At 72.2% G+C, this 103,341-nt stretch carries 94 protein-coding genes, 1 tRNA gene and 1 pseudogene; 46 read left to right on the top strand and 50 right to left on the bottom strand.

Translation table 11 applies throughout. The annotated features are described in order from the left end of the window. Positions 1 to 135: 135 nt before the first annotated feature. From ACFC1X_RS18305 to ACFC1X_RS18295, 3 genes are all read right to left on the bottom strand, one after another. Positions 136 to 1,158: a hemolysin family protein gene (locus ACFC1X_RS18305; protein WP_376354808.1), complete on the bottom strand. Its 1,023-nt coding sequence runs from the start codon at positions 1,156 to 1,158 to the stop codon at positions 136 to 138. Beyond that, positions 1,155 to 2,504 carry a hemolysin family protein gene (locus ACFC1X_RS18300; protein WP_376354805.1) on the bottom strand — a complete coding sequence of 450 codons (1,350 nt, stop codon included), beginning with the start codon at positions 2,502 to 2,504 and terminating at the stop codon, positions 1,155 to 1,157. The genes ACFC1X_RS18305 and ACFC1X_RS18300 overlap by 4 nt, the downstream gene beginning before the upstream one ends. 199 nt (positions 2,505 to 2,703) lie before the next feature. Continuing rightward, the gene (locus ACFC1X_RS18295) at positions 2,704 to 3,417 is read right to left on the bottom strand and encodes a TetR/AcrR family transcriptional regulator (RefSeq protein ID WP_376354803.1); all 714 of its coding nucleotides are present in this window, start codon (positions 3,415 to 3,417) and stop codon (positions 2,704 to 2,706) included. Positions 3,418 to 3,550: 133 nt separating this feature from the next. Between ACFC1X_RS18295 and ACFC1X_RS18290 the strand changes: the two genes are divergently transcribed. Beyond that, positions 3,551 to 4,690, top strand: a complete 1,140-nt coding sequence (locus tag ACFC1X_RS18290; protein WP_376354800.1) for a cytochrome P450 — start codon at positions 3,551 to 3,553, stop codon at positions 4,688 to 4,690. A 27-nt stretch (positions 4,691 to 4,717) separates the two neighbouring features. Here the strand turns inward: ACFC1X_RS18290 and ACFC1X_RS18285 are convergent, their stop codons facing one another. Then, a complete protein-coding gene (locus tag ACFC1X_RS18285; RefSeq protein WP_376354797.1) occupies positions 4,718 to 6,355 on the bottom strand; it encodes a penicillin-binding transpeptidase domain-containing protein in 1,638 nt (545 codons plus the stop codon). Between the two features lie 116 nt (positions 6,356 to 6,471). Next, positions 6,472 to 7,470, bottom strand: a complete 999-nt coding sequence (locus ACFC1X_RS18280; protein ID WP_376354795.1) for an alpha/beta hydrolase family esterase — start codon at positions 7,468 to 7,470, stop codon at positions 6,472 to 6,474. A 115-nt stretch (positions 7,471 to 7,585) separates the two neighbouring features. Here ACFC1X_RS18280 and ACFC1X_RS18275 point away from each other — a divergent pair, with 115 nt between their 5' ends. The 6 genes from ACFC1X_RS18275 to ACFC1X_RS18250 all read left to right on the top strand — a co-directional run bounded on the left by ACFC1X_RS18275 (position 7,586) and on the right by ACFC1X_RS18250 (position 14,162). Beyond that, positions 7,586 to 8,518 carry a LysR family transcriptional regulator gene (locus ACFC1X_RS18275; protein WP_376354792.1) on the top strand — a complete coding sequence of 311 codons (933 nt, stop codon included), beginning with the start codon at positions 7,586 to 7,588 and terminating at the stop codon, positions 8,516 to 8,518. A 535-nt stretch (positions 8,519 to 9,053) separates the two neighbouring features. Then, positions 9,054 to 9,932 (top strand): serine hydrolase, encoded by an 879-nt coding sequence (locus tag ACFC1X_RS18270; protein ID WP_376354790.1) that lies wholly within the window; start codon positions 9,054 to 9,056, stop codon positions 9,930 to 9,932. A 75-nt stretch (positions 9,933 to 10,007) separates the two neighbouring features. After that, positions 10,008 to 10,376 carry a DUF6479 family protein gene (locus ACFC1X_RS18265; protein WP_376354787.1) on the top strand — a complete coding sequence of 123 codons (369 nt, stop codon included), beginning with the start codon at positions 10,008 to 10,010 and terminating at the stop codon, positions 10,374 to 10,376. Between the two features lie 146 nt (positions 10,377 to 10,522). After that, positions 10,523 to 11,503, top strand: a complete 981-nt coding sequence (locus ACFC1X_RS18260) for a nucleoside hydrolase (RefSeq protein ID WP_376354784.1) — start codon at positions 10,523 to 10,525, stop codon at positions 11,501 to 11,503. Positions 11,504 to 11,593: 90 nt separating this feature from the next. Continuing rightward, the gene (locus tag ACFC1X_RS18255) at positions 11,594 to 13,264 is read left to right on the top strand and encodes a glycoside hydrolase family 13 protein (protein WP_376354781.1); all 1,671 of its coding nucleotides are present in this window, start codon (positions 11,594 to 11,596) and stop codon (positions 13,262 to 13,264) included. A 130-nt stretch (positions 13,265 to 13,394) separates the two neighbouring features. Continuing rightward, the gene (locus ACFC1X_RS18250) at positions 13,395 to 14,162 is read left to right on the top strand and encodes a hypothetical protein (protein WP_376354778.1); all 768 of its coding nucleotides are present in this window, start codon (positions 13,395 to 13,397) and stop codon (positions 14,160 to 14,162) included. Between the two features lie 30 nt (positions 14,163 to 14,192). Here ACFC1X_RS18250 and ACFC1X_RS18245 read toward each other — a convergent pair whose 3' ends face one another. Then, positions 14,193 to 14,927, bottom strand: coding sequence for a GAF domain-containing protein (locus ACFC1X_RS18245; RefSeq protein WP_376354775.1), 735 nt, complete (start codon positions 14,925 to 14,927; stop codon positions 14,193 to 14,195). A gap of 80 nt (positions 14,928 to 15,007) precedes the next feature. After that, positions 15,008 to 16,357 carry a helix-turn-helix domain-containing protein gene (locus ACFC1X_RS18240; RefSeq protein ID WP_376354772.1) on the bottom strand — a complete coding sequence of 450 codons (1,350 nt, stop codon included), beginning with the start codon at positions 16,355 to 16,357 and terminating at the stop codon, positions 15,008 to 15,010. Between the two features lie 112 nt (positions 16,358 to 16,469). Between ACFC1X_RS18240 and ACFC1X_RS18235 the strand changes: the two genes are divergently transcribed. Further along, positions 16,470 to 16,652, top strand: a complete 183-nt coding sequence (locus tag ACFC1X_RS18235; RefSeq protein WP_376354769.1) for a hypothetical protein — start codon at positions 16,470 to 16,472, stop codon at positions 16,650 to 16,652. Positions 16,653 to 16,795: 143 nt separating this feature from the next. Continuing rightward, positions 16,796 to 17,734 (top strand): hypothetical protein, encoded by a 939-nt coding sequence (locus tag ACFC1X_RS18230; protein ID WP_376354766.1) that lies wholly within the window; start codon positions 16,796 to 16,798, stop codon positions 17,732 to 17,734. Between the two features lie 15 nt (positions 17,735 to 17,749). On the opposite strand, the gene ACFC1X_RS18225 is transcribed toward ACFC1X_RS18230, so the two are convergent. After that, entirely contained in the window at positions 17,750 to 18,847 is a 1,098-nt protein-coding gene (locus tag ACFC1X_RS18225) for a hypothetical protein (protein ID WP_376354763.1), read from the bottom strand. Between the two features lie 65 nt (positions 18,848 to 18,912). Further along, complete coding sequence (locus ACFC1X_RS18220; RefSeq protein WP_376354760.1) at positions 18,913 to 20,103, bottom strand: PP2C family protein-serine/threonine phosphatase; 1,191 nt, start codon at positions 20,101 to 20,103, stop codon at positions 18,913 to 18,915. Between the two features lie 115 nt (positions 20,104 to 20,218). Between ACFC1X_RS18220 and ACFC1X_RS18215 the strand changes: the two genes are divergently transcribed. The 4 genes and pseudogenes from ACFC1X_RS18215 (at position 20,219) to ACFC1X_RS18200 (ending at position 22,847) form a co-directional block, all read left to right on the top strand. Further along, on the top strand, positions 20,219 to 20,644 hold the full coding sequence (locus ACFC1X_RS18215; RefSeq protein WP_376354757.1) for a hypothetical protein: 426 nt from the start codon (positions 20,219 to 20,221) through the stop codon (positions 20,642 to 20,644). A gap of 57 nt (positions 20,645 to 20,701) precedes the next feature. Then, on the top strand, positions 20,702 to 21,616 hold the full coding sequence (locus ACFC1X_RS18210; RefSeq protein ID WP_376354754.1) for a hypothetical protein: 915 nt from the start codon (positions 20,702 to 20,704) through the stop codon (positions 21,614 to 21,616). A gap of 15 nt (positions 21,617 to 21,631) precedes the next feature. Then, positions 21,632 to 21,751, top strand: a pseudogene (locus tag ACFC1X_RS18205) (ADP-ribosylation/crystallin J1); the annotation flags it as partial. 82 nt (positions 21,752 to 21,833) lie between these two features. After that, positions 21,834 to 22,847, top strand: coding sequence for an endonuclease/exonuclease/phosphatase family protein (locus ACFC1X_RS18200; protein ID WP_376354751.1), 1,014 nt, complete (start codon positions 21,834 to 21,836; stop codon positions 22,845 to 22,847). Positions 22,848 to 22,901: 54 nt separating this feature from the next. On the opposite strand, the gene ACFC1X_RS18195 is transcribed toward ACFC1X_RS18200, so the two are convergent. Then, entirely contained in the window at positions 22,902 to 24,983 is a 2,082-nt protein-coding gene (locus ACFC1X_RS18195; protein ID WP_376354748.1) for a PhoX family phosphatase, read from the bottom strand. A gap of 265 nt (positions 24,984 to 25,248) precedes the next feature. Between ACFC1X_RS18195 and ACFC1X_RS18190 the strand changes: the two genes are divergently transcribed. The 5 genes from ACFC1X_RS18190 (at position 25,249) to ACFC1X_RS18170 (ending at position 32,387) form a co-directional block, all read left to right on the top strand. After that, entirely contained in the window at positions 25,249 to 26,868 is a 1,620-nt protein-coding gene (locus ACFC1X_RS18190; protein WP_376354745.1) for a VWA domain-containing protein, read from the top strand. A gap of 115 nt (positions 26,869 to 26,983) precedes the next feature. Then, on the top strand, positions 26,984 to 28,600 hold the full coding sequence (gene metG, locus ACFC1X_RS18185) for a methionine--tRNA ligase (RefSeq protein ID WP_376354742.1): 1,617 nt from the start codon (positions 26,984 to 26,986) through the stop codon (positions 28,598 to 28,600). A 96-nt stretch (positions 28,601 to 28,696) separates the two neighbouring features. Next, on the top strand, positions 28,697 to 29,194 hold the full coding sequence (locus ACFC1X_RS18180; RefSeq protein ID WP_376354739.1) for a hypothetical protein: 498 nt from the start codon (positions 28,697 to 28,699) through the stop codon (positions 29,192 to 29,194). A gap of 9 nt (positions 29,195 to 29,203) precedes the next feature. Then, positions 29,204 to 31,891, top strand: coding sequence for an ATP-binding protein (locus ACFC1X_RS18175; protein WP_376354736.1), 2,688 nt, complete (start codon positions 29,204 to 29,206; stop codon positions 31,889 to 31,891). Positions 31,892 to 32,021: 130 nt separating this feature from the next. Further along, complete coding sequence (locus ACFC1X_RS18170) at positions 32,022 to 32,387, top strand: PH domain-containing protein (RefSeq protein ID WP_376354733.1); 366 nt, start codon at positions 32,022 to 32,024, stop codon at positions 32,385 to 32,387. Between the two features lie 9 nt (positions 32,388 to 32,396). On the opposite strand, the gene ACFC1X_RS18165 is transcribed toward ACFC1X_RS18170, so the two are convergent. Together ACFC1X_RS18165 and ACFC1X_RS18160 are read right to left on the bottom strand one after the other, a co-directional pair. Then, positions 32,397 to 32,597: a DUF397 domain-containing protein gene (locus ACFC1X_RS18165; protein WP_376354731.1), complete on the bottom strand. Its 201-nt coding sequence runs from the start codon at positions 32,595 to 32,597 to the stop codon at positions 32,397 to 32,399. Then, entirely contained in the window at positions 32,594 to 33,469 is an 876-nt protein-coding gene (locus ACFC1X_RS18160; RefSeq protein WP_376354728.1) for a helix-turn-helix domain-containing protein, read from the bottom strand. Before ACFC1X_RS18160 ends, ACFC1X_RS18165 begins: the two co-directional genes overlap by 4 nt. Positions 33,470 to 33,867: 398 nt before the next feature. Here ACFC1X_RS18160 and ACFC1X_RS18155 point away from each other — a divergent pair, with 398 nt between their 5' ends. Further along, complete coding sequence (locus tag ACFC1X_RS18155) at positions 33,868 to 34,749, top strand: helix-turn-helix domain-containing protein (protein WP_376354726.1); 882 nt, start codon at positions 33,868 to 33,870, stop codon at positions 34,747 to 34,749. A gap of 47 nt (positions 34,750 to 34,796) precedes the next feature. Next, positions 34,797 to 35,402, top strand: a complete 606-nt coding sequence (locus tag ACFC1X_RS18150) for a Uma2 family endonuclease (protein ID WP_376354723.1) — start codon at positions 34,797 to 34,799, stop codon at positions 35,400 to 35,402. A gap of 61 nt (positions 35,403 to 35,463) precedes the next feature. Here ACFC1X_RS18150 and aspS read toward each other — a convergent pair whose 3' ends face one another. Further along, positions 35,464 to 37,227 carry an aspartate--tRNA ligase gene (aspS, locus tag ACFC1X_RS18145; RefSeq protein WP_376354720.1) on the bottom strand — a complete coding sequence of 588 codons (1,764 nt, stop codon included), beginning with the start codon at positions 37,225 to 37,227 and terminating at the stop codon, positions 35,464 to 35,466. A gap of 161 nt (positions 37,228 to 37,388) precedes the next feature. Between aspS and ACFC1X_RS18140 the strand changes: the two genes are divergently transcribed. Then, positions 37,389 to 39,539 (top strand): SpoIIE family protein phosphatase, encoded by a 2,151-nt coding sequence (locus tag ACFC1X_RS18140; RefSeq protein WP_376354717.1) that lies wholly within the window; start codon positions 37,389 to 37,391, stop codon positions 39,537 to 39,539. On the opposite strand, the gene ACFC1X_RS18135 is transcribed toward ACFC1X_RS18140, so the two are convergent. Further along, on the bottom strand, positions 39,485 to 40,555 hold the full coding sequence (locus ACFC1X_RS18135) for an AI-2E family transporter (protein ID WP_376354715.1): 1,071 nt from the start codon (positions 40,553 to 40,555) through the stop codon (positions 39,485 to 39,487). The two genes, ACFC1X_RS18140 and ACFC1X_RS18135, sit on opposite strands and share 55 nt — an antisense overlap. Positions 40,556 to 40,685: 130 nt before the next feature. On the opposite strand from ACFC1X_RS18135, the gene ACFC1X_RS18130 reads away from it, so the two are divergent. Then, positions 40,686 to 41,120, top strand: coding sequence for an ankyrin repeat domain-containing protein (locus tag ACFC1X_RS18130; RefSeq protein WP_376354712.1), 435 nt, complete (start codon positions 40,686 to 40,688; stop codon positions 41,118 to 41,120). Positions 41,121 to 41,159: 39 nt separating this feature from the next. Here the strand turns inward: ACFC1X_RS18130 and ACFC1X_RS18125 are convergent, their stop codons facing one another. Together ACFC1X_RS18125 and ACFC1X_RS18120 are read right to left on the bottom strand one after the other, a co-directional pair. After that, a complete protein-coding gene (locus ACFC1X_RS18125) occupies positions 41,160 to 42,131 on the bottom strand; it encodes a pirin family protein (protein WP_376354709.1) in 972 nt (323 codons plus the stop codon). A gap of 115 nt (positions 42,132 to 42,246) precedes the next feature. Then, entirely contained in the window at positions 42,247 to 42,717 is a 471-nt protein-coding gene (locus ACFC1X_RS18120) for an SseB family protein (protein ID WP_122616633.1), read from the bottom strand. 173 nt (positions 42,718 to 42,890) lie between these two features. Here ACFC1X_RS18120 and ACFC1X_RS18115 point away from each other — a divergent pair, with 173 nt between their 5' ends. The 4 genes from ACFC1X_RS18115 to ACFC1X_RS18100 all read left to right on the top strand — a co-directional run bounded on the left by ACFC1X_RS18115 (position 42,891) and on the right by ACFC1X_RS18100 (position 47,151). Then, positions 42,891 to 44,717, top strand: coding sequence for an acyl-CoA dehydrogenase (locus ACFC1X_RS18115; RefSeq protein WP_376354706.1), 1,827 nt, complete (start codon positions 42,891 to 42,893; stop codon positions 44,715 to 44,717). 146 nt (positions 44,718 to 44,863) lie between these two features. Beyond that, positions 44,864 to 46,186 carry a M18 family aminopeptidase gene (locus ACFC1X_RS18110; RefSeq protein WP_376354703.1) on the top strand — a complete coding sequence of 441 codons (1,323 nt, stop codon included), beginning with the start codon at positions 44,864 to 44,866 and terminating at the stop codon, positions 46,184 to 46,186. Between the two features lie 120 nt (positions 46,187 to 46,306). Next, positions 46,307 to 46,555 carry a DUF6458 family protein gene (locus tag ACFC1X_RS18105; RefSeq protein ID WP_376354700.1) on the top strand — a complete coding sequence of 83 codons (249 nt, stop codon included), beginning with the start codon at positions 46,307 to 46,309 and terminating at the stop codon, positions 46,553 to 46,555. A gap of 86 nt (positions 46,556 to 46,641) precedes the next feature. Beyond that, the gene (locus ACFC1X_RS18100; RefSeq protein ID WP_376354698.1) at positions 46,642 to 47,151 is read left to right on the top strand and encodes an LURP-one-related/scramblase family protein; all 510 of its coding nucleotides are present in this window, start codon (positions 46,642 to 46,644) and stop codon (positions 47,149 to 47,151) included. A gap of 42 nt (positions 47,152 to 47,193) precedes the next feature. On the opposite strand, the gene ACFC1X_RS18095 is transcribed toward ACFC1X_RS18100, so the two are convergent. After that, positions 47,194 to 47,991 carry a carbon-nitrogen family hydrolase gene (locus ACFC1X_RS18095; RefSeq protein WP_376354695.1) on the bottom strand — a complete coding sequence of 266 codons (798 nt, stop codon included), beginning with the start codon at positions 47,989 to 47,991 and terminating at the stop codon, positions 47,194 to 47,196. 182 nt (positions 47,992 to 48,173) lie between these two features. Between ACFC1X_RS18095 and ACFC1X_RS18090 the strand changes: the two genes are divergently transcribed. Then, positions 48,174 to 48,998 (top strand): maleylpyruvate isomerase family mycothiol-dependent enzyme, encoded by an 825-nt coding sequence (locus ACFC1X_RS18090; protein ID WP_376354693.1) that lies wholly within the window; start codon positions 48,174 to 48,176, stop codon positions 48,996 to 48,998. Positions 48,999 to 49,099: 101 nt separating this feature from the next. Here ACFC1X_RS18090 and ACFC1X_RS18085 read toward each other — a convergent pair whose 3' ends face one another. Both ACFC1X_RS18085 and ACFC1X_RS18080 read right to left on the bottom strand, forming a co-directional pair. Next, entirely contained in the window at positions 49,100 to 50,410 is a 1,311-nt protein-coding gene (locus ACFC1X_RS18085) for a nitrate/nitrite transporter (RefSeq protein ID WP_376354690.1), read from the bottom strand. Beyond that, positions 50,407 to 51,057 carry a GntR family transcriptional regulator gene (locus ACFC1X_RS18080; protein WP_376354687.1) on the bottom strand — a complete coding sequence of 217 codons (651 nt, stop codon included), beginning with the start codon at positions 51,055 to 51,057 and terminating at the stop codon, positions 50,407 to 50,409. Before ACFC1X_RS18080 ends, ACFC1X_RS18085 begins: the two co-directional genes overlap by 4 nt. Positions 51,058 to 51,263: 206 nt before the next feature. Here ACFC1X_RS18080 and ACFC1X_RS18075 point away from each other — a divergent pair, with 206 nt between their 5' ends. After that, positions 51,264 to 52,205 (top strand): D-alanyl-D-alanine carboxypeptidase family protein, encoded by a 942-nt coding sequence (locus tag ACFC1X_RS18075; RefSeq protein WP_376354684.1) that lies wholly within the window; start codon positions 51,264 to 51,266, stop codon positions 52,203 to 52,205. Positions 52,206 to 52,258: 53 nt separating this feature from the next. Here the strand turns inward: ACFC1X_RS18075 and ACFC1X_RS18070 are convergent, their stop codons facing one another. From ACFC1X_RS18070 to pdhA (ACFC1X_RS18055), 4 genes are all read right to left on the bottom strand, one after another. Next, positions 52,259 to 52,864 (bottom strand): hypothetical protein, encoded by a 606-nt coding sequence (locus tag ACFC1X_RS18070; RefSeq protein WP_376354681.1) that lies wholly within the window; start codon positions 52,862 to 52,864, stop codon positions 52,259 to 52,261. 182 nt (positions 52,865 to 53,046) lie between these two features. After that, a complete protein-coding gene (locus tag ACFC1X_RS18065) occupies positions 53,047 to 54,474 on the bottom strand; it encodes a dihydrolipoamide acetyltransferase family protein (protein WP_376354678.1) in 1,428 nt (475 codons plus the stop codon). A gap of 10 nt (positions 54,475 to 54,484) precedes the next feature. Further along, a complete protein-coding gene (locus ACFC1X_RS18060; protein ID WP_122616625.1) occupies positions 54,485 to 55,465 on the bottom strand; it encodes an alpha-ketoacid dehydrogenase subunit beta in 981 nt (326 codons plus the stop codon). 1 nt (position 55,466) lies between these two features. After that, positions 55,467 to 56,708, bottom strand: a complete 1,242-nt coding sequence (gene pdhA / locus ACFC1X_RS18055; RefSeq protein ID WP_376354673.1) for a pyruvate dehydrogenase (acetyl-transferring) E1 component subunit alpha — start codon at positions 56,706 to 56,708, stop codon at positions 55,467 to 55,469. A gap of 324 nt (positions 56,709 to 57,032) precedes the next feature. On the opposite strand from pdhA (ACFC1X_RS18055), the gene ACFC1X_RS18050 reads away from it, so the two are divergent. Both ACFC1X_RS18050 and ACFC1X_RS18045 read left to right on the top strand, forming a co-directional pair. Next, a complete protein-coding gene (locus ACFC1X_RS18050) occupies positions 57,033 to 57,689 on the top strand; it encodes a response regulator (RefSeq protein WP_376354670.1) in 657 nt (218 codons plus the stop codon). An 83-nt stretch (positions 57,690 to 57,772) separates the two neighbouring features. Further along, the gene (locus ACFC1X_RS18045) at positions 57,773 to 58,180 is read left to right on the top strand and encodes a pyridoxamine 5'-phosphate oxidase family protein (protein ID WP_234956523.1); all 408 of its coding nucleotides are present in this window, start codon (positions 57,773 to 57,775) and stop codon (positions 58,178 to 58,180) included. 16 nt (positions 58,181 to 58,196) lie between these two features. On the opposite strand, the gene ACFC1X_RS18040 is transcribed toward ACFC1X_RS18045, so the two are convergent. Beyond that, positions 58,197 to 59,795: a protein kinase gene (locus tag ACFC1X_RS18040; RefSeq protein ID WP_376354667.1), complete on the bottom strand. Its 1,599-nt coding sequence runs from the start codon at positions 59,793 to 59,795 to the stop codon at positions 58,197 to 58,199. 348 nt (positions 59,796 to 60,143) lie between these two features. On the opposite strand from ACFC1X_RS18040, the gene ACFC1X_RS18035 reads away from it, so the two are divergent. Continuing rightward, positions 60,144 to 61,808 (top strand): protein kinase, encoded by a 1,665-nt coding sequence (locus ACFC1X_RS18035; RefSeq protein ID WP_376354664.1) that lies wholly within the window; start codon positions 60,144 to 60,146, stop codon positions 61,806 to 61,808. Between the two features lie 63 nt (positions 61,809 to 61,871). Here the strand turns inward: ACFC1X_RS18035 and ACFC1X_RS18030 are convergent, their stop codons facing one another. Continuing rightward, positions 61,872 to 62,414 carry a bacterial proteasome activator family protein gene (locus tag ACFC1X_RS18030; RefSeq protein WP_125492986.1) on the bottom strand — a complete coding sequence of 181 codons (543 nt, stop codon included), beginning with the start codon at positions 62,412 to 62,414 and terminating at the stop codon, positions 61,872 to 61,874. Positions 62,415 to 62,576: 162 nt separating this feature from the next. Between ACFC1X_RS18030 and ACFC1X_RS18025 the strand changes: the two genes are divergently transcribed. Next, positions 62,577 to 63,344, top strand: coding sequence for a hypothetical protein (locus ACFC1X_RS18025; RefSeq protein ID WP_376354661.1), 768 nt, complete (start codon positions 62,577 to 62,579; stop codon positions 63,342 to 63,344). Positions 63,345 to 63,733: 389 nt separating this feature from the next. On the opposite strand, the gene ACFC1X_RS18020 is transcribed toward ACFC1X_RS18025, so the two are convergent. Then, positions 63,734 to 64,717 (bottom strand): NAD(P)H-quinone oxidoreductase, encoded by a 984-nt coding sequence (locus tag ACFC1X_RS18020; RefSeq protein ID WP_376354658.1) that lies wholly within the window; start codon positions 64,715 to 64,717, stop codon positions 63,734 to 63,736. 162 nt (positions 64,718 to 64,879) lie between these two features. Between ACFC1X_RS18020 and ACFC1X_RS18015 the strand changes: the two genes are divergently transcribed. After that, positions 64,880 to 65,908: an ATP-binding cassette domain-containing protein gene (locus ACFC1X_RS18015; RefSeq protein WP_376354655.1), complete on the top strand. Its 1,029-nt coding sequence runs from the start codon at positions 64,880 to 64,882 to the stop codon at positions 65,906 to 65,908. Continuing rightward, positions 65,905 to 66,753, top strand: coding sequence for an ABC transporter permease (locus ACFC1X_RS18010; protein ID WP_376354652.1), 849 nt, complete (start codon positions 65,905 to 65,907; stop codon positions 66,751 to 66,753). The genes ACFC1X_RS18015 and ACFC1X_RS18010 overlap by 4 nt, the downstream gene beginning before the upstream one ends. Before the next feature lie 5 nt (positions 66,754 to 66,758). Here ACFC1X_RS18010 and ACFC1X_RS18005 read toward each other — a convergent pair whose 3' ends face one another. The 6 genes from ACFC1X_RS18005 to pdhA (ACFC1X_RS17980) all read right to left on the bottom strand — a co-directional run bounded on the left by ACFC1X_RS18005 (position 66,759) and on the right by pdhA (ACFC1X_RS17980) (position 73,929). Next, the gene (locus ACFC1X_RS18005) at positions 66,759 to 67,856 is read right to left on the bottom strand and encodes a potassium channel family protein (protein WP_376354650.1); all 1,098 of its coding nucleotides are present in this window, start codon (positions 67,854 to 67,856) and stop codon (positions 66,759 to 66,761) included. Further along, entirely contained in the window at positions 67,853 to 69,349 is a 1,497-nt protein-coding gene (locus tag ACFC1X_RS18000; protein WP_376354647.1) for a molybdopterin molybdotransferase MoeA, read from the bottom strand. The genes ACFC1X_RS18005 and ACFC1X_RS18000 overlap by 4 nt, the downstream gene beginning before the upstream one ends. Beyond that, positions 69,349 to 70,266 carry an NTP transferase domain-containing protein gene (locus ACFC1X_RS17995; RefSeq protein WP_376354644.1) on the bottom strand — a complete coding sequence of 306 codons (918 nt, stop codon included), beginning with the start codon at positions 70,264 to 70,266 and terminating at the stop codon, positions 69,349 to 69,351. Before ACFC1X_RS17995 ends, ACFC1X_RS18000 begins: the two co-directional genes overlap by 1 nt. 80 nt (positions 70,267 to 70,346) lie before the next feature. Continuing rightward, on the bottom strand, positions 70,347 to 71,774 hold the full coding sequence (locus ACFC1X_RS17990) for a dihydrolipoamide acetyltransferase family protein (RefSeq protein ID WP_376354642.1): 1,428 nt from the start codon (positions 71,772 to 71,774) through the stop codon (positions 70,347 to 70,349). Then, a complete protein-coding gene (locus ACFC1X_RS17985; protein ID WP_376354639.1) occupies positions 71,774 to 72,778 on the bottom strand; it encodes an alpha-ketoacid dehydrogenase subunit beta in 1,005 nt (334 codons plus the stop codon). Before ACFC1X_RS17985 ends, ACFC1X_RS17990 begins: the two co-directional genes overlap by 1 nt. Continuing rightward, positions 72,775 to 73,929, bottom strand: coding sequence for a pyruvate dehydrogenase (acetyl-transferring) E1 component subunit alpha (gene pdhA / locus ACFC1X_RS17980; protein WP_376354636.1), 1,155 nt, complete (start codon positions 73,927 to 73,929; stop codon positions 72,775 to 72,777). The genes ACFC1X_RS17985 and pdhA (ACFC1X_RS17980) overlap by 4 nt, the downstream gene beginning before the upstream one ends. Positions 73,930 to 74,118: 189 nt before the next feature. Between pdhA (ACFC1X_RS17980) and ACFC1X_RS17975 the strand changes: the two genes are divergently transcribed. Continuing rightward, positions 74,119 to 74,619 (top strand): Lrp/AsnC family transcriptional regulator, encoded by a 501-nt coding sequence (locus ACFC1X_RS17975; RefSeq protein ID WP_376355165.1) that lies wholly within the window; start codon positions 74,119 to 74,121, stop codon positions 74,617 to 74,619. A gap of 18 nt (positions 74,620 to 74,637) precedes the next feature. Here ACFC1X_RS17975 and ACFC1X_RS17970 read toward each other — a convergent pair whose 3' ends face one another. The 3 genes from ACFC1X_RS17970 to ACFC1X_RS17960 form a co-directional block, all read right to left on the bottom strand. Then, positions 74,638 to 74,886, bottom strand: a complete 249-nt coding sequence (locus tag ACFC1X_RS17970) for an MYXO-CTERM sorting domain-containing protein (protein ID WP_376354633.1) — start codon at positions 74,884 to 74,886, stop codon at positions 74,638 to 74,640. A gap of 159 nt (positions 74,887 to 75,045) precedes the next feature. After that, positions 75,046 to 75,648, bottom strand: coding sequence for a TetR/AcrR family transcriptional regulator (locus ACFC1X_RS17965; protein ID WP_376354630.1), 603 nt, complete (start codon positions 75,646 to 75,648; stop codon positions 75,046 to 75,048). After that, on the bottom strand, positions 75,645 to 77,162 hold the full coding sequence (locus ACFC1X_RS17960; RefSeq protein ID WP_376354627.1) for a 3-hydroxyacyl-CoA dehydrogenase: 1,518 nt from the start codon (positions 77,160 to 77,162) through the stop codon (positions 75,645 to 75,647). The genes ACFC1X_RS17965 and ACFC1X_RS17960 overlap by 4 nt, the downstream gene beginning before the upstream one ends. Positions 77,163 to 77,336: 174 nt before the next feature. Between ACFC1X_RS17960 and paaN the strand changes: the two genes are divergently transcribed. After that, positions 77,337 to 79,028 carry a phenylacetic acid degradation protein PaaN gene (paaN, locus tag ACFC1X_RS17955; protein WP_376354624.1) on the top strand — a complete coding sequence of 564 codons (1,692 nt, stop codon included), beginning with the start codon at positions 77,337 to 77,339 and terminating at the stop codon, positions 79,026 to 79,028. Here the strand turns inward: paaN and ACFC1X_RS17950 are convergent. From ACFC1X_RS17950 to ACFC1X_RS17925, 6 genes are all read right to left on the bottom strand, one after another. Continuing rightward, the gene (locus ACFC1X_RS17950; protein ID WP_376354622.1) at positions 79,025 to 79,786 is read right to left on the bottom strand and encodes a TrmH family RNA methyltransferase; all 762 of its coding nucleotides are present in this window, start codon (positions 79,784 to 79,786) and stop codon (positions 79,025 to 79,027) included. The two genes, paaN and ACFC1X_RS17950, sit on opposite strands and share 4 nt — an antisense overlap. Further along, positions 79,783 to 81,078, bottom strand: a complete 1,296-nt coding sequence (locus ACFC1X_RS17945) for an HTTM domain-containing protein (RefSeq protein ID WP_376354620.1) — start codon at positions 81,076 to 81,078, stop codon at positions 79,783 to 79,785. The genes ACFC1X_RS17950 and ACFC1X_RS17945 overlap by 4 nt, the downstream gene beginning before the upstream one ends. Beyond that, positions 81,075 to 81,896 carry a DUF5819 family protein gene (locus ACFC1X_RS17940; RefSeq protein WP_376354617.1) on the bottom strand — a complete coding sequence of 274 codons (822 nt, stop codon included), beginning with the start codon at positions 81,894 to 81,896 and terminating at the stop codon, positions 81,075 to 81,077. Before ACFC1X_RS17940 ends, ACFC1X_RS17945 begins: the two co-directional genes overlap by 4 nt. Before the next feature lie 180 nt (positions 81,897 to 82,076). Further along, positions 82,077 to 82,406, bottom strand: coding sequence for a rhodanese-like domain-containing protein (locus ACFC1X_RS17935; RefSeq protein WP_307018025.1), 330 nt, complete (start codon positions 82,404 to 82,406; stop codon positions 82,077 to 82,079). A gap of 59 nt (positions 82,407 to 82,465) precedes the next feature. After that, the gene (locus ACFC1X_RS17930) at positions 82,466 to 83,281 is read right to left on the bottom strand and encodes a hypothetical protein (RefSeq protein ID WP_161332034.1); all 816 of its coding nucleotides are present in this window, start codon (positions 83,279 to 83,281) and stop codon (positions 82,466 to 82,468) included. A 52-nt stretch (positions 83,282 to 83,333) separates the two neighbouring features. Further along, positions 83,334 to 84,806, bottom strand: coding sequence for a DUF2252 domain-containing protein (locus tag ACFC1X_RS17925; protein ID WP_376354614.1), 1,473 nt, complete (start codon positions 84,804 to 84,806; stop codon positions 83,334 to 83,336). Between the two features lie 266 nt (positions 84,807 to 85,072). On the opposite strand from ACFC1X_RS17925, the gene ACFC1X_RS17920 reads away from it, so the two are divergent. Continuing rightward, positions 85,073 to 85,933, top strand: a complete 861-nt coding sequence (locus ACFC1X_RS17920; RefSeq protein ID WP_376354613.1) for a carbohydrate-binding protein — start codon at positions 85,073 to 85,075, stop codon at positions 85,931 to 85,933. Positions 85,934 to 86,030: 97 nt separating this feature from the next. On the opposite strand, the gene ACFC1X_RS17915 is transcribed toward ACFC1X_RS17920, so the two are convergent. Further along, a tRNA-Leu gene (locus ACFC1X_RS17915) sits at positions 86,031 to 86,117 on the bottom strand. Between the two features lie 518 nt (positions 86,118 to 86,635). Here ACFC1X_RS17915 and fhaA point away from each other — a divergent pair. The 6 genes from fhaA to pknB all read left to right on the top strand — a co-directional run bounded on the left by fhaA (position 86,636) and on the right by pknB (position 94,874). Further along, positions 86,636 to 87,520: an antibiotic biosynthesis regulator FhaA gene (gene fhaA, locus ACFC1X_RS17910; RefSeq protein WP_376354610.1), complete on the top strand. Its 885-nt coding sequence runs from the start codon at positions 86,636 to 86,638 to the stop codon at positions 87,518 to 87,520. Between the two features lie 10 nt (positions 87,521 to 87,530). Then, entirely contained in the window at positions 87,531 to 88,049 is a 519-nt protein-coding gene (gene fhaB / locus ACFC1X_RS17905) for an antibiotic biosynthesis regulator FhaB (RefSeq protein WP_122616597.1), read from the top strand. Between the two features lie 141 nt (positions 88,050 to 88,190). Continuing rightward, entirely contained in the window at positions 88,191 to 89,744 is a 1,554-nt protein-coding gene (locus ACFC1X_RS17900) for a Stp1/IreP family PP2C-type Ser/Thr phosphatase (RefSeq protein WP_376355163.1), read from the top strand. A 27-nt stretch (positions 89,745 to 89,771) separates the two neighbouring features. Beyond that, positions 89,772 to 91,208, top strand: coding sequence for an FtsW/RodA/SpoVE family cell cycle protein (locus ACFC1X_RS17895; RefSeq protein WP_376354607.1), 1,437 nt, complete (start codon positions 89,772 to 89,774; stop codon positions 91,206 to 91,208). Then, positions 91,205 to 92,677, top strand: a complete 1,473-nt coding sequence (locus ACFC1X_RS17890) for a peptidoglycan D,D-transpeptidase FtsI family protein (protein ID WP_376354605.1) — start codon at positions 91,205 to 91,207, stop codon at positions 92,675 to 92,677. Before ACFC1X_RS17895 ends, ACFC1X_RS17890 begins: the two co-directional genes overlap by 4 nt. 190 nt (positions 92,678 to 92,867) lie before the next feature. After that, positions 92,868 to 94,874 carry a Stk1 family PASTA domain-containing Ser/Thr kinase gene (gene pknB, locus ACFC1X_RS17885; protein WP_376354603.1) on the top strand — a complete coding sequence of 669 codons (2,007 nt, stop codon included), beginning with the start codon at positions 92,868 to 92,870 and terminating at the stop codon, positions 94,872 to 94,874. Between the two features lie 40 nt (positions 94,875 to 94,914). Here the strand turns inward: pknB and ACFC1X_RS17880 are convergent, their stop codons facing one another. Continuing rightward, complete coding sequence (locus tag ACFC1X_RS17880; RefSeq protein WP_376354600.1) at positions 94,915 to 95,463, bottom strand: hypothetical protein; 549 nt, start codon at positions 95,461 to 95,463, stop codon at positions 94,915 to 94,917. Between the two features lie 57 nt (positions 95,464 to 95,520). Between ACFC1X_RS17880 and ACFC1X_RS17875 the strand changes: the two genes are divergently transcribed. Beyond that, on the top strand, positions 95,521 to 96,561 hold the full coding sequence (locus ACFC1X_RS17875; protein WP_376354597.1) for a restriction endonuclease: 1,041 nt from the start codon (positions 95,521 to 95,523) through the stop codon (positions 96,559 to 96,561). A gap of 27 nt (positions 96,562 to 96,588) precedes the next feature. Here ACFC1X_RS17875 and ACFC1X_RS17870 read toward each other — a convergent pair whose 3' ends face one another. From ACFC1X_RS17870 to ACFC1X_RS17850, 5 genes are read right to left on the bottom strand one after another with little or no spacing between them, the layout of a single operon-like run. Continuing rightward, positions 96,589 to 97,362 (bottom strand): class E sortase, encoded by a 774-nt coding sequence (locus tag ACFC1X_RS17870; RefSeq protein ID WP_376354595.1) that lies wholly within the window; start codon positions 97,360 to 97,362, stop codon positions 96,589 to 96,591. 13 nt (positions 97,363 to 97,375) lie between these two features. Continuing rightward, entirely contained in the window at positions 97,376 to 98,443 is a 1,068-nt protein-coding gene (locus ACFC1X_RS17865; protein WP_376354592.1) for a class E sortase, read from the bottom strand. After that, a complete protein-coding gene (locus tag ACFC1X_RS17860) occupies positions 98,440 to 99,078 on the bottom strand; it encodes an aminodeoxychorismate/anthranilate synthase component II (RefSeq protein ID WP_122616586.1) in 639 nt (212 codons plus the stop codon). Before ACFC1X_RS17860 ends, ACFC1X_RS17865 begins: the two co-directional genes overlap by 4 nt. Further along, positions 99,075 to 99,272: a hypothetical protein gene (locus ACFC1X_RS17855; RefSeq protein ID WP_206328638.1), complete on the bottom strand. Its 198-nt coding sequence runs from the start codon at positions 99,270 to 99,272 to the stop codon at positions 99,075 to 99,077. The genes ACFC1X_RS17860 and ACFC1X_RS17855 overlap by 4 nt, the downstream gene beginning before the upstream one ends. Positions 99,273 to 99,317: 45 nt before the next feature. Further along, positions 99,318 to 100,097, bottom strand: coding sequence for a DUF881 domain-containing protein (locus tag ACFC1X_RS17850; RefSeq protein ID WP_376354589.1), 780 nt, complete (start codon positions 100,095 to 100,097; stop codon positions 99,318 to 99,320). Positions 100,098 to 100,197: 100 nt separating this feature from the next. On the opposite strand from ACFC1X_RS17850, the gene crgA reads away from it, so the two are divergent. Continuing rightward, on the top strand, positions 100,198 to 100,452 hold the full coding sequence (gene crgA, locus ACFC1X_RS17845; protein ID WP_003975080.1) for a cell division protein CrgA: 255 nt from the start codon (positions 100,198 to 100,200) through the stop codon (positions 100,450 to 100,452). Between the two features lie 241 nt (positions 100,453 to 100,693). Here crgA and ACFC1X_RS17840 read toward each other — a convergent pair whose 3' ends face one another. Both ACFC1X_RS17840 and ACFC1X_RS17835 read right to left on the bottom strand, forming a co-directional pair. Then, entirely contained in the window at positions 100,694 to 101,581 is an 888-nt protein-coding gene (locus tag ACFC1X_RS17840) for a rhomboid family intramembrane serine protease (RefSeq protein ID WP_376354586.1), read from the bottom strand. Between the two features lie 104 nt (positions 101,582 to 101,685). After that, positions 101,686 to 102,219, bottom strand: a complete 534-nt coding sequence (locus ACFC1X_RS17835) for a peptidylprolyl isomerase (protein ID WP_376354583.1) — start codon at positions 102,217 to 102,219, stop codon at positions 101,686 to 101,688. Between the two features lie 319 nt (positions 102,220 to 102,538). Here ACFC1X_RS17835 and ACFC1X_RS17830 point away from each other — a divergent pair, with 319 nt between their 5' ends. Further along, complete coding sequence (locus tag ACFC1X_RS17830; protein ID WP_376303292.1) at positions 102,539 to 103,240, top strand: DUF5324 family protein; 702 nt, start codon at positions 102,539 to 102,541, stop codon at positions 103,238 to 103,240. Positions 103,241 to 103,341: the final 101 nt, after the last annotated feature.

The raw sequence follows: 103,341 nt of genomic DNA, 5'->3' as shown, positions 1-103,341 counted from the left end.
TTTTTGTATTTGAGACTGGGCACCCCACCTTTTCCGGGTGGTGGCACGGGTGGCCTCGCCATCTCTGCTGGCTGGGGTGGCGCCCGAGTCGCCCGGGGGGCGGGCCGGTTCCCGGACGGGCCGGCCGCCGTCAGGTCAGGACCCCACCGGTGCCGGTCCCACCAGCTCCGTCAGGACGTCCTCCATCGTCACGAAGCCCAGGACCGCGCCCGTCTCGCCGGTGACCGCGGCGAGGTGGCTGTCCTCGGTGCGCAGGGCGGTGAGGGTGTCGTCGAGGGGGGTGTCGATGCGGACGCGGGTGACGCGGTGCAGGGCCGAGCGCGGGAACGGGCGGTCGCGGTCGGTGAGGCCCAGGGTGTCCTTGATGTGCAGGTAGCCCAGGACCGTGGAGCCGGGGCCGGTGACCGGGAAGCGGGAGTAGCCCGCCTCGGCGGCCATGCGTTCCAGCTCGGCCGGGGTGACCGTGTGGGGGACCGTGCGCATCTTCTGCGACGGGACCAGGATCTCGCCGACCGGGCGGGTGCCCAGCTCCAGCGCGTCGCGCAGGCGCTCGCCGTCGGCCGGGGTGAGCAGCCCGGCCTCGCTGGCGTCGACCACCATGCGGGCCAGCTGGTCGTCCGTGAAGACGGCCTCGACCTCGTCCTTCGGCTCCACCCTGAGCAGCTTGAGCAGGGCGTTGGCGAAGGCGTTGATGCCGAAGACGAACGGCTTCAGGGCCCGGGTGAGGGCGACCAGCGCGGGACCGAGGAACAGGGCGGTGGTCGCCGGGGCGGCCAGCGCGATGTTCTTCGGGATCATCTCGCCGATCAGCATGTGCAGATACGTGGCGAGGGTCAGGGCGATCGCGAAGGCGACGGGGTGGACCAGCGCGTGCGGCATGTGGACCGCCTCGAACACCGGCTCCATCAGGTGCGCGATGGCCGGCTCCGCGACCGCGCCGAGCACCAGCGAGGAGACGGTGATGCCGAGCTGGGCCGTGGCCATCATCTGGGAGATGTGCTCCAGGCCCCACAGGGTCATCCGGGCGCGCTTGTCGCCCGCCTTCGCGCGCGGCTCGATCTGGCTGCGGCGCACCGAGATCAGGGCGAACTCGGCGCCCACGAAGAACGCGTTGGTCAGCAGCGTCAGCGCGCCGATGAAGAGCTGTACGGCGGTCATCGGGCCATCTCCCGCTGCTCGTGCTCCGGCTGCCCGCCCACCAGGGGCGCGGGCGCGGTGACGCGGAGGCGGTCCGCGCGGTGGTGGTCGACGTCGAGGACGTCGAGGTGCCAGCCGTCCAGGTCGACGACGTCGCCCTTGACGGGGATGCGCGTGAGGTGGGTGGCGACCAGGCCGGCCAGGGTCTCGTACGGCCCCTCCGGCGCGGTCAGGCCGATGCGCCGCAGGTGGTCCAGGCGCAGCGAGCCGTCGGCCTCCCAGGCCGCCCGGCCGTCCGCCCGCGCGGGGGCGGGCAGCAGGTCCGGGATCTCGACCGGGTCGTGCTCGTCGCGGACCTCGCCGACGACCTCTTCGACGATGTCCTCGACGGTGGCCACGCCCGCCGTACCGCCGTACTCGTCGATGACGACGGCCATGGTGCGGGCCCGGCGCATGCGCTCCAGGAGGCGGTCGGCGGGCAGGCTGTCCGGCACCAGGAGCGGCGCGGCGGCCAGCTCGGTGACGGGGGTGACCGCCCGGCGCTCCGGCTCCAGGGCCAGTACGTCGCGGATGTGGACGGTGCCGATGACCTCGTCCAGGCTGTCCTGGTAGACCGGGAAGCGGGACAGGCCGGTGGCGTGCGAGAGGTTCGCGGCGTCGGCCGCGGTGGCGTGGGCCTCCAGGGCCTTGACGTCCACGCGCGGGGTCATGACGTTCTCCGCGGTCAGCTCGCTCAGGTGCAGGGTGCGGACGAACAGCTCGGCCGAGTCCGCCTCCAGGGCGCCCTCGGCGGCCGAGTGCTGGGCGAGGGCGACGAGTTCCTCGGCGCTGCGGGCGGACGCCAGCTCCTCGGCCGGTTCCAGGCCGAAGCGGCGTACGAAACGGTTCGCCGTGTTGTTCAGGTGCCGGATGAACGGGCCGAAGGCGGTGGTGAATCCGCGCTGCGGACCCGCGACGACCTTCGCGACGGCCATCGGGCGGGAGATCGCCCAGTTCTTGGGGACCAGCTCGCCGACGACCATCAGGACGACGGTGGAGAGGACCACACCGAGCAGCGTCGCCACCGTCGAGGCGGCGGCGCCCAGGCCGATCGCCGTCAGCGGGCCGCGCAGCAGCACCGCGATCGACGGCTCGGCCAGCATGCCGATGACCAGCGAGGTCACCGTGATGCCGAGCTGGGCACCGGAGAGCTGGAGGGTCAGGGAGCGGGCGGCCTTCAAGGCGCCCTCGGCACCGCGCTCGCCGGACTCGGCGGCACGCTCCAGGTCACCGCGCTCGACGGTGGTGAGGGAGAACTCGGCCGCGACGAAGAGCGCGCAGGCCAGGGTGAGCAGGAGGGCCAGCAGGAGCAGCAGGACCTCGGTCACCGTGCCACCCCGCTTCCCTCACGCGCATACGGGGGCACTGGCGGGCCGGCCGTGGCACGGCCGGTACTGGGAGGCTCCATTACGGAACGGGACTCCTTAACGGGGTCGGCGGGCGCCGGTACCAGCCGCGCGCCCGAGGTTTTCCCTCACATGGTAAAGGACCTGCAAAGAGAAGGGGAGTACTCGAACCCCTGTGCTTCTACTCGCCTGTAGAACGGCGGGACGGTCCCGGTTGTTCCCCCGCGCGGGTGCGGTGCGGGCCCAGTTCGCGCAGGACCTCGGCGAGGTCGGCGGTGGTGAGCGCGGGGGCCGGCAGGGGCGGTGCGGCAGGGGCGGTCCGCAGGCCGGCCAGGAACAGGGCGAGCGGGCGGCGCCAGGCGTCCGGCGTGGTCGCGGCGGTCAGCGCCGGGACCGCGCGCCCCAGTGCCGCGAGCCCGAACAGGACGTCCTCGGTGGTGACGTCGGGCCGCACGGTGCCCTCGTCCCGGCAGCGGACCAGCAGCGCGTCCACGGTCCGGCGGTTGTGCTCGTGCACGGCCTCCAGACTGTCCACGCCCCGCAGATGCGTGGTCATCAGGTCGTTGGAGCCTCGGTCGGCGGCCAGGGCCGCGAAGACGACGTCCAGATAGCCGGTGAGGCCCGCCCACGCGTCCGGCGCCCGCCTGGCCCGCTCACCCGCCTCCATCGTGCCGGTCAGCGAGTCCCGGAACACGGCGTCCACGAGCGCGGCGCGGGTGGGGAAGTGGCGGTAGAGCGTCGCGTTGCCGACGCCCGCCCGGCGCGCGATCACGTCCAGCGGCGCGTCCAGCCCCTGCTCGGTGAACACCTCATGGGCCGCCTCCAGCAGAAGCTCCCGGTTGCGCCGCGCGTCGCGTCGCTGCCGGGGCGCTCCCTCGCGTGCGCCGACGCTCATCCTCGCCCTCCGGATCGTACGAACCGGGGAGTGCTCCCCGTGCCCTCGGTGCCGATGCTATCGTCGGCCGGGTAAATGGGGAGCACTCCCCGTTTACTCGTTTGACTGCCGTCCCCGGTTTCCAGGAGGTCCCATGGCCGCGCCCACCCTCGACGAACTGGCCGCCCTGCGGGCCGCGGGCGCCGTCCACCGGGTGTCGGTGCCGGGGAGCGGGGAGAGCTGGCTGGTCGTGACGCGCGACGCGGCGCGGGCCGCGCTCACCGACCCGCGGCTGCGCAACGACATCCGGCACTCCGCGTCCTGGGACTCCGACGGCGGGCACGCCATCGGCCGCAACATGCTCCAGAGCGACCCGCCGCAGCACACCCGCCTCCGCCACCTGGTGGCCGGCCACTTCACACCGGGCCGGATCGCCGCCCTGCGCCCCCGCGTGGAGCGCGTCGCGAGCGACCTGCTGGACGCGCTGCCGCGCCGGGGCACGGCGGACCTGGTCGCCCGGTACGCGCTGCCCCTTCCGGTGACGGTGATCTGCGAACTCCTCGGCGTGCCCGGGGCCGACCGCGAGGTCTTCCACACCTGGTCGAACGAGCTGGTCATGCCCACGTCGCCGGAGGCGGCGGAGGCCGCGGCCGGCGCGCTGACCGGCTACCTCACCGACCTGACCGGCGCCAAGCGCGACGCCCCGGACGGCACCCTCCTCGGCGACCTGACCGCGGCCTCGGACGCCGGTGGTCTCACCGCCGAGGAACTGCTCGGCATGGCCTTCCTGATCCTGGTCGCCGGGCACGAGACGACCGTCAACCTGATCTCCGCGACCGTCCACAGCCTCCTCACCCACCCCGGCCAGCTCGACCGCCTGCGCGCCGAGCTGGACCTGGCCGAGGCGGCGGTGGAGGAGTCGCTGCGGTTCAACTCCCCCGTGCACGCCTCCGCGTTCCGCTTCGCGGCCGAGCCGCTGGAGCTGGCGGGCACACCGATCGCGGCCGGCGACTCGGTGCTCGTCTCCCTCGCCGCCGCCTCCCGCGACCCCGGCCACTTCCCCGACCCCGACCGCTTCGACATCGGCCGCGCGCCCCGCGGCCACCTCGGCTTCGGCCACGGCCTCCACCACTGCCTGGGCGCCCCGCTGGCCCGGGCGGAGGCCACCGTCGCCGTACGCCTGCTCCTGGAGCGGTACCCCGCGCTCGCGTTCGCCACCGACCCGGCGACGCTCACCTGGCGCACGAGCACCCTGCTGCGGGGGCTGGCGGCACTGCCGCTGCGCCTGGGCTGACCCGCGGGGCCCGGGCGGCCACGAGCGTCAGGACGGGTCCTCCGGTACGGCGGACAGCAGGCTGTGCACGACCGGGCCCGCCGAGCCGCCACCGGTGACGCCCTCCTCGACGACCACGGCGACCGCCACGTTGCCGCGGTGGGCGACGAGCCAGCCGTTGTTGTCCTGGTCGTCGGAGACCTCGGCGGTGCCGGTCTTCGCGCCGACCTCGCCGGGCAGGTCGGCCAGGACCCGCGCGGTGCCGTCGGTGACGGTGTCCCGCATCAGCCCGCGCAGCTGGGTGACGACCTTGCCGGGCAGCGGCTCGGTGCGGGTGCCGTTTTCGTTCCCTGCGGTGACGGACGGCTGGTGGAACTCGCCGGAGACCGCGGTCGCCGTCACCGACGCCATGATCAGGGGGTTGGCCTGGATCCGGCCCTGCCCGATCATCGACGCGGCCTTCTCGGTCTCGTCCTTGGGCACCGGCACCGAGCCGTCGTACGTCGGGATGCCGACGTGCCACTCCTGGCCGACGCCGAAGTAGGTGCGGGCGACCTTGCCCAGCTCTCCCTCGTCGAGCTTGCCGCGCAGGCTGATGAAGGCCGTGTTGCACGACTCGGTGAAGTCCTTGCGGAAGGTGGCGCCCGGGTGCTCCGACGTCTCCACGTTGTGGAACTCCTTCCCGACCGTCAGGTACTTGGGACAGTCCACGACGTCGTCCGGCTCGACCGCGCCCTTGAGCAGCAGGGCGCTGCTGGTGACGATCTTCCAGGTGGAGCCGGGCGCGTAGGTGCCGGAGGCGGCGCGGTTGAAGCCGGTGGCGGGGGAGTTGGCGAGGGCCAGGACCTCGCCGTTGTCGACGCGCAGGGCGACGAGCGCGGCGTTCTTGCCGTCGGCCTTCGCGAGGGCCTGCTCGGCGGCGGACTGCCAGGTGGCGTCCAGGGTGGTGCGTACGGGCTGGTCCGCCGTCGCCGGGTCGGGCTTCTTGCCGAAGGACGCCTCGGTGCGCACGGTCTCGCCGCTGGCCCGGTCGACCAGCTCGACCGCGCCGCGCGGACCACCGCCGCCCGCGTCGCCGGCGAGCCGGCCCAGGAGCGGTGCCAGGGACGGGTACCGCCCGCCGTTGAGGGAGGTCCCCTCGCGGTCGGTGACCTTCGGCGGGGTGGTCTCGGCGCGCTCCAGCCGGAACTTCTCCGTGTCGCTCAGCCGCGGGTGCACCAGGGACAGCCGCCAGTCCACCTTCCAGGCGCCGTCGTCCTGTTCACGCAGCGGCAGCTCCGACTCGTACGTCCAGGTGCCGAGGCCGGTGACCGGCATCCGGGCGGTGAACGGGACGCTGAGCGTGCCGTCCTCGGCCTCCTTCGCGTCCTTCGCCGCCGTCAGCTTCGGTTTCTCGATGTCGAGCCCGGCGGTGAAGCTCTGCAGCACCTCCTCGGCCGGGCCGGGTCTGGTGGTGCGGCCGGCCGCGTTCGGCAGGCGCCCGGCGGACCAGTCGGCGAGGAACGCGCGCGCCTGTTCCATCGCGGCGGGGTCCGGGCCGTCGTCGCCGCGCGCGAAGGGCCCGAGCCCGGCGGCGTACGAGCCGCCCGCGGCGATCGCGAGCACGACCCCCACCGCGGCGACGGCCCGCACGCCGTTGCGGGGGCCGCGGCGGCGGGGGGAGGTGAGGTAGGGGGCGTCGGGCATGGGAGGTTCCCTGTCTGTCGGGGCGGTGGCTTCTGTTCGGTGCATCGGTTCGGTGCGTTGGGTGCGTCGGCGGCGACGGGTCAGCGGCCGGGGCCGGTGCGTCGGGCGGCGTCGGATCAGCGGCCCGAGGCGGTGAAGAAGTCGAGGATCGTGCCGGTGGCGTCCAGGTCCTTGCTGACGGGGCCGAACCCCTCGGGCGGGGCGACGGTCGTACCCGGCCAGGTGTGACCGGCGTCGTGGACGACGAGGAGCCGCACGGTGTCGGCGTCCGGGCCGCCTCGGCCGTCCTTCGGCCGCCAGACGGTCTCGTCGTAGCCCTTGCGCGCCCGCGTGACCGGTTCGCCCGCGCCCCCGGCGTCCGCGAACGCCTCCGCGGTGTCCCGTGCGGACAGGCTCGGCAGGATCGGTTCCTCGGGGTCGGGCGGCGGGGAGGGCAGGCCGGCCAGGGGCCGTACGGGGTCGTCGGCGCCGTAGACGACCAGGACCGGGACGGGTCCGGTGGGCTTCACCGCGGCGTCGCCCGCGGCCAGCTGTCCGGAGACCGAGGCCGCACCCGCCAGCAGGGCGGGGCGTTCGGCGGCCATCCGCAGGGCCATCGAGCCGCCGTTGGAGAACCCGGCGACGTAGACCCGCCGGGGGTCGGCGTGCTCGGTGCCGACCAGGTGCTTGATCAGCGCCTCGGTGAACCGCACGTCGAGCCCGGGGTCCGGACGCCGCTCGGTCGCCTTCGTGCCCGCGCCCCAGCCCTGGTCGAGGCCCTCGGGGAAGGCGACGAGCATGCCGCGCTCCTCGGCGGCCCGTTGCAGCCTGCTCTTCTCCCGCAGGTCCGCGGCGCCCTCACCGCGGCCGTGGAAGGCGATGACGAGGGGTCTGCGGCCGTCGGCTGCAGGCCGGTGCAGGAGGTAGCGGCGGGTGTCGCCGTCCACCCGCAGCTCCCCCCGGACCTCCGGCGCCGCCGTGGCCGTACCGCCGGTGCGGGACGCGCCGCTCGCCGGTGGCGCCGCGTCCGGGCGGGAGGAGTCGGCCGCGCAGCCGGCCAGGGGGAGCACGAGGGCGAGGGCGAGCGCGCCGGGCCACCGGCGGAGGCGGGGTGCGAGGTCGCGGAAGGAGCGCATGTCCCGAGGAGAGCAACCCCGCGAGGCCCCTGTCCAAGATTCATATGGATGTCGGATCGATCAATCCCCGATATGATTACTGCTCGTGGACCTGGTGCGGCACCTGGAGTGCTTCGTGGCTGTTGCAGAAGAGTCACACTTCGGGCGTGCCGCCACCCGTCTGGGCATGGCCCAGCCGCCCCTGTCGCAGCGCATCCAGCGGCTGGAGAAGGAGTTGGGCGTCCGGCTCTTCGAGCGCACCAGCCGCCAGGTGACCATCACCGAGGCGGGCACACTGCTGCTCGCCGAGGCCCGTGAGCTGCTGGCCCGCGCCGAGTCCCTGCGGGCCACCGCGCGCCGGGTCCGCGACGGCGAGACCGGTCTGCTGCGCGCCGCCCTGTCCCCCGACATCTCCGGCGAGACCGTCGCCGCGCTGCTGGCGGACTTCCGGCGCCGCCACGCGGGACTGGAGCTGGAGCTGCACGAGCTGTCCACCGCCCAGCAGCTCGCCGGGTTCGCCGCGCACGAGCTGGACGTCGGCCTGATCCACCACCCCTGCGACGTCACCGGCCTGGAGCTGGGTCCGGTGCTCCGCCGCGACCTCGGCGTCCTGCTGCCGCGCGGCGCCCCCCAGGCGGACCGGGCGGAGGTGCCGCTCGCCGCCCTCACCGGCTACGACCTGGTCCTCTTCCCGCGCGCCGACGCCCCCGCGGTCTACGACGACCTGCTCACCGCGTGCGCCCGGGGCGGCTGGACGCCCGGTGCCGTACGGCACGGGCAGGGCGCGAGTTTCGTACGCGGCCTGGTGCTGTCGTCCGGGGCCGTCGCTCTGTGCCCGCGCGACACCCGGCTGGTGACGCCCGGCGACCAGGACCTGGTCTGGCGTCCACTGGCCGGGGCGGCGCCCGCCTGGCGACACTCCGTGGCCTGGCCGAAGGGACGCGGCGACGCAGCCGTCGGCGCCTTCACGGACGCGGCCACCCACGCCCTGCGCACCACGGCCGACGCCCACTCGGAGACCCCCGCCCGGCCCCTGCACCTTCGCCCGGCATCGGAGTACTGGCTATGACGGCCCCCGCCGCCTTCCCCCACCCACCGTCGCCCGGCGCCACCCCGCCCGCGACGGGCCACCGCCCGACATTCCCCACCACCGCGCGCCCGGCGTCGCCCGGTGCCACCACGCACACGCCACACCACCGCCCCGCGCCCACCACCACCCACCCGCCGTCACCCGGTGCCGCCACGCACGCGACCGGCCACCGCCCCGCGTTCCCCACCGCCGGGCGCCCACCGTCGCCACGCGCCACCCCGCCCACGACCGACCACCGCCCGGCGCCCTCCACCACCCACCAACCGTCGCCCGCTGCTGCCACGCACGCGACCGGCCACCGCCCCACACTCCCCACCACCACCCGGGCGGCCAGTCGGCCCGCCGCAGCCGTCCCCCGGCCGGGCAGGCTCCCGCGCGCCCTCCCGGCCCTACCGACCTCCGGGACCACCCACATGACCCCCCGCCCCGGGCCCCCCGCCCCCCACCCGCGCCCCACCCCCCTCACGCGATACGCCGCCCCCGCCCACCCCCACCCGGCATCGGAGCCCCGGTCATGACCGACACCGCCGCCGCGGCCCGGCTGGGTGCGGTCTTTGCCGAGGCCGGGGTCACCGGGTGGCTGCACGCCGTGGACGTGGACTCCGGTGCGCAGGTGGAGGCCGGTGCGGACCAGGCGGTGTGCACGGCGAGCGTCCACAAGGTGTGCGTGCTGGTGACGCTGCACGAGCAGGCGGCGGCCGGGGTGCTCGACCTCACCGAGCAGGTCGAGTGCCCGGCCGCCGGCCGCACCCCGGGGCCCACCGGCCTGTCGGCGATGCTGGACCCGGTCCGGCTGTCGCTGCGCGACGCCGCGTTCTGGATGATGTCCGTCAGCGACAACACCGCCGCCGACCTGCTGCTGCGCCGGGTCGGACTGGACGCCGTCAACCGGACCACCGAGCGGCTCGGCCTGACCCGGACGCGGGCCGTGTACGGCTTCGGCGAGATGCTGGGCACCATGCGGGAGGACGCCGGTCCCGCCGGCGCCCAGGCCCTGGCCGACCCGCACGTCATCACCCGGCTGCGCGCCCTGGACCCCGCCCGCACCAACCGCAGCACCCCCCGGGACATGACCCGGCTGCTCACCGCGGTCTGGCGGGACGAGGCCTGCCCGCCCGAGTACGGCGCCGCCATGCGCCGGATCATGGGCCTCCAGGTCTGGCCGCACCGCCTGGCCTCGGGCTTCCCCTTCGACGACGTCCACGTGGCCGGCAAGACCGGCAGCCTGCCGACCCTGCGCAACGAGGTCGGCGTCGTCGAGTACCCCGACGGGGGCCGCTACGCCGTCGCCGTCTTCACCCGCACCGCCCACACCGCCGCCACACTCCCGGCGGCGGACGCGGTCATCGGCACGGCGGCCCGGATCGCGGTGGACGCGCTGCGGGCGCCGTGAGCCCCGCCGCTGAGCCGGGAAGATCACCGGGGGATATCGGGCGCTTTATCCCATTCGGGGGTACATAATCGGAACATGAGTACGGCAACGTATGAACTGCTGGCCGCGCCCGACGCGGTCAACGTGACAGTGGCCTTCGTCATCGGACTGGTGGTCGCCGGCGCGCTCATCGGCGCCGTACGGATCGGCCTGCGGGTCATGGACCGGGAGTCCGACCGCCCGCGCGCCGACGAACAGCCCCACCTCCCCGCGACCGGCGCCGTCCACGAGGAGCGGGAGATGCGGGAACCCGACGAGATCCCGCTGAACCAGGACGGCAGCCCACGGCTCATGCCCTACGAGCTGCACCACTCGGGCAGCCGCCGGGGCGAGGACCAGCGGCGGCGGCGATGGCTCCCCGGTTCCAGCGGAGCCTTCGGCAGCGGCGGCTCCGGGCACCACTGAGCGGTCCGGCGGCGGGCCGACCACCGGGCCGACCACCGGGCCGACCATCGGGCGGATACGGCGGAGCGGCCCCGGCCCGCGGGGACGCCAGCGGGCGCGCGTAGGGTCACCGGCACCGGCCCCCCGCAGCCCAAGGAGCCCCCGCCGTGACGACCGCCCCCGGCCAGCCGCAGCCCATCCCCGTGATCATCGACTGCGACACCGGCATCGACGACGCCCTCGCACTGCTGCTGGCGGTCCGCCACCCCGGCCTCGACCTGCGCGCGGTCACCTGCGTGGCCGGGAACACCGACGTGGCGGGCGTCGTACGGAACACCCTGACCGTGCTGGAGCAGGCCGGCGCCCCCGACATCCCCGTCGCCCGGGGCGCCGAGCGCCCGCTGATCGAGGGCGTACGCACCGCCCGGCACGTGCACGGCCACGACGGCATGGGCGACCTCGGGCTGCCCGCGCCCACCCGCACCGCCGCCGACGTGGACGCGGTGACCCTGCTGCGCCGGGAGATCCTCGCCTCCCCGCGCCCGGTCACCCTGATCCCCACCGCACCGGCGACCAACATCGCGCTGCTGCTGCGCACCCACCCGGAGGTCACCGGGAACATCGAGCGGATCGTGTTCATGGGCGGCGCGGTGACCACCGGGAACGCGACGCCGGTCGCCGAGTTCAACGTCTGGCACGACCCGGAGGCCGCCGCGATCCTGCTCAGCGCCGGGGTGCCGATCACGATGTACGGCCTCGACGTCTTCCAGCGGGTGATCGTCCCGGGCCCGGACGTGCGCCGCCTGCGCGAGAGCGACGAGCCCGGCACCCGGCTCGCCGGTGAGCTGCTCGCCCACCGCGGTCCGGCCACCGACGAGTCGGACCCCGGCGGCGGCCTCGGCGACGCGGGCGCGGTCTGCGCGGTGCTCGACCCGGCGGGCCTGACCACGCACCGGCTGCCCGTCGAGGTCTCCCTGGCCCCGGGGCCGGCCCGCGGGCAGACCGTCGTCGACCGCCGCGTCCGCCCCGGCGAGTCCGAACTCCATGACGGGACCCGGGAGCAGCCGCTGGTGGACGTGGCCCTGGACGTGGACGTGGCCCGCTACGTGGAGCTGTATCTCGCGGCGGTCGAGCGCCGGAGTCCGTAGCCCTCGGCGCGTCGCGGGCACGCGGGTTCGCTTTTCGGGTGATGTGGACAGATCTATTCGTGTCGCCCGCACGCTCGCGAAGGAGACCGCGTGACCGTACGCAGCACCGCCGCCAAGCCCGACCTGTCGTCCAAGGACCCCAACTGGTGGCGGCAGGCCGTCATCTACCAGGTCTACCCCCGCAGCTTCGCCGACGCCGACGGCGACGGGCTCGGTGACCTGCGCGGCATCACCCAGCGCCTGACCCACCTGGCCGCCCTGGGCGTCGACGCCCTGTGGCTCAGCCCGTTCTACCCCTCCGAACTCGCCGACGGCGGCTACGACGTCGACGACCACCGCGACGTCGACCCGCGCCTGGGCACCCTGGACGACTTCGACGCGATGGCCGCCGAGGCGCACCGGCTGGGCCTCAAGGTCATCGTCGACCTGGTCCCCAACCACACCTCGCACCGCCACGCGTGGTTCCGGGAGGCCCTGGAGGCGGGCCCCGGCTCCGCGGCCCGCGACCGCTACGTCTTCCGCGACGGCCGCGGCACGCAGGGGGAACTTCCGCCCACCGACTGGCAGTCGGTCTTCGGCGGCAGCGCGTGGAAGCGGGTGCCCGACGGGCAGTGGTACCTGCACCTGTTCACCCCCGAACAGCCCGACCTGAACTGGGAGAACGAGCAGATCCGCGCCGACTTCCGCACCACGCTGAAGTTCTGGTCGGACCGGGGCGTCGACGGCTTCCGCGTCGACGTCGCGCACGCGCTGGTCAAGGACCTGGCCGAGCCGCTGCGGGACCTCGGCTCCCCCGAGCTGAGCGGCGAGGCGGCGCTCGCGGAGTTCGCTCCGGGCACCCACCCGTTCTACGACCGCGACGACGTCCACGAGGTCTACCGCGACTGGCGCAAGATCCTCGACGCCTACACCCCGCCCCGCATGGCGGTGGCCGAGGCGTGGGTCCCGGGGGCCCGGCGCGCGCTGTACGCCCGCCCGGACGAACTGGGCCAGGCCTTCAACTTCGAGTACCTCCAGGGCGGCTGGGACGCGGCGGAGCTGCGCGCGATCATCACCGGCTCGCTGGCCGACGCGCACGCCGCCGGTGCCTCGGCGACCTGGGTGCTCTCCAACCACGACGTGGTCCGGCACGCGTCCCGGCTGGTCCTGCCGCCGGACACCGACACCGACGCCTGGCTGCTGTCCGGCGGCCACGCCCCGGCCGTCGACGCGGCGGCCGGACTGCGCCGGGCCCGCGCGGCGACGCTGCTGATGCTGGCGCTGCCCGGTTCGGCGTACGTCTACCAGGGCGAGGAGCTGGGGCTGCCCGAGGTGGCCGACCTGCCCACCGAGGTCCTCCAGGACCCGATCTGGGAGCAGACCGGACACGTCCGCAAGGGCCGCGACGGATGCCGGGTGCCGCTGCCGTGGACGACGGAGGGGCCGTCGTACGGCTTCGGCGCGGGCGCGGCGTGGCTGCCGCAGCCGCCGGTCTTCTCGGCGTACTCCGTCCAGGCCCAGGACGGGGTGGCGGACTCGACCCTGGAGCTGTACCGCACGGCCCTGCGCCTGCGCCGCAAGCTGCTCGACGGCGAGTCGCTGACCTGGTCCGACGACGTGCCGGACGGGGTCCTGCGGTTCGACCGCACGGACCGCTGGCGCTGCGTCACCAACCTCACCGGGGCCACGGTCGACCTCCCGGCCGGCGAGGTGCTGCTGAGCAGCAGCCCCCTGGACGGCGGCCGCCTGGGCCCGGACACGACGGTCTGGCTGGGGCTGTAACCGCGCACCCGCCCCCGTCCCTCACCCGGACGGCCGCGCGCGCTGGTGGCGGGGCGGGGACGGTGGTGGCCTGGGGGGTGCGGCCGGGCCTGGAGCGGCGCCGGCCGCACCGGCCCTCCAGGAGGCACCGATGCAGCACGCCCCCGCCGCCCGTCCCCCGCTCGCCGCCCTGGTGTCGGCGGTCCTGGCGCTGACGGCGGCCGCCTGTGCCGGTGGCGGGCGGACGGCGGAGCGGCCCGCCCCGCCCGCGCCGACGGCCCCGCGGTCCCCGGCCGCGCTGACGCCGGCCGCCGTGCCGCCCGTGCTCACCGAGGGTCAGGCGCGGGCGGCCCTGATCACCGAGGACGACCTGGGGGAGGCGTGGGAGCCGACGCGGGGCGCCGCGACCTGGCGGGACGAGCTGCTCAAGGCCACCGCCGAGCGGCCGGACTGCCGTCGTCTGCTGGACGTCCTGTACACCGAGGACCTCTTCGGCACCGCCACCGCGCCGCGCGCCACGGCCGCCCTGGACGACACGGACGGCGGCGCCCAGCTGCACTACCGCGTCACCTCGCACCGCGCCGCCGACCTCGACCGCACACTGACCTGGCTCGGCACCCTGCCGGACACCTGCGGACACTTCACGTCCCGCGCCGCCCACGGCCCCGCCCGGAACGTCCGCGTCACCGCCCTGCCACTCCCGGAGGCGGGCGAGGCCCGACAGGCCATCCGCGTCACGCTGAACGCCCAGGAAGCCACCCTCACCGTGGACCTCGCCGCAGTCCGCGTAGGCGACGACGCCGCCAGCCTGACCCTCGGCACCCTCACCGCCCCCTCCACCACCCCCACCCGGACAGCCACCGAAACGGGCGCCCGACGCCTGGCGGAGGTCCGGCGACAGGGGCGGGCACAGGTGTAGGGCAGGTGCAGGGGGAGGACGGGCGGCGGTCTACGGGCCGGGCCCCGTGTCGCGGCCGAAGTGTCTGCGGTGGGTCAGTACCTCGCGGGCCACGGCTTGGGCCGTGCGGTCGCGGGCGAAGGCGTCGGCGCGCAGGCGGGCCAGGGCCTCGTCGGCGCCGATGCGCAGCTGGGCCATGATCATGCCGACGGCGCGGTAGACCTCGTCGTGGTCGCCGGCCACCTCGTCCAGCCAGGCCCCCTCCCGGCGCGGCAGGGCCATCAGGGCCACCGTGATGACCCCGGCCACCAGCCGTGCCGTGCGCAACTGCGGCGCGCTCAGGCCGCCGGGGGTGTCGCGGTAGAGGTCGAGGGTGCCCAGGCACACCTCGTCCGTGCCCAGCGGCAGCGCGTAGACCGCGCGGACACCGATCGCCGTGGCCTGCTGGGCGAAGACCGGCCACCGCCCGGCGTCCGCGCCGGACGTGAGGTCGCAGGCGAGCACCGGCGCACCCGCCGCGGCCGCGGCCACACAGGGGCCGTTGCCCAGCGTGGCCTGGATCTCCGCCAGGTACGACGCCCGGGCCCCGCTCGCGCACAGCCGCACCGGCACGCCCTCGCCGCGCAGCGACGCGCTCGCCCCGGTCACCGGCAGCAGCCGTACGGCCACCGCGCACATCCGCCCCGGCACCTCGTCCGGCGGTGCGCCGCGCACCTCGGCGGCGATCAGCTCGGCGGCGGAGGAGCCACCGTCGGGGGGCCCGTGGGGTTCGTCGATGGGCGGCACGCGCACCGCCTCCTTCCCGCACGGCGGCCCAGGGCCGACTACCCCTGCCCGACCGGCGGAAACCGGCGGAACGCGCCGGGCTACAGCGGCGGCTGGGCCGGTGCCGGACCCAGGGTCGTCGTGCCGGGCGCGGTGCGGTGTCCCAGGCCGGTGCGGTACGCGTCGAGGGCCGCCTCCACCCGGCCGGTGCGGCGCAGCAGGTCGCCGAGGAGCCGGCACAGGTCGGCCAGGTCACCGGCCGCGCCCGCCCGCTCCAGCAGGCTCAGCGCGCGGACGTAGTGCTCCTCCGCGGCCTCGGTGTCCCGGGCGTCCTCGGCGATGATGCCGAGCAGCCGGTGCGCCCCCGCGGAGTGCACGGCCCCGCGCTCGGAGGAGAGGTCGTCCAGCACCCCGTGCAGCAGCCCGGCGGCCTCCTCGGACTTGCCGCGCCGGTGCAGTACGTCGGCCAGCTCGACGGCGACCTGGCTGCTGTAGAGGGCGGCCCGGGTGGCGGAGAGCATGCTCAGCGCCTCGCGCATCTCCTCCTCGGCGCGCGGGAGTTCGCCGTTCTGGGCGTAGACGTACCCGCGCATCCAGTGGCAGTTGGCCAGCTCGGTGCGCAGGTGCAGCGTGCGGTACAGCTCGGCGGCCTTGGCGAGCGACGCGTCCGCCTCGGCCAGGCGGCCCTCGGCGAGCAGGGTGCGGGCGACCGAGCGGTGCATCCGGGCGACCAGGGCGGGGTCGCCGGCGCTGGGGGCGAGGGAGAGCGCGAGTTCGGCGGCCTGGGCGGCGCGCGCGTGGGCGCCCATGTCCATGTACGGGCCGATCGCGCTGGCGTAGAGCAGCAGCAGCGCGTCGGGGTCGTGCAGGCCGCCGCGGTTCAGCTCGTCGAGGGTGGACTCCAGGAGGTAGACGGCGTACCGCAGTTCACCGGCGAGGTAGTGCGCGACGGCGCGTCCGCGCAGGGCGGGCACCCGGCCGGGCAGCGGGGCGCCGGCGTCGGCGAGGCACCGCTCGGCCCGTTCGAAGTACTGCCGTCCGGCGGCCAGTTCGCCGGTCTCCATGGCGCACTCGCCGAGCCCGAGCAGCGCGGCGGCGCGTTCCTCGGGCAGTTCGTGCGCCTCGGCCTCGGCGAGCAGCGCGGTGTACTGCCCGGCGGCCTGTTCCGCGCCCTCGGTGGCGAGGGTGCGCTGCGCCTCGGTGAGCCTGAGCCGCAGGTCCGTGGCGAGCCGTGCCGGACGCCCGGTGGCCAGCTCCTCGTAGCCCACGCCCAGCCGTTCGGCGAGATGCCGCAGCGCCTCGTCGGAGGGGCGGACGCGGCCGGCCTCCAGGGTGGAGATGTAGGCGGGTGTGTACGCCGGTTCCGCGAGCTGGCGCTGGGTCATCCCGCGCTCGGCCCGCAGCCGTTGCACCCGGCGTCCGATGGCCCCCCGGTCGTCACGGTCCCCCACTGCCAACTCCCCCTGAGGCTCTTGCCGTTCGACTCGGACGGCTCTAGGTTAAACCGCGTATTAAGCACGCTTAACAGTGCTTGACACAATCCCCGGATCCGCAGAGGACACCGTGCCCGTACGCACCCGCACCGCCGAACGCTACGCCAGAGCCCTCGTCGCCGCCCTCGCCACCGTGGCCTGCCTGCTGCTGGCCGCGAACGCCGGCCCCACGGACCCGTCCGGCTCCCCCGCACCGGCACCGGTCGGGGAAACCGCCCCGCACCTGGAAGAACTGGCCTCCGTGAACAGCTGAGGGGGCGTCCGGGCAACGACGAGGGCGACCGGCACTGCCCCTGCGGCCCCGGGCCGTGCCCGTTCCTCGCTCCTCTCCGCGGTCGCGCGCTGATAGACAGATGGGTCAAGCCCGGACGGGGTCCGGGGCAGAGAGGAGCCAGCGTGCGGGCACACCACAACCGGGACAACGAACGGGAGTCGGCCACCGACCCGCGGCGAGCCGTCCGCCGCCCCGCGCGGGACCCGAGAGACGCTCGGCTGCTCGGTCTGCAGGAGAGCGCCGGCAACGACGCCGTCACGGAGTCCCTCCGCCGGTCCGGACATCCGGGGGCGCAGCAGGGGGCCACCGTGCAGCGGGCGAAGCGCGACCGCGACGAGAGCAACCAGGGTGAGATCAACCCGGAGGCGGTCAGCATGATCGCGCAGCCGCTCGGTCACGAGGACACCTACAAGGGCGGCAGGGGCCGCAAACTGCCCAAGGACCAGAAGGAGGCCGCCTGCTGGGAATGGGCGGTCCGCGCCGCCTCCGCGGGCAGCGGGATCTCCCACGGCGACTGCTGGGAGTACCTGACCAGCATGGGCGAGCCGGCCACACTCAGCCAGATCGCCCCCGCGGTCAAGCAGGAACTGGACGCGTTGCGGTCCGACATCACGGCGGCCGGGATGAGCTTCGACCCCCTCAGGCTGGACGAGAAGCACGACGAAGGAGCCATCCTGCCGCTCATGCGGCGGGCGGTGGAGAGCTTCGTGAGATCCAACGGGCTGAACGTGGCCGACGGGTCCCCGGCGGGCTGGGTGGTGTGCAATTACAAGATGACGGGCAAGCTCGCCGTCCCCGACCACTTCTGGATCGAGCTTCCCGATCCGAACACCGGCAGGCGCGTGGTGCTCCAGACGGTCCCGGACATCCCGTTCATCGAGGCCGGCGGGCAGAACCTGCGCTGGCACGAGAAGGACAGCGTGAAGGAACGGCAGAGCGAGCACGAGGTGCACCAGAAGATCGAGGTACCCGTCGCGGCGCTCAAGGGCCGGCACACCGAGATCATCAACGGCGTCCTGGACGAGGGCCGCCGCACCCGGGCCAAGGCCGGACCCGCCTAGCGGGTGCCGGTCGGCTCAGCCCTGGGTCTGCAACCGGCTCAGCTCCCGCCGCACATGGTCCAGGGCGCCCTCGCGGCGCCCCGGTACGCGGCCGCGCAGCGCGGCGAGGGCCGCGCCCAGTTCGCGGGCCGGGCCGGTGTCGCGCACCAGCCCCCACTGGTGGTGGGCCCGGTCGACGGCCGCCTCCACCGCGGGTGACTGCGGCGGCTGGCCGGCGCCGAGGCGGGCCTCGGCCACCGTCAGCCAGGCCCGGCAGCTGCGCACCGGGTCGCCCGCGAACATCGCCAGGTCGGCCCGGACCTCCGTCCAGTGCAGCGCCTCCTCGGAGGCGGGCCCGTACGCGTGGGCCGCGGCCCCCTCGTGCCGGGCGGCGAGAGCGTCCGCGTCCGGGTGCCGGCCGGCCTGCACGGCGGCGGCGATGACGGCGTGCGGGTCGCCCGCGGCCGGCCCCGGCGCCGTCAGCACCAGGTCCGCGCCGACCGTCGCGCCGCCGCCCGCCGCCTCGGCCGCCGTGCGGGCCAGCGCCTGCTGGTGCAACGCGTCGAGGGGCGGCCGGTGCCCGCTGCGCAGGATCGTGGCGAGGGCCCGCATGTACGAGGGTGCGGCCAGCGTCCGCCGCGCGGGCGGCGGCGCGATGCGACCGTAAACGGCGTTGTTGCGCCCGCAGTCCAGCGGATTCAGCGGGTCCAGCGGATTCGTCCGCAGCCACTGCCAGGTCTCCTGGTCGGCGTGCAGGTCGAGCAGCAGCGTCGTCGCACCGCTCGGCCGCAGCCGCAGCTCCTCGCGGATCCAGTGCCAGGGCAGGGCGGTGTAGCGGACGGTGGCCGGGGTGGTGCGGGCCAGGGCCAGGTGCGGCAGGCGCTGGCGCCGGTCCAGCTGGAGCTGCCCGACGACGTAGACGGTCAGCGGTCCCGGGGCCGCCGCCGCTGCGCGCAGCCGGGTGAGCACGGCCTGCGGCTCCAGCGGGTCGGCGAGTTCGACGACGTTCGCCGTGTCGGTGCCGGACAGCACGGCGGGCGGCACGGCCGCGAGCACGGGGAGCACGGAGGCGGCGTCCACCAGGCATCCCCTGCCCACCGGCGACGCCGCGAGCAGCAGCACGGTTCCGGGCATGTCCCCTCCCCCCTGTCGATCACGTACGGCAGCACCGTAACCGCTGCGGCTGCAAAGCGGGGCGCTCAGGGCCACTTCGGGGGCAGCCCCATCCGCCGTACCGCGAAGACCGTGGTGTCGTCGGCCAGCCGCCCCCGGCAGTGCCGCAGCGTGCCGTCCCGTACGAGGGTCACCAGCCGCTGCGGCGCGGCGTTCGCGGCGTCGGCCGCGACGGCGCGGGAGACGGCCTCGCCGTGCGGGAAGAACCGTCCGTGGGGATCGAGGGCCTCGGTGACCCCGTCGGTGACCAGCAGCAGCGCCTCGTCGTCGGCGAGCGCCGCGCGGCTCACCGACACCCCGGAACGGGAGATGAGATCGCTCATGCCCAGGGGCAGGCCGCCCACGACCGGAAGGGCGCGTACGCCGCCGGGGCTGACCGCCAGGGGCGGCTCGTGGCCGAAGACGACGATCTCCACGGCGTCGGGCAGGTCGATGCGGAAGCTCACCAGCACGGCCGTGGCGAAGCGGTCGCCGTCGGCGCGGCCGAGGGCCGCCGTGTGCGCGCGGTGGCGCAGCATGCGGACCTCCAGATGTCTGGCGACCACCGCGAGGTCCGGCTCGTGGTACGCGGCGTCCCGGAAGGTGCCGAGCAGCGCGGCGGCCGCGTCCACCGCGCCCAGGCCCTTGCCCTGCACGTCGCCGACGAGGACGCGGGTGCCGTGCGGCCCGGGCTGGATGTCGTAGAAGTCGCCGCCGACGCGGGCCTCGCTGTCCGCGGCGAGGTAGACGGCGGCGTGCTCCAGGCCGCCGAATCCCACCGGGAGCGGGCGCAGCACGGTGCGGCGCGTGGTCTCCGCGATGTCCCGCATGTGCAGCATGCGCTGCTCGCCGCCGACCCGGACCGCGGCCACCACCACCGCGATCGCGCCGCCGATGACGACGAGCATCAGGCCGGGCAGCCCGGTCTCCTGCCGGTGCTTCCAGACCAGGTCGGCGAGGAGGTAGACGACCACCGCCAGCACCGAGAACAGGGCCGTGGCCCGTACTCCGCAGATCGCCGCGGCGACACCGGGCACGAGGACGGTCCACGAGATGATCTGGAACACGCCGGTGGTGAAGTCCGCCACGGCGATGCCGGCGAGCAGCACCAGCGGGACCAGCCAGGCGACGCTGTGCCCGCGCACGCTCAGCAGCTCGTGCCGCGACACGACGTCCCCGCGGCCGGCGGCCTGGACCAGCCGTCCCCACTTCCACCGGCCACGCACCGGCCTGCGCACGCGACCCCTCACAGGGGCTAGCGAAACACGCTCCCCGTCACCCCGCATCCTGACTTGCCGCCCGGCCCGCCCAGGTGTGCCCTGGAAGTCGGGGCGAGGCGAGAGGAGTGCTCCCATGGCTCACGCGGCACCGACACACACGCCGCCCGACGTCTTCGGCGCGCGGACCCACCTGCTGGCGAAATGGGCGATGCCGCTGGCGATCGGCCTGGTCTACGGCTACTGGGTCGCGTCCGTCCGCCGCCACGGCGGGCCCATCACCGGCTGGAACCTGCTGGTCGGCTTCCTGAGCGTCCTCGTGTTCTTCGTGCTCTTCGTCGCGGTCCGCGCGGTGGCGGCGCGGCTGCCGCGGGAGGGCCACGCGGTGCTGTGGGGCGCGTTCGCGGGCAGCGCGCTGGGGTTCCTGTACTCCGGCAGCGGCGTGGCCATGTTCACGTCCATCCTGGTGTCCCTGCTGCTGGCGGGGGCGGTGACGGGGTCGCTGTTCTACCGGTACTACACCCACGAGGACGCCGAGGAGGCGCGGGCGGCGCGTCCGTAGGGGCCATATGCAGTCACCCCGGTCGCCACGGGTGGCCGCACGGGCTTGCCTGGGAGGGTGGCCCCGCGACTCCGGAGCGGCCTGTCGGCCGTACTGATCTCGCTCGCCTGCCTGCTCGCACCGTGCGGCACGCTGGCGGGCTGGGTCGCGTACGGGCTGGCCGACACCGGGCGCTACGTCGATGCCATGGCGCCGCTCGCCGACGACCCGGACGTGCGGGACACGGTCGCCGACACCCTGGGCGCCGGAGTGGCCGACGAGGTCGCGGCCGGGCCCGACAACGGCGCCGTGCGGCTCTTCGTGCGGGACGCGGCCCGATCCTTCGCCCGGACCGAAGCCTTCCGCGTGGGCTGGGACGCGGCCAACCGCGCCGTCCACGTCGCCGTACTGCGCGCCCTGCGGGACGACGGGGCACGGGGCCGCCCGGTCACCGTCGACCTGGCGCCCGTCACCGCACGCGTACGGGAGCGTCTGGCCGAGGACCACGTTCCGTTCGCGCGGCGCATCCCGGTCCGGCACACCGCGGTCACCGTGCTCCCGGCCCACGAGGTGGACCGGCTCAGGAAGGGCTACCACGTGCTCGACGTCGCCGCCTTCTGGCTGCCGCTCGCGGCGGTCGTCTTCGCGGTCACCGGCATCGCGGTCGCCGCCTGCCGCCGCCACGCGCTCACGGCCGCCGGGATCGGCACCGCCCTGGGCGGGGCCCTGCTCGCCCTCGCCGTCGTCCTCGGCCGCCGGCTCACGGTCGCCGACCTCCCCGGCCCGGTGGACGGCCCCGCCGCGGGCGCCGTCTACGACGCCCTCACCGAGACCCTGCGCACGGCCTCCTGGCTCCTCGTCGCCCTCGGCCTCACGGTGGCCCTGACCTCCTGGCTCACCACCCGCCTCCGCGACCTGCTGCGCCGCCGCCGGCCCCCCGTACCGGCGACGCCGGACCCCACGTCCCCCGGACCGACCGGCACCCGCCTCTGAACCCGCCTGGCGGCGCCCGCCTCCGGCTCCGGCTACGTCACCCGCTTCGAGGTCGACACCGCGTTCCTGGACGAGTTCAACCGGCACATCGTCGGCCGTATCGAGGTCGTACGGGAGTTCCACGCACCGGCGTAGGCCCGGCTCGCAACTTCCGGCCCCCCGCACCCGTCTTTGAGGGAGGATTCGGGCATCGCATCCGCGAGCGAAGGGCCGGTACGTGGACACGGACACCGACACGGCGACCGGTGAGTGGACGGACTCCCCCGACCGACCGGCCGACCGCCGCACCGGACGGCGTTTCGGAGCCTGGTGCGCGGCGCTGCTCTTCGCCCTGGTGAGCGTGGTCGTCGGCTGCCGCGTCGCGGACACCGACGGCGTCACCCCCGTACCGCAGCTGCTCGCCTTCCTGCCCTGGCTGCTCGTGCCGACCGGCGCCGGGCTGCTGCTGACGCTGCTCGCGCGGTGGTGGACCGGCGCGGTGTGGGGCGTCGCGCTGCTCGGCCTGCTGGCCTGGTTCATCGAGCCGTACGGCAAGTCCGTCGACCCCGCCGGACCGCCCCTCGCCGAGCTGCGCGTACTGACCTCGAACGTCGAGTTCGGACAGGGCACCGACGCGCTCGTCGCGGCCGTCCGCGAGGAGAAGCCCGACCTCGTATTCGTACAGGAGTGCGAGTACACGTGCGACGCGGCACTGCGCCGCGACCTCGCCGCCGACTACCCCCACCGGCAGGCGGTCGAAGGCGGCGGCTCCGAGGGGTCGGTCATCCTGAGCACCTACCCGCTCGAGGCCACCGCCGGCGTCCCCGCCACCATGGGCATGCCGGGCGCCGTCGCCGACGTGCGCGGCCACGCCGTACGGCTCCAGCTCGCCCACCCCATGCCGCCGCTGCCGGACCAGGTGGGCCTGTGGCGCGACGAGCTGGACGCGCTGCGGGACGCGGTCGCCGGGGACCGCGGCACGCCCGCCGTCGTGGCCGGGGACTTCAACGCCTCCCAGGACCACGCCGCCTTCCGCCGCATCCTCGACACGGGGCTGCGCGACGCCGCCCGGCTGGCCGGGGCCGACCGTACGGTCAGCTGGCCGGCCCGGACCGCCCCGGCGTTCGGCGTGCAGATCGACCACGTCCTCGTGTCGGAGGACTTCGCCGCGCGCGGCGCCCGGTTCCTGGACCTGGCCGACACCGACCACCGCGCGCTGGTCGTCGACCTCACGCTGCACGGGACCGGCTGACGGACGGCCGGGGGACCGGCCGGCACCGGACAGCGCGGCGGCGGGACTCAGACGTCAGACGCCGATGTCCTCGCCGTCCGCGCGCCACACCGCCACGACCGCCGGGCGCACGATCTTCCCCGGCCCGTCGGGCCAGGTGCTGGCGGGCTCCTCCACGGAGGCGCCGTCCACCTCGCCCGGGTGCTGCACGGCGACCAGCACGCGCCGGTCCTGGATGAGCGGACCGCAGGTCTCCGCGCCCGTCGGCACGGTCAGGAACTGCTTCAGCTCGCCGCGCCGGTCACCCTTGGTCGCGACACCGAAGAGGCCGTCGTGGCTGCCCAGCGCGTTGCCGTCGGTGGACAGCCACAGGTTGCCGTGGTCGTCGAAGGCCACGTTGTCCGGGCAGGAGATCGGGCTGACCCGGTCCTTCGGGAAGCCCGCGAAGTAGGTCGCCGGGTCCTCCGGGTCGCCCGCGACCAGGAACAGCGACCAGGCGAAGCTGGTGGCGTCGGCCCGGTTCCAGCGCTCGGTCAGCTCCAGGACGTGCCCGTGCTTGTTGGCGTTGCGCGGGTTGGCCTCGTCCGCCTTGGCTGCCGAACCCACCCCGCGGTTGGAGTTGTTGGTGAGCGCGACGTACACCTTGCCGGTCGCCGGCGACGGCTCGATGTCCTCGGGCCGGTCCATCTTCGTCGCGCCGACCTTGTCCCCGGCGAGCCGTGTGAAGACGCACACCTCCTCGGCGCTCATCCCCTCGACGTGCGAGACGGCGCCGTCCTCGGTGGCCGTCACCAGCGGAATCCACCTGCCACTGCCGTCGAACTCGCCGTCGCGCGGCAGCTTGCCCGTGCCGTCGATCTCGATCGCCGGGGAGTCGCCGCTGAGCTTGGCGACGTACAGGGTGCCCTCGTCGAGCAGCGACAGGTTGTGCTCGCGCGCCCAGCGGCTGCTGCCGTGCCGCATCCGCTTGCTGCCGACGAACTTGTAGAAGTAGTCGAACCGCTCGTCGTCGCCGGTGTAGACGACCGGGCGGCCGTCCCAGGTCAGCCGCACGGTGGCGGCCTCGTGCTTGAATCGGCCGAGCGCGGTGTGCTTGCGCGGCGTGGACTCCGGGTCGTACGGATCCAGCTCCACGACGTACCCGAACCGATGCACCTCGTTCGGCTCCTGGGCGACGTCGAACCGCTTGTCGAACCGTTCCCACTTGCGCTCGGTGGCGCCGGTGCCGATGCCGTACCGCTTGTCCGTCGCGCGGCCGCTGTTGGCGAAGTACTGGTTGAAGTTCTCCTCGCCGTGCAGCGTCGTGCCCCACGGGGTGGTGCCGCCGGAGCAGTTGTTGAGGGTGCCGAGCACCTTGCGCCCGGACCGGTCGACGGAGGTCTTCACGAGGTCGGACCCGGCGGCGGGCCCGGTCAGCCGGAACTCGGTGGTGGCGGTGACCCGCCGGTTGAGCCGGTGCCGCGAGACGGGCGTCAGCCGCCCGCTCCGCCTTTCCTCCTCCACGGCCACGACGGACAGCCCGTGCGCGGCCCAGGCGATCTCGACCTGCTCGCGCGTCGGATTCTCGGGGTCGTAGCCCCGGAACATAAGAATCTCGTCGGTGTACTCGTGGTTGGCGACGAGGACCTGCCGGCCGCGCTCGCCGCGCAGCGGCAGCAGCGCCAGGAAGTCGTTGTTGTACCCGAACTGTCCGGCCTGCGCCTTGGCGGTCTGCCGCTCCGGGTCGAAGGCGGGCGCCCCGCGCAGAATGGGTTCACCCCAACGGATCACGACGTCCTGCCGGTAACCCTCCGGAACGGTGACCGTGTCGTCCGTGTTGGGTGCGACGGGCGTGAACCGCAGCCCGCGCGCACCCTGCGGTTTCGGGCGGTGCCCGTGCCCCCGGCCGGTCACCGGCGCGGCCTGCGCCGACGGCGCCCCCGCCACGCCCACGGCCCCGGCACCCGCAGCGGCGACGGTGACGACGGCCGCGGCACGCATCATGGAACGGCGGCTGAGCGCGCCGGCGATCACGTCACCGACGTATTCGTTGGAGCTGGTGTTGGGCACCTCGTGGAAACAGGCGTCACCACACCGGAAACGGCAGGTCATGGCGGACCGGCCGCCCGGGTGCGAACCGGACGACGGTGTCCCGATCAACGGCAGCAGCTTGCGCACTGTGTTCTCCCCTGAGAAGCCCTTGGATGCCCTTGGTGTCAGCGCGACCGTAGGTGCACATACGTGCGGGAGCCGGGCGCCGCGGTGAACGGCGGGTGAACCCGTGGCAGCCGGAGGGGAATTGTAGCGCCGTCTCGATCCCACCTTGACGCGCCCGTGCTTTCGTGGCAGACCCTGCACAAGATCACAAGTCGGGCCCGCTAACCTTACGTGTCCGTCCTGGCCAGGGATTGACGGGCATCAACTCACCCGAAGGGTTGCGCACATGGGCATTCTCACTCTCCTGCGGAACGCGTTCGGCCGGTCACGCAAGGAACAGACCGCCCCTGCGGAGGGTGCGACGCAGGAGACGGCACCGCCGGTCACCGCGCCGGAGCCGAAGCTCCCGTCCCAGCCCACCGCACCCCCGGAGACCCCGGCCCAGCCCGGGTCCACCCAGGTCCCCGAGCCCCGCTCGGAATCCACCCCTGACGAACACGACCTCGTCAAGGCCGCCTTCACGAACATCACAGTCCCCAAGCCCACGCCGGAACCGACGCCGGAACCGACGCCGGAGCCGAAGGGGGAGGCGGCCCCGGAGGCGGAGGCCGAACCGACATCAGAGCGCAAGGCGGAGGCCGAGCCGACCCCGGCGGCGAAGACGGAGCCGACCCCGGAGGCAAAGGCGGAAGCGGAGCCGACCCCGAAGGCGGAGGCCGAGCCGACCCCCGAGGCGAAGGCGGAGACCGAGCCGACCCCGAAGCCGAAGGCGGAAGCCGAGCCGGCCCCGGAGGCGGAGGCCAAGCCGACCTCGGAGCCGAAGGCAGAGCCGAAGCCCGCGCCCGAGGCGAAGGCTGAGCCAAAGGCCGAGCCGAAGGCGAAGGCAACGCCGGAACCGAAGCCCGAGCCGAAGGCCAAGGCGAAGCCGGAACCGAAGGCCGAGCCGGAAGCCGAGGCGAAGCCGAAGGCAAAGCAGGAGCCGAAGGCCGAGGCGAAGCCGAAGGCTGACGCCGAGGCCAAGCCGGTGGAGCCCCCGGCCCCCACCGCAACAACCGCAACCGCCACCCCCATCTCCACCCCCGAACCCGCAGCCGCCGACGGCGACGAGGCCCCACAGGGGCCACCCGCACCCGACAACGAAAGCAGCACGGGTGGTGCGGGTGGGAACAGGAACGCCGAAGGCGAAGCCGAGGCGCCCTCGAACCCCCAGCCGGAGGGGGAGGCCCCCGCCGAGGCGACCCCAAAGCCGGCGACCACCCCCGCCCGCATCCGAACCCGCGCCCCCGCCCTCACCACCGCCTACAAGGCCGCCGCCACCACCCTCAAGACCCACAACCTCACCGGCACCCGCGCCAAGGTCCACCTCGTCCTCGACCGCTCCGCCTCCATGCGCCCGTACTTCAAGGACGGCTCCGCCCAGGCCCTCGCCGAGCAGACCCTCGCCCTCGCCGCCCACCTCGACCCCGAGGCCACGGTCCACGTCACGTTCTTCTCCACAGAGGTGGACGGCACCGGCGACCTCACCCTCACCGACCACGAGAACAAGATCGACGAGCTGCACGCAGCGCTCGGCCGCATGGGCCGCACCAGCTACCACGCCGCCGTCGAGGCCGTCCTCGCCCACCACGAGAAGGAAGCCCCCGGCACCCCCGCCCTGGTGGTCTTCCAGACCGACGGCGCCCCCGACGCCAAGACCCCGGCCACCCGGGCCCTGACCGACGCCGCCGCGCAGCACCCGAACGTCCACTTCTCCTTCGTCGCCTTCGGCGACCCGGAGAACAAGGCCTTCGACTACCTCCGCAAGCTCAAGACGGCCAACACGTCCCACTTCCTCGCCGGCGAGACCCCCAAGGAGCTCACCGACGAGGAGCTGTACGAGGGCGTACTGGCCGACTGGCGCCCGTAGACGCACGCCACACCCCACCCGTCGGAGGGGTGGACCGGAGTACGACGAACGCACCCCCGTCCACCCCCCGAAACGCGTGTGAGTCGATCACCGACGGACCAGTAGGATTTCGCCCATGGCGGCCACTGGAAACGAGAAGCAGGGGACGAAGGCGTTCTACGTCTCGACCCCCATTTACTACGTCAACGACGCTCCTCACCTGGGCCACGCCTATACGACCGTCGCAGGCGACGTGCTCACCCGCTGGCACCGCCAGCGCGGCGAGAAGGTGTGGTACCTCACCGGCACGGACGAGCACGGTCAGAAGATCATGCGCACGGCCGAGGCGAACGGGGTCACCCCGCAGGCCTGGGCCGACAAGCTCGTCACCGAGGCCTGGAAGCCCCTGTGGGAGCACCTGGAGATCGCGAACGACGACTTCATCCGCACCACGCAGAAGCGGCACACCGACCGCGTCCAGGAGTTCGTGCAGGACCTGCACGACAAGGGCGAGATCTACAAGGGCGGCTACGAGGGCCCGTACTGCGTGGGCTGCGAGGAGTACAAGCTCCCCGGCGAGCTGCTCGACGGCGAGGGCGAGTATGCGGGCCAGAAGCTGTGCCCGATCCACAAGAAGCCGGTGGAGATCCTCAGCGAGGAGAACTACTTCTTCAAGCTGAGCGAGTACAGCGAGAAGCTCCTCGCCCACTACGAGGCCAACCCGGGCTTCATCCAGCCCGAGTCCGCGCGCAACGAGGTCGTGAATTTCGTCCGCCAGGGACTCCAGGACCTCTCCATCTCCCGCTCGACCTTCGACTGGGGCGTCCCGGTCCCCTGGGACGAGAAGCACGTCATCTACGTGTGGATCGACGCCCTGCTGAACTACGCCACGGCGGTCGGCTACAACGAGAACCCGGAGAAGTTCGAGTCGACGTTCCCGGCCGACGTCCACCTGGTCGGCAAGGACATCCTCCGCTTCCACGCGATCATCTGGCCGGCCATGCTGATGGCGCAGGGCCTCCCGCTGCCCGGGAAGGTCGCCGCGAACGGCTGGCTGATGGTCGGCGGCGAGAAGATGAGCAAGTCCAACCTGACGGGCATCAAGCCGCAGGACCTGACCTCGCACTTCGGCGTGGACGCGTACCGCTGGTACTTCCTGCGCGCGATCGCGTTCGGCCAGGACGGCTCGTTCTCCTGGGAGGACTTCTCCGCCCGCTACACCAGCGAGCTGGCCAACGACTACGGCAACCTCGCCTCCCGCGTCGCGGCCATGGTCGGCAAGTACTTCGGCGGCGAACTGCCGGCCGCGACGGCCGACGGAGACGCCGAGAAGGCCATCCACGACGGCCTGACCAAGGCGGTCACGGAGGCGGACCGCAAGATCGGCGAGGAGCTGGACTTCCAGGGCGGCATCCTGGCGGTCTTCGACTTCGTGAAGCAGGTCAACGGCTACATCACGGAGCAGGAGCCCTGGAAGGTCGCCAAGGACGACTCCCAGGAGGGCAAGGACCGCCTCGCCACGATCCTCTACACGGCCGCGGAATCCCTCCGCGCCGTGGCCGTCCTCCTGAACCCGATCATGCCGGACACCTCGCAGAAGCTCTGGGACTCCCTCGGCGCCGAGGCCTCCCTCGGCACCCTCGCGGCCCAGAAGGTCCAGGACGCCGCGGACTGGGGCCGACTGCCCGCCGGCGCGACCGTCACCAAGGGCGCGGTGCTCTTCCCCCGTCTCGAGGAGAAGCCGACCGCGTAGAACGTATGCCGCACGTCCAGAGGCCCGGAAACGTCGCGTTCCCGGGCCTCTGCGCTGGGTATAGGTCTTCGGACGGCAGGCCTACGGGTGGGGGCAATGGGGGAATCGGAAGAGGCACGGCCGGATACGGCCGCGGACACCGCCACGATCCGCAACGAGTTCGCGCTGGAGCGCTACCGGTACGTGCTGCAGCAGATCCAAGCCGTGAACGAGAACGCACACCGGTTCCTGGCCATCTACCAGACCCTCGCCACCGCCCTGGTCACTGCGGCGCTCGCGCTCTTCGTCGGCTACCGCAAGTGGGAACTGGCGGCGGCCACCGCCCGGGGCGGAGTGATCGGCTTACTGACGCTGACCACGGTGGTCGCCGCCTTCACCGGCACCCTGATCGTGGTGGGGGCACTCGCCTGGCTCGACTACCGCAACGAGGAGTGCGACATCACCGACGAGATCGTCGGGCCCGGCTTCCGCAAGCGTCCCCGTCCCGGCAACTTCCTGCGCTGGTACGAGACGTATGTGGTGCTCTTCATCCTCGTGTCGGTGATCACCATGTGGGTGCTTGCCGCCTTGTTCCTCCTGCCCGCGATGAGGTGACCGTCCCCCGTGACCGAGCACGTCCACACGAGCACGCCCCTGTGGCAGAGCGCCTTGGCCGCGCGCCCGGAGCCCGACCCGCACGCCGGACAACGAGAACGGCTGCGCACGTCGTACACGGAGTTACGCAGGAAGGCGGGCACCCTCCTGGAGGAGAACGCCCGGAGCATGCCCGACTTCACCGTGCACGACATCAGCCACGTGGACGCGTTGTGGGAGACGGCCGACCTGGTCTGCGGCAACGAGGTCACCCTGAATCCGGCCGAGGCCTACGTCCTGGGCTGCGCGTTCGTGCTGCACGACGCGGCGATGGGGGCGGCCGCCTACGGGACAACCGTGCCCGAGGCACTGGGTGAGCGGCGGTGGCACGACCTCGTGTCGCTCGCCTACTACGAGCGAGAGGGCTGCTGGCCGGACCGGGACCAGCTGGATGATCCGCCCGCGGAGATCGCCGAGGCCTGCGTGGCGACCGCGATCCGCGAAACCCACGCGGAACAGGCGAAGCGGCTGGTGGACCAGCCGTGGCGGTCGAGCGCGGGGAACGAGATCTTCCTCATCGAGGAGATCCAGCTGCGGGAGTGGTACGGCCCGCTGATCGGCGAACTCGCAGCCAGTCACTGGTGGCCCGTGGACCGCCTCGCCGGAGACTTCAGGCACTCGATCGGATCCCTGCCCTGGCAGCCCAGCGAGTGGATCATCGAACCCCTCAAGCTGGCGTGCATCCTGCGGCTCGCCGACGCCACCCAGGTCGACAGCCGGCGCGCACCCAGCTTCCTGTTCTCCCTGCGGCGGCCACGTGGTGTTTCCCGCGATCACTGGCGGTTCCAGGAACACATCAGCCGCCCCTACCGGAAGGGCGACCGGGTCACCTACAGCTCGCTGCGTCCCTTCCCTCCGCAGGACGCCACCGCCTGGTGGCTGGCACTGGAGTATCTGCGCGGCATCGACCGCGAGCTGAAGGCCGTCGACGCCCTCCTGCACGACCTCGGCCGGGACCGGCTCGCGGCGCGCGCCGTCGCCGGTGTCGACTCCCCGGAACGCTTCGCGGAACTGTTCCGCGTGCAGGACTGGCGCCCCATCGACGCGACCGTCAAGGTCTCCGACGTCCCCGCACTGGTCGGCACGCTCGGCGGGCAACAGCTCTACGGCGACGAGCCCGAGGTCGCCCTGCGGGAGCTGATCCAGAACGCCCAGGACGCCGTGCTGGCCCGGCAGACGCTGCAGCCCGACTTTCCGCTCGGGCGGGTGGAGATCCGTCTGACCGAGACCGACGGCGACTGGTTCCTGGAGGTGCGTGACTACGGCACCGGCATGGACGAGGACACGTTGGTCCACGGGCTGCTCGACTTCGGCACCAGCGGCTGGAGTTCCACGAGCGTCCGCAACCGGCTCCCCGGACTGGCCGACGGCGGCTTCCGGCCCAGCGGCCGTTTCGGTATCGGCTTCTTCTCCGTCTTCCTCCTCGGTGACCAGGTGGAACTGATCACCCGCCGCTACGACGCCTCGCTCGCCGACGCCCGTCGGCTCACCTTCGACGGCCCTTCTCACCGCCCGCTGCTCACCCCCGTCACCGGGCAGGGCTGGGTGCCCGAAGGCACGACGGTGCGGGTCAGACTCAGGCTCAGCCCTTACGCGTCCAAGGGGTTGTTCAGCCGGACCGACGACGAACGGCTGGCTCAGCTCGCCCAGCGCCTGGTCCTGGAGAACGCGGTACCCATTCACACCTGGGAACCGGGAGCAACCGATCCCGAAATCCTTCCGCCGTTCTCCCTGTCGTCCGGCGCCCCGGAGGAGGTGTTCGACCGTCTCTACCCGCCACAGGCGATGAACGGGCGCGCGGGGGAGGAGAAGCTCCGCCTCCAGATACGCGAGGACTTCGTCCGCAGAGCCACGGAAGTGCGTGACGACAAAGAGCAGCGCATCGGGCTCGCCATGCTGTGGAGCAGCATGCTGCACCAGGGGCAACGCGATTTCCGGGGCACTGTCACGGTCAACGGCTTCCTCGCGGACGCCTCGGTCTCGTTCGCCGGTTACCTCGCCGGACAACCCAGCCGGGCATCACGGGACAAGGCCGCGCTGGTCGCCACCCGGGACCAGGTGCGGCAGTGGATGCGCTCCCAGGAACAACGACTGCGCGGCGCCGGGCTCTTCAACGACTCGCTCCAGCTCGAACTAGCCTACACCCTCCACTGTGCTTTCGCCCCGCTCGCCGACGACATCGCTTTCGCCCTGACGTCGCAGGGTGTGCTGCGCCTGCCCGATGTGCGCGAGTGGGCAGGACGACGCAAGGACATCCTTTTGGCGTGGGGCTGGCCCCTCACCTGGCGGACACGTCCGCCCGAGCTGCACCATCCGCTGTCCGGAGAACGGGTCCAACTCCCCGACAACTGCGTTTTCATCTGCCAGTACGGCCTGGCTTCACCACTGTCAGATGTGTTTCCGTCCGCCACCAACCGTGATACCGCATACGAGTTCGCCCGCGACCACGCGACGAATACCTGGCAGAAGCACTGGTGGCGCGCATCGGGCGATCTGGACGGCCTCTTCCTCCGCACTCTGTGCGAGGTCTGGTCCTGCACCATCGAGACCCTGCTGACCCCCCTTGAACGGCGCGACTGGTCGGACAGCATCCTTTTGGACGACGAGAGCCTCGGCCCCGTGCCCGGCTATCACCTCCGCCGACCGCCGCGCAGCTGATCTTCCCGCGCCTCGGGGAACCGACCGCGTAACACGCTCGCTACAGCCGTGTACCCGGGCGGATCAGACCTTCTCCCGGGCCCCTCGCTTTGCGAAGATCGGTGCACAGCGAGTACACGAGGGGGCTCCCATGGCACTGTTCGGCAACGCCCACAGCATCGACCCGGCCCAGGCCCAGCAGGAGTACGCCCGCCTGCTCGGCCAGGGTGAGCAGGTGTACGCCGCGTACCTGCTGATCCGCGACACCATCCTGTTCACCGACCGGCGCCTGATCCTGATCGACAAGCAGGGCATCACCGGCAAAAAGACGGGGTACCACTCGGTCCCGTACCGCAGCATCACGCACTTCGCGGTCGAGACGGCGGGCACTTTCGACCTCGACGCCGAACTGAAGATCTGGCTCTCCGGCTCCCAGGTCCCGATCCAGAAGACCTTCACCAAGGGCGTCGACATCTACGAGGTCCAGGCGATCCTGACCCAGTTCGTGGCGCGGTAGCGGACGAGGTCAGCGCCCGGAGGCGTACGCCACGAAGTCCGCCCACGCGTCCGCGTCGAGCGCGAGACGTGGGCCGGCGTCCCGGTACTTGGAGTCGCGGACGCGGATGGTGCCGGGGGTGACGGCCACCTCGACGCAGGAGTTGCCGTCGCCGCTGCTGCTGTAGCTGCTCTTGAACCACGCCAGCGTGGAACCGTCCGTGGTGCTCATGTTTCTCCAAGCATCTGCTCGATGAACGCCCGCGACTCCCGGGGCGTGAGCGCCTGGGCCCGGATCATGCTATAGCGCAGGTCAAGGATGCGGATCTGCTTCGGATCGGTCACGGGGCGGCCGTTGAACGCCCCCTCGGAGCGACCCACCGCCGTTCCCTCCGGGAACTTCAACTCCTCGATGAGCCCGCCCGTGCCGAAGTGGTCCTCGACGTCAGTCGGCATCACCTGGATCGACACGTTCCGCAACTCCCCCAGCTCAAGCAGGCGTTCGAGCTGTCGACGCCACACCATTCTGCCCCCAACCGGCCGCCGGAGCGTCGACTCTTCCTGGACGAAGGTGAGCGTGGGCGCGGGTGACCGGTCGAAGATCGCGCGGCGAGCCATACGTGCGGCCACCATGCGCTCCGTCTCCTCGTCCGAGTAGGCGGGAAGCCACGCGCCGAACAGCGCCCGCATGTGCCCCTCTGTCTGCAACAGACCCGCGACGTTGCTGTTCTCGTACACCCCGATCTCGACCGCCCGCGCCTCCATCTGCGCCAGGTCCCGAACCTTCTTGGGATACCGGACCTTGGCCACGTCCTCCTTCATCGCGGCGAGCAACCCACCCGCCCCCAGCACCTCGTCCGCTCTCTCCAGATACTCAGGCCGGGGAATCCGCTTCCCACCCTCGATCTTGTAGACGAGATCCTCGCCGTACCCCACGGCCCTCCCGAAGTCACCGGCCCTCATCCCCACCGCCTCGCGCCGCAGCTTCAACTGCCGCCCCACGGTGGCGATCACCGCCACGCCCCAGTCATCGTCCGGGTCCACCTCCCACCCCGGCTCGTCAGCCTCGGTCCTCAGCTGCCGAACCTCGCCGTCCACCGACATGCGCGCGCCCCTCCGTCGTACCGCCTCGTACCAGCCACGCCCTACCCGTGAACGACGCCCCGACAAGCCCGGACACGACCGGACAGATCCCGCCCGGCCCGCCCCCGGAGCCACCGGAGCCACCGGAACCTGACGCCTCAAGTTCCGGTCCGACCTGCGCCCCCTATGCACTACTCACTGGAGAGAAAGAACCCGACCAAACCCCACCCCTCCCTCCCGTCGGGGCGGCTCACTCCCGCGAGTGAATATGCCCAAGTGGGCTGGATTCGCGACCGGTTGCCTGCCTTAGGCTCAGCGCCAGCAGCACACGGCAAACAACCCCAGACATGCGACGGCCCCCGCCGGGACTGGCATCCCAATGCGAGGGCCTGACCACCAGGAAGCAAGGACCCTTCCCGATGGATACGAAAAACCCTAGCGCGCCCCTGCCCGCTCAGTCCCGTATCGCGCGCAAAAACCACCCCGACGGGAAGCCGTTCGCCGGCGTCACCCACGAGCACGTCCGCCACACCGAGAACTTCACGGTGATCGGCAACGACCTGGTGCAGCACCCGGAGCTGTCGGGACTCGCCATCGGACTGGCCTGCTACATCCAGTCGGTCCGGCCAGGCACCGCCGTCGACATCAAGACCCTCGCCGCCCGCTTCCCCGAGGGCCCCACCCGCATCGCCGCCGCGCTGAACGAACTAGAAGCCCACGGCTACCTGATCCGCAGCAGGGAGCGCACCTCCACCGGCCGGATCGTCACCCGCACGGTCTCCTGCAACAGGCCCGGCCACCGCACCGCCGCCCGGGACACGGCACCGCGCACGCCCGCCCGGCGGCGCACGGACCCTGACGAGCCCGCGCCACGCAGGCGCCTCCCCGCCGTCCCCCAGCCTTCCTGCACCGCCCCCGCCCTCCTCCAGGCGGCGGTCGAAGTCCTCACCGGCCTGCGCCGCCACGACCCCCGCCTACTGCTGTCCGCCACGGACGCCGAACACCTCGCACCGGGCGTCGCCGCCTGGCTCGAGCGCGAGGTCACCCCCACCGCCGTACGCCACGCCCTGACCGCGAACCTGCCGGACGAACCCCTGATCCGCCCGGCCGCCCTCCTCGCCCACCGCCTGGCCGCCCAGCTGCCACCCCCACCGCCGTTCCGGCCCCCGGCCTCACCGGCTCCTGAGTCCCGCCACCCCCTCCAGACCTGCGACGGATGCGACCGCGCCTTCCGGGCGCCTCAGCCGGGCCGGTGCCGCGACTGCCGGTCCGGGGTGTCCACCGGAGGGCGCCTAGCATGAGAGCGACGATCCTTGCCCCTGGGCACAGACGACGAGGAGCGAGCGCCATGACCATCGCCCCGGACGACGCACGGCAGGGTGCATCCCACCTGTACCGGGTCATGCGCGACTTCGTGGAGTCCACGGACGGCGCGCTCCCCGGCAAGTTCGAGATCACCAAAGAAGGAATCGTCCTCGACATGATGTCGCCTGTCCGGCCGCATGAGCTCACCGCTCTGCGGCTCCGGAAACGCCTGGAGAAGGTCATGCCCGAGGAGATCGTGGCGCACACCGGCGAGCCCGACGTCGAGATGGAGCCGGAAGGGATCCTGCGCCGCCCCGACATCATGGTCATCGCCGAGGCGGATATGGAGGGACAGGGAGCGTTCGACCCCCGGACGCTCGTCGCCGCCGTCGAGATCGTCTCCCGCTCCAACCCGGACAACGACTGGGTCACCAAGCTGCGCGACTACCCTCTGATCGGCATCCCGGTCTACGCGATCTTCGATCCTCGCACCGGGACCGGCGCCGTCCTCACCGATATCCACCCCACCCCCGACGGCCCCCGCTACGCCACCCGCAAGGACTTCGTCTACGGCGAGGACGTCGCCATCGCCGACTGGACCATCTCGACCCAGAACCTGCCGCTCTACCAGAGTGAGGATCAGGCGTGACGACGAAGGGCCCGGAACCGACACACGGTTCCGGGCCCTTCGCCGGTAAGACTGTCGCCGCCTACTTCGGCTGCGGCTTGCGCACCGTCAGGTGCAGCTCCCTCAGCCGCGACTCGTCCAGTTCCGTCGGCGCGCCCATCATCAGGTCCTGGGCGTTGCCGTTGAGGGGGAAGGCGATGGTCTCGCGGATGTTGGGCTCGTCGGCCAGCAGCATCACGATGCGGTCGACGCCCGGGGCGATGCCGCCGTGCGGCGGGGCGCCGAAGCGGAAGGCGCGCAGCATGCCGGCGAACTCGCGCTCGACGGTCTCCGCGTCGTAGCCCGCGATCCCGAAGGCCTTGAGCATGATGTCCGGCTCGTGGTTCCGGATCGCGCCCGAGGACAGCTCCACGCCGTTGCAGACGATGTCGTACTGCCAGGCGAGGATGTCCAGCGGGTCCTGGTTCTCCAGCGCGTCCATGCCGCCCTGCGGCATCGAGAACGGGTTGTGCGAGAAGTCGATCTTCCCCGTCTCCTCGTCCTTCTCGAACATCGGGAAGTCGACGATCCAGCAGAACCGGAAGACGTTCTCCTCGAAGTGCCCGGCGCGCTTGGCGGCCTCGACGCGCACCGCGCCCATGATCTTGGAGACCTCGTCGAACTCGCCCGCGCCGAAGAACACCGCGTGCCCGGCGGCCAGCGAGAGGCGCTTGGTCAGCTCGGCGACGTTCTCCTCGGTGAGGAACTTCGCGATCGGGCCGGTCAGCGAGCCGTCCTCGGCGACGCGGACCCAGGCCAGGCCCTTGGCGCCCTGCTCCACCGCGTAGTCGCCGAGCTGGTCGAAGAACTTGCGGGGCTGGCCCGAGACGTCCGGCACGGGCAGCGCACGGACGTGCTTGCCGGCGAACGCCTTGAACTCCGAGCCCTCGAAGACGTCGGTGATGTCCACCAGCTCCAGCTGGGCCCGCAGGTCCGGCTTGTCGGAGCCGTACTTCAGCATCGCCTCGCGGAACGGGATGCGCGGGAACGGCGAGGTCACGTGCCGGCCGTTGCCGAACTCCTCGAACAGCTCCGTCATCAGCTGCTCGATCGGACGGAAGACGTCCTCCTGCTCGACGAAGCTCATCTCGACGTCGAGCTGGTAGAACTCGCCCGGCGAGCGGTCCGCGCGGGCGTCCTCGTCGCGGAAGCAGGGCGCGATCTGGAAGTACCGGTCGAAGCCGGAGATCATCAGCAGCTGCTTGAACTGCTGCGGGGCCTGGGGCAGGGCGTAGAACCGGCCCGCGTGGAGGCGGGAGGGGACGACGAAGTCGCGGGCGCCCTCGGGGGACGTCGCGGTGAGGATCGGCGTCGCCATCTCGTTGAAGCCGAGGGCCACCATCTTGCTGCGGATCGAGGAGATGACCGACGTACGCAGCATGATGTTGCGGTGCATGCGCTCGCGGCGCAGGTCGAGGAAGCGGTACTCCAGCCGCCGCTCCTCGTTGACCCCGTCCTCGGTGTTGATCGTGAAGGGCAGCGGCTGGGCGGCGCCGAGCAGCTCGACCTCGCCCACCTCGACCTCGACCTCGCCGGTGGGCAGGTCGGGGTTGATGTTGTCGGCACCGCGGGAGACGACCTTGCCGTCGACCCGAACGGTCGATTCCTTGGTCAGCTTGTCCAGCGCCTCGTACGCCTCGGTGCCCGGACGGGCGACGAGCTGCGTGATGCCGTGGTGATCGCGCAGATCGATGAAGAGGATGCCGCCCAGGTCGCGCCGATTGTGCAGCCAGCCACTCAGCCGGACGTCGGTACCGACGTCAGAGGAGCGGAGCTCGCCGCAGGTGTGGGACCTGTACCGATGCATCGTCGTTCATCCAGCCTTCGCGGATCGGGGATGGTGTTTCGCGTTTCACGTGAAACAACCCCAGCGTACCGGGCACCCAAGGCTGCCCTCCTCCCCTTTGTCCGCCGGGCCCCCGCCGCGAGCGGTGGCAGCGTGCGATCACCTCTTCTTACAGTGGGCCCATGCGCACTGGTGAGCCCCTGCCCGACGTGGGGGACGTCCTCGCCGCCCTGGCGACCGGTCTGTGGCACTGGGACACCGCCGCGGGTGAGGTCACGGTGGACGCGGAGAGCGCCCGCCTGCTGGGGCTGCCCGCGGAACGGGTGTGCCTCACCGAGGCGCAGGTACGGGCCCGGCTGCATCCGGTCGACTGGAACGAGATCACCGGCGTGGTCCAGCTCGCCGTCGCGGAGGGGACCCTCGCCGAGGTCCGGATCCGGATCATGGACGAGCGGGGCCATGTCCTCCGCGTGGTCCGCAGCCGCTCCAAGCCCCGCTTCGACCCCCTGCGCAAGGCGTACGAGCTGACCGGCACCCTCCAGGAGGTCGCCGAGCCCACCCCGGGCACCCCCGCCGGCCGCAGCGCGGTCACCGGCGACTGGCGCCGCTCGCGCGAGGCCTTCCTGCTGGACGCGGGCCGGGCCCTGGCCGAGGCGCGCTCCACGGAGGAGGTGCTGCGGGTCGCCGCGGCCCTGTCGATGCCGGGGTTCTCGCCTGACGGCCTCGCGGTCTTCGGGGTCTCCGGCGACCGCCTCACCGTCATCGGCCACCACGGGCAGCCCGAGAACGAGGTCAACCCGTTCGTGGACATGTCCCTGGACACCGACTACCCGGCCGCCGAGGTGGCCCGCACCGGCCGGGCCGTCTACCTCTCCTCCCCCCAGCAGTACCGGTCCCGCTACCCCATGACCTGGCCACTCGCCGAGCGCCTCGGCCGCCGCTCCTGGGCCTACCTGCCGCTGACCGTGGCCGGCCGCACCATGGGCGCCTGGCTGGCGGCCTTCGCGTACCCGGTGGCGTTCACCCCGGACGAGCGGTCCGTGCTGACCACCGTGGCGCGGATGCTGGCGCAGGCCCTGTCCCGGGCGGGCGCCGCCGAGACCCAGCGGGAGCTGACCGACGGGCTCCAGCGCACCATGCTGCCCGTGCTGGGCCCGGAGATCCCCGGCATGGACATCGCCGCCCGCTACGTCCCCACCGGCGGCGGACTCCAGGTCGGCGGCGACTGGTACGACATGATCCCGCTGCCCGGGGGGCGCTTCGCCCTGGTCATCGGCGACGTCCAGGGACACGACGTACGGGCGGCCGCGCTGATGGGCCAGCTGCGCATCGCGCTGCGCGCCTACGCCTCCGAGGGCCACCGCCCGGACGCGGTGCTCTCCCGCGCCTCGCACTTCTTCCACGGCCTGACCCAGTCCGACGACGACCCCGGCGCCCTGCGCTTCGCGACCTGCTACTACGCCGAGGTCGACCCCGCGACCGGCACCGTGGAGAGCGCCCGCGCCGGGCATCTGGACCCGGTGGTGCGCATGGCGGACGGGACGGCGCTGATCCTCGCCACGGCGGGCGGACTGCCCCTCGGCATCGACCCGGACACCGACTACCCGACCACCCGGCTCGCCCTGGAGCCCGGGGACACCCTGATGCTGTGCACTGACGGCCTGGTGGAGACCGGCGGCCACGACCTGCAGACCGGCTGGCACCGCCTCCGGGTGATCCTGGAGGACCACGAGGGCGGCCTGGAGGAACTGGCCGACGCGCTGGTCCAGGCCGTGCACGGCCCCTCCTCGCACCACACCACCGGCCCGCTGGCCGACCGGCGGGAGGACGACATCGCCCTGCTGCTGCTGTGCCGGCAGGGCGAGGGCTGCGGCTGCGGCGACAGCACCGTGGCCCGGCCGACGGTGCGCCGCACCATGCTCTCGGTCGCGCAGGCCGAGCCCGCCCGGATCGCCACCGCCCGGCAGCATCTGCGCGACCTGCTGCACGACTGGCCCGACGACGACCAGCGGGACGCCGCGGTGCTCCTGCTCTCCGAGATGCTGACGAACGTCCTGGTGCACACCGACACCGACGCCCTGCTGGTCGCCGAGGTGGCCGGCGAGCCCGGCGAGCGGCGGATCCGGGTGGAGGTCACCGACAACGGCGACGACCTGCCGCACAAGCGCCGCCCGGGGGAGATGGCCTCCTCGGGACGCGGCCTGATGCTGATCGAGCTGCTCGCCGACGCCTGGGGCGTCGCCCCGCGCGGCGAGGGCAAGAGCATCTGGTACGAGGTCTACGAGTCCGCGGACCCGGCGGGCGGCCCGGCCGACGGCTCCGAAGCGGCGTAACGCCGCTGCAGCTCGTGCACGATCCCGAACGCCGCCGCGGTGAGCGGGACGGCGAGGAGCATCCCGAGGATGCCCGCCACCGAGGCGCCCGCGGTCAGCGCCAGCAGCACGACCGCCGGGTGCATCTGCACGGTCCGGCTCTGGATCATCGGCTGGAGGACGTGCCCCTCGAGGACCTGCACGGCCACGACCACCCCGAGGGCCCAGAGCGCGATGACGAAACCCCGGTCCGCCAGCGCGACCAGCACGGCGACGGTGCCGGAGATGAACGCCCCCAGGTAGGGGATGTAGGCCCCGACGAAGACCAGCGCGCCGAGCCCCACCGCGCCGGGGACGCGCAGGATCAGCAGCCCGACGGTGATGCAGAGCGCGTCGATGAGGGCGATGAGGGTGGTGCCGCGCATGAAGCCCTCGACGGCCCCGAAGGCCCGCCGGGCCATCGCCTCGACGGTGTCGGCGGCGCCGGGCGGGGCGAGGGCGCGCACGGTGCCGACGGCCCGGTCGGAGTCGCGCAGGAAGAAGAAGACCAGCAGCAGGGCGAGCACCGCCATGGCCAGCATCTCGCCGACGACGCTGAGCCCGGTCACCACACCGGAGGCGGCCGTCCCGCCGAACTTGCCCAGCAGCTCGCGCGCGTTGGCCGCCAGGTCGTCCAGCGAGGTCCCGGCCGCCCCGAAGTGGTCGGCGATGTCCCGGGCCGCGTCCCGGACGGAGGCGACGATCTGGTCGCCGGTCTCGATGAGCGCGGAGACCACGATGTACATGGCGCCGCCGACCACGGCGACGACGGCGACGCAGGTCAGCCCGGCCGCCAGCGAGCGCTGCACGTGCGCCTTGACCAGCCGTCGGTGCAGCGGTCTGAGCAGCGCGGTGCCGAGCAGCGCGAGCAGCGCCGGTGTCACCGCGGTGCGCAGCTCGACGCAGAGCCGGATCGCGACGTAGGCGACACCGCTGGCGAGCAGGATGACGGCGCACCAGGCGGCGAGCCGACGGACCGGGCCGGGAAGCAGCTGCACGTCCCCAGCCGATCACGCGCCGGGCGGGCTGTCCTGCGCGGACGGCCCGCCCGGGTGACACGGCGTCAGGACCGGCCACCCCTCAGGCCGCGGCGCCCGCCGTCGCGGGCCTCCGCTAACCTCCACCCCCATGAAGCAGCGGCAGCAGAAGAAACTTTCCCGCCACCTCTTCGAAGCGATAATGCTGGGGGACGCCGCTCGTGCGCGGACGGTGCTGCGGGCCGGTGCCGACCCCGAGCGGGGCGACGGCGAGGGCACGCTCCCCCTGTACGAGGCGGCGGTGAGCGGCAGGACCGAGATCGTGCGGCTGCTGCTGGAGGCGGGCGCCTCCCCCGACACCGAGAGCCGTGGAGTCGGCGCGGAGGGCACCCCGTTGTGCGCGGCGGCGTGCTGGGGGCACGCGGAGACCGTGCGGGAGCTGTTGGCGCACGGCGCCGATCCGGCGCTCCGGGAGGACCACGGCACCGGCCGCTCCCCCCTGGACTGGGCGAACGACGGCCCCCACCCCGAGACCGCCGCGCTCCTGATCGCGGCGGGGGCGGCGCCCCGCACGGAAACCGTGTAGCCACCGCCCCCGCGCCGGGCGCCGTCGGCGCCGGAGGACCTACAGACCGTCCTCGGTCATCCCGTGCACCGCCGGGACCGTCCCCAGGCGGCCCTTCTGGAAGTCGTCGAACGCCTGCTGCAGCTCGTCGCGCGTGTTCATCACGAACGGCCCGTAGTGCGCCATCGGCTCCCGGATCGGCCGCCCGCCGAGCAGCACGACCTCCAGGTCCGGCGTGTGCGCGTCCTGCTTCTCGTCCGCACGGACGGTCAGCGAACCGCCGGCCCCGAAGACGGCGGTCTGCCCGAGGCGCACCGGCCGCCGCTCGGCGCCCACGGAGCCGCGCCCCGCCAGCACGTAGGCCAGGCCGTTGAAATCCTCCCGCCAGGGCAGGGTGACCTCCGCGCCCGGCGCCAGCGTGGCGTGGACCATGGTGATCGGCGTGTGCGTGATCCCGGGGCCGTCGTGACCGTCCAGCTCACCGGCGATGACGCGGAGCAGCGCGCCGCCGTCGGGGGAGGTGAGCAGCTGGACGCTGCCACTGCGGATGTCCTGGTACCTCGGGGCCATCATCTTGTCCCGGGCCGGCAGGTTCACCCACAGCTGGAGGCCGTGGAAGAGCCCGCCGGACATCACCAGCTGCTCCGGCGGCGCCTCGATGTGCAGCAGTCCGGAACCCGCCGTCATCCACTGGGTGTCGCCGTTGGTGATGGTCCCGCCGCCGCCGTTGGAGTCCTGGTGGTCGAAGACGCCGTCGATGATGTAGGTGACGGTCTCGAAGCCGCGGTGGGGGTGCCAGGGCGTGCCCTTGGGCTCGCCGGGCGCGTACTCCACCTCGCCCATCTGGTCCATCATGATGAACGGGTCGAGATGGCGGTAGTTGATCCCGGCGAACGCGCGGCGCACCGGGAAGCCCTCCCCCTCGAAACCGCTGGGAGCGGTCGTGACGGTCAGCACGGGGCGTGCGACGGCGTCGGCGGACGCGGATACACGGGGCAGCGTCAACGGGTTCTCGACGGTCACTGCGGGCATGTCGGTACCTCCTCGGGTACGCCCACTTTAGTTGAGCGTTGAACTTCTTGCCACCTCAAACCACGAGAGCCCGGAGGGCATTCCCTCCGGGCTCGCTCAGCGGTGGCGATGACGTCTAGCCATACATCCGGCGCATCGCGAAATCGACCATCTGTTCGACGGCCTTCGCGTCGAAGACCATCCGGTGCTCGCCCTCCATGTCCAGGACGAAGCCGTAGCCGGTCGGCAGCAGGTCGATCACCTCCGCCCCGGTGATCACGAAGTACTTGGACTCCTTGCCCGCGTACCGGCGCAGCTCCTTCAGGCCGGTGAACATCGGGATCACCGGCTGCTGGGTGTTGTGCAGCGCGAGGAACCCGGGGTTGTCGCCGCGCGGGCAGTAGACCTTCGAGGTCGCGAAGATCTGCTGGAAGTCCTCGGCGGACATCTGGCCGGTGGTGAAGGCGCGCACCGCGTCCGCGAGCGAGGGCGGGGACGGCTCGGGGTACAGCGGCGGCTGCTGCCCGTATCCGCCGGCCATCGGCTGCTGCGGCGGCGGGGCGTACTGCTGCTGCTGAGGACCCGCGGTCTGGTCGTAGCCGTACATGCCGCAAAGAGTAACGAGTAACGAGTCACAGATGACCCGCTCGGGGTTGCTTCTTATTACCGACGGGTAGCATCATCGTAGCTACTGCTGAGCTACTGCTTGGTACGCGCAGTTGGTATGTGTACAGATGCGAGGAGTCAGTGCCTCGCCGATCTCTCAACGGAGCCGTCGCCATGGGGCACTACAAGCCGAATCTCCGGGACATCGAGTTCAACCTCTTCGAGGTGCTCGGCCGTGACAAGGTTTACGGCACCGGCCCGTTCGCGGAGATGGACACGGACACCGCCAAGAGCGTCCTGGAGGAGCTGACCCGCCTCTCGGAGAACGAGCTGGCCGAGTCCTTCGCCGACGCCGACCGCAACCCGCCGGTCTTCGACCCGGAGACCAACACCGCGCCGGTCCCGGCGTCCTTCAAGAAGAGCTACCAGGCCTTCATGGACTCCGAGTACTGGCGCCTGGGCCTGCCCGAGGAGATCGGCGGCACCACCGCGCCGCGCTCCCTGATCTGGGCCTACGCGGAGCTGATCCTCGGCGCCAACCCGGCCGTGTGGATGTACTCCTCCGGCCCGGCGTTCGCCGGCATCCTCTTCGAGGAGGGCAACGAGGTGCAGAAGCACATCGCCTCGTTCGCCGTCGAGAAGCAGTGGGGCTCCACCATGGTGCTCACCGAGCCGGACGCCGGCTCGGACGTCGGCGCCGGCCGCACCAAGGCGGTCCAGCAGGAGGACGGCTCCTGGCACATCGAGGGCGTCAAGCGCTTCATCACGTCCGGCGAGCACGACATGTCGGAGAACATCCTCCACTACGTCCTCGCCCGCCCCGAGGGCGCGGGCCCCGGCACCAAGGGTCTGTCCCTCTTCCTCGTCCCGAAGTACGAGTTCGACTTCGAGACCGGCGAGCTGGGCGAGCGCAACGGCGTCTACGCCACCAACGTCGAGCACAAGATGGGCCTGAAGGCCTCCAACACCTGCGAGATGACCTTCGGCGACCGCCACTCCGCCAAGGGCTGGCTGATCGGCGACAAGCACGACGGCATCCGCCAGATGTTCCGCATCATCGAGTTCGCCCGCATGATGGTCGGCACGAAGGCGATCTCCACCCTGTCGACGGGCTACCTGAACGCGCTGGAGTACGCCAAGGAGCGCGTCCAGGGCCCCGACCTGGCCAACTTCATGGACAAGTCGGCCCCCAAGGTCACCGTCACGCACCACCCGGACGTCCGCCGCTCCCTCATGACGCAGAAGGCGTACGCCGAGGGCATGCGCGCGCTGGTGATGTACACGGCGACCGTGCAGGACGAGATCCAGGTCAAGGAGGCGAACGGCGAGGACGCCTCGACCGAGCACGCCCTCAACGACCTGCTCCTGCCGATCGTCAAGGGCTACGGCTCGGAGAAGGCCTACGAGCAGCTCGCCCAGTCGCTCCAGACCTTCGGCGGCTCCGGGTTCCTCCAGGAGTACCCGATCGAGCAGTACATCCGCGACGCCAAGATCGACACCCTGTACGAGGGCACCACGGCGATCCAGGGCCAGGACTACTTCTTCCGGAAGATCGTCCGCAACCAGGGCGCCGCGCTGAACTCGCTCGCCGAGGACATCAAGAAGTTCCTGGCGCTCGCCACCGGCGGCGAGGAGCTGTCCGGCGCCCGCGAGCACCTGGCCAAGGCCGCCGTCGAGCTGGAGGCCATCGTCGGCCTGATGCTCACCGACCTCGCGGCCACCGAGCAGGACGTCAAGAACATCTACAAGGTCGGGCTGAACACCACCCGCCTCCTGCTCGCCTCCGGCGACGTGATCGTCGGCTACCTGCTGCTCAAGGGTGCCGCGGTGGCCGCCGAGAAGCTGCCGACCGCCCCCGCCCGGGACAAGGCCTTCTACACCGGCAAGATCGCCGCCGCGAAGTTCTTCGCCGCGAACGTCCTGCCCGGCCTGACCCTGGCCCGCAAGGTCGCCCAGGGCGTCGAGCTGGACCTGATGGAGCTGGACGAGGCCGCCTTCTAGGCACGGGGCCGCGCCCTGGACGCGAGGCCGCCTCACCGGCCCGATCGGTACCGGGGAGTCCGGTCTCCACACTCCCCACACACCCTCACGAGGGCCCGCTCCCGGCAGACCGGGAGCGGGCCCTCGTACGTCGTTAAGGTGAACCCATGAGCGCACCGTCCCGCTTCGACCGCGGCCACACCGACGACCTGATGTCCTTCCTCGCCGCCAGCCCGACGCCGTACCACGCGGTGGCGACCGCCGCCGAGCGGCTGGAGAAGGCCGGATTCCGGCAGGTCTCGGAGACCGACGCATGGGACGCGGAGGCATCGGCGGCCTCCGCCGCGGGCAGCGGCGGCAGGTACGTGCTGCGCGGCGGCGCGCTGGTGGCCTGGTACGTGCCGGAGGGCGCCGAGCCCCACACCCCCTTCCGCATCGTCGGCGCGCACACCGACTCCCCCAACCTGCGCGTCAAGCCGCGCCCGGACAGCGGGGCGCACGGCTGGCGCCAGGTCGCCGTCGAGGTCTACGGCGGCCCCCTGATGAACTCCTGGCTCGACCGCGACCTGGGCCTGGCCGGCCGGCTCTCGCTGCGCGACGGCTCCACCCGGCTGGTCAACATCGACCGCCCGCTGCTGCGCGTGCCGCAGCTCGCCATCCACATGGACCGCAACGTGTCCGCGGAGGGCCTCAAGCTCGACAAGCAGCGCCACCTCCAGCCCGTCTGGGGCCTCGGGGACTCCGTAGGCGACGGCGACCTGATCGCCTTCCTGGAGGAGGAGACGGGCCTGGCCCGCGGGGAGGTCACCGGCTGGGACCTGATGACCCACTCCGTGGAGGCCCCCGCCTACCTGGGCCGCGACAACGAGCTGGTGGCCGGGCCGCGCATGGACAACCTCCTGTCGGTGCACGCCGGAACGGCCGCGCTGGCCGCGGTCGCCGCCTCCGGGGCGGACCCGTCCTGCATCCCCGTACTCGCCGCCTTCGACCACGAGGAGACCGGCTCCCAGTCGGACACGGGCGCCGACGGCCCGCTGCTCGGCAGCGTCCTGGAGCGCTCGGTGTTCGCGCGCGGCGGCTCGTACGAGGACCGGGCGCGCGCCTTCGCCGGCACCGTCTGCCTGTCCTCCGACACGGGCCACGCCGTCCACCCCAACTACGCGGAGCGGCACGACCCGACGCACCACCCGCGCGTCAACGGCGGCCCCCTCCTCAAGGTGAACGTCAACAACCGCTACGCCACCGACGGTTCGGGCCGCGCGGTCTTCGCCGCCGCCTGCGAGAAGGCGGACGTCCCCTTCCAGACCTTCGTCTCCAACAACTCCATGCCCTGCGGCACCACCATCGGCCCGATCACCGCGGCCCGGCACGGCATCAGCACCGTGGACATCGGCGTGGCGATCCTGTCGATGCACAGCGCCCGCGAGCTGTGCGGCGCCGACGACCCGCACCTGCTGGCCAACGCGCTGGTGGCATTCCTCCGTCCGTAGCCCTGTCGCGAAAACCCGGAACGGCACTCCACGGCATGCGGGTTGACAGCCGGGGTACCCGAACGGAACCGGATCGACCGGAAACCCGGATCCGACCGGTTCTACAGGGAGGCGACACTCATGGGCCTCGGCGGGTGCATCATCCTCATCGCCGTGGGAGCCATCCTCACGTTCGCGACCGACTGGGACATGCAGGGCGTCAATCTCGACCTGGTCGGTGTCATCTTCATGGTGGTCGGCCTGATCGGTGTCGCGACGTTCAGCAGCATCGCCCGGCGCCGCCGCGTCGTGATGCAGCCGACGACCCCGGTCGTCGAGGACCGCTCCCACCAGACCCGGGACGGCTACAACAACGGCTACGGCGCCTGAGCCGGGCGGACGCCACGCGCGGGCGCACTCATCCTGTCGGCCTACCGGCCGCGTTCCCCGGCGTCCGGCGGGGAAGCGGTCCGGACATGAGATTCCTCGTGTACGACCGGCTCCTCGGCATCGGCGACGACTACTGGATCGAGGACGACACCGGCAACAAGGTGTACCTCGTCGACGGCAAGGCGATGCGGCTGCGGGACACCTGGGAGCTGAAGGACTCCCAGGGTCGCGTGCTCATCGACATCCACCAGAAGATGCTCGCCCTGCGCGACACCATGGTGATCGAGCGGGCCGGCGAGCCCCTGGCGCGGATCAAACGGAAACGTCTCTCCCTGCTGCGCAACCACTACCGCGTCGCCCTGGCCGACGGCACCGAGCTGGACGTCAGCGGCAAGATCCTCGACCGGGAGTTCGCCGTCGAGTACGACGGTGAGCTGCTGGCCGTCATCTCCCGCCGCCGGCTGACCCTCCGGGACACCTACGGTGTGGACGTCGTACGGGACGACGCGGACCCGGCGCTGCTGATCGCGCTGACCGTATGCGTGATCCACCTGGCGGAGAAGGAGCGGGAGAAGGACGACGGCGAGGACGACTGAACGAGCCGAGCCGAGCAGGGCCGGCCGGAGACGGGGCGGTGGCTACCGCGGGTGCGGGGCCGCCAGCCCCATCACGCGGTCCTTCAGGGCCGGGAACTGCTCCCGGGTCGTCGCCACCTTCGCCGGGTCGAACTCCACCGTGAGGACCTCCTCGCCGGCGCCGGCCTCGGCCAGCACCTCGCCCCAGGGGTCGACCACGATCGAGTGACCGGCCTGCGGAACTCCGGCGTGCGTCCCGGCCGTTCCACAGGCGAGGACGAACGCCTGGTTCTCCACCGCCCGCGCCTGGGCGAGGAGCGTCCAGTGGGACCGGCGGCGCTCCGGCCAGCCCGCCGGGATCACGAGCGTCTCGGCACCGGCGTCGACGAGCGAGCGGAAGAGTTCGGGGAAGCGGAGGTCGTAGCAGGTCGCCACGCCGAGGGTGGTCTCCGGCAGACGGACCGTCACCGGCTCGCGCCCCGCGCCCATCAGCACGGCCTCGCCCTTGTCGAAGCCGAAGCGGTGGATCTTGCGGTAGGAGGCGGCCAGGTCGCCGGAGGGGGAGAAGACGAGCGAGGTGTTGTAGAGCCGTCCGTCCGGGGCGCGCTCGGGGACCGAACCCGCGTGCAGCCACACGCCCGTGTCGCTCGCCGCCTTGGCCATCGCCTCGTGCGTGGGGCCGGTCAGCGGCTCGGCCCGCGCCTCGAAGTCGTCGAAGGCGAACGCCCCGGTCGTCCACAGCTCCGGCAGCACCACGAGATCGGCGCCCACCTGCTCCCGTACCAGAGCCGCCGCGCGCACTCGACGCGCTTCGGGCGTTTCGTCCTCATTCACGGCGATTTGGATCAAAGAGGCGCGCACACTACCACCGTCCTGGCATTCGAGCCGTCCACACGGGCCTACGATCGTCACACGAAAGCACTGCCGGGGTGCCGCACAGCAGCGTAACTTAGCGTCCCAAGACGCCCGCCGACCGCAGCCACCGCCCACTGGCACCGCCGCCACCACCCGCCCGTGTACCGACCGCCGAGGGGTCCCGTTCCGTGAGTCTGCATCCCACCCTCCAGCCCTACGCCGACGCCTGGACTCACTCCATCGAGGCGATATCCGAGCTGGTCCAGCCGCTTGCGGAAGCAGAGTGGAACCGCCGTACCCCCTGCCCCGGCTGGTCGGTGCGGGACATCGTCTCCCACGTCCTGGGCCTGGACTCCGAGATGCTCGGCGACCCCCGCCCCATCCACACCCTGCCGCGCGACCTCTTCCACGTCACCAACGACCACCAGCGCTACACGGAGATGCAGGTCGACGTCCGCCGCCACCACACGGCCCCCGAGATGACGTCCGAGCTGGAGTACATGATCATCCGGCGCAACCGCCAGCTGCGGAACGAGTCGCGGGACCCGGGTACGAAGGTGCGCGGCCCGCTCTCCACCGAGCTGACCCTGGAGGAGTCGATGCGCCGGCACGCCTTCGACGTGTGGGCGCACGAGCAGGACCTGCGCACCGCCCTCGGCCGCCCCGGCAACCTCGACTCCCCGGGCGCCCACGTCGCCCGTGACGTGCTGCTCGACGAGCTGCCGGCCGTCGTCGCCGAACGCGCGGACGCGCCGCGCAGCTCGGCCGTCGTCTTCGACGTGCACGGCCCGGTCGAGTTCCTGCGCACCATCCGCGTCGACATCCAGGGCCGCGGCACCCTCGAAACGGCCCCCGCGCTCGGCCCCGCCGCGACCCTGACCCTGGACTGGGAGACGTACTTCCGCCTGGCCTGCGGCCGCGTGACCCTCCAGGCAGCGGCGGACCGCATCAAGACGGAGGGCGACCAGGACCTGACGGAGGCGATCCTGCGCCACTTCACCGTGACGCAGTAGGTGGTTTCAGCCCGTCCGGCGTTTGAGGACGAGGCCGTTCAGGCCGAATGCGGGGGTCTGGGGGCGGCAGCCCCCAGTCGGCCCGCACCCACGCCGGGGGCCTACGCAGGAACGTGCACCGTCTCCACCCGACTGGCGACCAACCGCTCGCTCTCCCGCCGCGCCGCCCGCTTCCGCAGCCGCAGGATCTGCGTGATCCCGAGCGCCTGCAACACGAACACGGAAGAGAACGCGACGCGGTAGTCGTCCCCCGTCGTGTCCAGCAGCACCCCCACCGCGAACAACGTCGTCATCGACGCCACGAATCCCCCCATGTTCGTGATCCCGGACGCCGTCCCCTGCCGCTCCGGCGGATTCGCCGGCCGCGCGAAGTCGAAGCCGATCATCGACGCCGGCCCGCACGCCCCGAGCACCGTGCACAGCACGACCAGCAGCCACATCGGCGCGTGGTCGGCCGGGTAGGCCAGCGTGACCGCCCACAGGACCGACGTCGCGCCCACCGTGCCGAGCGCCAGCGGCAGCCGCGCCGCGTGGTGCCGGGCGATGATCTGGCCGTAGACCAGGCCGACGGTCATGTTGGACAGCACGACGAGGGTGAGCAGCGTCCCGGCCGTGGCCTGGGACAGCCCCTGCGCCTCGACCAGGAACGGCATCCCCCACAGCAGCAGGAAGACCATCGCCGGGAACTGGGTGGTGAAGTGCACCCACAGCCCGAGCCGCGTCCCCGGCTCCCGCCAGGACAGCGCGATCTGCCGCCGTACGTACGCGGCCCCCTGATGCGGCATCGGCTCCGGCTCGTGCCCCTCGGGGTGGTCCTTCAGGAAGAGCAGCAGCAGGACGAAGACCACCACACCGGCGAGCGCGCTGCCCGCGAACGCGGCGGTCCAGCCGACGCCGTGCAGCAGCCGGGCGAGGACGAGCGTGGAGACCAGGTTGCCCGCCATGCCGACCAGACCGGCGAGCTGGGCGACCATCGGCCCCCGGCGGGCGGGGAACCAGCGGGTGCCCAGCCGCAGCACGCTGATGAAGGTCATCGCGTCGCCGCAGCCCAGCAGCGCCCGCGAGGCGAGCGCCATCCCGTACGACGGTGAGAAGGCGAAGCCGAGCTGCCCGGCCGTGAACAGCACCACGCCGATCCCCAGCACCCGCTTGGTGCCGAGCCGGTCGACCAGCAGGCCGACGGGTATCTGCATACCGGCGTAGACCAGCAGCTGGAGGATGGAGAAGGTGGACAGCGCGGAGGCGTTGACGTGGAAGCGGTCGGCGGCGTCGAGACCGGCGACCCCCAGCGACGTGCGGAAGATGACGGCGACGAAGTAGACGGAGACGCCGATGCCCCAGACGGCCATCGCGCGCCGGCCGCCCGGCGGATCGCCGGGCAGGCCGGGCCCGGCCGAGGTGGCCGTGCTCATCGGACCTCCCCCCGGGCCAGGTTCGAGAACCAGCCCACGTGCCGGCCGACGACGCCGACCGCGGCCTCCGCGTCCCCCGAACGCAGCGCGTCGAGGATCTCCTCGTGCTCGGTGAGGGTCTTGGCGATCCGGTCGGGATGCGAGTACATGACGGCGACGCCCATGCGCAGCTGCCGGTCGCGGAGCTGGTCGTAGAGGCGGGAGAGGATCTCGTTGCCGCCGCTGCGGACGATCTCGGCGTGGAAGCAGCGGTCGGTGACGGAGGCGGCGACGAAGTCGCCGGCGGCGGCCTGCTCCTTCTGCCGGGCGAGCAGTTCCTCCAGCCGTTCGACGAGGCCGGGCGGTGCGGGTACGGCCTTCCTGGCGGCGTGCTCCTCGACCAGCAGCCGGGTCTCCACCACGTCCGCGATCTCCTGGGCGGACACGGGCAGGACCAGGGCGCCCTTCTTCGGGTAGAGCCGGATCAGGCCCTCGACCTCCAGCCGGAGCAGGGCCTCGCGCACCGGCGTGCGGGAGACGCCCACGGCCTCGGCCAGCTCGCCCTCGGTGAGCAGCGTCCCGCCCTCGTAGTGGCGCTCCAGGACACCCTGCTTGACGTGGGTGTAGACGCGGTCCGCCGCGGGGGGTTGCTTCACTGCCGTGGTCATGCCGACAGGATAGATACAACAGGGACGCAAGACGGGGCCGGTCCAGCATGCGGACGTCCGGCCACCCATCAGGGGGATCCCTCACCCCACCCCTGCCGTGGGGCAACCTTCCGTGCTATTCACGAGTCGCACAGTCGCGGCCCCATCCGCACCGACCACAACACGGCCGCACCTCAGGGGAATTCACCACAATCGGGGTACTTGACTTGATAAACAGCATTCTGGGCAGCCGCTCCCGCAGAGCCGCCGCCGTCACGCTGACCGGCGGCGTCGTCCTCGCGACCGGCGTCCTCGCCTCCGCACCCGCCCAGGCCGCCGAGCACGGGTGGAAGGCCAACGGCGTGCGCGCCGCCGCCCCGGCGCCCTCGATCGCCGCCAAGGGCGGCTTCGTGATGAACAACGCGAACGGCGCCTCGCTCTACACCAAGGCCGCCGACACCAAGCGCTCCACCGGCTCCACGACCAAGATCATGACCGCCAAGGTCGTGCTCGCGCAGCCGAAGCTGAACCTGGACGCCAAGGTCACGATCCAGATGGCGTACAGCGACTACATCGTGTCGAAGAACGCCTCCTCCGCCCGCCTGATCGTCGGCGACAAGGTGACGGTCCGGCAGCTGCTCTACGGGCTGATGCTGCCGTCCGGCTGCGACGCGGCGTACGCGCTGGCCGACAAGTTCGGCTCGGGCAAGACGCGGGCGGCCCGGGTGAAGTCGTTCATCGGCAAGATGAACTCCACCGCCAAGAGCCTCGGCCTGAAGAACACGCACTTCGACTCGTTCGACGGCATCGGCAACGGCAAGAACTACTCCACGCCGCGCGACCTGACGAAGCTCGCGAGCAACGCGATGAAGAGCTCGACCTTCCGCACGATCGTCAAGACCAAGAAGTACACGGCGAAGACGGTCACCAAGACGGGCGGCACCCGCACCATGGGGGCCTGGACCAACACCAACACGCTGCTGAGCAGTTACAGCGGCGCGATCGGCGTGAAGACGGGCTCGGGCCCCGAGGCCAAGTACTGCCTGGTCTTCGCGGCGACCCGGAAGGGCAAGACCGTCATCGGCACGGTCCTGACCTCCACGTCGTCCAACCAGCGCGCGACCGACGCCACCAAGCTCATGAACTACGGCTTCGGCAAGCTGGGCTGACACCCACCCCGCCCCACCCCCGAACGGGCCCGGCGCCACCGCGCCGGGCCCGCTCAACGTGCGGTCCGCGGGCCGGCCCAGCCACCGAGCGCCCGGGTGAACGCGTCCGCCGTGTCCGCGGAGACGTACACCGTGTCGACATCCGTACCGGCGCCGTCACCGAGGTCGAGGGCGACGGGCGGGTCCAGACGGAGCCGCACGCCGACGGTGCTCCCGAGGGAGCAGGCCACGGCGGACGGTTCGCCCGGCACCCGGCGCAGGCCGCGGCCCTCGATGGTCCGCAGGGTGCGGCCGGCCGAACGCACCGTCCCGCGGGGCAGGTCGAGCTCCCCCATGAACCCGGTGCGCAGGACCACCCGGGACCGCGAGACGGTGTGGGGGTGCCGGACGATCGCGGCCAGGACGCCGAAGCCGGTGAGCACGAACGCGAGTTCCAGAAGCGCGTGGAACGGGCGCGCCGGCGGCGGGAGTATCCCGGAGACGAGGAAGGCCACCGGGATCTCGGTGAGTGTCAGGACCATGAGCAAGGAGCGCAGTTCGGAGGAGTGACGTATCACCGTGGGCCCGTCCTCGTCCCGGGCCGGACGGCGGGCGATCGCGGCGCACAGGGAGCGGGCCACGATGTGCGCTCGGCGGCGCAGCGGCGGCTTGACGGTCACCTGCGGCACTGGTCCTCCAACCTCCTGGCGGGACGGGCGAAGGGCAGCCGCGAGACCCCCCTGATCGCACTCTAGAGCTGCCGAGACCGGCCGGGACATGACATCTGTCATCAACCGGACGCGAACGGAGCCGCGCCCCCTGTGCCGGGGGGCGCGGCTCCGTTTCTCGTGCTCCTGGTGCGTTACGCCCAGCTGATCAACCGCTTCGGCTGCTCCAGGACCGCCGCGACGTCGGCGAGGACCTTGGAGCCCAGTTCGCCGTCGACCAGGCGGTGGTCGAAGCTCAGGGCCAGGGTGGTCACCTGACGTGGCTTCACCTTGCCCTTGTGGACCCACGGCTGGAGCTTGATCGCGCCGACCGCGAGGATCGCGGACTCGCCGGGGTTGAGGATCGGTGTGCCGGTGTCGACGCCGAAGACGCCGACGTTGGTGATGGTCACCGTGCCGCCCTGCATGGCGCCGGGGCTGGTCTTGCCCTCCCTCGCCGTCGACACCAGCTCGCCCAGGGACCCCGCCAGTTGCGGCAGCGTCTGGGCGTGGGCGTCCTTGATGTTCGGGACGATCAGACCCCGCGGGGTCGCGGCGGCGATGCCCAGGTTGACGTAGTGCTTGACCACGATCTCCTGCGCCGCCTCGTCCCAGGAGGCGTTGACGTCCGGGTTGCGCTTGATCGCGACCAGGAGAGCCTTGGCGATCAGGAGGAGTGGGTTCACGCGCAGGCCCGCGTACTCCTTGTCCTGCTTCAGCTCCTCGACCAGCTTCATCGTGCGCGTCACGTCGACCGTCACGAACTCGGTGACGTGCGGCGCGGTGAACGCCGAGCCGACCATCGCCGCCGCCGTCGCCTTGCGGACACCCTTGACCGGGATCCGGGTCTCGCGCGCGGTGTCGTGCGACGCCGGCGCCACCGGTGCCGGGGCCGAGGCGACGGCCGCGGGGGCCGCCTGCGGTTCCGGCTGGGCCGGTGCCACGGCCGCGTGCACGTCCTCGCGCGTGATGATGCCGTCCGGGCCGGAGGGCACCACGGTCGCCAGGTCGACACCGAGGTCCTTGGCCAGCTTGCGCACCGGCGGCTTGGCCAGCGGGCGCTCGCCGGGGACCGGCACGGCGGCCGGCCCGTGGCCGTTCCCATGGCCGTTCATCTCGGCCTGGATCGCGGCCGCCGCCGGGGCCTGCCGGTCGGCCGGGGGCTGCGCGCCCTTGCGGGGGCGGCGGCGGGTCGCGGAGGTGGACACCCCGTACCCGACCAGGACCGGCTGGCGGCCCTCCGGCTTCTTCTCCTCCGCGTCTTCCGGGGCCGCCTCGGCCGGAGCCGGGGCCGCCTCCTGCGCGGGGGCCTCGGCCGCCGCGCCGCCCACGGCCACCGCGATGATCGACGTGCCCACGTCGACGGTGGTGCCCTCGGGGAAGTGCAGCTCGCGGACCACACCGTCGTAGGGGATGGGCAGTTCGACGGCGGCCTTGGCCGTCTCGACCTCGCACACCACCTGCCCGTCGGTGACCGTGTCACCCGGCTGGACGTACCACTTGAGGATCTCGGCCTCGGTGAGCCCCTCACCCACGTCGGGCATCTTGAACTCACGCACGGAGCTGTCCGTCATCGTCGTCACGCTCCCCTCCTCAGTACGCCAGCGAGCGGTCGACGGCATCCAGCACCCGGTCCAGGTCGGGCAGGTACTCCTCCTCCAGACGCGCCGGCGGGTACGGGGCGTGGTAGCCGCCGACCCGGAGCACCGGGGCCTCCAGGTGGTAGAAGCAGCGCTCCGTGATCCGGGCCGCGATCTCCGCGCCCGAGCCCAGGAACACCGGTGCCTCGTGGACCACGACCAGGCGGCGGGTCTTCTCCACCGACGCTTGGATCGTGTCGAAGTCGACCGGGGAGATGGACCGCAGGTCCACCACCTCCAGCGACCTGCCCTCCTCGGCCGCCGCGTCGGCGACCTCCTGGCAGAGCTTCACCATCGGGCCGTACGCGGCCAGCGTGAGGTCGCCGCCCTCGCGCACCACGCGCGCGGTGTGCAGCGGCCCCGGGATGGCCTCCCGGTTGACCTCGGCCTTGTCCCAGTAGCGCCGCTTGGGCTCGAAGTAGATCACCGGGTCGTCGCTCTGGATGGCCTGCTGCATCATCCAGTAGGCGTCCGCCGAATTCGACGGGGAGACCACCTTCAGGCCCGCCACGTGCGCGAACAGCGCCTCGGGGGACTCGGAGTGGTGCTCGACCGCGCCGATGCCGCCGCCGTAGGGGATGCGGATGACGATCGGCATCTTGACCTTGCCCAGCGAGCGGGCGTGCATCTTGGCCAGCTGGGTGACGATCTGGTCGTAGGCCGGGAAGACGAAACCGTCGAACTGGATCTCCACCACCGGGCGGTAGCCGCGCAGGGCCAGGCCGATGGCGGTGCCGACGATGCCGGACTCGGCCAGCGGGGTGTCGATGACCCGGTCCTCGCCGAAGTCCTTCTGGAGACCGTCGGTCACCCGGAAGACACCGCCGAGCTTGCCGACGTCCTCGCCCATGATCAGGACCTTGGGGTCCGAGTCCAGTGCGCGGCGCAGCGACTCGTTGATCGCCTTGGCCAGCGCCATCTTTTCCGCTGCCATGTCAGACCCCCTCTGCCTCGGCGAACGACGCCTGGTAGGCGGCGAACTGGGCTCGCTCCTCGTCGACGAGCGCGTGCCCGTCCGCGTACACGTTCTCGAAGATGGCGAACCGGTCCGGGTCCGGCATGGCACGGACCACTTCGCGCACTCGTTTGCCCAACGCCTCGCTCTCCGTCTCCAGTTCCCCGAAGAATCCCTCGTCCGCGTGGTTTGCGGCCTCCAGGAAGCGGCGAAGACGCAGGATCGGGTCCTTCGCCTCCCAGGCGGCACGCTCGTCGTCGTGCCGGTAGCGGGAGGGGTCGTCCGAGGTGGTGTGGGCGCCCATGCGGTACGTGTACGCCTCGATGAGCGCCGGGCCCTCGCCGCGCCGCGCCCGCTCCAGCGCCCAGCGGGTGACCGCGAGGCAGGCCAGCGCGTCGTTGCCGTCGACGCGGACGCCGGGGAAGCCGAAGCCCTGGGCGCGCTGGTAGAGCGGCACGCGGGTCTGCTTCTCGTTGGACTCGGAGATCGCCCACTGGTTGTTCTGGCAGAAGAACACCACGGGGGCGTTGTAGACGGCGGCGAAGTTGAACGCCTCGCTGACGTCGCCCTGGCTGGAGGCGCCGTCGCCGAAGTAGGCGATCACGGCCGAGTCCGCGCCGTCCTTGGTGATGCCCATCGCGTAGCCCGTGGCGTGCAGCGCCTGCGAGCCGATCACGATGGTGTACAGGTGGAAGTTGTTGCCGTTGGGGTCCCAGCCGCCGTTGTTCACGCCGCGGAACATGCCGAGGAGGTTGGTCGGGTCGACCCCGCGGCACCAGGCGACGCCGTGCTCGCGGTAGGTCGGGAAGACGTAGTCGTCCTCGCGGGTGGCGCGGCCGGAGCCGATCTGGGCGGCCTCCTGGCCGAGCAGCGAGGCCCACAGGCCCAGCTCGCCCTGGCGCTGCAGCGCGGTGGCCTCGGCGTCGAAGCGCCGGGTGAGCACCATGTCGCGGTACAGGCCGCGCAGCTCGTCGGGGGTGATGTCGGCGACGTACGAGGCGTACTCGGCGTAGGGCGAGTTCTTGGCGTGCTCGACGCGCTCGCCCTCGGGGGTCAGCAGCTGCACCAGCTCCGTCTCGGAGCCCTTGTCGGCAGCGGTGCGGGTGGTGCGAGTGGTGCGGGCGGTGCGCTTGCCGGTGGTCTCGGCTTTGGTGCCGGTGGTGCCGGCAGCCTTGCTTCCGGCGCTGCGTCGCGGCTTGCGCGCGGCAGTGCTCTCGGTCACGTGTGCTCCTCCGTCGGTCCGGCCCCCGGGTTCGCCGGAAGCCAGTGCGGCTCACCTGTGTCCCGGCGGTCGCACGAGGGTGGGTGCGGCCCGATCGGGGGACAGGCGTGACAGGTGCCCCGGCGAGCGCCCTGCGAACAGCACGTTACCCAGTGCTCCACATTTCTGTGAAACCCCTCCTGACCTGCGTTTTTACTCGGATTTCCAAGTAAATCGGCGAAGTGCGGAAGTTGTCCTGGTCACAGCCTTGCAGGGGGCCGGAACAACGGCACGTTATCCCGGGCACCCCGGGCACGGGAAGGGTTGGTGTGTGACACTGACCGCGTGCGCGAAGACGGAAAAATCCGGGTATTCCTCCTCGACGACCACGAGGTGGTGCGCCGGGGGGTGCACGATCTGCTCTCGGGCGAGTCCGACATCGAGGTGGTCGGCGAGGCCGGCACGGTGGCCGACGCCGCGGCCCGGGTCATGGCCACCCGTCCGGACGTGGCGGTGCTGGACGTCCGGCTGCCCGACGGCAGCGGCGTCGAGGTGTGCCGCGACATCCGCTCCCGGGACGAGTCCGTCCGGTGCCTCATGCTGACCTCCTTCGCCGACGACGAGGCCCTCTTCGACGCGATCATGGCGGGCGCCTCCGGGTACGTCCTCAAGGACATCCGGGGCGCCGAGCTGCTGAGCGCCGTACGCGGCGTGGCGGCCGGGAAGTCGCTGCTCGACCCGGCGGCCACCGCGCGGGTGCTGGAGCGGCTGCGCGACGGCGGCGCCAAGCCCGACGACCGGCTGGCCCGCCTGACCGACCAGGAGCGCCGCATCCTGGAGCTGATCGGCGAGGGGATGACCAACCGCGCGATCGGCGAGCGGCTGCACCTGGCGGAGAAGACGATCAAGAACTACGTGTCGAGTCTGCTGGCCAAGCTCGGGATGCAGCGGCGTTCCCAGGCGGCGGCCTTCGTGGCCCGGCTGGAGGCGGAGAGCCGCTGAGCCGCCCCAATCGGGACTTACGTCCCCTCCTGCCGGGGCGGGCGACTCTGTCGCCGCTGCTTCCGCTCGCGCACAGTGAGTGCATGCCCACCGACGCACAGCACGCCGTAGGCCTGCTCGCCCGCACCGCCTACGGCCGTGCCGCCACGACCATGCGCGCCCTGCCCTTCCTCGCCTTCGCGCGCCACATCGTGGCCGACGCGCGGGTCCTGCTGCGCATGCCGAGGAGCTGCGGCTACCACCAGGTCTGCGCCGGGAGCGTCGTCGCGTACGGCGCCGACAACCTGAGCACCGCCGGGCCCGGCGAGAGCCTGTGGACCGCACAGGTGGTGGGCCGGTGCGAGGCGCACGAGCCGAGCGCCGCCGAGGTCGAGCGGTTCGGCCCCGCACCGCGCCGGGTGGACGGCGAGCCGTTCGACCCGGTCTATCTGCGGATCGAGCCGCAGTTCGGTTCGGTGCACGTCACGGAGGGCACCGTCGGCACCCTGTGAACTGGTGCCGCGGTGATCACTCGTCCGGGTTCTCGGGGTCCTCGGTGTTCTCGCCTCCGCCGGGGCCGCCCGTGGGACCGCCCGTCGGATCGCTCGTAGGCGTCGTCGGATCCGTGGTCGGGTCACCCGTCGGCGTCGTCGGGTCGCCGGTCGGGTCACCCGTCGGGTCGCCGGTCGGGTCCTGCGTCTCGCTCTGCGACGGGGTGTAGGAAGGCGAGTACGACGGGGTGTAGTCCCCACCCGTGCCGCCCCCGCCGTTGCCCTGGTCCGTGCCCGGGTCGGTGGTCTCCTGCGTCTCCTCGTCGCTGGGCGACGGGCTCGGCGACTCGTCGCCGGTACTCTCCGAGACGCTGGCGGACGGGCTCTTGTCCGTGTCGGTGCCGCCCTTGCCGCCATCGCCGTTGTTCAGGGCCAGCGCGACGCCGGCCGCGATGGCGATGACCGCGAGGACGGCCAGTATCCACAGCTTGCCGCGGCCGCTGCCCTTGTTGCCGCCGCCCTCGAAGCCGCCGTCGTCGCCCCCGCCGTAGCGGCCGGGCAGGATCGGCTGGGGGATCTGCTGGGTGCCCGACGTGCCGTGGCCGGTGCTCGGCATCACCGACGTGCCCGCGAGCCCGGCCGCCGGTGTCTGCCGGCCGTCGTGCGCGGTGACCGGGCCGGTGTTCCAGGTGCCGGTGTGGCTGCCCTGCTCGTACAGCATCTGGAGCCCGTACTGGACCAGGCCGCGCATCTCCTCGGCGGTCTGGAACCGGTCGTCGGGCTCCTTGGCCAGGGAGCGCATCACGAGGCCGTCCAGCTCCGGCGGGGTGGCGTCGGAGACCTCGGACGGGGGCGTCGGGATGTCCTGGACGTGCTGGTAGACCACGGACAGCGGGGTCTCGCCGGTGAACGGCGGGCGCAGCGCGAGCAGTTCGTAGAGCAGGCAGCCGGTCGCGTACAGGTCGGAGCGGTGGTCCACGGCCTTGCCGAGGGCCTGCTCCGGGGAGAGGTACTGCGGGGTGCCCATGACCATGCCGGTCTGCGTCATCGTCGTGGACGCGCCGTGCAGGGCGCGGGCGATGCCGAAGTCCATCACCTTCACGGCACCGTTGTTGGTGATGATGACGTTGGCCGGCTTGATGTCGCGGTGCACGATGCCGTGCTGGTGCGAGTAGGCGAGCGCCTCCAGGACACCGGAGACGATGATCAGCGCCTGCTCGGGGCCGGGCGCCTCGGCGTTCAGGAGGAGGTCGCGGATGGTGCGGCCCTCGACGATCTCCATCACGATGTACGGCACGGACTGGCCGCCGACGAAGTCCTCGCCGGAGTCGTACACGGCGACGATCGCGTGGTGGTTGAGACCGGCCACCGACTGCGCCTCGCGCGTGAAGCGCGCCTTGGAGACCGGGTCCTCGGCCAGGTCGGCACGGAGCAGCTTGACCGCCACGGTGCGGCCCAGGCGGACGTCCTCGGCGGCGAACACCTCGGCCATGCCGCCCCGCCCGAGTCTGCGGGTCAGCCGGTACCGGCCGTCGCCGACCAAGCCGCCGTTGCCCCAGGTCTCCGGCGCGTCAGCCATACCGCCGCCATTCGCCTCGGGATCGGACGGGCCCTGGGCGCGCTGCTGCTGTGCCATCAGTCCTCGCCGTCGTTTCTGCCCGCGGTGCGCGCGGTGTTGTTACGGTCTCCGTCGGCCACGCTACAGGCTCCGCGGCGGCCTCCGGTCCGGGATGGGGGGCCGGGACCGGACATGAGACGGACCGGTCATGAAACCCTGGTTCCTTACTGTCGTGCAAATTCTGTGTACCGGCGGTACGGCGGCTGTAACGCTTCCGCGACGCTTCTTTCGCGTACGGTCACGGAACGGGCACCGCGCTTGACGTGTCAGTGCCCTCGGGCAGACTTGGCCGGGAATAGCACTTTCGATCACGAGCGCGCGGCCCGCTGCCACCGGCGCCGCGGCGCCTATGGGGGACGCAGAGACATGAGCCAGGACGCCGGACAGGGCCGGTACGCGGGGCGCGCGCTCGCCGGCGGCCGCTACCAGCTGCGCGACTTGCTCGGCGAGGGCGGTATGGCCTCCGTCCACCTGGCGTACGACTCGGTCCTCGACCGCCAGGTCGCGATCAAGACGCTCCACACCGAGCTGGGACGGGAACAGGCCTTCCGCGAGCGCTTCCGCCGCGAGGCCCAGGCCGTGGCCAAGCTCACGCACACCAACATCGTCTCGGTCTTCGACACCGGCGAGGACGAGCTGGACTCCATGACGACGCCGTACATCGTCATGGAGTACGTCGAGGGCCGCCCTCTGGGCTCGGTGCTCGACGAGGACGTCCGGCAGCAGGGCGCGATGCCCGCCGACAAGGCGCTGAAGATCACCGCGGACGTGCTGGCGGCCCTGGAGATCAGCCACGAGATGGGCCTGGTCCACCGGGACATCAAGCCGGGCAACGTGATGATGACCAAGCGCGGCGTGGTCAAGGTCATGGACTTCGGCATCGCGCGCGCCATGCAGTCGGGCGTCACCTCGATGACGCAGACCGGCATGGTGGTCGGCACCCCGCAGTACCTCTCGCCGGAACAGGCCCTCGGCCGCGGCGTGGACGCCCGCTCCGACCTGTACTCGGTCGGCATCATGCTGTTCCAACTGGTCACCGGGAGGCTGCCGTTCGACGCGGACTCGCCGCTGGCCATCGCGTACGCGCACGTGCAGGAGGAGCCGGTGGCTCCCTCCTCGGTCAACCGGTCGCTGCCCCCGGCGGTGGACGCGCTGGTGGCCCGCGCCCTGAAGAAGAACCCGAACGAACGCTTCCCGAGCGCCGAGGCCATGCGGGACGAGTGCCTGCGGGTGGCGCAGTCCTTCCACGCCGCCCCGCCGAGCATCGTGCCCGGCGCGAACACGCTGAGCGGCGCCGGTGTCGGCTCCGCGGTGTTCCCGCCGGTCGACCAGGGCACCCCAGCCCCCACCGGCCCCGTCCAGACGCCGTACCAGCCGACGCCGGCCCCGAACCCGTACGGCGGCCCGGCACCCGCCACGCACTCGCCCGCCGCCTACGGCTATCCGCAGCAGGGCGGCTACCAGACGCCGGCCCCGTACGGGCAGCACGGGCAGCACGGGCAGCAGGGCGCGTCCACGCCGCCGCCGTACAACCTGACTCCGTCGGCCCCGGCCTCCGGTGGCGCGGGCGGGGGCAGGAACAACAAGCCGGTGATCATCGGCTCGATCGTGGTCGCCGTGGTGGCCGTCGGCGGACTGGTCGGCGCGCTGCTGATGAACGGCGGCGGTGGCGGTGAGGACCCCGAGGGCGGCGGCTCCCCCAGCGCCTCCGTGTCGGCGTCGAAGGCGGCGGGCTACCGCGGGCCGGACAAGACGAAGACCATAGAGAAGGACGAGTGCACCGAGCCGGAGGAGTCGTACAACGACCCCGAAAAGATCCAGGTGCCGGACTTCACGTTCAAGTACATCGGCTCGGTCAAGGAGTGCTTCAACGCCGCCGGCTGGCGGATGAAGGTCGTCGAGGTCGACGAGAACACGTACGGCGAGGGCTCGATCCGGGACCAGTTCCCGACGGCCGGCACGGACGTCGACCCGGAGAACATGCCGGAGATCCAGCTCAAGGTCTCGACGGGCAACCCGGCCTCCGGGTGAGCGCGTGACACGCGCGAAGGGCCCGGCAGCAGCGGCTGCCGGGCCCTTCGCGGTGTCGTGGGGCTAGAGGTAGGGGCCGCCCGAGCGGCCGCCCGGCTGCGGGGGCTCCTCGCCGTCCGGGGCGACACCCGGCGGCAGGGCGCGGCGCATCTGCTCCAGCTGGGCCCGCGCGGCCATCTGCTGGGCGAACAGCGTGGTCTGGATGCCGTGGAACAGGCCCTCCAGCCAGCCGACCAGCTGCGCCTGCGCGATCCGCAGTTCGGCGTCGGTCGGGGTGACGTCGTCCGTGAAGGGCAGGGAGAGCCGCTCCAGCTCCTCGACCAGCTCCGGGGCCAGCCCGTCCTCCAGCTCCTTCACCGAGCTGGAGTGGATCTCCTTGAGCCGGGCCCGGCTCGCCTCGTCCAGGGGCGCGACGCGCACCTCCTCCAGCAGCTGCTTGATCATGCTGCCGATCCGCATGACCTTGGCAGGCTGCTCCACCTGCTCGGTCACCGGAATCTCGCGGGAGTCGTCGTCCCCGCCCCCGCCGCTGAGCGCCATTCCGTCCTGGCCGACGACCAGGATCTGGGGGTTCTCCGGCGACCTGTCGTTCCTCGGCATCTCCATGCCGCCATTGTCTCGCACCGGTGCGTCACGGCCGGGCGGTGCCCCCCGCCCAAAGGTGCCGCACCGCGTTCGGCGGCGTCCGGAATGCCGGAATCGCCGCTCGGTGTGAGGCTTGTTCCGTCGATTTTCCACGACTGGTTACACCGGGAGGGGGTCACGGACGTGACTCCATGGCTGCGCACACTGCGAGCGACGGGACTGGTGGGGGCACTGGGGTTCGGCGCGCTGGTGTCGCCGTATGGGGTGGGGGCGGCGCACGGCGCCGGGTTCGCGGCGGTGGGGGCCGCCCTGACCCCGTCCCCCTCGGGGCCGGGGCACGGTGCGGTGCCGGGGGCGGCCGCCGTCGGCCCGGACGACGCCGGGGACCAGGACGGGCGGGGCGGGCACGAACGTCCCGGGCAGTCCGGCGGGCACGAACGCCCCGGCCTCCCGGAGCGCCCCGAGCGCCCCGAGGCCGGTCCCGCCGCGCCCTCCGCCGTGCAGACCCGGCCGGGGGACGGCAGGGCGCACGGTTCCGCCACGCCCTCCACCACGGCCTCGCCCTCGAAATCCGGTGCCTCAGAGCGTTCGGCAGCCCCTGCCGCCTCCACGGCCGAGCCGTCCCGGGCGGGGAGCGTGCCGGGCGAGGGCAGGCAGCGGCCCGGCCGTGCCGGGGAGTGGAAGCCGGAGAAGGACCGCGCCGACGAGAACTCCGGCCGCTGGGCGCGGGGCGACCACGACGGCCCGGCCGAGGACCCGGCCACCGCCGAGCCGTCCGGCGAGGCCGCCCTGGTGCCCTCCGCCTCGCCGTCCCGGTCCCAGCCCGGGACCGGCACGCGTGCCGCCGCCACCGAACCCGTGCTGCGGGTGCTCCCCCTGGGCAGCGGCCTGGTCCTCATCGGCCTCGGCCTGGCCCTCGCCTTCGTGGGCCTGCGCCTGCGCCGGGGTTAGGCGCGGGCGCCATGGCGGATCACGGCTCGCCCGCCGGGCACGGCGCCGCCCGTGCCCGGCGGGCAGGCCCGGCGGATCATGCCCCAGAGGCGGGGCCCAGCGCACCCACCGGCGTCTGCGGCATGATCCGGCGCCGACAAGGCGGCGCGGCTCTCCGGCGACCTGATCCGGCGGGTGCCCCACGCGCCGCGGCCATCCAACGACCCGATCCGCCAGAGACCCCACGCACCGCGGCCTTCCAGCGACCCGATCCGCCAGAGACCCCACGCACCACGGCCTTCCAGCGACCCGAACCGCCAGAGACCCCACGCACCACGGCCTTCCAGCGACCCGATCCGCCAGAGGCCCTACGCGCCGCAGCCTTCCAGCGAGCTGATCCGCCGGAGGCCCTACGCCCCGGTGACCAGCAGCACCTTGCCGATGTGGCCGCTCTCCTCCACCACGCGGTGGCCGTCGGCGGCATCGGTCATCGCCAGTTCGCGGTCGACGACCGGGCGGACATGGCCCCCGGCGAACAGCGGCCAGACGTGCTCCCGTACGGCCGCCACGATGGCCGCCTTCTCCTCCGGCGGGCGGGCCCGCAGCGAGGTCGCGCTCACGGCGGCGCGCTTGGCGAGGAGCGTGCCGATGTCCAGCTCGCCCTTCCGGCCGCCCTGCATGCCGATGATCGCCAGCCGGCCGTTCACCGCGAGGGCCCGGACGTTGCGGTCCAGGTACTTGGCCCCCATGTTGTCGAGGATCACGTCGGCGCCCGCGCCGCCCGTCGCGTCCTTCAGCTCGGCGACGAAGTCCTGCTCCCGGTAGTTGACCAGGATGTCGGCGCCCAGCTCGGCGCAGCGCTCCAGCTTCTCCGGGGTGCCCGCCGTCACGGCGATGCGCGCGCCCACCGCCTTGGCGAGCTGGATCGCCATGGTGCCGATGCCGCTGGAGCCGCCGTGTACGAGGAGAGTCTCGCCGGGGCGCAGGTGGGCGACCATGAAGACGTTCGACCAGACGGTGCAGACCACCTCGGGCAGCGCCGCCGCCTCCTTGAGGCCGACGCCCTCCGGCACCGGCAGCAGCTGGCCGGACGGAACGACGACCTTCTCCGCGTAGCCGCCGCCCGAGAGCAGCGCGCACACCTCGTCGCCGACGGCCCAGCCGGACACGCCGGGGCCGAGCGCGGCGATCCGCCCGGAACACTCCAGGCCGGGGTACGGGGAGGCGCCGGGCGGGGGATCGTAGAACCCCTGGCGCTGCATGATGTCGGCGCGGTTGACGGCGCTGGCCGCCACCTCGACCAGGACCTCGCCGTCGCCGGGCACCGGGTCGGGGACCTCGGTCCAGACCAGCACCTCGGGGCCGCCGGGTTCGGAAATCGTGATCGCATGCATGGGGCGACGCTACTCCTGTGGTCCCCCGTGCCTGGGTCCCCGGACCGAGCGCCGTGCGACTTTGGGACCGTCCCTCCGGAAATCCCTTCGCACGACCGATGAGTTTGCGCGACGGTAAAGGTCTCCCCATGCGTAGCCCAAGAAGGCGGAAGGACCACCAGCATGAGCACGCACACGTCCGACCCCGCGATCGAGACCGCGGGACTGGTGAAGACGTTCGGTGAGACCCGGGCCGTGGACGGGGTGGACCTCTCGGTGCCCGCCGGCACGGTCTACGGCGTCCTCGGACCGAACGGCGCGGGCAAGACCACCACGGTGAAGATGCTCGCCACCCTGCTGCGGCCGGACGCCGGCCATGCCCGGGTCTTCGGCCATGACGTCGTACGCGAGGCGGACGAGGTACGCAGCCGGGTGAGCCTCACCGGGCAGTACGCCTCCGTGGACGAGGACCTCACCGGCACCGAGAACCTGATCCTGCTGGGCCGCCTCCTCGGGCACGGCAAGGTGGCCGCGCGGGAGCGGGGCGAGCAGCTGCTGGCGGCCTTCGGGCTGACGGACGCGGCGGCGAAGCAGGTCAAGCACTACTCCGGCGGCATGCGGCGGCGCATCGACATCGCCGCGTCCATCCTCAACACCCCCGACCTGCTCTTCCTGGACGAGCCGACCACCGGCCTCGACCCGCGCAGCCGCAACCAGGTGTGGGACATCGTGCGCGCGGTCGTCACCCAGGGCACCACCGTGCTGCTGACCACGCAGTACCTGGACGAGGCCGACCAGCTGGCGTCCCGGATCGCCGTGATCGACCAGGGCAAGGTGATCGCCGAGGGCACCAAGGGCGAGCTGAAGGCGTCCGTCGGTGCCGGCTCCGTCCATCTGCGGCTGCGGGACGCCGAGGAGCGCCCGGAGGCCGAGCGGCTGCTGCGGAACCTGCTGGTCGCCGAGGTGCAGCTGGAGCCCGACCCGGTGGCACTGAGCGCGCGCCTCAGCGCGGCGGCCAGCGACACCGCCGCCGACCAGGCCGCCAAGGCGCTCGGTGAGCTGGCGCGGGCCGGCATCACCGTCGACAGCTTCTCCCTGGGACAGCCCAGCCTCGACGAGGTCTTCCTGGCGCTGACCGGACACGACACCGGCCAGAGCACCGGCCCCGACGCCGGCTCCGGCACCGACAAGAAGGACGAGGTGGCGGCATGAGCACGGCCACGAGCACCGAGGGCAAGGAGCTCTCCCCGGTCAGCGCCGAGTCCCTGGCGGCGCTGCTGGTGGCCAAGGAGCGCCCGCCGCGGCCCAGTGCCCTGTCCACGTCCGTGACGTTCGGCTGGCGCGCGATCCTCAAGATCAAGCACGTGCCGGAGCAGCTCTTCGACGTCACCGCCTTCCCGATCATGAACCTGTTGATGTTCACGTACCTCTTCGGCGGTGCGCTGGCGGGTTCGCCCAGTGACTACATCCAGTTCGTCCTGCCCGGCATCCTCGTGATGTCGGTCGTGATGATCACGATGTACACCGGGGTCTCGGTGAACATCGACATCGAGAAGGGCGTCTTCGACCGCTTCCGCTCGCTGCCGATCTGGCGGCCCTCGGCGATGGTCGGCTACCTGCTCGGCGACGCGCTGCGCTACACCATCGCGTCCGTCGTGATGCTCGCGGTGGGTCTGCTGCTCGGCTACCGGCCCGACGGCGGGTTCGTCGGCGTGGTCGCCGGCATCGCGCTGCTGCTGGTCTTCTCGTTCGCCTTCTCGTGGATCTGGACGATGTTCGGGCTGATGCTGCGCACCGAGAAGTCGGTGATGAGCGTCAGCATGATGGTGATCTTCCCGCTCACCTTCCTGTCCAACGTCTTCGTCGACCCGAAGACCATGCCGGGCTGGCTCCAGGCCTTCGTCAACAACAGCCCGATCACCCACCTCGCGTCCGCGGTGCGCGGTCTGATGGCGGGTGAGTGGCCCGGCGTCGAGATCGCCTGGACGCTGGGCTGGGCGGGCGCGCTCCTGCTGGTCTTCGGCCCGGTCACGATGCGGCTCTACAACCGCAAGTAGCCGCGTCAGTCGCGGGGCAGCGGGCGGGCGTCGGGCGCCACTTGGGTGGTCGGCGTCGCCCGCACGATCGTGATCAGCCGGTCCGTCAGCTCCAGCCCGCCGACGGCCGCGTCGTCGTACCCCAGGACCCGGTGCCCCCGCAGGACGCTCACCACCAGGTCGTTCACCTCGCGCAGGTTCTTGCCCACCTCGGCCTTTATGACGGGCCGCTCGATGAGGTCGAGCCCGCTGCCCTGGCTGATCAGGTCCTCCATGACCATGCCGGCGGCGGGGCTCAGCACCGAGAGCCCGAGCAGCCGGCCCGCGGCGCTGGCGCTGGTGATCACGGCGTCGGCGCCGGACTGCTTCAGCAGCGGCGCGTTCTCCTCCTCGCGGACCGCGACCACGATCTTCGCGCCCCGGTTCATCTGCCGGGCCGTCAGCGTCACCAGCACGGCCGTGTCGTCCCGCTGGGTGGCGATGATGATCTGCTTCGCGCGGAACAGCTCGGCGCGGTTGAGCACATCGCTGCGCGTCGCGTCGCCTATCACGCCCGCGTAGCCGTGCGCCGTCGCGGCCTCGATGGCCTTCCCGCTCGGGTCGACCACCACCACCTGCTCCTTGCGCAGGCCGGTCGCGCAGACGGTCTGGATCGCCGACCTCCCCTTGGTGCCGAAGCCGACGACGACGGTGTGATCGCGCAAGGTGGACCTCCAGCGGTTCAGGCGCCACTCCTCCCGAGTGCGCTCGGTGAGGGCTTCCAGCGTGGTGCCGACCAGGATGATCAGGAACAGCACGCGCAGGGGCGTGATGATGAAGATGTTGGTCAGCCGGGCGGCGTCGCTGACCGGTGTGATGTCGCCGTACCCGGTGGTGGAGAGGGTGACGGTGGCGTAGTAGAAGGCGTCGAGGAGATCGACCGAGCCGTCGGAGTTGTCGTTGTAGCCGTCGTGGTCGGCGTAGACGATGAACGCCGTCGCGACCAGCACCACCAGGGCCAGCGACAGCCGTTTGGCGACCTGGCGGATCGGGTGCTCCACCAGCGTCCTGGGGAGCTTCACCCGGTGGGTCACGAGATGCTCGTCCGCCTGGCGGGCGATCGCGTCCTGGCCCGGAAGTTTCACGTGAAACACACTCCGATTCCGGCGGTGGCCCAGGGCAGGTCCAGCAACTCCGCCTCCTGACCCGACCGCGCTCCGCCCGGGGGTACGACGGCCAGCGCGTCGGCCGCCGCGATGCCGCGCAGCATGGCCGGGCCGTTGTAGTGCAGCGGCGCGGCACCGTCCTCGCGCAGCACGACGGGGACGAGCCGGGTGTCGTAGGGGTGCCCGTGCACCGCGTCCCGCAGCGGCAGCGTGTACCGCTCGGGCGCCGGGCGGGCGGCGAGCGTGCGCAGCAGCGGCTCGGCGAGGGTGAGCAGTCCGGAGACGGCGGCCAGGGGATTGCCGGGCAGCCCGACGAGGTGCTGGTCGTCCTTGAGGCGGGCCAGCAGCATCGGGTGTCCCGGGCGCACCTTGACGCCGTCCACGAGGAGATCGGCGCCGATCCGGCGCAGGATCGGGTGGACGTGGTCGACCGGGCCGGCGGCGGTGCCGCCGGTCGTGACGATCAGGTCGGCGTCGGAGGTCGTGACGGCACGTTCCAGCGCCTTGGCGTCGTCGCCGATGCGGCGGACGGTGCGGACCTCGGCGCCCAGCGCGCGCAGCCAGTGCGGCAGCATCGGGCCGAGCGCGTCCCGGATCAGGCCGTCGTGCGGGAGGCCCCCGGTGAGCAGTTCGTCGCCCAGGACGAGGACGTCGACGCGGGGGCGGGGGACCGTGGTGAGGGTGTCGTACCCGGCGGCCGCCGCGAGGCCCAGCACGGGCGGGGTCGCGAGGGTGCCGACGGGCAGCAACTGGTCGCCGCTGCGGCACTCCTGGCCGCGCGGGCGGATGTCCTGGCCATGGACGACCTCGCGGGTGGGGTGGAGCCGGGCCCGGTCGTCGGTGCGGCCGTGCTCGGTGCGCAGTACGGCGGTGGTGTCCGGGGGGATGCGGGCGCCGGTGGCGATCCGGGCGGCCTCGCCGTCGGTGAGCGGCGCGGCCTCCGCGTGTCCGGCCAGGACGCCCTCGTCGCGCACCGTCCAGGGGCCCGGACCGGCGACGGCCCAGCCGTCCATCGCGGACGTGTCGAAGGACGGCAGGTCGGTGAGGGCGGTCAGGGGTGCGGCCAGGGTGAGACCGAGGGCCGCGTCGAGCTCCACGGAGACCGGCGTGCGGCGGGCGGCACGGGCGGCGGAGCGGGCGGCGCGCTCGGCGGCCGACCGGGCCTCGGGCCAGGGGGCCGCGTGGTGGTGGGACTTGGGGGACTCAGGGGACGCAGAGGGATCGGCGGGGCCGTTCGAGGCGCCGTGACGGCCGCCGGGCGTGGCGCGGGCGGACTCCGCCGCGTGGCCCGGGTCGCCGTGGGAAGGGCCGGGATCGCCGTGCGGGCGGCCGGGATCGCCGTGCGGGCGGCCGGGATCGCCGTGCGGAGGGCCGGAATGGCCGTGCGGACGGCCGGGGTTCTCCTTCACGAGGGCGAGCGCCTCCTCGACGTCGAGGTCTTCCTCGTCGGCCCATGTGCCGGGGGAGGCCATCAGGCGTCCGGGCGGGTGTCGGTGGCCTCGTCCGCCCAGCGCTGGGCGAGGGCCGCGGCCTTGCGGGCGGCCTCGGCGACCGCCTCGGGACCTCCCCCGGCCCGCCCGGCGACGTAGCCGACGAGGAAGGTGGTCAGCGGGGCCGCGGGCCGGGCCACTCCGTGGGCGGCGTCACGCGCGAGGTCGAGCAGGAGGCCGGTGTCGACGTCGAGGTCGATGCCCAGCTCGTCCTTGGCTGCGGAGATCCATTCATCCAACACGTGCCCATGCTCCCTGATGCGTGCCCTTGCGGTGGCGATGTCGTCCCAGGTGTCGCAGTCGAAGGAGGCGACGGCGTCGGGGACCCGGGCGAGCCGGAGGGCGCCGGTGAGGCGGCGCAGGGGCATCCCGGTGAGTTCCGTCCCCTCCTGCTCCCTGTCGAGCGCGGCCAGTTCGCGGCGTACGGCGGACGCGCGATAGGCCGCCACCAGGGGCTGGTCGCGGCCGTCGGCGTCGGTGAGCAGCACGCCGTCCGCCTCGCTCGCGGCGAGGGCCGACAGCAGCCGGGCGACGGTGGGTTCGCCCAGGAACGGCAGGTCGGCGGAGAGCACGACGACGTACTCGGCCGTGGTGTGCCGCAGTCCGGCGGCGAGGGCGGCGAGCGGTCCGCCACCCGGCGGGTCCTCGCGGGCCCAGGTCACCGGGCGGGCGGTGGGCCGGGCACCGGCGACGACGACGGTGGTGCGCGCTCCCGCGCAGGCGGCGAGCACCCGGTCGAGGAGCGCGCGCCCGCCCACGCGCAGGCCGGGTTTGTCGGCACCGCCGAGCCGCCGGGCGGCCCCGCCCGCGAGCACGACGGCGTCGTACCCGGCGGGGCCGGGGCCCGGCGCGGGGTCGGTGCCCGTGCCGGGGTCACCGGGGGGCTCGTACGCGGTCACCCCCCGAGTATGGGGCCCTGCGCGATCACAGGGAACGTGGGGGAGGCCGCGCAATCAGCGCCTGCGCGGCCGCGCCCGCGTCACAGGGTGCGCAGCAGCACCGCCGGCTGTTCCACGCAGTCCGCCACGTACCGCAGGAAACCGCCCGCCGTGCCGCCGTCGCAGACCCGGTGGTCGAAGGTGAGCGACAGCTGGACGACCTGACGCACCGCCAACTCGCCCTCGTGCACCCACGGCTTGGGGACGATGCGGCCGACGCCGAGCATCGCCGCCTCGGGGTGGTTGATGATCGGCGTGGAGCCGTCGACGCCGAACACGCCGTAGTTGTTCAACGTGAAGGTGCCACCGGTCAGCTCACCGGGCGTCAGCCGGCCCGCGCGGGCCGCCTCGGTCAGCCGGGCGAACTCCGCGGTGAGCCCCTCGGCGTCCCGCGCGTGCGCGTCCCGGACGACCGGCACGACCAGGCCCCGGTCCGTCTGGGCGGCGAAGCCGAGGTGGACGTGGTCGAGCTGGACGACCTCCCGGGCCTGGGTGTCGACCGTGGAGTTCAGCTCCGGGAAGCGGGCCAGGGCGGCCGTGCAGATCCGGGCCAGCAGCGCGACGAGGGAGATCTTCGGGCCGCCCGCGGCGTTCATCGCCGTGCGCGCGCGCATCAGCTCGGTCGCGTCGGCGTCCACCCAGCAGGTCGCGTCGGGGATCTCGCGCCGGCTGCGGGAGAGCTTGTCGGCGACGGCGCCGCGCACGCCCTTGAGGGGGGTGCGGATGCCGCCGGGGCGCGGCGCGGAGGACACGGGGGACGCGGCGAGCGGGGCGGTCGGCCCTTGGTCCGTCACGTCCGGCCGGACCGCCGTACGGCCGCCCTGGGCGGTGGCGGCACGCAGCGCGTACTCCACGTCCGCCCGCAGGATCAGCCCGTCGGGGCCCGAGCCGGTCAGTTCGCGCAGGTCCAAGTCGTTCTGCCGGGCCAGCCTGCGGACCAGCGGGGAGATGACCGGGACGGGACCCTCCGGCTCGGCGGTGCGGACGGGCCGCCCGTTCGCCGCCGCGCCGGCCTGCGGGGCGGCGGGCTCCGGACGCACCGGACGTACCCGGCGCCGCCGCGCCGGTGCCTCGGAGGTGCCGTAGCCGACCAGGACGTTGCCGGAACCCTCGGCCTTGGGCTGCTCGGCCCTGGGCTGCTCGGCCTTGGTCGCCGCGGCCGTGGCCTCCTCGGCGGCGGCGCCCGTGCCCGGGTCCCGCTCCGGCCGGTCGGGGGCGGCTCCCTCTCCCACCGCGACCGTCAGCAGCGGCGCGCCGACGGGCAGCTCCGAGCCCTCCTCGCCGAAGCGGGCGGTGACCACACCGCCGTAGGGGCAGGGCACCTCGACCATCGCCTTGGCCGTCTCGACCTCGACGACCGGCTGGTCGACGGCGACGACCTCCCCGACCTCGACCAGCCAGCGCACGATCTCCGCCTCGGTGAGCCCCTCACCGAGGTCCGGGAGCTTGAACTCCAGCACCTGTGCCATCAGCTTTCGGCCTCCCACTGCAGGCGCCCCACGGCGTCCAGGATCCGGTCCACACCGGGCAGGTGGTGGCGCTCCAGCATCGGCGGCGGGTACGGGATGTCGAACCCGGCCACACGCAGCACCGGCGCCTCCAGGTGGTGGAAGCAGCGCTCCGTGACCCGGGCCGCGATCTCCCCGCCCGGGCCCCCGAAGGAACCCGACTCGTGGACGACGACCGCGCGTCCCGTCCGCCGCACCGAAGCGCACACCGTCTCGTCGTCGAACGGCACCAGGGAGCGCAGATCGACGACTTCGAGGTCCCAGCCCTCGGCCCGGGCCGCCTCGGCCGCCTCCATGCAGACGGCCAGCGACGGCCCGTACGTGATGAGTGTGGCGCTCCGGCCGGAACGCCGCACCACCGCGCGGCCTGTCGGTTCAACGGGCGTGGGCTCCTCGGGGTTCCAGGTGTCCTTCGACCAGTACAGGCGCTTGGGTTCGAGGAAGACCACCGGGTCGTCGGAGGCGATGGAGGCGCGCAGCAGCCCATAGGCGTCGGCGACGGTCGCGGGCGTGACGACATGGAGCCCCGGAGTCGCCATGTAGTACGCCTCGGACGAGTCGCTGTGGTGCTCGACGCCGCCGATGCCGCCGCCGTAGGGGACGCGGATGGTCAGCGGCAGGGGCATCTTCCCGCGCGTGCGGTTGCGCATCTTGGTGACGTGGCTGACGACCTGCTCGAACGCCGGGTAGGCGAAGGCGTCGAACTGCATCTCCACGACCGGACGCAGCCCGTACATCGCCATGCCGACGGCCGTGCCGAGGATGCCGGCCTCGGCGAGCGGGGTGTCCGTGCAGCGGTCCTCGCCGAACTCCGCGGCGAGTCCGTCGGTGACGCGGAAGACGCCGCCGAGGGCGCCCACGTCCTCGCCCAGGACGTGCACGGCCGGGTCGGCGGCCATGGCGTCCCGCAGCGCGCGGGTGAGGGCCTGCGCCATGGTGGCCGGCTTGGCGGCGACGGTGGTCATCGGTGCGTCCCTTCCGGCCCGGTCTCCGCCTCGGCCGCGGCTTCCAGCTCCGCGCGCAGCAGCGCCCGCTGCTCGCGCAGCTGCGGGGTGGGCTCGGCGTAGACGTGGGCGAACAGGTCCATCGGGTCCAGCTCCGGGTCCTGGTTCATGCGGGCGCGCAGGTCCGCGGCCATGGCCTCGGCGTCCTCGCGGGCCGCCAGGACGGCGTCCTCGTCGAGCAGGCCGCGGTCGGTCAGCTCCCGCTTCAGCAGCTCGATCGGGTCGTGCCGCCGCCAGGTCTCGACCTCGGCGTCGCCCCGGTAGCGCGTGGCGTCGTCGGCGTTGGTGTGCGCCTCGACGCGGTACGTCACCGCCTCCACCAGGGTGGGGCCGCCGCCCTCGCGCGCACGGCGCACGGCGTCGGAGAGGACCTCGTGCACGGCGGCCGCGTCATTGCCGTCGACCAGGCGGCCCGGCATCCCGTAGCCGACGGCCTTGTGGGCCAGCGACGGGGCGGCGGTCTGCTTGGCGAGCGGGACGGAGATCGCGAAGCCGTTGTTCTGCACCAGGAAGACGACGGGCGCCTGCCAGACGGCGGCGAAGTTCAGCGCCTCGTGGAAGTCGCCCTCGCTGGTGCCGCCGTCGCCGACCATGGCGAGCGCGACCACGTCGTCGCCCTTGAGCCGGGCGGCGTGCGCGAGGCCCACGGCGTGCGGCAGCTGGGTGGCGAGCGGCGTGGACAGCGGGGCGACCCGGTGCTCGTAGGGGTCGTAGCCGGTGTGCCAGTCGCCGCGCAGCAGGGTGAGGGCCTCGACGGGGTCGACGCCCCGGGCGACGACGGCGAGCGTGTCCCGGTAGCTGGGGAAGAGCCAGTCCTGCTCCTGGAGGGCCAGCGCGGCGGCGATCTCGCACGCCTCCTGGCCGGTGCTGGAGGGGTAGACGGCCAGTCGGCCCTGCTTGGTCAGCGCCGTCGCCTGCGCGTTGTACCGCCGGCCCTGGACCAGCCGGGCGTAGAGCGTGCGCAGCAGCTCGGGGTCGGCGTGCTCCGCCGCCTTCGTGCCGAGCACGCGGTACGGCTCGGCGTCGGGCAGCAGCGGCGCGGGGTCGGTACGGGGCTGCCAGGCGGGCGGCGGTGTGGGCCGGTACGCGCCCCGCTGCTCCATGACCGTCATGACGGCACCTCCTCGTGGGAGCGGCTGTCGGCTCGCCACGGGTGTGACGGGCCTCACCTACCGATTGTTCGGTCGTCGGCACATTTTGGCTACAGGCGGCCCCAGGCTGTGGACAAACGGTTCTCCACAGCCTGAGATGGACGCAGGACGTCCACGACAGGGAGGCGGGGGCAGGTGGCATCTGAACAAATGGCCGAGCGCCCGGAGGACGGCGGCCCCGACGAGCCCGCTCCCCCGCCGCCCCCGCGCCCGCTGGACGCGATCGATCAGGACATCCTGCGCATGCTCCAGGCGGACGGCCGCGCCTCGATACGGTCGGTCGCCGAGCGGGTGCACGTCTCGCGCGCGAACGCCTACGCCCGCATCAACCGGCTCGTCGAGGACGGCGTCATCCGCGGCTTCGGAGCCCGCGTCGACCACGAACGCGCGGGGCACGGGACCTCGGCGTACATCACCCTGAAGATCGTCCAGAACTCCTGGCGCACGGTCCGGGCGCAGCTGCGGCAGCTGCCCGGGGCCTCGCACATCGCCCTGGTCGGCGGTGACTTCGACGTCCTCCTGCTGGTGCACACGCCGGACAACCGGGCCCTGCGCGAACTGGTGCTCAGCCGCCTCCAGGCCATCCCGGAGGTGCTCAGCACCCGCACCCTGCTGGTGTTCGAGACCGAGGACCTGGAACCGCAGAGCTGAGCGGCGTCGCCGCGTTCGTCAGGTCGAGACCGCCCAGGCCAGGCCCAGCAGCACCGCGAATGCCACCGGAAGCAGGGCGCATCCGAGCCCGGCCCCCGCCGCCGCGATCCGCGGCCCGCGCAGCGACCGCCGCCGCGGCAGCACCCAGGCGAGCGCGAGCAGCCCGACGGCCCAGTAGAGCACGCCCCCGAAGGAGCCGGGGCCGTCCTGGGACGCGAACCAGAAGTAGTCCAGCACGACGAGCGGCAGAGCGAGCAGAGAACCCACGAGGGGGGCTCTCCACCACGTCCGGTGAGTGGCGGACGTGGACGGGACGTCGGTGTCGGGCATGCGCTCCATGCCATCACCGCCGGCCGGGCAGGTCATGGGGCCGCCTACTCAGCCCGCCCGGCGCGGGTACTCACTCCGCTCACGCCGCCGGCACCTTCACTCCGCCCGGCGCAGCCCGCCGAAGACCAGCCGCGCCACCGCGTCGGCCACCTCGCGCTCGCCCGCGCCGGCCCGGCCGTCGGGACCCTCCGGGCGGTACCACTCCACGATCGAGTTGATCATGCCGAAGACCAGGCGGGTCGCGAGCCGCACCTCCACGTCCGCGCGGACGTCCCCCTCGGACGCCGCGGCCTTCAGCAGGGCGGCGACCCGGTGGTCGAACTCCCGCCGCCGCTCCAGCGCCCACCGCTCGGTGTCCGTGTTGCCGCGCACCCGCAGCAGCAGCGTCACATAGGGCAGTTCGGCCATCAGCACCTCGACCATGCGGCGCACGACGTACTCCAGGCGCCCGGCGGCGGGCCCCACGCGCGCGTGCTCCTCGTCGAGGATCCCGAAGAGCTCGTCCAGCGCCCGGCTCACCGCCCGCCGCAGCAGCTCCTCCTTGCCCGTGACGTGGTGGTAGATCGACGACTTGGAGATCCCGGCGGCCTTGGAGAGGTGCTCCATGGAGGTGCCGTCGTAGCCGCGCTCGATGAAGACCTGCACGGCGACGGAGAGCAGCGTCTCGGGCGTGTACGTGTCGCGCCTGGCGGTGGTCATGAGGGGGTGCCCTCCTGCTTGTCGGCGGCGTACGCGTGGCGGTACAGCGCGAGGGACGGCGCGTACCGGCCCGTGGGCGCGCACTCGTGCAGGTTGCCGAGGACCGAGCAGGCCCAGTCGCCGCCGAGACGGCGGCTCCACTCCAGGGGCCCCAGCGGGTAGTTCACGCCGAGGCGCATCGCGGTGTCGACGTCCTCCTCGGTCGCCACGCCCTTGGCGACCGCCTCCACCGCCAGGTCGACGATCCGCGCGACCGTACGGGCGACGATCATGCCGGGGACGTCCCCGATGACGCTGACCTTCTTGCCGAGCGCCTGGAACAGGCCCGTGGCCTCGGCGACCGTGCGCGGGGAGGTGCTCTGCGCGGCGGAGAGGGCGACACGCGTCGCCGCGCGGTAGTCGAGCGCGAGGTCGAAGTAGACGACGTCCCGGAACTCCACCGAGGTCTGGCCGTCGGCGAGCACGAGCTGCCCGCCGCTGGGCAGGACCAGCCGCGTGCCGTTGTCCTCGGCCTCCTCGCGCACCTCGATGCCCGCCTCGCGGATCAGCGCGAGCACCTCGGCGGCCGGCCCCAGGCCGCCCTCGGCGACGACGTACGCGGGCCGGTCGGCCGGCTCGGCGGTGTGCGGCTCGGGCCGCTCGGCGCCGTCGCGGTAGTCGTACCAGCCCTGCCCGCTCTTGCGGCCGAGGCGCCCGGACTCGACCAGGCGGCGCTGGGCCAGCGACGGCGTGAACCGCACGTCCTGGAAGAACGCCTGCCACACGGAGTGCGTGACGGACTCGTTGACGTCCTGCCCGATGAGGTCGGTCAGCTCGAAGGCGCCCATGCGGAAGCCGCCCGACTCGCGCAGCACGGCGTCGATGGTGGCCGGGTCGGCGCCCTGGTCCTCGTACACGGCGAGGGCCTCGGCGTAGAAGGGCCGGGCGATGCGGTTGACGATGAAGCCGGGGGTGTCGGCGCAGGCGACCGGGGTCTTGCCCCAGGCGCGGGCCGTCTCGTACGCGCGGGTGGCCGACGAGACGTCGGTGGCGAAGCCGGAGACGACCTCCACCAGCGGCAGCAGCGGCGCGGGGTTGAAGAAGTGCAGGCCGACGAAGCGGCCGGGGTTGCCGAGTCCGCCGGCGATGGCGGTGACGGACAGGGAGGAGGTGTTGGTGGCGAGCAGGCAGTCGTCGCCGACGACGTCCTCCAGCGCCCGGAACAGCTCCTGCTTGACGTCCAGCCGCTCCACGACGGCCTCGACGACCAGCGCGCAGTCGGCCAGGTCGGAGAGCGCCCCGGCGGGCTCCAGCCGGGCGCGGGCGGCGTCCCGCTCGGGGCCGGTGAGCCGTTCCTTCTCGACGAGCCGGTCGAGCCGGGCGCCGATCGCGTCGGCCGCTTCCCGGGCCCGCCCTGGGGCGGTGTCGTACAGCCGTACGGGATGGCCCGCGACCAGCGCCACCTGGGCGATGCCCTGGCCCATGGTGCCGGTGCCGACGACGGCCACGGGGCTGCTGAGGTCGAGTGCTGTCATGTGCGCGATCCTCCCGCACGGGGTTTTCCACAGATGCGGCGGTCCCCCTTGTCCCGACCGATCGTTCGGTTACTCTAGCCGTGTCCGCCCGTTCCTGCCCAGGTTTCCCCCCAGGTCCACGAACTCGACGGCGAGTCGACGGCGAGTTCGTGAGAGACGAGGAGTTGGTCCCGCATGGCCGCCGAACTCACCGCACACCAGCTGATCGCCCAGCACCGGCCGACCCTGGACCTGGCGCTGGAGACGATCCGTACGCGCGCGTACTGGTCCCCCCACCCCGAGCACCCCAAGGCCTACGGGGAGAACGGCAGCCTGGACATGGCCGCGGGCAAGGCCGCCTTCGACGCCCTGCTCGGCACCCGCCTCGACCTCGGCCAGCCCGGCACCGACGACTGGGTCGGCGACGAGGTCTCCCCGTACGGCGTCGAGCTGGGCGTCCAGTACCCGCACGCGGACCTCGACGTGCTGCTGCCCGCCATGAAGGCCGGCCAGAAGGCGTGGCGGGACGCGGGCGCCGAGCTGCGCGCCATGGTCTGCCTGGAGATCCTCCGCCGGATCGGCGCGCGGACCATGGAGTTCGCCCAGGCGGTCATGCACACCTCCGGACAGGCCTTCATGATGGCCTTCCAGGCGGGCGGCCCGCACGCCCAGGACCGCGGCATGGAGGCCGTGGCCTACGCGTACGTGGAGCAGGCCCGCACCCCCGACACCGCGGAGTGGACCAAGCCCCAGGGCAAGCGCGACCCGCTCGCGCTCACCAAGGGGTTCACACCGGTGCCGCGGGGCATCGGCCTGGTCATCGGCTGCAACACCTTCCCGACGTGGAACGGCTACCCGGGCCTGTTCGCCTCCCTCGCCACCGGCAACGCGGTCCTGGTCAAGCCCCACCCCCGCGCGGTGCTGCCGCTCGCCCTCACCGTGCAGGTCGCCCGCGACGTGCTCGCCGAGGCCGGCTTCGACCCGAACCTGGTCGCGCTGGCCGCCGAGCGCCCCGGCGAGGGCATCGCCAAGACCCTGGCGACCCGCCCCGAGATCCGGATCATCGACTACACCGGCTCCACCGCCTTCGGCGACTGGCTGGAGGCCAACGCCGGCCAGGCGCAGGTCTTCACCGAGAAGGCCGGCGTCAACACGGTGATCGTCGAGTCGACCGACGACTACAAGGGGATGCTCGCCAACCTGGCCTTCTCGCTGTCCCTCTACAGCGGCCAGATGTGCACCACCCCGCAGAACCTGCTGATCCCCCGCGACGGCATCCGCACCGACCAGGGCCCCAAGTCCTACGACGAGGTGACCGCCGACCTGGCGCGCGCCGTCGACGGCCTCCTCGGCGACGACGCCCGCGCGAACGCCCTGCTCGGCGCCATCGTCAACCCGGACGTCAAGGCCCGCCTGGAGGCCGCCGCCGGACTCGGCGAGGTCGCCCTGGCCTCCCGCGAGATCACCCACCCGGAGTTCCCGGACGCGGTCGTGCGCACCCCGGTGATCGTCAAGCTGGACGGCGCCAAGCCCGGCGACGAGGCCGTCTACACCAGCGAGTGCTTCGGCCCCGTCTCCTTCGCCGTCGCCGTCGACTCCGCCGCCGACGCCGTGGAGCTGCTGCGGCACAGCGTCCGGGAGAAGGGCGCGATGACGGTCGGCGCGTACACCACCGACGCGGAGGTGGAGGAGGCCGTGACGGAGGCCTGCCTGGACGAGGCCGCCCAGCTCTCCCTCAACCTCACGGGCGGGGTGTACGTCAACCAGACGGCCGCCTTCTCCGACTTCCACGGCTCCGGCGGCAACCCGGCGGCCAACGCGGCCCTGTGCGACGGCGCCTTCGTCGCCAACCGCTTCCGCGTAGTGGAGGTCCGCAGGCCGGCCTAGGGCACGTGCGGTGCGCCCCCGGTGGCGCTCCAGTGGTACAGCGTCATGGCCACACTGGTCGCGAGGTTGTAGCTGGAGACCTGGGGGCGCATCGGCAGCGCCACCAGGTGGTCGGCCCGCGCGCGCAGCTCCCGCGAGAGACCGCTGCGCTCGGAGCCGAACGCGAGCAGCGCGTCGTCCGGCAGCTCGAGCCCGCGGATGTCCTCGCCCTCGGGGTCCAGCGCGAAGACCGGCCCCGGCGGCAGCTCCGCCACCTCCAGCCGCTCCACGACGGTCGCGAAGTGCAGCCCGGCCCCGCCCCGCACCACCGTGGGGTGCCAGGGGTCGAGCGTGCCGGTGGTGACCACCCCGGTCGCCCCGAATCCGGCGGCCAGCCGGATCACCGCACCCGCGTTGCCGAGGTTGCGCGGCTGGTCCAGCACCACCACCGGGGCCCGGCGGGGCCCGCGCGCCAGCGCCTCCAGACCGGCCGCCCGCGAGGGCCGTACCGCCAGGGCGGCCACCGCCGTGGGGTGCGGCCGCGCGACCAGCGACGCGTACGCCTCGTGCGGCACCTCGGTCAGCAGACCGTCCAGGGTGTCGCGCACGTCGGGCGCCAGCTCGTCGGCGAGGGCGAGGGCGGCCGCGCGGTCGGTGGTGACGGCCACCGGAACCCGGGCGCCGAACCGCAGCGCGTGCTTGAGCGCGTGGAAGCCGTCCAGCAGGACACACGGCCCGGCGTGCCGGCGCCAGGCGGCCAACGGGTCGGGCTCGGTCATACCTTGAAGCCTACGTGGGTCTGCTCGGAGCCCTTGTCCCCGTCGGGCCCCTCCCCGGGGTCCTCCTCGCCGGATCCGGCCCTCGGGCCCGGCACCGCGGCCGCACGACCCGCCGCGCCCTTGCTCCCGCCTCCGCCGGGGAACCCGGCCGGCAGCCGGCCCAGCAGCCGCGCACGCACGCGTGCCGCCCCGTCGCCCAGGCGGCGCAGGAACGAGGTGGGCAGGAACACCGCGTCGGCGGCGATCATCGCCAGCGAGAAGAACGGCAGCCCGAGCGTCACGGCGATCACCGCGTGCTCGGTCATCATGGCGGCCAGCAGCACGTTCTTGACCCGCCGGTTGAACAGCGTGAACGGGAAGGCGACCTGCACGGCGACCGTGCCGTAGGTGATGAGCATGACCATGGTGCCGTTGCCGGCCAGGGCGTCGGAGAGCGCGGGCCAGGGCGAGAAGTAGTCCAGGTGCAGCGGGTAGTAGACGGCCGTGCCGTCCTGCCAGCGCGAACCCTGGATCTTGTACCAGCCGGCGGTCGCGTAGATCAGACACGCCTCGGCCATGATCACGAAGAGCGCGCCGTTGTGCACGATGTTGGTGACCACGTCCAGCAGGATCCGCGGCTGGCTGCCCTCGGCCGCGCGCCCGACGACCCAGCCGATGCCCAGCGCCACCCACACCGCCCACAGCAGCGCGGGGACGAACCAGTCGCCGTCCAGCCCGCCCGCGAGCGTCACGGTGAGCAGGACGAAGCCGAACACGGACCACAGCAGCGGCCCGACCCGGTCCCGGACACGCTCTCCACGCGCGCGTGCCGCGTCGCCGCGCCGCGCCCGGCGGGCGTCCAGCGACCAGACCCGGCCGCAGCGGGTGAGGACCAGGTAGATGCTCATCAGGTGCAGGACGTTGTCGCCGCCGTCGCCCATGAAGACGCTGCGGTTCTGCAGCGAGAGCACCCCGACCATGAACAGCACGGACATGGTCCGGGTGCGCCAGCCCAGCAGGAGCAGCACGCTGCTCAGGACGGCCAGCGCGTAGACGATCTCGAACCAGGCGGCCGAGTCGGACCACATCAGCGCCGTGAAGGCGCCGTTGTCCGCGATCAGTTGCTCGGCGAGGTCGTGGCTCCAGGGGCTGTCGGGGCCGTACAGCTCGCTCCGGTGGGGGAGTTCGCGCAGCAGGAAGAGCAGCCAGGTGGCGCTGAAGCCGATGCGGATCACGGCGGTCTGGTACGGGCCGAGCGCGGCGCCGGTGACGCGGGCGATGGAGCGGGAGACCGAGAGGGCGATGCCGTTCACGCGGCACCCCCGTCCTTCGCGGCGCCGTTGGCCGCGCCGCCGTCGTCCTTCGCGCTCGTGCCGCCGGGCACCGTCCACCAGGGCAGCTCGCGGTAGGCCGGCCGGTCGGAGACCTTCTCACCGGTCCACGGCGGCGGCTCCACGCTGGTGGTCCGCGACCGGTACTGGACGCGCTCGACGGTTCCGCCCTCTCCGGCGGCGTCGATCCGGTCCAGCCGCTGGACGGCGATGTGCCGCAGGTAGGTCTCGGAGAGGGCGCCCCGCATGCCCACCGGCCGGTTGTCGGAGTCATGGCTGGAGACGAAGAAGTCCCAGGCCCGGCGGAGTTCGTTCTGCTGGGTGTGGCTCGGCAGGGGATTGCCGTCGATGGCGCGGCCGTCCTCCGCGGACAGGTCGTACCAGCCGGTCGTGCGTATCTCGCCGTCCGCCGTGCTCACGTCGGCGCGGACCTGGACCGAGATGTTCTGCTGGAGCGGGTTGGGCGCGAAGAGCTTCCAGTTCTGTTCGAACTCCGGGAAGACCCACTCGTCCACCGCCTCGCCGTGCTGTTTGGTGAGGGTGTTGGACGGGGCCACGTGCAGGAACACCAGGCCTATGTGGGCGCAGACGGCGATCGCGACGACCGCGAGGGCGACCACGGCACCGACCTGGTAGCGCGGGGAGAGCGCGGCGACTCCGGTGCGGGGCGCCGCGGCCTCCGAGGTACCGGTGGTCCCGCCTGCCCCGCCGGTCTGTTCCGACGCGCCGTCGGACCCGACCGGGTCCTCCTGCCCGTCCCGCCCCTGCCGGGCGTCCGAGCCTGTGTCGTACGCTTCCATTCCGCCCCGTTCGGTCCCGATCCGTCCATCCGCCCGCGCACCGCGGGGCGCCCGCGCGGCACAGCCCGGCCGCCCGGCCACGTTCGAACGCGAACGGTACTCAGGACCGGCCGCCCGCACATCCCCCGGCGGACCGGCCGCACCGTGGCCGTCACCACATCCGCGGGATCACGGGACAGCCTAGAGAACGTGCCCCGGCTCGCCCTTCTCGTCCACGACCGGCCGGCCGGCCGCGGCCCACTCCTGCATGCCGCCGTCGACGTTCACGGCGTCGACGCCCTGCTGGACCAGGTACATGGTGACCTGCGCCGAACGCCCGCCGACGCGGCAGAGCACGTGGATCCTGCCGTCCTGCGGCGCGGCCTCGGCCAGCTCCCCGTACCGGGCCACGAACTCGCTGAGGGGAATGTGCAGCGCCCCGGCGGCGTGACCCGCCTGCCACTCGTCGTCCTCGCGGACGTCCAGCAGGAAGTCGCCGTCCTTGAGGTCTCCGACCCCGACCGTGGGCACACCAGCTCCGAAACTCATGCCCCAGACGCTACCCGAGCCGCCGCCCGGGTCCGTCCCGCTCAGTCCCGCCCGAGCGCCGCCGCCAGCTCCGCCTCGCGCTCCCGCACCTGGGTGGCGAGCTGCTCGGCGATCTCCTCCAGCAGCCGGTCGGGGTCGTCCGGGGCCAGCCGCAGCATGGCGCCGATCGCGCTCTCCTCCAGCTCCTTGGCGAGCAGCGTCAGCATCTCCTTGCGCCGGTCCAGCCACTCCAGGCGGGCGTACAGCTCCTCGCCCCGGCTCGGGCGCCGCTCGGGCACCGGCCCGGCGGCCCACTCCTCGGCCAGCTCACGCAGCTGAGCCGCGTCTCCGCGGGCGTAGGCGGCGTTGACGCGGGTGATGAACTCCTCGCGCCGGACCCGCTCGTCCTCCTCCTGGGCCAGGTCGGGGTGGGCCTTGCGGGCCAGCTCGCGGTAGAGCTTGCGGGCCTCCTCGCTGGGCCGCACCCGCTGCGGGGGGCGTACCGCCTGGTCCGTGAGCATCGCCGTGGCCTCCGGGAACAGCCCGTCCCCGTCCATCCAGCCGTTCAGCAGCTCCTCGACGCCGGGGATCGGCATCAGCCGGGCCCGTGCCTCGTCGGCCCGCTCCCGGTCGGCGGCGTCGCCGGTGCGCGCCGCCCTGGCCTCCAGGATCTGCGCCTCCAGCTCCTCCAGACGCGCGTACACCGGTCCGAGCCGCTGTTCGTGCAGCCGCGAGAAGTTCTCGACCTCCACCCGGAAGGTCTCCAGCGCGATCTCGTACTCGATGAGTGCCTGCTCGGCGGCCCGTACGGCCTGTTCCAGCCGTTCCTCGGGACGCGGCGCACCCCCCTGCTCGGGCTCAGCTTCCGGCGTCGTCACCCGTCCAGCCTAGGCCACGACGACGCCCGCCCCGCCGGGGCGAAGCAAGCCCTCACACCCCCAGCTCGGCCGCCACCCGCCCACTGCGTACCGCCGCGGCCAGTACGGCGTGGTCGGCCTCCGTCCGATCGGCGTAGGCCACGGCGAAGGCGGCCACCGCCTCGTCCAGCTCCTCGTTCTTGCCGCAGTAGCCCGCGACGGTCCGCGGGTCGGCGCTGTGCGCGTGGGCGCGGGCCAGCAGGGCGCCCGTCATGCGGCCGTAGTCGTCCAGCTGGTCGGCGGCGAGCGCCGTGGCGTCGACGCTGCCCTTGCGGTTGCGGAACTGCCGCACCTGGAACGGCCGCCCGTCGACCGTGGTCCAGCCCAGCAGCATGTCGCTGACCACCTGCATCCGCTTCTGCCCCATGACCACCCGGCGGCCCTCGTGCCCGGGCTCGGGGACGTCGAAGCCGGCCGTCGCCAGGTGGGGCAGCAGCGCGGACGGCCGGGCCTCCTTCACCTGGAGGACGAGCGGTTCGCCCCGGTGGTCCAGGAGCAGCGCGACGTACGATCGCGTGCCCACGCTGCCGGTGCCCACGACGCGGAACGCGACGTCGTGCACCGCGTACCGGGCCAGCAGCGGCAGCCGGTCCTCGGAGAGCGTGGCCAGGTACTGCTCCAGCGCGGCCGCGACCGTCGCCGCCTCCGGGTCCGTCACCCGGCGCAGCACCGGCGGCGCCTCCACGAAGCGCCGCCCGCCCTCCTCGGTGGCCTCGGTCGACTTGGCCGCGAAGCGCCCGCTGGTGTTGGCCCGCGCCTTGTCGGCCACCCGCTCCAGGGTGCCGAGCAGGTCGTGGGCGTCGGTGTGGGAGACCAGTTCCTCGTCGGCGATGGCGTTCCAGGCGTCCAGCGCCGGAAGCTTGGCCAGCAGCCGCATGGTGCGCCGGTAGGCGCCCGCCGCGCCGTGGGCGGCCTCGCGGCAGGTGTCCTCGTCGGCGCCGGCCTCCCGGCCCGCGAGGACGAGCGACGCGGCGAGCCGCTTGAGGTCCCACTCCCAGGGGCCGTGGACCGTCTCGTCGAAGTCGTTGAGGTCGATGACCAGGCCGCCGCGGGCGTCACCGTAGAGACCGAAGTTCGCGGCGTGCGCGTCGCCGCAGATCTGGGCGCCGATCCCGGTCATCGGCGTACGCGCCAGGTCGTACGCCATCAGGCCCGCCGACCCGCGCAGGAAGGCGAACGGTGTGGCCGCCATCCGCCCGGCCCGCAGCGGGGCGAGCCCGGGGATCCGGCCCCGGTTCGACTCCTCGACCGCGGCGAGCACGTCCGGGCGGTCGTCGTCCAGGTCGAGCGCGGCGTGCGCGGAGCGCGGGACGCGGGTGCGCAGGGCCTTGCCCTCCGCCTTCGGCGAGCCCTCCGCGGGCCACCGCGCGAATCCCGGCACGACCGGCACCCGCACGCCCCCGTCCGACCCCTCCGCGTCCGCGCGCGCCCCCGGCACCGCCCCGGTCGCCGCCTCCGTGACCGCCCCCGCCGTCGCCCCGCTCATCCCGGCCGCCTTCCCCGTACTCGTCCGTCGCGCTCAAGCCTGCCGATACGCGCCCCGACCGTACCTCCGGCCGAACCACCCGTACACGCGCTCCGGACCGCCGCCCGCATAACGCCGGGCAGAGGGCGGAACAAGAGGTGCCCGCGGCCCCCGGGGCGCGCCTACGGTTTCCAGCGCTCCCTGCCCCAGGTCCCCGACGTCCCGGATGCCGCACCTCCCGTCCGGCTGCCCCGGGGACCACCCACCGAGGAGACCGAGGAACCCCCATGACCCCCGACGCCCCCACGCCCCCCGACAACCCCGGCACCGGCACCGACCGCGCCCTCAGCCGCAAGGCACTCCTCAGGGCCGCGGTCGCCGCCGGCGCCGCCGTCCCGCTGCTCGCCACCGGCGGCATCGCGCTCGCCCGGGACGCCGCCCGCTCCTCCTCCGGCCGCACGCTGACGCCGACCCCCTACTGCGACGACGGCGACGACCCGACGCCGGACCAGATGGAGGGCCCGTACTTCAAGCCGAACTCCCCGCGGCGCACCAGCCTGGTGACACCCGGCACCGTCGGCACCCCGCTGACCGTCGCCGGCTACGTCTTCGGACGGAACTGCGCCCCGCTGCCCGGTGTGCTCCTCGACTTCTGGCAGGCGGACAACGCCGGCGCCTACGACATGGCCGGATACGCCTTCCGCGGCCACCAGTTCACCGACGCCACCGGCGCCTTCACCCTGCGCACGATCGTCCCGGGCCTCTACCCGGGCCGCACCCGGCACCTCCACGTCAAGGCGCAGGCACCCGGCCAGCCCGTGCTGACCACCCAGCTCTACTTCCCCGGCGAACCCCGCAACGCCACGGACGCGCTCTTCGACCCGGCGCTGCTGATGAACGTCCGCGCCGGAGGCGGCGGCAGGGAGGCCACCTTCGACTTCGTCCTGGACGTGGACGGCGGACCCGGCCCCGACCCCACCGACCCGCCCACCGACCCGCCGAACGGCACCTGGGCGTCCGGCCGCTCCTACACCGCGGGCGACCGCGTGACGTACGGCGGGCGCGCCTACCGCTGCCTCCAGGGGCACACGGCGACGACGGGCTGGGAGCCGCCCAACGTGCCGGCCCTGTGGCGCCCCGAGTCCTGAGACCTTCCTCACAGCAGGCCGCTCGCGGACCACTCCCCGCGTCCCGCGTCCGGGCATGCGAAAGCCCCCCAGGTCCGAGACCTGGGGGGCTTCCGGCTGGTGCGCGAGGGGGGAGTTGAACCCCCACGCCCTTGCGGGCACTGGAACCTGAATCCAGCGCGTCTGCCTATTCCGCCACCCGCGCATTGGGTGTGTCTTCCGGTGCCCTGCGGTGCCTTTGCTTGCCGCCCGGCCCCTTCCGACACGAGAACATTAGCACGCTGCCAGGGGTGGATTCACATCCCTTTACGGCCGGGAGCAGGGCGCCCGCCCCGCTCCCGGGCACTCGTCTCGACCCGTAGCCGTTCACGTATCAACCTCGTACCGGTACGGCCCGTCTCCCCAGGAGCAGGCAGGGGTCCACAGTCAGGTGCGGGACACTGGTCTGCGGCCGCCTCTACGATCCTGGGCATGAGTACCCGAGGGAGCGCATCCCGAAGGTCCCCGGGAGTTCGAAGGACGGCTCCAGCGGGAACTCCGAGAGGCGTCGACACCCGTCGACCGGGCCGACAGGGGGAACCAGCCGATCGAGCGGCGCGTGGATACGATCAGTAAGCAGTACCAGGTGGACAGTGCACGGACGAGCGGTGCGCACACCGGCAGTACGCAGGACAGCAGTACGCAAGGCAGTGGACAGGACGGCAGCGACGGAGGAGGTGCCCCATGGGAGTCCTGAAGAAGTTCGAGCAGCGTCTCGAAGGTCTGGTCAACGGCACCTTCGCGAAGGTGTTCAAGTCCGAGGTGCAGCCCGTGGAGATCGCGGGAGCGCTCCAGCGCGAATGCGACAACAACGCGACCATCTGGAACCGCGACCGCACCGTCGTACCCAATGACTTCATCGTGGAGCTGAGCACGCCCGACTTCGAGCGGCTCAGCCCCTACTCGGGCCAGCTCGGCGACGAGCTGGCCGGCATGGTCCGCGACTACGCCAAGCAGCAGCGCTACACCTTCATGGGACCGATCAAGGTCCACCTGGAGAAGGCGGACGACCTCGACACCGGCCTGTACCGGGTGCGCAGCCGTACGCTCGCCTCCTCCAGCAGCCACCAGGGCGGCGGCCCGGCCCCGGCGGGCCCCGCCGCTCCCCCGGCGCCCGGCGGACGGCCCGGCGCCCCGGGCGGTGGCTACGGCTACCCGCCGGCCGCCGCACCCGCCGGCGCCCCGCCCATGCCGTCCGCGCCGCCGCCCGGCTCACGCCCCGGCGGCTACGGCTACCCGCAGCCCGCGGGCGGCCAGCAGCCGCCGGCCGCACCCGCGTCCGGCGGACGCACCCGCCACTGGATCGAGATCAACGGCAACCGCCACCAGATCTCCCGCGGGACCCTGGTCCTCGGCCGCAGCACCGAGGCCGACGTACGGATCGACGACCCCGGCGTCTCCCGCCGGCACTGCGAGATCCGGACCGGAACGCCCTCGACGATCCAGGACCTCGGGTCCACGAACGGCATCGTGGTGGACGGGCAGCACACAACCCGCGCTACGCTCCGCGACGGCTCCCGCGTCGTCGTGGGCAGCACCACCGTTATCTACAGGCAAGCCGAAGGGTGATCCGGGGGCAATGTCAGAGCTGACCCTCACGGTCATGCGGCTGGGTTTTCTCGCCGTACTGTGGCTGTTCGTGATCGTGGCCGTGCAGGTCATCCGCAGCGACCTGTTCGGTACGCGGGTCACCCAGCGCGGAGCGCGGCGCGAAGCCGCCCGACCGCAGCAGGCCGCCGCGCGCCAGAACCAGGCGCCTCCGCCGCAGCGCCAGCAGTCCGGCGGCGGCCGCGGCCGCCGAGGCGCGCCCACCAAGCTGGTCGTGACGGAAGGCACCCTCACCGGCACCACCGTTGCCCTCCAGGGGCAGACCATCACGCTCGGCCGGGCACACGACTCGACGATCGTGCTGGACGACGACTACGCCTCCAGCCGCCATGCCAGGATCTACCCGGACCAGAACGGGCAGTGGATCGTCGAGGACCTGGGCTCCACCAACGGCACCTACCTGGACCGGTCCCGGCTGACGACGCCGACACCGATCGGGCCGGGTTCGCCGATCCGCATCGGCAAGACCGTCATCGAGCTGCGGAAGTAGTGCTACACCAATGAAAGAGCGCGAGCGGAGCGAGCACGCGGCGGCGGCCGGCACCCCGGGCCCCGGCGCGCTCCCGACCGGAGGGTGGGCAGTGTGGCTCGACACGACCGGCTGTACCCGGAGCCGACGGGCGAGGTGCGCATGAGTCTGTCACTGCGCTTCGCCGCCGGATCGCACAAGGGCATGATCCGGGAGGGCAACGAGGACTCCGGCTACGCCGGTCCGCGCCTGCTCGCCATCGCCGACGGCATGGGCGGCCAGGCCGCCGGTGAGGTCGCCTCCTCCGAGGTGATCTCCACCATCGTCGCCCTCGACGACGACGTGCCCGGCTCCGACGTCCTCACCTCCCTCGGCGCCGCCGTGCAGCGCGCCAACGACCAGCTGCGGCAGATGGTCGAGGAGGACCCCGCCCTGGAGGGCATGGGCACCACGCTGACCGCCCTGCTGTGGACCGGCCAGCGCCTGGGCATGGTGCACGTCGGCGACTCGCGGGCCTACCTGCTGCGCGACGGCGTCCTCACGCAGATCACGCAGGACCACACCTGGGTGCAGCGCCTCGTCGACGAGGGACGGATCACCGAGGAGGAGGCGGGCACCCACCCGCAGCGCTCCCTGCTGATGCGCGCCCTCGGCAGCGGCGACCACGTCGAACCCGACCTGTCCATCCGCGAGGTGCGGGCCGGCGACCGCTACCTCATCTGCTCCGACGGGCTCTCCGGCGTCGTCTCCCACCAGACGATGGAGGACACCCTCGCCAGCTACCAGGGCCCCCAGGAGACCGTCCAGGAGCTGATCCAGCTCGCCCTGCGCGGCGGCGGCCCGGACAACATCACCGTCATCGTCGCCGACGTCCTCGACCTCGACACCGGCGACACCCTCGCCGGGCAGCTCTCCGACACCCCCGTGGTCGTCGGCGCCGTCGCCGAGAACCAGGCCCAGATGGGCGACAACGGCATCATGCAGACCCCGGCCGGCCGCGCCGCCGGCCTCGGCCGCCAGGGCGGACAGCACGGCGGGGGCGGCGAGTTCGGCCCGCCCGGCAGCGGCGACACCACCGGGTACGTCCCGGCGGGCGGCTTCGACGACTACGGCCCCGACGACTTCGTCAAGCCCCGCAAGGGCCGCAGGTGGCTGAAGAGATCCCTCTACACGGTGCTCGCCCTCGCCGTCATCGGCGGCGGCACGTACGGCGGCTGGCGCTGGACCCAGACCCAGTACTACGTCGGCACCAACGACGACCACGTCGCCCTGTACCGCGGCATCAGCCAGGACCTCGCCTGGGTCTCGCTCTCGAAGGTCCAGAAGGACCACCCCGAGATCGAACTCAAGTACCTGCCGCCCTACCAGCAGAAACTCGTCGAGGCCACCATCGCCGAAGGCGATCTGGCCGACGCGCGGGCGAAGATCGAGGAACTGGCGGTGCAGGCCTCCGCCTGCAAGAAGCAGGCCGACCGGCGCTCCGCGGAGACCGAGAAGAACGCCAAGACGGGCGAGGGCGAGGCCGGCGGCACCACGGGAACCACCCCCGCCTCCTTCACGTCCAAGGCCTCACCGACACCCACCCCGTCGCCGAACGCGTCGGAGTCGCAGAAGGCACCCGAGTCGTCCCAGTCCCCGACCGCACCCACCCCAGGTTCCGGCCCGACCCTCTCGGAGGAAGAGCAGAAGGTCGTCTCGCTGTGCGGTAAGCAGTAGGCAAGCCGTGAGAGGCCCCGTCACACGATGAGCAGTTCTACCAACTCGACGACGCACCACACGTCCACGATCGGCGCCATCGGCGCCCCGAGCCGGCGCAACACCGAGCTGGCTCTGCTCGTGTTCGCCGTCCTCATCCCGGTCTTCGCCTACGCCAACGTGGGTCTGGCCATCAACGACGAGGTGCCCGCAGGCTTGCTGAGCTACGGCCTCGGCCTCGGCCTGCTGGCCGGCGTCGGGCACATCGTCGTACGCAAGTTCGCGCCGTACTCGGACCCGCTGCTGCTGCCGCTGGCCACCCTGCTCAACGGCCTCGGCCTCGTCGCCATCTGGCGCCTGGACCAGTCCGAACTCCTCCAGAGCATCAAGCAGGCCGGCACCGCTGCACCCCGCCAGCTGATGTACACCGCGATGGGCATCGCCCTGTTCGTCGCGGTCATGATCTTCCTCAAGGACCACCGCGTCCTGCAGCGCTACACCTACATCTCCATGGTCACCGCCCTGTTCCTGCTGCTGCTCCCGCTCGTACCGGGCCTCGGCAAGAACATCTACGGCGCCAAGATCTGGATCCAGGTCGGCTCCTTCTCCATCCAGCCGGGCGAGTTCGCCAAGATCGTCCTCGCGATCTTCTTCGCCGGCTACCTGATGGTGAAGCGCGACGCCCTCGCGCTGGCCAGCCGCCGCTTCATGGGCCTCTACCTGCCCCGCGGCCGCGACCTCGGCCCCATCCTGGTCGTCTGGATCGTCTCGATCCTCATCCTCGTCTTCGAGACCGACCTCGGTACCTCGCTGCTGTTCTTCGGCATGTTCGTGATCATGCTGTACGTCGCCACCGAGCGGACCAGCTGGATCGTCTTCGGTCTGCTGATGTCCGCCGTCGGCGCCGTCGGCGTGGCCACCTTCGAACCCCACATCCAGCAGCGCGTGGACGCCTGGCTCGACCCGATGCGCGAGTACACGCTCTCCCGCGCCGGCCAGGTCGGCCACTCCGAGCAGGCCATGCAGGCCCTGTGGGCCTTCGGCTCCGGCGGCACCCTCGGCACCGGCTGGGGCCAGGGCCACTCCGAGCTGATCCGCTTCGCCGCCAACTCCGACTTCATCCTCGCCACCTTCGGCGAGGAACTGGGCCTGGCCGGCCTCATGGCGCTGCTCCTGCTCTACGCCTTGATCGTCGAGCGCGGCGTGCGCACCGCCCTCGCCGCCCGGGACCCCTTCGGCAAGCTCCTCGCCATCGGCCTCTCCGGCGCCTTCGCCCTCCAGGTCTTCGTCGTCGCCGGCGGTGTCATGGGTCTCATCCCGCTCACGGGTATGACCATGCCCTTCCTGGCCTACGGTGGTTCCTCCGTCATCGCCAACTGGGCACTGATCGGCATCCTGCTGCGCATCAGCGACACCGCGCGCAGACCGGCACCCGCCGCGCCCGCCAGCCCCGACGCCGAGATGACCCAGGTGGTCCGACCGTGAACAAGCCCCTGCGCCGGATCGCGATCTTCTGCGGCCTCCTCGTCCTCACCCTGCTCATCCGGGACAACTGGCTCCAGTACGTCCAGGCCGACGACCTCAAGGAGGACGAGCACAACCGCCGGGTCGCCATCGAGCGGTACGCCAGCCCCCGCGGCGACATCATCGTCGACGGCAAGGCCATCACCGGACACGCCACCACCGAGGGCGACTTCAAGTACAAGCGGACCTACAAGGACGGCGCCATGTGGGCGCCCGTCACCGGGTACGTCTCCCAGGCCTACGGCGCCACCCAGCTCGAGTCCATCGACGACGGCATCCTCACGGGCAACGACGACCGGCTGTTCTTCCGCAACACCCTCGACATGGTCACGGGCAAGAAGCGCGAGGGCGGCAACGTCGTCACCACCCTCAACAGCGCCGCCCAGAAGGCCGCCTACGACGGTCTGAAGAAGCAGGGCGCCAAGGGCGCCGTCGTCGCGCTCGAACCGTCCACCGGCAAGATCCTGTCGATGGCCTCCTACCCGTCGTACGACCCCACCTCGATCGCCGGCAGCAACGAGGCGGCCGGGGAGGCCTGGAACAAGCTCCAGAAGAAGAACAACCCCGACGACCCGATGCTCAACCGCGCGCTGCGCGAGGTCTACCCGCCCGGCTCCACCTTCAAGGTGGTCACCGCGGCGGCCGCCCTGGAGAACGAGAAGTACACCTCGGCGGACGACAAGACCGAGACCCCGCTGCCGTGGACCATGCCGGGCACCACGACCGAGCTGAAGAACGAGGGCGACCTCCCCTGCGAGAACGCCACGCTCCGCGAGGCGCTGCGGGTGTCCTGCAACACCGTCTTCGGCAAGATCGGCTCCGACCTCGGCAACGAGAAGATGCTGGAGCAGGCCAAGAAGTTCGGCTTCACCGAGGAGCAGTTCGTCCCGGTCCGCTCCAACCCCTCCGTCTTCTCCGGCGACATGGCGCCCTCCGAGGTCGCGCTCTCCTCCATCGGCCAGTTCAACACCGCGGCGACCCCGCTGCAGATGGCCATGGTCACCTCGGCGATCGCCAACAACGGCACCCTGATGAAGCCGTACATGGTCGACGAACTCCAGGCCCCGAACCTCGACACCATCGAGAAGACGGACCCCGAGGAGATGAGCAAGCCGCTCTCCGCGGACAACGCCCAGGTCCTCCAGGACATGATGGAGACCGTCGTCGAGGACGGCACGGGAACCAACGCGCGGATCGACGGCGTCACCGTGGGCGGCAAGACCGGTACCGCACAGCACGGCGTCGACAACAAGGAGAACCCCTACGCCTGGTTCATCTCGTACGCCAAGGGCGAAGACGGCAGCGCGCCGGTCGCCGTGGCCGTGGTGATCGAGGACGAGAACGCCGTACGCGACGACATCTCCGGCGGCGGCCTCGCGGCACCGATCGCGAAGAACGTCATGGAGGCCGTCATCGACAGCAAGAAGTGACCACACCATGAACGGGACGTGACTCCGGTCACGTCCCCTTCACATCGGCGCACGTTGCGATACCGGTCCTGTATCGGCTGCCGGGCTTGGCCAAGGCCCACAGAGCGAGCCGGGTACCGTAGGCCGGACGGCAGCCTCCGACCGTACAAGCATGCCGGTCGGGACCGACGGAGAGGGCTGGTAGGTAGTTATGGAAGAGCCGCGTCGCCTAGGCGGCCGGTACGAGCTGGGCCCGGTGCTCGGCCGTGGTGGCATGGCGGAGGTTTACCACGCTCATGACACCCGGCTCGGACGCCAGGTAGCGGTGAAGACGCTGCGCGCGGACCTCGCGCGCGATCCGTCCTTCCAGGCCCGGTTCCGCCGGGAGGCCCAGTCGGCCGCCTCGCTCAACCATCCCGCGATCGTGGCGGTCTACGACACGGGCGAGGACTACATCGACGGGGTCTCCATCCCGTACATCGTCATGGAGTACGTCGACGGCTCCACGCTCCGTGAGCTGCTCCACTCCGGCCGCAAGCTGCTGCCGGAGCGGACGCTGGAGATGACCATCGGCATCCTCCAGGCGCTGGAGTACTCGCACCGGGCCGGCATCGTCCACCGCGACATCAAGCCGGCCAACGTCATGCTCACGCGCAATGGCCAGGTCAAGGTCATGGACTTCGGCATCGCCCGCGCGATGGGCGACTCCGGCATGACCATGACGCAGACGGCCGCGGTGATCGGCACCGCCCAGTACCTCTCCCCGGAGCAGGCCAAGGGCGAGCAGGTCGACGCGCGGTCCGACCTGTACTCCACGGGCTGTCTGCTCTACGAGCTGCTGACCGTGCGGCCGCCCTTCGTCGGCGACTCCCCGGTCGCCGTCGCGTACCAGCACGTGCGTGAGGAGCCGCAGGCGCCGAGCGTCTTCGACCCCGAGATCACGCCCGAGATGGACGCGATCGTGCTGAAGGCGCTGGTCAAGGACCCCGACTACCGCTACCAGTCGGCCGACGAGATGCGGGCCGACATCGAGGCCTGCCTCGACGGCCAGCCCGTCGGCGCGACCGCCGCGATGGGCGCCATGGCCGCGGGGGGCTACGGGGCCTACCCCGACGACCAGCCGACCACCGCGCTGCGCTCGGACGGGGGCGGCGGCGCCACGACCATGCTGCCGCCCATGAACCCGGACGACGGCGGCTACGGCTACGACGACCGCCCCGACCGGCGCCGGCAGCAGCCGCGCAAGTCGAACACGTCCACGATCTTCCTGGTCCTGGCGGGCGTCCTCGTCCTCGTCGGCGCGATCCTGATCGGCAAGTACGCGTTCAGCGGCGACGGCGGGCCGAGCAACGACAAGGTCGACGTGCCCACGTTCGTCGGCCTCACCAAGGCGGACGCGCAACAGCAGGCCACCAACGCCGACCTGGAACTGGCCTTCACGCAGAAGCCCTGCGAGGACCAGAAGAAGGGCAACATCTGCGACCAGGACCCCAAGCAGGGGACCTCGGTCGAGAAGCAGTCCACCGTCAACCTGGTGGTCTCGACCGGCGCCCCGAAGGTCGCCGTGCCGAACGTCATCGACAAGGACGTCGACACGGCCACCGAGCAGCTCGAGAACAAGGGCTTCGAGGTCGAGACCAAGCAGACCGAGTCCTCCCAGGACGAGGGCACGGTCCTCAGCCAGGACCCGGACCCGGGCAGCGAGCTGGAGAAGGGCTCCACGGTGACCCTGGAGGTCGCCAAGGCCGAGGCGAAGGCCACGGTGCCGGACGTCGTCGGCCGCAGCTGCGACGAGGCCAAGGCCCAGATGCAGAACAACGACCTGGAAGCCACCTGCACCGACCAGCCGACACAGGACCCCAACCAGGTCGACAAGGTGATCTCCACCACACCCTCGGCGAACCAGCAGGTCGACAAGGGCTCCAAGGTCACGATCGTCGTCGGCAAGGCCGTGGAGAAGACGAAGGTGCCGGAGATCAAGCTCGGCACCCCGCTGCCCCAGGCCCAGCAGACGCTTCAGCAGGCCGGCTTCACCAACATCCAGGTGACCGGACCCAACGACGGCAACGCCGTGGTCATACAGCAGAACCCGCCGGCGGGCACCGAGGTCGACGACCCCGCCGCCACCCCGATCACCCTCACCACGGTGGGCGGCCAGGGCGGCAACAACGGCGGTAACAACGGAGGCGTCATCGGCGGCCTCCGCGGCGACGACTGACCCACGCCGCACCCCGGGCAACGACGAGAGCCCCGGCCCCTCAGCGGAGGGACCGGGGCTCTGTCGTCCTCACCGCGGTCACCACCGCCACGATGAGACATGCCACACCGGCCGCCGCCAGCAGCACGAAGAACACAATGGCCGGGTTCACCCAGGAGGGAACGAGATCGAAGTTCTCGTTGCACTTGCTGCGCAGCGGGAACCAGCGGTCGAACTCCTCCGCATGCGCTGCCCGATAGGCCTCGTCATAGCGGACACCGTGACCATGAACACACGCCTCCCCGACATCGAGCCCTCCGGAGAGAACCCCGGTCAGATAGGCGACAGCAAAACCGGCCACACCCGTCGAGACACCGGCCACACCCAGCGACAGCCAGGTACGGGGCCGCGCCCATGCGCCCTCACGGACGGCCCGGACGCCACCGCGGCCCCCGGCGACCATCCCGACACCCAGCATCGCCACCACGACGGCCACGACGGTGCCGACAGCGCCGAACAGGAACACCAGCGCGACACCCATCACCGCCAGACCGCCCAGGTAGGCGAGCCGCTCGGGCCCGGAGCGCAACAGCATCGAACGTGTCTTCATATGTCACAACTCGTTAAGTCCGGTTGACCACATCATCCCAACAGGGAAGGCCGGGCAATGATCAACGAGACAGCTCTACTGGAATCGCGAACCCTACGCAGCGGCGTCCTCGAACGCACGGACGTACTCGACCGCGTAAAGGCACTGTCCCTGCTGCCGGACGGCATGCACGTGACTACCGCGATGGTGGCGGCGTACTTCCAAGTCACCGCCGAAGCTGTCCGACAGCTGACCAAGCGCCACCGTGAGGAACTCGAATCCAACGGAATGACCGTGCTCCGAGGCGCTGACCTGCGGGAATTCGAGAGTGACAACATGTCACTCTCGCTGCCCAGTTATCCACAGGCCCGCCGGAGCCTCACCATCTACTCCAGGCGAGCCGTACTCAACATCGCCATGCTGCTCCGCGACAGCGAAGTCGCACGTCAGGTGCGTGTCTACCTCCTGGACATGGAGTACGTGGCACGCACACAGCCTGTGGATAACCCGGCCCCGACAGACACCCGCGCCCACGACGCCCGCATCGACCAGCGCATCACCCACATCCTCGGCCGGACCGTCGTACCGATGTTCAACGCCCTCATCGCCACGTCCGGCGAACACCGCCGCGAACTCATCGAACTCCGCGGGGACATCGAGAACGTCGAGCGCAAGCTGTGCTGGCACCACAAGCGCCTCGCCACCCTGGAAGGAGACACCCCCGCCGACGACGTCAGGGCGAAACTGCGGGCGATGACCTGGCGGGCGTTCGAGCACCACGTCGCCGACCTGCTGCGCCGGGACGGCTGCGTCGACGTCGTCGTACGGCAGGCCCGCACCGACCGCGGTATCGACATCACCGGCCGCACCGCCGACGGACGCACCGTCGCCGTCCAGTGCAAGAACAGGTCCGGCCGCTGGACCGTACCCAGCGCGGACATGCAGAAGTTCGCGGGCGCGGCACGCGCCATCGACCACGTGGACGTCGCCCTGTTCGTCGCCACCTCCAACTTCAGCCACGAATCGGAGGCGATCGCCAAGCTCAGCGGAGTCATCACCGTGAACCGCGAGGAGCTGGAAGCCTGGAGCGCCGGAGTACTGCTCAGGGCGCTCCGATAGGGGACTGACCTCCCGCAAGGAGGTCAGTCAGCGCAGCTCCTTCGGCGGCGTCCGCTCTCCGTCCACCTTCTCCGTGCGGACCAGTTCGCCCCAGACCACGTACCGGTACTTGCTCGTGTACACCGGAGTGCAGGTCGTCAGGGTGATGTAGTGGCCGGGCTTCTTCTTGCCGGACTCCTGGGGGACCGCGTCGAGGACCTTGACGTTGAACTTCGAGGTCTCGCGAAGGACGGCGTAGGTCTTGTAGACGTACCAGGTGTCCTTCGTCTCGAAGACGATCGGGTCGCCCTCGTCGATCTTGTCGATCTTGTGGAACTTCGCCCCGTGCCCGTCGCGGTGGGCCGCGAGCGAGAAGTTGCCCTCCTTGCCCGAGGTGGGCAGCGTCGCCTTCACCGGGTCCGTGTAGTAGCCGGCCACGCCGTCGTTGAGGATCTTCATCGACGTGCCCTTCTCCACCAGGATGTCGCCCTTGCCCATGGCCGGGACGTGCAGGAAGCCGATCCCCGCCCTGGTGTCCAGCGCCCCGGGACCGTCCGGACCGACCCGGTCCTCGGCCCAGTTGTCCCTGACCTTGTCGGCCTGCTTGTCCGCCGCGCGGTCGGCGACCACGTTCGTCCACCACAGCGAGTAGACGACGAACAGGCCCAGCACCAGGCCCGCGGTGATGAGGAGTTCACCGAAGACGCTCACCGCGCGCGCGACGATCCGCCCGGGACCCCGCCCGCGCCCGCGCGCGGCGGCCCGCTCCCGCTGCTCCGAGCCGTGCTCTGAGTCGTGCTCCGTGTCGGTGGTCGCTGCCACTGGTCATCCGCCCTTAACTGACGAGCGCATCCGGCTTGCCCTTGCTGCGCGGCCGTTCCTCGACCATCTTGCCCCACACGATCATGCGGTACTTGCTGGTGAACTCCGGCGTGCAGGTCGTCAGGGTGATGTAGCGGCCGGGCTCCTTGAACCCCGACTGCTTCGGGACCGGGTCCAGCACGCTGACGTTGCTCGGCGAGGTCACCGGCAGGATCGACGCCATCTTGTAGACGAAGTACTTGTCCTGCGTCTCCACGACGATCGGATCGCCCGGCTTGAGCTTGTTGATGTACCGGAACGGTTCGCCGTGCGTGTTGCGGTGCCCCGCCAGTCCGAAGTTGCCCGTCTTCGCGTCCGGCATCGCCGTCTTCAGCGCGTCCTCCGCGTAGTGGCCGACCATGCCGCGGTCCAGCACCTTCTTGCTGTTGATGCCCTCGGCGATCGGCACCACGACGTCCAGATCGGGGATGTGCAGCAGCGCGAAGCCCTGGCCCGGCTCGAAGGTCCCCGGGTTGCGCTTGCCGCTCGCCCAGTCGTCCTGGAGGTTGCTGGCCGCCTTGTCCGCCTGCGCGTGCGCCCGCACGTTCGTCCACCACAGCTGGTACGTGACGAAGAGCAGCATCAGCACGCCGGTGGTGATGAAGACCTCACCGATCGCCCGGCTGGCGATCACCGCGGCGCCGGGCTTGCGGGCCCGGGCCTGACGGCGGGCCTCCACGCGCGACAGCGGCGCTTTCGGCTCCTCGGCCGACTCGGAGTCCGCCGACGCCCCGCGCGGCGCTCCACGGCGCCCGTGACGCCGTTTCGCGGCCTTCCTGCGGGCCGCGCGGCCGCCGGTCGGGGTCTCGGTCCGGGTCGCGGCCGTCCGCTCCGGCGGCGGCTCGGGGATCCGCAGCGCCACGGTCTCGTCGTCGACCGGACCGGTGGGGCCGGTGGGGCTGCTGGGGCCGCTGGGACCCGCCGAGGTGAAGTCCTCCTGCCACCCGCCCCCGAACGCACCGGAATCCCCGTACGGCCGTCCGTACGAGGATCCCTGGTCACCGGCCGTGCCGGATTCGCGCTCGGGGCGCAGGGCGGTCACGCCGTGGCCCTGCCCACCACCGGGGCGAGCCCCGCCGACCTCGCCACCGCGTCCTGGTCGCCGCACTCCACCAGCCAGTTGGCCAGCATCCGGTGCCCGTGCTCGGTCAGCACCGACTCCGGATGGAACTGCACGCCCTCGACGGGCAGTTCACGGTGGCGCAGACCCATCACGATGCCGTCGTGGGTGCGGGCGGTCACCTCCAGCTCGGCCGGCACCGTGCCCGGCTCCGCCGCCAGCGAGTGGTACCGGGTGGCGATGAAGGGGGAGGGCAGACCCGCGAAGACGCCCGTGCCCGTGTGCTCGACCGGCGAGGTCTTGCCGTGCAGCAGCTCCGGCGCCCGGTCCACCACACCGCCGTACGCCACCTGCATCGACTGCATGCCGAGGCAGACGCCGAAGACCGGGACACCCGTGGCGGCGCAGTGCCGGACCATGTCGACGCAGACGCCCGCCTGCTCCGGCGCCCCCGGCCCGGGAGAGAGCAGCACGCCGTCGAACCCGTCCTGGGCGTGCGCCGTCGACACCTCGTCGTTGCGCAGCACCTCGCACTCGGCGCCCAGCTGGTACAGGTACTGGACCAGGTTGAAGACGAAGCTGTCGTAGTTGTCGACGACGAGGATGCGCGCGCTCACTGGTTGTCCACCGTCACATCGTTGAAGGGAAGCAGCGGTTCGGCCCACGGGAAGACGTACTGGAAGAGGACGTAGACCACGGCCACGACCAGGACGAGCGAGAGCAATGCCCTCACCCACGCGTTCCCCGGCAGATGCCGCCAGATCCAGCCGTACATGCCGTCCCTTCCGTCGCACCGCGGCGCCAGACTCACGCCGCACCGCACCAGACTAGCGGCGCGGGGCCCTCCGGAACGGCCTCACTCCACAGGCTGGGCATAGTGCAGGTCCGCCGTGCCCGAGTAGCCGGGCAGCGTCGCCCTCCCGTCCTCCTCGACCTTCCAGCCGAGCCCGTAGACGTTGACGTACACCATGTAGTTCTGGATCGCCGGCGACGCCGCCAGCGTCTCCTTCAGCCGCTCCGGATCACCGACCGCCTGGATCTTGTACGGCGGTGAGTAGACGCGGCCCTGCAGGATCAGGGTGTTGCCCACGCAGCGGACCGCGCTGGTGGAGATCAGCCGCTGGTCCATGACCTTGATGCCCTTGGCGCCGCCCTGCCACAGCGCGTTCACCACGGCCTGGAGGTCCTGCTGGTGGATCACCAGGTAGTCGGGCTGCGGCTCGGGGTAGCCCGGGAGCTTGGCGGTGGCGTCCGGCGGAGCGTCGTCGAGTGTGACGGAGATCGCCTCTCCGGTCAGCTTCTGCGTGCCGGCCTTCTCCTCCAGCGCCGCGAGCTCGTCGTCCTCCGACTTCGACCGTCCGTCGTCGCGCTCGGCGAGCGACTCGATGTCGTGACGCAGGCTCGCGTTCGCCTCCTCCTGCTGCCCGTTCTCCCGGCTGCGCTCGTGGATGAGGTCGGACAACTTGAGCAAAGAGGCGTCCGTCCGGATATTGGTGCCCTTCGCGGTGTTGAAGCTGGTGAAGAAAATGAGTCCCGCGAGAGCGAAGACGGCTGCCGTGAGTACGCGCACGGGCCGGAAACGGCGCCGGCGGGCAGGGCTGGATCCCGTCCCGGGGGAGTCGGCAGAATTGCTCAACGTACCCTTATCTCCTTCGGCGCCACGGAAGGACTACGCTAACGGACGCCCGGGGGAGCGCTCAGAGTCCCCTTGTAGCGCATCGACAGGAGAGACCCTCGTGCCGAAGTCACGTATCCGCAAGAAGGCCGATTACACGCCGCCGCCCTCCAAGCAGGCGACCAGCATCAAGCTGACCAGTCGCGGCTGGGTGGCACCCGTCATGCTGGCCATGTTCGTCATCGGCCTCGCCTGGATCGTCGTCTTCTACGTCACCGACGGTTCACTGCCGATCGACTCCCTGGGCAACTGGAACATCGTCGTGGGCTTCGGCTTCATCGCCGCCGGCTTCGGCGTCTCCACGCAGTGGAAGTAGCGCGGCTTTAGCTCTGCCCAGGGCTATCCACGGAGTTATCCACAGACCTTATCCACATGTGGAAAGAAAGACGATCTGTGGATAACCCACAGGACGTTGACGCCGGTGTGACGGAAGTACTGGCATCCGAAAACACGTTCGCCCCCTGCCTGACCTGCGGAAACGCAAGTCAGGGACAGGGGGCACAGCTGTTCCCACACGCTATGCACAAGATCCGGCACCGACTGTGGATAACGCCCGCTCAGGTGAGCTGTGCGGTCCTCAACAGGGTCAGCCCCACCACGACCACCAGGACCAGCGCACAGGCGCCGTACTGCACGAGCGCCCGGCGCTCGCGTGGGGCGTGGAGCATGGCGTAGCCGATCACGGCGCCCGCGACGAGGCCGCCGACATGGGCCTGCCAGGAGATGTTGCTTCGGGTGAAGGTGAAGATCAGGCTGATCACCAGCAGGATGACGACCGGCCGCATGTCCGCGTTGAGGCGGCGGACGAGTGCGGCGGTGGCGCCGAAGAGTCCGAAGATCGCGCCGGAGGCGCCGAGCGTGGCCGTGGTGGGTGACCCGATCAGATAGGCGAGGGCGCTGCCGGCCAGGCCGGAGACGAGGTAGAGCGTGAGGTAGCGGGCTCTGCCCAGCGCGGCTTCCAGCGGGCCGCCGAGGAACCAGAGGCTGATCATGTTGAAGCCGATGTGCCAGATTTCCTCGTGCGTGAACATCGTGGTCACCAGGCGGTACCACTCGCCCTCCGCGACGCCCTCGGTGGGGACGAAGGGGGCGGGGGGCCAGCGTCCGATGAGCACCATGTCGCTGAGGAAGGACGACGGGAGCGCCTGTACGGCGATGAACACCGCCGCGTTGATCCCGATCAGGATCTTGGTGAGCAGGTGCGGGTCGGAGGCGATCGTGCCCCCGGCCAGGGTGCGGGGCCGGGAGGCGGCGGGCGCGGGGCCACCGCCCGTGCGGCCGGCGGCGCAGTCGGGGCAGTGGAAGCCGACGGACGCGTTGATCATGCAGTCCGTGCAGATGGGGCGTTCGCAGCGGGTGCAGCGGATGCCGGTCTCGCGGTCCGGATGGCGATAGCAGCCGGGCACGCTCTGGGCGTCCGGCGGGCCTGCTGCCGCGTGGTCCATGGCTTCCCCTCGGTCGTCCCTGCGGGCGGTGTGCGCGCGTGCGCCGCCCCGCCCTTTTTTACGGATGGGCGGAGCGTTTGGTTCCTGCCCAGTGCGGGGGGAGGTCAGCCCTGGCGGGTTTCCACGACGACGGTCTCGATGACGACGTCGTTGAGCGGGCGGTGCGTGCGCGGGTTGGTCTGCGCCGCGGCGATGGTGTCCACGACCTTCTGACTGGCCGGGTCGGTGACCTCGCCGAAGATGGTGTGCTTGCGGTTCAGCCAGGTCGTCGGGGAGACGGTGACGAAGAACTGCGAGCCGTTGGTGCCGGGACCGGCGTTGGCCATGGCGAGCAGGTAGGGCTTGTCGAAGGCGAGGTCGGGGTGGAACTCGTCGGCGAACTGGTAGCCGGGGTCGCCGGTGCCGTTGCCGAGCGGGTCGCCGCCCTGGATCATGAAGCCGCTGAGGACCCGGTGGAAGACGGTGCCGTCGTAGAGCTTGTCCGTGGTCTTCTCGCCGGTGGCGGGGTGGGTCCACTCCCGCTCGCCGCGGGCTAGCTCGACGAAGTTCTTGACCGTTCTGGGTGCGTGGTTCGGGAGCAGCCGGATCTCGATGTCGCCTTGGCTGGTCTTGAGAGTGGCGTAGAGCTGCTCGGCCACGGGGTGCCTTCCGTCGTCTGGTGGTGCGCACCGATACTCCCACGGGCGGGGGCGCGTTCGGCGCTGATACACCGGGGTCCGAGCGCGGGGCGCCGATCCGTGGCATTGTCGGGTGCGGGCTCGCGTTGCCCGGGATTCATCCGTTATTGAGCTTGATCTGCTCTTGTCCGCAACTTCATCACCACTTGCCCCAGAGAGCCCGAGGGCATCGTCGGTGACCCGGATGGCCGCCCTCACATGCCTGGCTTTGCGTCCACAGGCATGATCCGTAAAAGGGTGGAAAGTCGAATTACCGTACGCCACCGAGGAGGAGGAACCCGTGACCCGCATCGACAGCGTGCGCGCCGCGACCGGTTCGGCGAAGGACAGCGTGCTGCACGCCGCGGAAGTGGTGGCGCCCTACGCCGACACGGCCAAGGACAGGGCCGCTCACTATGCACAGGAGGCGCGCGTTCGGCTGGCGCCCAAGGTGTCGCAGGCCGCAGACCAGGCTCGCCACCAGTACGGGGCGCATGTCGCGCCGCGGCTGGAGCAGGCCCTTACGCATGTGCCGCCGAAGGTGGACGCCGCCGCACAGGAGGCGGCCGTCCGCACCCGTCTGGCCGCTCGGCAGGCGGCCGACTATTCACGGCCGAGGATCGAGCAGGCGGTGGCCGCGGCCGGTCCCGTGCGGGACGAGGCGACCGCGCGGGGTGCCGCCGCGCTGGCCGCGCTCCGGGGTCAGGTCACGGCGAAGGAGATCGAGAAGCTGACGCGCAAGCACCAGCGGCGGGCGAGGGCCGGCCGGATCGCCAGGGTTCTGGCGGTGGCGGGTCTCGTCGCGGGCGGCGCCTTCGCGGCCTGGAAGTGGTGGGACAAGCAGGCCAACCCGGACTGGCTGGTGGAGCCGCCGGAGGCGACGGAGGTGCCCGAGTCCGGGCGGCTGACGTCGGTGGACGGCACCGGTGAGGCGATCCTCGACCCCGAGGTGCAGGCCAAGCAGGCTCAGGAGGAGGCGGCGGAGGGCGACGAGCCCCGCTGACCCTGCTCCGGACCGGTATCGCCGTGGGGGGGGGCGGGGGGCCCGGCAACAGGCCCCCGACCCGCATAATAATCACACACTTGGCCCGCGCCGCGACGGCC

Origin of the sequence: Streptomyces sp. NPDC056128, from assembly GCF_042263835.1 — a bacterium.
Lineage (GTDB): Bacteria > Actinomycetota > Actinomycetes > Streptomycetales > Streptomycetaceae > Streptomyces.
The sequence above is the reverse complement of the archived record's forward strand: the minus strand, read 5'-3'. Positions and strand labels throughout refer to the sequence as shown.

Excerpts from the sequence above, each read along its gene's own strand:
- ACFC1X_RS17920 (WP_376354613.1), top strand. The coding sequence starts at position 85,073 with ATGACCCCCGACGCCCCCACGCCCCCCGACAACCCCGGCACCGGCACC.
- ACFC1X_RS18215 (WP_376354757.1), top strand. The coding sequence starts at position 20,219 with ATGGCTCACGCGGCACCGACACACACGCCGCCCGACGTCTTCGGCGCG.
- ACFC1X_RS18015 (WP_376354655.1), top strand. The coding sequence starts at position 64,880 with ATGAGCACGCACACGTCCGACCCCGCGATCGAGACCGCGGGACTGGTG.
- ACFC1X_RS18000 (WP_376354647.1), bottom strand. The coding sequence starts at position 69,349 with ATGGCCTCCCCCGGCACATGGGCCGACGAGGAAGACCTCGACGTCGAG.
- paaN (WP_376354624.1), top strand. The coding sequence starts at position 77,337 with ATGGCCGCCGAACTCACCGCACACCAGCTGATCGCCCAGCACCGGCCG.
- ACFC1X_RS17985 (WP_376354639.1), bottom strand. The coding sequence starts at position 72,778 with ATGACCACCGTCGCCGCCAAGCCGGCCACCATGGCGCAGGCCCTCACC.
- ACFC1X_RS18150 (WP_376354723.1), top strand. The coding sequence starts at position 34,797 with ATGACCATCGCCCCGGACGACGCACGGCAGGGTGCATCCCACCTGTAC.
- ACFC1X_RS18250 (WP_376354778.1), top strand. The coding sequence starts at position 13,395 with ATGCAGCACGCCCCCGCCGCCCGTCCCCCGCTCGCCGCCCTGGTGTCG.
- metG (WP_376354742.1), top strand. The coding sequence starts at position 26,984 with ATGGCGGCCACTGGAAACGAGAAGCAGGGGACGAAGGCGTTCTACGTC.
- ACFC1X_RS18120 (WP_122616633.1), bottom strand. The coding sequence starts at position 42,717 with ATGTACGGCTACGACCAGACCGCGGGTCCTCAGCAGCAGCAGTACGCC.
- ACFC1X_RS18130 (WP_376354712.1), top strand. The coding sequence starts at position 40,686 with ATGAAGCAGCGGCAGCAGAAGAAACTTTCCCGCCACCTCTTCGAAGCG.
- ACFC1X_RS18160 (WP_376354728.1), bottom strand. The coding sequence starts at position 33,469 with ATGTCGGTGGACGGCGAGGTTCGGCAGCTGAGGACCGAGGCTGACGAG.
- ACFC1X_RS18045 (WP_234956523.1), top strand. The coding sequence starts at position 57,773 with ATGCCCACCGACGCACAGCACGCCGTAGGCCTGCTCGCCCGCACCGCC.
- ACFC1X_RS18010 (WP_376354652.1), top strand. The coding sequence starts at position 65,905 with ATGAGCACGGCCACGAGCACCGAGGGCAAGGAGCTCTCCCCGGTCAGC.
- ACFC1X_RS18020 (WP_376354658.1), bottom strand. The coding sequence starts at position 64,717 with ATGCATGCGATCACGATTTCCGAACCCGGCGGCCCCGAGGTGCTGGTC.
- ACFC1X_RS18035 (WP_376354664.1), top strand. The coding sequence starts at position 60,144 with ATGAGCCAGGACGCCGGACAGGGCCGGTACGCGGGGCGCGCGCTCGCC.
- ACFC1X_RS18155 (WP_376354726.1), top strand. The coding sequence starts at position 33,868 with ATGGATACGAAAAACCCTAGCGCGCCCCTGCCCGCTCAGTCCCGTATC.
- ACFC1X_RS18110 (WP_376354703.1), top strand. The coding sequence starts at position 44,864 with ATGAGCGCACCGTCCCGCTTCGACCGCGGCCACACCGACGACCTGATG.
- ACFC1X_RS18225 (WP_376354763.1), bottom strand. The coding sequence starts at position 18,847 with ATGCCCGGAACCGTGCTGCTGCTCGCGGCGTCGCCGGTGGGCAGGGGA.
- ACFC1X_RS17880 (WP_376354600.1), bottom strand. The coding sequence starts at position 95,463 with ATGAAGACACGTTCGATGCTGTTGCGCTCCGGGCCCGAGCGGCTCGCC.
- ACFC1X_RS18105 (WP_376354700.1), top strand. The coding sequence starts at position 46,307 with ATGGGCCTCGGCGGGTGCATCATCCTCATCGCCGTGGGAGCCATCCTC.
- ACFC1X_RS17960 (WP_376354627.1), bottom strand. The coding sequence starts at position 77,162 with ATGACAGCACTCGACCTCAGCAGCCCCGTGGCCGTCGTCGGCACCGGC.
- ACFC1X_RS18190 (WP_376354745.1), top strand. The coding sequence starts at position 25,249 with ATGGGCATTCTCACTCTCCTGCGGAACGCGTTCGGCCGGTCACGCAAG.
- ACFC1X_RS17950 (WP_376354622.1), bottom strand. The coding sequence starts at position 79,786 with ATGACCGAGCCCGACCCGTTGGCCGCCTGGCGCCGGCACGCCGGGCCG.
- ACFC1X_RS18265 (WP_376354787.1), top strand. The coding sequence starts at position 10,008 with ATGAGTACGGCAACGTATGAACTGCTGGCCGCGCCCGACGCGGTCAAC.
- ACFC1X_RS18085 (WP_376354690.1), bottom strand. The coding sequence starts at position 50,410 with ATGAGCACGGCCACCTCGGCCGGGCCCGGCCTGCCCGGCGATCCGCCG.
- ACFC1X_RS17965 (WP_376354630.1), bottom strand. The coding sequence starts at position 75,648 with ATGACCACCGCCAGGCGCGACACGTACACGCCCGAGACGCTGCTCTCC.
- ACFC1X_RS18285 (WP_376354797.1), bottom strand. The coding sequence starts at position 6,355 with ATGCCCGACGCCCCCTACCTCACCTCCCCCCGCCGCCGCGGCCCCCGC.
- fhaB (WP_122616597.1), top strand. The coding sequence starts at position 87,531 with ATGTCAGAGCTGACCCTCACGGTCATGCGGCTGGGTTTTCTCGCCGTA.
- ACFC1X_RS18270 (WP_376354790.1), top strand. The coding sequence starts at position 9,054 with ATGACCGACACCGCCGCCGCGGCCCGGCTGGGTGCGGTCTTTGCCGAG.
- ACFC1X_RS18165 (WP_376354731.1), bottom strand. The coding sequence starts at position 32,597 with ATGAGCACCACGGACGGTTCCACGCTGGCGTGGTTCAAGAGCAGCTAC.
- ACFC1X_RS18295 (WP_376354803.1), bottom strand. The coding sequence starts at position 3,417 with ATGAGCGTCGGCGCACGCGAGGGAGCGCCCCGGCAGCGACGCGACGCG.
- ACFC1X_RS18305 (WP_376354808.1), bottom strand. The coding sequence starts at position 1,158 with ATGACCGCCGTACAGCTCTTCATCGGCGCGCTGACGCTGCTGACCAAC.
- ACFC1X_RS17840 (WP_376354586.1), bottom strand. The coding sequence starts at position 101,581 with ATGGACCACGCGGCAGCAGGCCCGCCGGACGCCCAGAGCGTGCCCGGC.
- ACFC1X_RS18125 (WP_376354709.1), bottom strand. The coding sequence starts at position 42,131 with ATGCCCGCAGTGACCGTCGAGAACCCGTTGACGCTGCCCCGTGTATCC.
- ACFC1X_RS17900 (WP_376355163.1), top strand. The coding sequence starts at position 88,191 with ATGAGTCTGTCACTGCGCTTCGCCGCCGGATCGCACAAGGGCATGATC.
- pdhA (WP_376354636.1), bottom strand. The coding sequence starts at position 73,929 with ATGACGGTCATGGAGCAGCGGGGCGCGTACCGGCCCACACCGCCGCCC.
- ACFC1X_RS18140 (WP_376354717.1), top strand. The coding sequence starts at position 37,389 with ATGCGCACTGGTGAGCCCCTGCCCGACGTGGGGGACGTCCTCGCCGCC.
- ACFC1X_RS18040 (WP_376354667.1), bottom strand. The coding sequence starts at position 59,795 with ATGGCACAGCAGCAGCGCGCCCAGGGCCCGTCCGATCCCGAGGCGAAT.
- ACFC1X_RS17895 (WP_376354607.1), top strand. The coding sequence starts at position 89,772 with ATGAGCAGTTCTACCAACTCGACGACGCACCACACGTCCACGATCGGC.
- ACFC1X_RS18180 (WP_376354739.1), top strand. The coding sequence starts at position 28,697 with ATGGGGGAATCGGAAGAGGCACGGCCGGATACGGCCGCGGACACCGCC.
- fhaA (WP_376354610.1), top strand. The coding sequence starts at position 86,636 with ATGGGAGTCCTGAAGAAGTTCGAGCAGCGTCTCGAAGGTCTGGTCAAC.
- ACFC1X_RS18060 (WP_122616625.1), bottom strand. The coding sequence starts at position 55,465 with ATGGCAGCGGAAAAGATGGCGCTGGCCAAGGCGATCAACGAGTCGCTG.
- ACFC1X_RS17990 (WP_376354642.1), bottom strand. The coding sequence starts at position 71,774 with ATGGCACAGGTGCTGGAGTTCAAGCTCCCGGACCTCGGTGAGGGGCTC.
- pknB (WP_376354603.1), top strand. The coding sequence starts at position 92,868 with ATGGAAGAGCCGCGTCGCCTAGGCGGCCGGTACGAGCTGGGCCCGGTG.
- ACFC1X_RS18290 (WP_376354800.1), top strand. The coding sequence starts at position 3,551 with ATGGCCGCGCCCACCCTCGACGAACTGGCCGCCCTGCGGGCCGCGGGC.
- ACFC1X_RS18080 (WP_376354687.1), bottom strand. The coding sequence starts at position 51,057 with ATGACCACGGCAGTGAAGCAACCCCCCGCGGCGGACCGCGTCTACACC.
- ACFC1X_RS18115 (WP_376354706.1), top strand. The coding sequence starts at position 42,891 with ATGGGGCACTACAAGCCGAATCTCCGGGACATCGAGTTCAACCTCTTC.
- ACFC1X_RS17940 (WP_376354617.1), bottom strand. The coding sequence starts at position 81,896 with ATGGAAGCGTACGACACAGGCTCGGACGCCCGGCAGGGGCGGGACGGG.
- ACFC1X_RS18030 (WP_125492986.1), bottom strand. The coding sequence starts at position 62,414 with ATGGAGATGCCGAGGAACGACAGGTCGCCGGAGAACCCCCAGATCCTG.
- aspS (WP_376354720.1), bottom strand. The coding sequence starts at position 37,227 with ATGCATCGGTACAGGTCCCACACCTGCGGCGAGCTCCGCTCCTCTGAC.
- ACFC1X_RS18170 (WP_376354733.1), top strand. The coding sequence starts at position 32,022 with ATGGCACTGTTCGGCAACGCCCACAGCATCGACCCGGCCCAGGCCCAG.
- ACFC1X_RS17925 (WP_376354614.1), bottom strand. The coding sequence starts at position 84,806 with ATGAGCGGGGCGACGGCGGGGGCGGTCACGGAGGCGGCGACCGGGGCG.
- ACFC1X_RS17875 (WP_376354597.1), top strand. The coding sequence starts at position 95,521 with ATGATCAACGAGACAGCTCTACTGGAATCGCGAACCCTACGCAGCGGC.
- ACFC1X_RS17975 (WP_376355165.1), top strand. The coding sequence starts at position 74,119 with ATGGCCGAGCGCCCGGAGGACGGCGGCCCCGACGAGCCCGCTCCCCCG.
- ACFC1X_RS18280 (WP_376354795.1), bottom strand. The coding sequence starts at position 7,470 with ATGCGCTCCTTCCGCGACCTCGCACCCCGCCTCCGCCGGTGGCCCGGC.
- ACFC1X_RS18100 (WP_376354698.1), top strand. The coding sequence starts at position 46,642 with ATGAGATTCCTCGTGTACGACCGGCTCCTCGGCATCGGCGACGACTAC.